We start from the raw sequence: 114,171 nt of genomic DNA on the forward strand, positions 1-114,171 counted from the left end.
CGTAACGAGGGTTCTTGGGAATAACAAGCCTGACGATGACCTACTTTCACACTGGTTGCAGCACTATCATCGGCGCGAAGTCGTTTCACGGTCCTGTTCGGGATGGGAAGGGGTGGTACCAACTTGCTATAGTCATCAGGCATAACTTGTAAAGTCAGTTGCTCTCGATGGAGCAGCAACTAACCCAAACTGGAAGAAGTATTTAGTAGATTCTTGGGTGTGATGCACTAAGGGCAAACACAATATATGCTCAACTTGTCTATAACAGAGCTAATGTTATAGGAACAAGCCGCACGGGCAATTAGTATCAGTTAGCTTAACGCATTACTGCGCTTCCACACCTGACCTATCAACGTCCTGGTCTCGAACGACCCTTTAGGGGAATCTAGTTCCCGGGAAGTCTCATCTCAAGGCGAGTTTCCCGCTTAGATGCTTTCAGCGGTTATCTCTTCCGAACTTAGCTACTCGGCAATGCCACTGGCGTGACAACCGATACACCAGAGGTTCGTCCACTCCGGTCCTCTCGTACTAGGAGCAGCCCCCTTCAAACTTCCAACGCCCACGGCAGATAGGGACCAAACTGTCTCACGACGTTTTAAACCCAGCTCACGTACCACTTTAAATGGCGAACAGCCATACCCTTGGGACCGGCTACAGCCCCAGGATGTGATGAGCCGACATCGAGGTGCCAAACTCCCCCGTCGATATGAACTCTTGGGAGGAATCAGCCTGTTATCCCCAGAGTACCTTTTATCCGTTGAGCGATGGCCCTTCCATACAGAACCACCGGATCACTATGTCCTACTTTCGTACCTGCTCGACTTGTCAGTCTCGCAGTTAAGCACGCTTATGCCATTGCACTATTAGCACGATGTCCGACCGTACCTAGCGTACCTTCGAACTCCTCCGTTACACTTTGGGAGGAGACCGCCCCAGTCAAACTGCCTACCATGCACTGTCCCCGATCCGGATAACGGACCAAGGTTAGAACCTCAAACAAACCAGGGTGGTATTTCAAGGTCGGCTCCATAGGAACTAGCGTCCCTACTTCAAAGCCTCCCACCTATCCTACACAGATTGGTTCAAAGTCCAATGCAAAGCTACAGTAAAGGTTCATGGGGTCTTTCCGTCTAGCCGCGGGTAGATTGCATCATCACAAACATTTCAACTTCGCTGAGTCTCGGGAGGAGACAGTGTGGCCATCGTTACGCCATTCGTGCAGGTCGGAACTTACCCGACAAGGAATTTCGCTACCTTAGGACCGTTATAGTTACGGCCGCCGTTTACTGGGACTTCAATCAAGAGCTTGCACCCCATCATTTAATCTTCCAGCACCGGGCAGGCGTCACACCCTATACGTCCACTTTCGTGTTTGCAGAGTGCTGTGTTTTTATTAAACAGTCGCAGCCACCATTTTATTGCAACCCTTTTGTCCTTCTGGCGCAGGCCAGTCAAACTACTTGGGCGTACCTTATCCCGAAGTTACGGTACCAATTTGCCGAGTTCCTTCTCCCGAGTTCTCTCAAGCGCCTTAGAATACTCATCTCGCCCACCTGTGTCGGTTTGCGGTACGGTCTCGTTAGACTGAAGCTTAGAGGCTTTTCTTGGAACCACTTCCGATTGCTTCGCGAACAAGTTCGCTCGTCTCACACCCTTGAATTACGCTGCCGGATTTGCCTAACAGCCTTCTTCGATGCAAAAACCGACTATTCCAACAGTCGGACAACCTTCCGCGATCCGTCCCCCCATCGCATCTAACGACGGTGCAGGAATATTAACCTGCTTCCCATCAGCTACGCATCTCTGCCTCGCCTTAGGGGCCGACTCACCCTGCTCCGATGAACGTTGAACAGGAAACCTTGGGCTTACGGCGTGCGGGCTTTTCACCCGCATTATCGCTACTCATGTCAGCATTCGCACTTCTGATACCTCCAGCATCCTTTACAAGACACCTTCACAGGCTTACAGAACGCTCTCCTACCATATCCTTACGGATATCCGCAGCTTCGGTGACTGGCTTAGCCCCGTTACATCTTCCGCGCAGGACGACTCGATCAGTGAGCTATTACGCTTTCTTTAAAGGATGGCTGCTTCTAAGCCAACCTCCTGACTGTTTTAGCCTTCCCACTTCGTTTTCCACTTAGCCAATCTTTGGGACCTTAGCTGGCGGTCTGGGTTGTTTCCCTCTTGACGTCGGACGTTAGCACCCGGCGTCTGTCTCCCAAGCTCGCACTCATCGGTATTCGGAGTTTGCAATGGTTTGGTAAGTCGCGATGACCCCCTAGCCATAACAGTGCTCTACCCCCGATGGTGATACTTGAGGCACTACCTAAATAGTTTTCGGAGAGAACCAGCTATTTCCAAGTTTGTTTAGCCTTTCACCCCTATCCACAGCTCATCCCCTAATTTTTCAACATTAGTGGGTTCGGTCCTCCAGTGCGTGTTACCGCACCTTCAACCTGGCCATGGATAGATCACTTGGTTTCGGGTCTACACCCAGCGACTGAACGCCCTATTCGGACTCGATTTCTCTACGCCTTCCCTATTCGGTTAAGCTTGCCACTGAATGTAAGTCGCTGACCCATTATACAAAAGGTACGCAGTCACCCCTTACGAGGCTCCTACTGTTTGTATGCACACGGTTTCAGGATCTATTTCACTCCCCTTCCGGGGTTCTTTTCGCCTTTCCCTCACGGTACTGGTTCACTATCGGTCGATTACGAGTATTTAGCCTTGGAGGATGGTCCCCCCATATTCAGACAGGATTTCACGTGTCCCGCCCTACTTGTCGCAAGCCTAGTTCCACACCATCGATTTCGCATACGGGGCTATCACCCACTATGGCCGGACTTTCCATTCCGTTCTACTATCGTTGATGCTAAATCTTGCAGGCTGATCCCATTTCGCTCGCCACTACTTTGGGAATCTCGGTTGATTTCTTTTCCTGTAGCTACTTAGATGTTTCAGTTCGCCACGTTCGCTTCGTTACCCTATGTATTCAGATAACGATGACCTTACGGCCGGGTTTCCCCATTCGGAAATCTGCGGATCAAAGCTTGTTTGCCAGCTCCCCGCAGCTTATCGCAAGCTACTACGTCCTTCATCGCCTGTAATCGCCAAGGCATCCACCATGTGCACTTATTCGCTTGTTCCTATAACGTTAGCCTCTTTTGCAAGAGCGTTATATGAAGCGTTGAGTTTTAGCGTTTGCCGTATTCCAAAGTAAGTCTTCTAATTGCTAAGATCACTTCGTAATACTTTGATTGATACAATCACACCCATTTTTACTTTCGCAAGAACCGAAGTCCTGGCGATCGTTTAAATGAATCTTTACTTCTTCCAGATTGTTAAAGAACAAAAACAGCCATTGATCGTAAAAGATCAAACCTAAATCGCTACGTCATACACGCTGACTTAGGTTTGACATTTCTTGGTGGAGGTTGACGGGATCGAACCGACGACCCCCTGCTTGCAAAGCAGGTGCTCTCCCAGCTGAGCTAAACCCCCGAAACCTTGGTGGGTCTGGTTGGGCTCGAACCAACGACCCCCGCGTTATCAACACGGTGCTCTAACCAGCTGAGCTACAGACCCGCTTGGATCAGTATCAGTAGCCAGTCGATGACGTTGTGTCATGGACCGCGCTTCACCAAATAACTGTTCTTGATTTACAGCCGATAAGTGTGGACGCTTAACTTCGTGCGCACTCTAGAAAGGAGGTGATCCAGCCGCACCTTCCGATACGGCTACCTTGTTACGACTTCACCCCAGTCACGAATCCTACCGTGGTGAGCGCCCTCCTTGCGGTTAGGCTACCCACTTCTGGTAAAACCCGCTCCCATGGTGTGACGGGCGGTGTGTACAAGACCCGGGAACGTATTCACCGCGACATGCTGATCCGCGATTACTAGCGATTCCAACTTCATGGAGTCGAGTTGCAGACTCCAATCCGGACTACGATACACTTTCTGGGATTAGCTCCCCCTCGCGGGTTGGCGGCCCTCTGTATGTACCATTGTATGACGTGTGAAGCCCTACCCATAAGGGCCATGAGGACTTGACGTCATCCCCACCTTCCTCCGGTTTGTCACCGGCAGTCTCATTAGAGTGCCCTTTCGTAGCAACTAATGACAAGGGTTGCGCTCGTTGCGGGACTTAACCCAACATCTCACGACACGAGCTGACGACAGCCATGCAGCACCTGTGTGATGGTTCTCTTTCGAGCACTCCCAAATCTCTTCGGGATTCCATCCATGTCAAGGGTAGGTAAGGTTTTTCGCGTTGCATCGAATTAATCCACATCATCCACCGCTTGTGCGGGTCCCCGTCAATTCCTTTGAGTTTTAATCTTGCGACCGTACTCCCCAGGCGGTCTACTTCACGCGTTAGCTGCGTTACCAAGTCAATTAAGACCCGACAACTAGTAGACATCGTTTAGGGCGTGGACTACCAGGGTATCTAATCCTGTTTGCTCCCCACGCTTTCGTGCATGAGCGTCAGTGTTATCCCAGGGGGCTGCCTTCGCCATCGGTATTCCTCCACATATCTACGCATTTCACTGCTACACGTGGAATTCTACCCCCCTCTGACACACTCTAGCCGTGCAGTCTCAAATGCAATTCCCAGGTTGAGCCCGGGGATTTCACATCTGACTTACACAACCGCCTGCGCACGCTTTACGCCCAGTAATTCCGATTAACGCTTGCACCCTACGTATTACCGCGGCTGCTGGCACGTAGTTAGCCGGTGCTTATTCTTCAGGTACCGTCATTAGTAATAGATATTAGCTACTACCGTTTCTTCCCTGACAAAAGAGCTTTACAACCCGAAGGCCTTCTTCACTCACGCGGCATTGCTGGATCAGGGTTGCCCCCATTGTCCAAAATTCCCCACTGCTGCCTCCCGTAGGAGTCTGGGCCGTGTCTCAGTCCCAGTGTGGCTGGTCGTCCTCTCAGACCAGCTACTGATCGTCGCCTTGGTAGGCTTTTACCCCACCAACTAGCTAATCAGATATCGGCCGCTCCAGGAGCATGAGGTCTTGCGATCCCCCACTTTCATCCGTAGATCGTATGCGGTATTAGCTAGTCTTTCGACTAGTTATCCCCCACTCTAGGGCACGTTCCGATATATTACTCACCCGTTCGCCACTCGCCATCAGGAGCAAGCTCCTATGCTGCCGTTCGACTTGCATGTGTAAGGCATGCCGCCAGCGTTCAATCTGAGCCAGGATCAAACTCTTTAGTTTAATCTCTGTTTTGTGCCATTTCTGGCTACCCCGAAGGGCATCGCTCTCTCAAAATACTGACAGGTAATTTCTTGCGAACTTACCTATATTTCTTGTGAGCATTTAATATTTAAAGTTTCCAGAACCGAAGTTCTGTCGCACTTCATTAAACGCCCACGCTTATCGGCTGTTAATTTTTAAAGATCTTGTCTGCCGCAAACGCGCTTGGCGCTGTTTGCATCGCTGCGAATCGTTTTGTTCGTCAGCAGCAGAGAAACGAGATTATGTAGCAGTTTGTTTATCGCGTCAACTACTTTTTTGCGATTCGTTTTAAATTTTTTCGTCTCGCTTAATTTCCGCTTTGACTACTTCCATTTAAAACGCCTTACAACCTGCCTCACTACTCTTTGCTTCGCCGACCTCCGTCGCTTTGTTTTTCAACTTCGCTTCGTGTGTCGCGTCAGCAGGGGGCGAACTATAGCAACGCCCCATCCGCCACGCAAGTACTTTTTGAAAAATAATCGAAAATAATTTAGCAGGCAGTTTTCAGCCGGGTCCAGCGACATCCAAAGGAATATGAAGAGAGCTTCCAACCATCTGCATGGCGGGGGCATTTGGCACTCCTGCGAGAAAGATCTTTCCGCCGCCGGATCCAGCCAAATCTGCACAGCCTGCTGGACGCTCTATATAGCAAGAAACCGCATCAGCCAGATGCTATCCTTGCCTCCCTTTAGTCTGCCCCTGTATCTATCTCATGCATATCCTTGTCACTGGCGCCTCGGGCTTCGTCGGCCAAGCCTTGCTTGGTCGCCTGGCCTTGGAAGGACAACATCGGCTGCGTGCCGCTTATCGATCAGCGACTGCCAAGCAGCTACTGCCCAAGGACGTCGAAGCCCTGACCATTGGGGAGCTGGCCGCCGAGACTGATTGGACCCCGGCACTCAAGGGCATGGAAACCGTCGTACATTGCGCCGCCCGCGTGCATGTCATGGACGATACCGCAGCCGACCCCTTGTCTGAATTTCGCCGCGTCAATGTCGCCGGCACCCTGGCCTTGGCCCGCCAGGCGCAAGAGGCTGGGGTGAAGCGTTTCATCTTCATCAGCTCAATCAAGGTCAACGGGGAAAGCACAGAACCCGGGCGGCCCTACACTGCTGAAGACGCCCCCGCACCGAGCGATCCCTACGGCATATCCAAGATGGAAGCGGAACAAGGCCTGATGGCGCTGGCGCGCAGCGGTGGGATGGAAGTGGTGGTCATCCGCCCTGTCCTGGTCTACGGACCGGGAGTCAAGGCCAACTTCCTGAGCATGATGCGCTGGCTGGATAAAGGCCTGCCCTTGCCCCTGGGCGGCATCGAGCGCAATCGCCGCAGCCTGGTTGCCCTGGACAACCTGGTGGACCTGATCCACGTGTGCCTGTCCCACCCATGCGCGGCCGGGCAGGTATTCCTGGCATCGGACGGCGAGGACCTGTCGACCACGCAGATGCTGCGGCGCCTGGGACGCGCGCTGGGCAAGTCCCCGGCCTTGCTGCCCATCCCGGCCGCCTGGTTGAAGGCGGCAGCGCGACTGGCGGGCAAGCCGGCCATTGCACAGCGGCTGTGCGGGTCCCTCCAGATAGATATCAGCAAGAACCGTGAACTGCTGGGATGGACGCCGCCGTCATCGGTCGACGAGGCGTTCAGGAAGACCGCTGACGCCTATCGACGCCCCTGAGCCGTATCCAGCAGCGGAGCCAGCAACGCCATGGTACGCGCGGTGGCGCCCTGGTGACGCCGGGCGAAAGCGGCAGCAGTCCCCGCCATCTGCGCCATCTGGTCCGGATCAGCCACCAGCGCACCCCATTGCCGCAGCAGGGTCACGGCATCCTCGACGCGCGCAGCTGCTCCGGCCTCGACGGCGTCCTCGGTGGTGCGCTGGAAATTGAAGGTGTGCTCCCCGATGAGGACAGGCTTGCCCAGCGCCAGCGCCTCGATGAGGTTCTGTCCACCCAAGGGCAAGAGGCTTCCACCAATGAAGGCCACATCACAGAGCGCGTAGTAAGCGAACATTTCGCCCATCGAATCACCGAGCAATACGTCCACCTCATCCCATCCACCGCCCTGCTCCAATTGGGCACGCCGGCGCAGCCGCAAGCCATGCGACTGGACCATCGCAGCCACCTCATCAAAGCGCTGCGGATGGCGCGGCACGATCACGGTCAGCCAATCGGTATGCCCCAGCTTGGCAAGCGCATCCAGGATCAAGGCCTCCTCGCCTTCACGGGTACTGGCGCAGAGCAGGATCTTGCGCTCGCCGACCGCACGTTTCCAGGCCAGGCCTCGCTCGACCATCTCGGCCGGCGGCTGCACATCGAACTTGAGGCTGCCAGTCACTTCCACATGGCGCGCGCCAAAGGCCAGCAAGCGTCCGGCGTCAGCCTCGGACTGTGCGGCAACCACATCGATCGCCTCGGCAGCCGGCCGCAGCAGCGCGGCAAAGCGCAAGCCGCGCCGCAGAGACCGGGCCGACAGGCGGGCATTGGCCAGCATCACGGGCACATGATGGCGGCGGCACTGCGCTATCAGGCTGGGCCAGACCTCGGTTTCCATCAGCACGCACACGGCCGGACGGAAATGGCGCAGGAAACGCCCGCACATCCATCCCGTGTCGTAAGGCAGGAAGCTCTGGACCACGCGCGCACCGTGCTTCCCATAGACCTGGGCGCCCGTGGCCCGGCCCGTGGCCGTCATGCAGGTCAGCAGGATGGAATGTCGGGGATACTGCTGCAGCAAGGCGTCGATAAGCGGCTCGGCAGCACGGGTTTCGCCCACCGAGACCGCATGGACCCAGATGAAACGCGCCTGTGGATCAGACAGGCGCGCATCATATGAATAAAAACCCAGGCGTTCGGCCACGTTGGCCCGGTACCCGGGCTCCTTGCGGCCGCGCCGCCATAGCCGCAGCAGTACCAGTGGCAGCAGCAGCCACCAGATGAAGGAATACAGCAGCCGCATCTCAGACCAGGGGATGGCCGACCAGGCGCGTCAAGATGGCCAGCGGGCTAGCTTGCGGATCGTATTGTTGTTCCGGTGCCAGGTGCAGGGTCTGTTCCATCATGTACTGGCACTGGCCGGACATCACCGCATGCGAGGCCTGGTCCGAGAAGCAGATCCAGACCGAGCCGGCGGCAAAGGGCATGGTCACCTGCTGGGCGTCTTGCTGGTATTGCATGTCGCCCTTCATGCCGTCATGCAATTGCAGCATGAGGTGATCGTATTCGCTACGGAACGACTTGGTCACATGCAGCGCCTTGAGCACACTGGCCTGCCAGCGCACGTAGGGCTTGGCGCGCGGAAGGAAACGCCGGGCCACGGTCTCGAAGGGCTCGCCCACGCGCCAGACACGCGGCACGCCGTCCGGATTCACGTTGGTGAAGACGCGCAGGATACGTTCGCCATAGTTGGGACGCGAGGGGAAGGCATCGACGTGCATGCGGCGATCATCGGCACGCCAGGACTGGGCACGCGTTTCCACCTGCATCGGTCGGTAGCTGGTCGGGGCGATGCGCAAGGCATCCCGGTACTTCGGCAGCAAGGTATGCACCAGCGCCAGCGCCTGCTCCCGAAAACGCCCGACCATCGCGGCCAGGGCCAGCTGCTGCTCGGTCCCGCCGGCGGCGCCCTTGATGTGACCACGCGCATCCAGGCTGATATTGCGCGACTTGGGGTCGCGCACGGCCGGATCGAGCAGCTTGCGCTCGGACTCCAGGAGCTGGAACGCCAGCTGCGGGAAATACAGCACCTTGCCCGCTTCCAGCGCGGTGATCCATTCCTGGTTGGGATTGTCGACCTGCCATTCGGTCAAGCCGATCTCGATAATTTGCGATTCCATGGCGCGTATTATGCCCGCAAGCGCCCTGCCCGTGTGGCCAAGACGGCCGCGTCGGCACGTCGGGAAGGCAAGCTGGATGCGGCTCGTCACGCAAAGTTGGCGCTTTGAGCGGAGCCTTTGATCTGCTTCAACGCATGCCCAAGTGGCGCTTGCCGCGGGCGATGAAGTTCAGGCCAGCAGATCCAGCGCGGCCTGCAACACCTCATCCTCCGCGGGCGGCTTGCCCAGGTCGCCCAGGTTGCGGATGGAAGATGACCAGTTGCCTTCAGTCTTCCAGCGCGGCGAGTCGCAATAAAGCTCGATGGTGGGCCGGCCATAGGCGGCGGCAATATGGGTCAGGCCGGTATCGAGTCCGATCACCAGCCGCGCCTGCTGCACCAGTGCTACGGCCTGCATCATCGGCAAGGCTGGCAGGACGGTGGCGCCGGGAATGCCGGCAGCCAGCTGGTGCGCGGCTTGCTGTTCCTTGGCACTCCCCCATGGCAGCAGGATCGGCATGCCACGCGCGGCCAGGGCCTGGCCCAGCCGGATCCAGCGGTCCTGCGGCCATTGCTTGGCCGCGCGGGCGGTGCCGTGGAAGAAAACGACATAGGGCTGCCCGGGCATCCAGTCCCAGCGCGCCGGCTCGGGCGGCCGCAGGGCGAAGTCGGGCTGCCCCTCCATCTGGTAGCCCAGCGCCCCCGCCGCCACCAGCCGGGCACGGGTCACGGCGTGCGTATACAGGCCCACCGGGATACTCTGGTCGTGGAAGATACGGGAGACAGGTTCATATCCTGAACCCTCTGTCGCGTTGGCCAGGCCGATACGGCGGCCCTGCGGGGCCAGGCGTGCCATGCGCATGACCACGCTGGTCTTGAGCAGGCCCTGGGTATCGAACACGAGGTCATAGCGCTCGCAGCGCAACTTGCGACGGAAAGCCCCGATCTCGGCGCGGGTGGCCGCCGAGAAGAGGGTCTTGCGCCAGCGGCGCAGGGCGATGGGAATGATGCTGTGGACGTAGCCGTTCAGGCCGACCAGGCTGGTGTACGCCTCTTCGACCACCCAATCGATCTGGGCAGCGGGGAAATGACGATGGATGTCCGCCACCATCGGCATGTTATGGACGACGTCTCCCAGGGAGGAGACACGGACGATAAGAATCTTCAAGGCTGACCCACGTTGGCGTGACTTTAATGGTGGGCCAGCATCTTACCTCATCGGCCGGTCAGAACGGCAGGGTCACATCCGGGCGTGCCGCCAGGATGACCTTGCGGAACTCACCCTGGATGCGCTCCAGCGCTTGCGGCGTCTCTGCCTCGAAACGCAGCACGACCACCGGCGTGGTGTTGGAGGAACGGGCCAGGCCGAAACCGTCGGCATATTCCACGCGCAGGCCGTCGATGGTGATGATGTCGTGGGCGCCCTCGAACTTGGCGTCGCTTTGCAGCTTGCCGATGAGCGCGAAGTTCTCGCCTTCCTGCAGCTTCAGTTGCAGTTCCGGCGTGCTCACCGATTGCGGCAGGGCATTGAGCACGGCCGACGGATCGCTTTGGCGAGCCATCAGTTCGAGCATGCGTACACCGGCGTAGAGGCCGTCGTCGAAGCCGAACCAGCGGTCCTTGAAGAAGATGTGGCCGCTCATCTCGCCGCCCAGCGGCGCGCCGGTTTCACGCAGCTTGGCCTTGACCAGGGAATGCCCGGTCTTCCACATCAGCGGCTGGCCGCCGCGCGCGGTGATCCAGGGCGCCAGGTGGCGGGTGCATTTGACGTCGTAGAGGATTTCCTTGCCCGGGTTGCGGGTGAGCACGTCTTCGGCGAAGAGCATCAGCTGGCGGTCCGGATAGATGATCTGGCCATCCTTGGTCACGAGGCCCAGGCGGTCGCCGTCGCCATCGAAGGCCAGGCCGAGTTCGTTGTCGGTCTCTTGCAGGCAGCGGATCAGGTCCTGCAGGTTTTCCGGGTGTGCGGGATCCGGGTGGTGGTTGGGGAAATTGCCATCCACTTCACAGAACAGTTCAGTGACTTCACAGCCCAGCGCGCGGTAGATTTCACCGGCAAAGGCACCGGCCACGCCGTTGCCGCAGTCCACGGCGATCTTCAGGGGACGGGCCAGTTTCACATCCGAAATCATGCGGGCGATGTAGGCTGCCTTGATGTCGTGCGTGCTGTAGCTGCCGGCGCCCTGCGGGAATTCGCCCTTGACGATGGCCTGGTACAGGCCCTGGATGGTCTCGCCGTGAATGGCTTCACCGGCCAGCACCATCTTGAATCCGTTGTAGTCCGGCGGGTTGTGGCTGCCGGTGACCATGATGCCCGATTGCGTATCGAGCACGTGGGTACCGAAATAGACCATGGGGGTGGCGACCATGCCCAGGTCGATCACGTCCACACCCACGGCCTGCAGGCCCTTGGCCAGCGCGGCCGACAGGGAGGGGCCGGAGAGGCGGCCATCACGGCCGATCACGACTTTCTTCTGGCCCTTGGCGAGGGCGGCGGCGCCGAAGGCCTGGCCGATCTGGAAGGCCACCTGGTCGTCCAGGGTTTTGTCGATGATGCCGCGGATGTCGTAGGCTTTGAAGATCGATTGGGAGATGGACATGTTCGTGAAGTAGGAAAACGTGTTGGAATGATAACTGGCTTGCCATTATGAAGGCATCGAGCCCACATGGACAGACACTACGGCCCCAAGGATCTGGCCACCATCAAGAAATAAACCGCTACTTAAACCGCTACTTATAACGATGCGATGCGCTCGGACCAATGTGGGAGTGACGCAAAAACAACAAAAACTCACGCAGCGGCATTAATATATGCTTTCCAAAACTTATTTCAGGCTGGCAATTTTTCAAGACCGTGGGGGTACGCACCTGCTTCAGGCACGGGATTCAGCCATGACACCGCTGAAGCGCATCACCCCTCTGCCAGCCAGAAGAGCTGGGTGCAGAGGTAGATGCGCAGCAATAACAGTGACAATCAAATCGCATTTTGAGACAACCGGTACGGCAATTCAGATTCGTCGTGCAAACCGGACGCCTTCATCTTGACGCAAGTCACTTTACCAAGAGGAAAACGTGCACCGGCATGGTATACTATGCAGCCTCTCTGTTTTATGAAAATCGCAAAACGTCGGTCTTCTAGCCAAACAGGGAGCAAGTCGTGCCGTGCTCGGTGTGCCGCGTTTTGGCTTCACACAGGGCTGCTCGGGGGAGTGGCGATCTAGCGTTAGAGCAGAGATTGCCAGCACCAGAACAGAAGAAAAAAGTGTGCCAATCAATGCTTGCTCGTAGTGATCAGTCGATTGAAGTCGTACACCCTAGCAACGAAGCCCTCTCCATGCCATCCGCCGATTTTGACCCGCGTTTCACGTTAGCTCCACCTCTGGCATGCCAGGCCGCCCCTCGACAGGAGTGACCGCAGGCTGGTGAACCAATCCGCTCCCAAAACTTGCCGGGCTATTCACTGATACACCACGATAGCGGCAAGTCCATCAACTCTATTCATAACGTTTACGGACGATATCCATGACCATGAAGAAAAAAGCGCTCATCACCGGAGTCACCGGGCAAGACGGTGCCTATCTGGCAGAGCTCCTGCTGGCCAAGGGCTATGAAGTGCATGGCATCAAGCGCCGCACTTCCCTGTTCAACACCGACCGTATCGATCATCTGTTCCAGGATCCGCATATTTCTGATGGCCGTTTCGTGCTGCACCATGGCGACATGACTGACTCCTCCAGTCTCACCCACATCATCCAGAAGGTGCAGCCAGACGAAATCTACAACCTGGCAGCGCAGAGCCACGTGGCCGTCAGCTTCGAAGAGCCCGAGTACACTGCCAATTCCGACGCGCTCGGCGCGCTGCGCATTCTGGAAGCAATTCGTATCTTGGGCCTGACCAAGAAGACCCGCTTCTATCAAGCAAGCACCTCCGAGCTGTATGGCCTGGTGCAGGAAATCCCGCAGAAGGAGACCACCCCCTTCTACCCGCGCAGCCCCTACGCGGTTGCCAAGCTGTATGCTTACTGGATCACCGTCAACTACCGCGAGGCGTACGGCATCTACGCCTGCAACGGCATCCTGTTCAACCATGAGAGCCCGATCCGCGGCGAAACCTTCGTCACCCGCAAGATCACCCGCGCACTGGCCCGCATCAAGCTGGGACTCCAGGACGCACTCTACCTGGGCAACCTGGACGCAAAGCGTGACTGGGGCCATGCCCGTGACTACGTGGAAATGCAGTGGCTGATGCTGCAGCAAGAGCAGCCCGAAGACTTCGTGATCGCCACCGGCGTGCAATACAGCGTACGTGATTTCGTCAATGCCGCAGCACAAGAAATGGGCATGAAAATCCGCTGGGAAAACAACGGTGTGGACGAAAAGGGGTATTGGGAAAATCGCGAGAAGGGCGATCCCAACCAGCCTGTCGTTGCCGTTGACCCGCGCTACTTCCGTCCGACGGAGGTGGAAACCCTGCTCGGCGACCCGACCAAGGCCAAGACCAAGCTGGGCTGGACGCCCCGTACCACCTTTGCCGAACTGGTCGCTGAAATGGTGCGTGAAGATCTGCGCTCGGCACAGCGCGATGAGTTGGTCAAGAGCCACGGCTACAACGCCTTCAATTACGACCAATGATGCCGCTGGCCTGCATCGCCGACTTCGAATAAGGTTTCCCATGCGTATTTTCCTCACGGGCGGCCGCGGCATGGTCGGACGCAATTTCACCGAGCACGCTGCAGCGGCACAGCACGAGATTCTCTCGCCGACCAGCAGCGAGCTTGACCTGCTGGATGCGTCCGCCGTCAGCGCCTGGGTAGCCGAACACAAGCCTGACGTCGTCGTTCACGCGGCAGGCCGGGTGGGTGGCATCCAGGCGAACATGCGCGAGCCAGTCGCCTTCCTCACCGAAAACCTGGACATGGGACGCAACGTCGTCCTGGCGGCCCGTTCAGCCGGCGTCAAACGCCTGCTCAACCTCGGCAGCTCGTGCATGTATCCGCGCAATGCCCCCAACCCGCTGGCTGAGCAGACCGTGCTCACCGGCGAGCTGGAGCCGACCAATGAAGGCTACGCGCTGGCCAAGATTATGGTGGCAAGGCTGTGTGACTACATCGGCCGCGAGGATGCATCGCTGCAATACCGCACCCTGATTCCGTGCAATCTCTACGGACGTCATGACAAGTTTGATCCCAAGCATTCGCACCTGGTCCCGGCCGTGATCCACAAGATCCACCAAGCCAAAGTCGAAGGACGCGACACGGTCGACATCTGGGGCAGCGGCAAGGTGCGCCGTGAATTCATGTACTCAGGCGATCTGGCCGACTGCATGTGGCGCGCCCTGGATCAGTTCGATACCTTGCCGGCCTACCTCAACGTGGGCCTGGGCAAGGACCTTTCCATCCTGGACTACTACCACGCCGTGGCCCGCATCATTGGTTTCGAGGGCAGCTTCGTGCACGACCTGACCAAGCCCGAGGGCATGGCGCAAAAGCTGGTCGACACGCAACGCCTGGAAAGCTGGGGATGGCGAGCGACAACCTCTTTGGAATCGGGCATTGCCCAAACCTATCAATTTTATCTGGAAGGACTTCAAGCATGAGCGCCAGCAACTATCCTCTCGCCACGGCTACCTGGGACGATGCCGAGTATCAGGCGATCCAGGACGTCATCGCCTCCGGCATGTTCACCATGGGTGCCAAGGTCCAGGAGTTCGAGAAGCAATTCGCCGCCTATACCGGCAGCAAATACTGCGTAATGGTCAATTCCGGCTCCTCGGCCAACCTCCTGATGATCGCGGCACTGCGTTTCCGCAAGGAGTCGCCTCTGCTGGCAGGTGAAGAAATCATCGTGCCGGCCGTTTCCTGGAGCACCACCTATCACCCGCTGCAACAATACGGGCTGAAACTGAAGTTCGTGGACGTCGACCGTGACACCCTGAACTACGATATCGACGCACTGGCCGCGGCAGTGACCGACAAGACGCGGGCCATCATGATCGTCAACCTGCTTGGCAATCCCAATGACTTCGAGGCCATCCAGGCGATTGTTGCTGGCCGCAACATCGTGGTGGTGGAAGACAATTGCGAATCGCTGGGCGCACAGCTCAATGGCCGCCAGGCTGGCACTTTCGGTGTCATGGGTACCTATAGCGCCTTCTTCAGCCATCACATCTCGACCATGGAAGGCGGGATGGTGGTCACCGATGACGAAGAGCTGTATCACATCATGCTCTCCGTGCGCGCCCATGGCTGGACGCGCAACCTCCCCAAACACAACAAGCTGACCGGCACCAAGAGCGATGATGCTTTCGTCGAGTCCTTCAAGTTCGTACTGCCAGGCTACAACCTGCGCCCGCTGGAGATGAGCGGTGCCATCGGCATCGAACAGATCCGCAAGCTGCCCGGACTGGTCTCCGAGCGTCGCCGCAATGCAGCCAAATTCCAGTCCCTGATGGCAGACTATCCCCAACTGCGCATCCAGAAGGAAATTGGCGAAAGCAGCTGGTTCGGCTTCAGCATGATCGTGGAGCCGAACGCCGGTTTCAGCCGCGAAGATGTGGTACGGGTGTTCAACGAACACCAGATCGACGTGCGCCCGATCGTGGCCGGCAACTTTGCCAAGAACGAGGTGCTGCGCTGGTTCGACTACGAAATCCACGGCACGCTGGACAATGCTGACGAACTGGACCGCAACGGCCTGTTCATCGGCAATCATCATTATGAACTCGATGAGCAGTTCGATCTGCTGCGCACGGCCTTGAACAAGCTGATCAAAGCGAAGCAATGACGAAGGATACGCAAGAAACGGACAACGGCCGCGACCTTGACTCGCTGCCCCTGACCGTCATCACCGCCAATCCCGATGGCAAGGACTACTGGTCCGAGCTGTGGCGCAGCCGCGAACTGCTGGGCATGATGGTCTGGCGCGACATCGTGGTGCGCTACAAGCAGACTGCAATGGGATTGAGCTGGGCGCTGGTGCGCCCACTGGCGACCATGCTGGTCTTCTCGCTGGTGTTCGGCAAGCTGGCCAACCTGCCCTCCAATGGCGCACCTTATGCGCTGATGGTCTTTGCCGGCCTCCTGCCCTGGCTGTTTTTCTCCGCGGCCTTCTCGGACGCAAGTAACAGCGTGGTCGGTAACGCCAACCTGGTCCAGAAAGTCTACTTTCCCCGCCTGATCATCCCGCTCTCGTCGGTACTGGTAGGTCTGGTCGACTTTGCGCTGGCCATGCTGGTGTACCTCGTCATGTCATTCTTCTATGGCCTGTCGCCCGGACTGCACGTGCTGGCCTTGCCCCTGTTCCTCTTGCAGCTTTGCCTGCTCATTCTCGGCTGCAGCCTGTCGATTGCCGCACTGAGCGTCTGGTACCGTGATTTCAAGCACCTCTTGCCGGTGGTACTGCAGTTGGGGGTATACCTGTCCCCGGTGGGTTTCGCCAGCACCGTGGTCCCGGAGAAATGGCGCCTGCTGTATGCCTTCAATCCGATGGTAGGCATCATCGATGGCTTCCGCTGGAGCCTGCTGGGCGATACCCAACCGCTGCGCTTGAATGAGGTCGGCATTTCCTGTCTCGTGACACTCGTACTGCTGTGGTCCGGCGTGCGCTTCTTCCGCCGCAGCGAGCATCGTTTTTCGGACGCCATCTAATCATGAGCAAAAGTATCATCGTCGAAGGAATTTCAAAGAAATTCCGTATCCATCATGAGAAGGAGCGCGAGACCCAGCAACGGGGCCTGCTGAGCAAGTTTCTTGGGCGCAGCCGCAGTGACAAGGACGGCTCGGATGAAGATTTCTGGGCGCTGCGCGACATCAGCTTCGAGGTCAACCAGGGTGAGCGGCTGGCGGTCGTTGGCCGCAACGGCGCGGGCAAGTCGACCCTGCTGAAGATTCTTTCCCGGGTCATGAGCCCGACCGAAGGACAGATCCGCATCCGCGGCCGCATGAGCAGCCTGCTGGAAGTCGGTACCGGCTTTCATCCCGACCTGACGGGACGCGAGAACGTCTATCTCAACGGTGCCCTGCTGGGCATGTCGCGCGCGGAGGTACGCCAGAAGTTCGATGCCATTGTCGATTTCGCCGAGGTGGAGCGCTTCCTCGACACCCCCGTCAAACGCTATTCCAGCGGCATGTATGTACGCCTGGCCTTTGCAGTGTCCGCCTTCCTGGAGCCGGACATTGTGGTGCTGGACGAGGTACTGTCGGTAGGCGACGCCCGTTTCCAGCAGAAGTCCTATGCCAAGATGCGCGAGTTGGCATCCCAGGGACGGACCGTCCTCTTCGTCAGTCACAGCATGGCGGCGGTAAAGGACCTGTGCGAAAGCGCCGTCCTCATCGAGAATGGACGCATCAAGGAAAAGACCCTGGTCGACGACGCCATCGGCGACTACATGCGACACGCAATGCATGTAGGCGGCGCCAACATGCCCCTGGAGACGGAGCAACTGGATTTGCTGGCCATGCATGTGACCCAGGGCGGCCGCAAGAACCCGAATTACAACTTCGAGGGCGATGCTCCGGTGGACGTGGAGTTGATCTATCACGTCAAGGAAAACCTCCAAAACTTCCGCATCGGCTTCTACGTCAAGACCGTCTTCGGGGACATGCTCACGCGTGCCCTGCTGGCCGACCGCAATCCGGAAATGGAGAACGTGCGTCCAGGCACCTATCGCGTCAAGGCGCAAATTCCCGCTGACTTCCTGGTCGCTGGAGACTATGTGCTGGAAGTGCACGGCAGCCAGTTCGGCGTGCAGGACTTCTTCGGCAGCAATGCGCTGCAGCCTTTCCGTATCGCACGTCCACGCCTGTTCAATATTCAGCATGAACGCGAACAGGCGTTCGGCCATATTTATCTCGATCCGCGCTGGCAGCTGGAAAGGATTTCGGACTGACATGATCGACGTCAAGCTCACGACCTGCGCCCCCACTTGGCCCTGGGCCCGGCAAACCCCCGGAGACTCGTTGCAGTGGGGACCATTCCGCTTCCACGTCGACACGGAGGTGGAGCGTTGCGACGCGTGGGTGGTGTTCGAGTCACTGAGCCAGACCGAAAACACCTTCTGTCCGCCGGAGAATGTCTTCTTCATTGCGGGCGAGCCCGATACGATCGGTTCGTACCAGCCGGCTTTCCTGGATCAGTTCGCCCATGTCGTCAGCGGCCGCAATGATTTGCAGCACCGCCATCAGATCCGCCTGCAGCAGGGGCATCCCTGGTTCGTGGAGAAAAGTTTTGACGAACTCGCCAGCATGCCGCCGATTCCCAAGAGCCGCGACATCAGCGTCATCAGTTCTGACAAGGCCTTTACGGAAGGCCACCGTGCGCGCCTTGATTTCGTGCGCGCCCTGCAGCAGCGCTTTGGCGACCGGGTGGAAGTCTGGGGCCGGGGCTTGCGCGATTTCGAGCAGAAATGGGACGTGCTTGCCCCCTATCGCTTCGCCATCGTTCTGGAAAACTTCGCCGGGGACGATTTCCTGACAGAGAAATTGCCAGACGCCCTGCTGGCGTACTGCTTCCCGATTTATTACGGTTGCACCAACGTGGACCGATATCTGCCGGATGAAGCGAGCCTGAAGATCGATATCGAAGACACCGAAGCCGCCCTGGATGCGATCGGCCGATTGCTGGCCAATCCTGAAGAATACGACCGACGGCTTGATGGGATAGCGCGCGCACGGCAGTACTATCTGCATCAACTGCAGTTTTTTGCCAACCTCGCCCACGTCCTGGAACGCCATGTCCGCAGCGATGTTGCAGCGGCTCCGGTTTCCCTCGCGGTCAATGGCAGCTTCGCTGCGGCGCCTGCCGTCACGCCCCAGCCGGAGGCACCGGCTGCGCCGGCCCCGGTATCCCTGATGTCTCGCCTGCGACGCCTCATGAGGGGGTAAAGCGACTGATGATCTCCCTGACCGCCGTCAAATCCCGCTTTCAGGTCTTGGTCACACGCGTGTCCAGGGCCATCGTCGCGCGCGGTTTGCGCCCTGAGTCTGCGGCGCTTCTGGGCTACGGTTCCTCGCAGCAGGATGTGCAAAACGCAGAAATTGAAACGCAGCGACTGGCAGCGCAATGGATCATGCGCACGGCAATGCCCCCCGAGGTCGCTGCTATCCTCCTGGACAGCGGTGCAGTCGATAGCGCCAACGGCAAGGGCGGCCGTGAAATGCATCCCGCTTCACGTCAATGGGCCTACTGGTTAGCCAGGGAGTGTACTGCGACCGACATGAACGGCGCACTACGCATGCCGCTCGTGGAGAGTGTCAACTCCTCGCTGAAGCAAGCCATCTTCTTTGATGGCGAAAATATCCAGGTCATGCAAGGCAGCATCGTATCAGGGGACTCCAGAATCGGAGCCAATACCTATGTGGGCTTCAATTGCCACATCACCAAAGCCAGGATCGGACGCTACGTCTCGATTGCGGACAATGTGCTGGTCGGCCCGGGAGAGCACCGCCTGGACCGGGTTTCCACGCATTCCATCTTTTATGATGCGCCTTACGAAACCCTCACCGAAGCCGCCTGCGTGATCCAGGACGATGTCTGGATCGGTGCTTCCTGCATCATCCGGCGGGGTGTCACCATTGGCACCGGGGCAGTGATCGGCGCCAATTCCTTCGTGAACCAGGATGTCCCTCCTTTCGCCATCATGGCGGGCTCACCTGCGCGCAACATCGGCGCCCGGTTCGATGATCAAACCGCTGCGAAAATTCTCGCCAGCAAATGGTGGGAACTGCCTGCTTCCGAGGCGCGCACCCTCATAGAACAACTTACGCAAGAAATCTCGTCATGATAGTCAGTCGCTTGATCGGTGGCCTCGGCAACCAAATGTTCCAATACGCGGCGGGCCGCGCCCTGGCCTTGCGCCGTGGTGTTCCCTTCGCCATCGACAGCCGTGCCTTTGCAGATTACAAAACTCACGCCTTCGGTATGCAGTGCTTTTGCGCCGACCTGACCGAGGCTCCTGCGCGCTTGATTCCCAACCCGCCTGCAGAAGGCCGTCTTCAGCGCCTGCTGCGCAGGTTCCTGCCCAGCCCGCTGCGTGTCTACACCGAGAAAACTTTTACCTTCGACAACGCCGTACTGAGCCTGCCTGATGGCACCTATCTCGATGGCTACTGGCAATCGGAAAAATACTTTGCCGACTTTGCCGACCAGATCAGGAAGGATTTCGCCGTCAAAGCCGCCCCCAGTGCGCCCAACCAGGCCTGGCTGGAACTGATCGACCGGACACATTCGGTATCCCTGCACATCCGCCGGGGTGACTACGTATCCAACGCGGCCGCCGCCGCGGTGCATGGGACATGCGACCTGGGCTACTACGAGCGTGCCGTCGCGCACCTGCACCAGGTAACCGGTCAAGCGCCAGAACTGTTCGTTTTTTCAGATGACCTGGATTGGGTCGCAGCCAACCTGCAGCTTCCTTACAAGATGCACCTGGTGCGTGACAATGACGCCTCCACCAACTTCGAAGACCTGCGCCTGATGACCGCCTGCCGACATCACGTCGTGGCCAACAGCTCCTTCAGCTGGTGGGGCGCCTGGCTGGATGGCCGCTCAGAGAGCATCACCATCGCCCCGGCGCGCTGGTTCGTCGCCGATACGCCGGACGCGCGTGATCTGGTCCCGCAACGCTGGGTGCGTCTATGAACCAACGTGAACAACTACCGGCCATCAGCGTCGTCGTCCCCACTTACAACGCAGGACGCTACGTGGAAGAGGCCGTGGCCAGCGTACTGGCGCAGGACTTCGGCGACTTCGAACTGCTGCTCATCGACGATGGCTCCACCGACAATACGGCTGACGTCGTCAGCCGGTTTGCCACCGATCCGCGTGTACGGCTGCTGCGCAATGAACGCAACATGGGTCTCATCGCGACCTTGCACCGGGCATATGCCGAGTGCCGTGCGCCGCTCATTGCGCGCATGGACTCCGATGATATCTGCGCCCCAGACCGCTTCGGCAAGCAGGTTGCCTTCCTGCGCGAGCATCCGGACGTCGCTATCGTGGGCGGCGCAATCCGTTTCTTCGGCAACGTGGCGCCGAACGTCTTCACGTTCCCGCTCGCCCATGCCGACATCCATCCGGCGATGCTCTTCTATTGCCCCTTGGCCCATCCCGCTCTGATGTTCCGCAGAGAGCTGCTGGACCAAGGCATCATTCGCTACGACGACGCTTTCCGTCACGCCGAGGATTATCATCTTTGGAGCCGCTTGCTCCTGCAGGTCAACGCAGCCAATCTTCCCGAGGTCGTGCTTGACTATCGCCTGCATGCGCAACAAGTCAGCTCGGACTCCTCCGACAAGCAATATGCCGCCTCCTTGCGCGTGCGCAGGCAGATGCTGCAAGAATGCGGCGTCGAACCCACCGATGACGAAATCGCCTTGCACGAAAGCGTCATCCTGGAACGCCCCTTGGCGCGTACCGATTATCTGCCGGCCTTGGCCGCCTGGTTTGTGCGGCTGGAAGCGGCCGCGCGCCAGAGTGGCTATTGGGATGAGCAGGCCCTGCATCGCCTGCTCAAGGGCAAGTTCATCGACACCGCGCGCAGGGTCGGCGCAGATCTGTCGGCGCTTGCCAAGGTGACACCCACTGCCAGCTTCGTTTCTACGGAAGATGTGACTACCGTCTCGCATGAGGCAAGTCGGGCAAGCCTGGCCGCACGCGTGAAGCGCCGTCTCAAGTCGATGGTCTGGCAGTGGCGGGCAAGGAGGAGCAAGTCGTGATCCATTCCGAACAATCACGGCTGGTCAGTTTCGTGATGCGCACCGTGGGCGGGCGCCCTCGCGAGATCCGCCGCGCGATCGCCAGCGTTGCCGCCAATGACTGGCGGCCGCTCGAAGTGGTCGTGGTCTACCAGGGCGCGGAAAATGCGCAATGGGAAGACCTGCAGAAGCTGCCTGCGGAATTCGCCGATATCAACGTGCGGGTGGTGCGCAATCCCGCCAGCGGCGACCGTCGCGCCGAGAACCTCAACATCGGCTGGGCGCATGCCAACGGCCGCTATCTCGGTTTTCTGGACGATGATGACACGCTCGCACCCAATCACGTCTCTCTGCTGCTGGCTGCTTTGCAGGCCACCAGTAAAACGTGGGCTTATGCGCAGGTGACCTTGCGCAAGGAAAATGCGGACCTGGAAATCGTCAGTGAAAGTACGCCCTTCCGACGCCATGCCTTTTCGCTCAAGTCTTTGTGGAGCGAAAACTTTCTGCCTATTCACAGTTTTCTGATCGACAGGAGCAAGCTCCATGCGGCCCTGGCCGAGCGTCCGTTCCATGAAGAACTGGACCGCTCCGAAGACTGGGACTTCCTGTTACGGCTGGCCTTTTATCACGAGCCGGCGATGATCGAAGAATTCACCGCCACCTATCATGTCAGTACCGCCGGTGGAAACACCAACCTGTCCCTGATGGATTCAGCCGGACGGGAAGAGCGTGAGCGCCTCAACCGTGAGGCCTGGGCGCGCTGCAAGACGATCGTCGAAAATCGCAAGGCAACACTGGCTGCGTCGGTTTGGTGGGGCAACGACTATTTCGGTTTGCCAGCGCCCGCGGCGGCGGCACAGGACCAGCAGGCAACACCCAACCCGACCATTCAGCGCAGATCCCTGCGCGAGCGCGTCATCCGCAAATTGATTCGACTCCTGGAGCGTTTGCTGTGAAAGTCTCCATCTGCATTCCCGCATATCGCCAGGTCGAGTACCTGCGTGAAACCCTGCAATCCTTGCTGACACAGGATTTCCAGGATTTTGAAGTCATCGTCACCGACGACTCCCCGGACGACAGCGTACGCGACCTGCTGGCGAGCTTCGATTTTGGCGGCAGGCTGCGTTATGTCCGCAATTCGCCCGCCCTCGGTTCCCCCGAGAACTGGAACGCCGCGCTGCGGCTGGCGCAGGGCGACTATGTCAAGATCCTGCATCACGACGATCATTTCATCCGTCCCGACGCGTTGCGCCTGTTCGTCAAGTTGCTCGACGATGCACCGGATGCGGACTTCGGCTTCAGCGCGACCCTGGTCAACCATATCGATGTGGGCATGCAGCGCATCCATTGCGCCAGTGACCGACAATTGGCCGATCTCGCAGAAGATCCGGCCAGCCTCTTCGTGGGCAACTGCATCGGCGCGCCCAGTGCCACCATCTGCCGACGATCCGCGAGTCTGGATTATGACCGCCAGATGAAGTGGCTGGTCGACGTCGACTACTACTACCGGATGTTGATGAATAACCGGCGCTTCGCCTATACGACCGAAGCCCTCATCACCACGCCCACCAACGCGGGGCACCAGGTGACTGAAATCTGCCGGGACAACGGTGAGGTTGAGCTGGCCGAGGCGATGGCATTCTTCCGTAAATTTTCGCCGCAGCAGCAGGAAAATCCTTTGGTCAAACAAGGCTGGCTGATTCTTTTCAAGCGTTTCCAGATGCGCAAGCTGGCAGACTTCGCCCGTTATGGCGTGCCCCCACCGCAAGAGGCGCCGGGGCAAGATGGCTATTTCACTGTTCTGTTGAAGAAGCGTTACACCTTCTGGAACCTGCTCCGTGACCCGAAGCTGCTGGTGCGCAAGATTTTCTACCGGCTCTATCCATACGTTCCCGGCTTCATTCGTCGTGGGCTCAAGCAGGTGTATGCGCGCCTGGGTCTGCCCAGGTCAGGTTCCCGCTGAGACGACGGATTTTCACCATGAACAGCGGTAGCTCCCTTAGCCCGCAGGGGCCCAGCCTTTCGGTCATCCTGTGCGTACATCGCGCCAATCCCTGGTTGCAAGAGGCCATCGACAGCGTCTTGGGACAGAGCGATGGGGATTTCGAATTCCTGATCGCGGCCAATGCCTGCAGCGACGAATTCTGGGAGGAGCTGCAGGCGTTGGGGCGTGGCGACCAGCGGATCCGACTGATCCGAACAAGCATCGGACAACTGGCTTTCAACCTGAATGTGCTTGCCGACATGGCGCGCGGACAATACCTGGTCCGCATGGACGCCGATGATGTCTGCGCCCCCACCCGTATTGCCACCCTGCGTGCGTACCTGGCAAACGACGCGGTCGATATCCTCGGGTCTGCAGTATCCCTGATCGATGGCCATGGCCGCCAAGTCGGATTGATGCAGTTTCCGCGAAGCCAGCTGCAGATCGTGGCTGCGTTGAAAAGACGGACTGTGTTCTGCCATCCCGCCGTGGCGATCCGTCGGCAGTTCTTGCTGGAGATGCGCGGCTACCTCGGCGGTTTCCACTCGGAAGATACCGACCTGTGGCTGCGTGCCTGCCGACACGGGGCACGCATGGCCAACCTCCCTGACATGCTGCTGTCCTACCGCATCCATGACGGCCAATCCATCAGCAGTGGTGCCGGCTACGCCGAGGTCAGTGCACATTGGCTGCGTGAATTCCTGTCCAGGCCCGGCTGGTATAACTTGCAGGGCCTGATGATCGCCCTGGCCAAGACAGCCTGCAAGCGCCTCCTGCCGCGCAGCGCTGCCTACAAACAGGCAGCGGAGAAGCAGGAAAGGAAGAGCTGATGCATCAGGAACCAAAGCCCAAGCTGCTCTTCTTCGTCGCCGTCGACTGGTTCTTCTGCTCCCATTTTCTGGAGCGTGCGCTCGCCGCGCGTGAGGCCGGTTTCGAGGTTCTGGTGCTCACGCATGTCGACCGGCATGGACCACGCATTGAAGCCGCCGGCCTGCGCCTGATCGCACTGGATATTGACCGCCGCAGCCTCAATCCGCTGGATGCGGCAAAAACGCTGCTGGCGTTGATGCGCATCTACCGTCGCGAGCAACCCGCGCTGGTGCATCATGTTGCGCTCAAGCCCATCCTCCTGGGCAGCTTGGCTGCACGCCTGAGCGGGGTGAGGCACATGGTCAACGCGGTCGTCGGGGGTGGGTATGTGCTTATTGGTCAGAGCTGGAAAGCCAAAGCATTGAGACCGGTGTTGAACATGCTGCTCAAACTGCTGCTCAACCCAAGGGGCAGCAAAGTCGTGTTCGAAAATGGCGATGACCTCGAGCGCTTCGTGACCACCGGCCTGGTCCGCGCCGCCGATGCCGTACTGATCCGTGGCGCCGGCGTTGATCCCAGCCAGTATTGCCCCGGCTCGCCAAGCCTGCCGCCGATGGTCGTCATGAGTGCGCGCCTGCTGCTGGACAAGGGCCTCGGAGAGTTCGTTCAGGCCGCACGCTTGCTGCGCCAACAAGGCGTCCAGGCACGTTTTGTCGTGGCCGGCGAACGCGATCCCGGCAATCGTTCCTCAGTGGACCTGCAGACCCTGGCAGCCTGGAAACAGGAAGGCATTGTCGAATTCTGGGGTTTCCAGGAAGATATGCATGCTGTTCTTGCCCAAGCCAGTATCGCCTGTCTCCCCTCGTATCGGGAAGGCTTGCCGAAGGCATTGCTGGAAGCCATGGCATGCGGCCTGCCCTGTGTGACGACCGATGTCGAAGGCTGCCGCGAAGCCGTACGCGATGGCGACAACGGACTCCTGGTTCCGGCTGCCGACGCTGCAGCGCTGGCTGCAGCCTTGCAAAGACTGCTGGAGGACCCGGCCCTGCGGGCGGCCATGGGTCGGCGCGGCCGGGAACGGATCGAAACCGAATTTGCGTCGGCGCTGGTTATGGAACAGACTCTTGCTTTATACGCGGGCCTGTCATCCATTGGAACGCATTGATCGGCCATCGCCGCCATGCAAGACGAAAACTGCACACAATCGAGTCATACATAAAAAAGGAAAAGACGTGCAAGTCAATTTCTGTCACGGGAAGCCACTCGGACCAGACGGCAGCATTGGAGTAGCGCAATGATGCTGCGGCTGCTGGATATCCTCTTCTCGCTGGTCGGCTTGCTGCTGACTTCCCCCCTGCTGCTGCTGCTGTTCGTCCTGGGACTGTTCGATACCGGGTCACCGCTGTTCCGCCAAACCCGGGTGGGCCGGCACCAGCAGCCGTTTATTCTGGTCAAGTTCCGGACCATGAAGCCCGATACCCAATCGATAGCGACCCATCTGGCCAGCCCGGCCTCGGTCACCCGCATGGGCGGCATGCTCAGGCGTACCAAGCTTGATGAGCTGCCGCAGCTGTGGAACGTATTGAAAGGAGAAATGAGTCTGGTCGGCCCGCGCCCCTGCCTGTTCAACCAGACCGAGTTGATCGCCGAACGCGCGCAGCGCCGGGTATTCGAGGCTCGCCCCGGCATCACCGGTCTGGCGCAAGTCAAGGGGATCGACATGTCGACACCCCGCTTGCTCGCAGAAACCGATGCGCACATGCTTGCCGAGATGAACCTGGCCCATTACCTCAAATTCATCGTCCAGACAGCGACGGGTTCCGGCCGTGGAGACAGGATCAACACACCATGACCCAAGCACGCTTTCTCCGCCGCAGCTGGCGCCGTGCCTGCTCGGCGCTGGCCCGCCCGGCATTGGCCCTGCCCCGGCCGGTCAAGCGCATCGTCGCGCTGACCATCGACCTCAGTCTTTGCCTGTTCACGGCATGGCTGAGCTTCTACTTGCGCCTGGGAGAATTCATCAGCATCACGCGAGAGTCAGAATGGGGTACTGGCCTGCTGCTGGCGGCAGGTGCAGCCTGTCTCATTGCATTGCCGATCTTCATCGTTTCCGGCCTCTACCGTGCGATCTTCCGCTATAGCGGCCTGCCGGCCCTGCAAACGGTCGGCCGTGCCGTCGGCGTCTACGGGGTGCTGTACTTCTCGATCTTTACGGTCATCGGCATCAACGGCGTGCCACGTACCGTGGGCATCATCCAGCCCATCCTGCTGTTGTTCATGGTTGGCGCTTCGCGTGCGCTGGCGCGGGTCTGGCTGAGTGACCAGTACCTTCGCATCCTCAAGCATGCTGCCCGCCCCAAGGTCATGATCTATGGTGCCGGCGAAGCCGGACGCCAGCTGGCGGGCGCCTTGTCCAACAGCCACGAAATGCAGGTGGCAGGTTTCCTGGATGACGATGACCGGCTGCACGGGCATGTCCTCAACGGCCTGCCCATCTACAATCCGGCCGACCTGGCAGGGCTGGTGGAAACGCTGAAGATCAACGATGTCCTCCTTGCCATGCCCAACATCAACCGGACGCGACGCAATGCCATCCTGAGCGACATCCGCAGCGCCCACGTTTCGGTGCGTACGCTGCCCAGCGTGATGGACTTGGCCCGCGGCAGGGTCAGCGTCTCCGACCTGCGCGAGCTGGACATCGACGACCTGCTGGGTCGCGAACCGGTCATGCCCAACCATCTTTTGCTGGCCAAGAACATCACCGGCAAGGTGGTCCTGGTAACCGGCGCGGGAGGTTCGATCGGCAGCGAGCTGTGCCGGCAAATCCTGGCGGTCTCCCCGCTCAAGCTGCTGCTCATCGAACAAAACGAATTCGGGCTTTACGCCATCCATCAGGAACTGGAAGCACAACTGGATGGCCGCGACATCGCCCTCGTGCCGCTGCTGGCCTCCGTGCAGGATGAGGAACGGCTGCGCGAGATCCTCTCCACCTGGCATCCCCATACGGTCTATCACGCAGCAGCTTACAAACATGTTCCATTGGTCGAGCACAATCCGGCCGAAGGTATCAAGAACAATCTGCTGGGTACGCTGCGCACCGCCCGGGCGGCGATCGAAAATGAAGTCGCGCATTTCGTTCTGGTCAGTACCGACAAGGCGGTTCGTCCCACCAACATCATGGGTGCCAGCAAGCGGCTGGCAGAAATGGCTCTGCAAGCACTCGCCTCGACCCAACCTGCCACCCGGATTTCCATGGTGCGTTTCGGCAATGTGCTGGGATCGTCCGGATCGGTCGTTCCCAAGTTCAGGCAGCAAATCCGCAACGGTGAGGCGATTACACTGACCCATGCTGATATCACCCGCTATTTCATGACCATTCCCGAGGCTGCCCAGCTGGTGATCCAGGCGGGCGCCATGGCCAAGGGCGGCGATGTCTTCCTGTTGGACATGGGACAGCCCGTCAAGATCATTGATCTGGCGCGACGCATGATCGAATTGTCAGGGCTGACGGTGCGCGACGAACTCAACCCCGATGGCGACATCGAGATACAGATCACCGGCCTGCGGCATGGAGAGAAGCTTTATGAGGAATTGTTGATCGGCGAGGATTCGGAAACCACGCCTCATCCACGCATCATGAAAGCCCATGAGGACTTCATGCCGTGGCCTGCCCTGCAGGAGAGACTGCGGGAACTGATGGCGGCATTGTCCGCCAACGACGTCAATGCGATCCGCACGATCATGCAACGCCTGGTATCCGGGTACACGCCCAGTGAAGAAATCGTGGACTGGGTTTACATGGAACAGGAAACGGAATTGCAGCGCGGCACCTGAGGGGGTGAGGGACGTTGAATTGCAGTCGGGGGGCGGGAGCACCGCCCGCTCGACCAGATCCCGCGGGCGCTCCCTTGACCGCAAACCAGTTCAGTCGAAATAGTCGGCATCGGCAAAGGCCACGCCCGCCATGTCCTTCTGCGAAAGCTTGGCCTGGCCCTTGGCAATCATCCAGTCGATGGCCAATTCAGGATCATCCCACGCAATGCTGCGCTCGTGCTCGGGCGCCCAATAATCCGTTGTTTTGTACAGGAATTCTGCCGTTTCCGAGATCACCCGGAAGCCGTGCGCAAACCCCTCCGGAATCCAGAGCATGCGCTTGTTCTCGGCACTCAGTTCCACGCACACATGTTTGCCGAAAGTCGGAGAGGATTTCCGAATATCCACGGCCACATCCTGGACGCATCCCGCAGTTGCGCGAACCAACTTCCCTTGTGGCTGGCGGATCTGGTAATGCAAGCCGCGCACCACGTCACGAGCCGACTTGCTGTGGTTATCCTGGACGAATTCCACCTCGCGGCCGATGATCTCATTGAAACGGCGCTGATTGAAACTCTCGAAGAAAAATCCGCGATCGTCGCCAAACACCTTGGGCTCGATGATCAGCACCCCTTCCAGATCCGTCCGGATTACATTCACGATGCATCCCCCTGCTCAAACAGGCGGTGAAGGTAGAGTCCATAACCGCTCTTGACGAGCGGCGCTGCCAGCTTCTGCAACTGCTGGGCATCAATGTAGCCCATGCGATAGGCAATCTCTTCGGGGCAAGCCACTTTCAGCCCCTGGCGACGCTCGATGGTCTGGATGAAGTTGCTGGCCTCGATCAGGCTCTCATGGGTGCCGGTATCCAGCCAAGCGTAACCACGTCCCATCATCTCTACGTTAAGTTCGCCACGTTCGAGGTAGAAGCGGTTGACGTCGGTGATCTCCAGCTCGCCACGTGCCGAAGGCTTGATATCGGCTGCAATGTCACAGACCTGGTTGTCATAAAAATACAGGCCCGTCACGGCGTATTTGCTCTTGGGCTTGACGGGCTTTTCTTCCAGGCTGGTGGCACGGCCTTCGGCGTCAAAGGCGACCACGCCGTAACGCTCGGGATCATGCACATGATAGGCAAAGACGGTCGCCCCATCGGTCCGGTTGCAGGCCTGGCCCAGCTTGGCCTGCAGATCGTGTCCGTAAAAGATGTTGTCACCCAGCACAAGCGCCGAGGGCGAATTGCCGATGAAGTCGCGTCCGATGATGAAAGCTTGCGCCAACCCGTCGGGGTTGGGTTGCTGGGCATAGCTGATGTTCAGTCCCCAGCCGGCGCCATCTCCCAGCAGCGCCTGGAAGCGCGACGCCTCCTCCGGGGTGGTGATGATGAGGATGTCACGAATGCCGGCCAGCATCAGCGTGCTGAGCGGGTAGTAGATCATCGGCTTGTCGTAGACCGGCAGCAATTGCTTGGACACGGCCATGGTCACGGGATGCAGGCGCGTACCAGAGCCACCGGCCAGGATAATGCCCTTGCGGGAAACGTTGGGTTTAGTGTTCATGGAGTTCTTTCATCATGCGCTCGACGCCATTGTGCCAGTCCGGCAGGACCAGCCCGAAAGCGGCCTGGAACTTGCTGCAGTCCAGGCGGGAATTGAGGGGCCGCGCCGCAGGGGTGGGGTAGGCGCTGGTAGGGATCGGGGTCAACCGGGCCAGTCCGGAAATGCCGCCCAGTTGTGTGGCCAGGGCGAACACTTGGCGGGCATAGGCGAACCACGTGGTCTGTCCCGAAGCGGCCAGGTGATAAAGACCCTGCCGCTCAGGGTGGGCCAGGGTCTGGAGGACGGCATGCGCGGTGGCATCGGCCAGCAGTTCGGCGCCGGTGGGAGCTCCTGTCTGGTCGTCGATCACATTGAGCTCGTCGCGCTGGGCGCCCAGCCGCAGCATGGTCTTGGCAAAGTTGCCGCCACGTGCGGCATAGACCCAGCTGGTACGGAAGATCAAGTGTGCACAGCCGCTGGCAAGGATAGCCTGCTCGCCTTCAAGCTTGGTCTGGCCGTAGACGTTGAGCGGGCCGGTGGGCTCGTCTTCCTTGCGCGCGTGTTCGCCACTGCCGTCAAATACGTAATCGGTGGAGTAATGCACCAGCAGCGCGCCACACTGCGCCGCTGCCACTGCCATAGACGCCGGGGCCTGGGCGTTGACCAGATGTGCGCGCTCGGGTTCGGTCTGCGCCTTGTCCACGGCCGTATAGGCGGCCGCGTTGACCACCACGTCCGGGCGCAGGGTCGCGATGGTCCGGCTGATGCCGGCCAGGTCGGCGAGGTCACCGCAATATTGCTCGCTGCGGGCGCTCAGGGAGATGAGCTCGCCCAGCGGTGCCAGACTACGCTGCAATTCCCAGCCGAGCTGGCCGTTGCAGCCGAAGAGCAGGATCTTCATGTCTGGCGTGCGGCGTAGTTTGTTTCCAGCCATTCACGGTAACTACCGGAACGGACATTGGCTACCCAGTCCTGGTTGGACAGATACCATTGAACGGTCTTGCGAATGCCAGTCTCAAAGGTCTCGGCCGGTTTCCAGCCAAGTTCTCGCTCGATCTTGCCGGCATCGATGGCATAACGGCGATCATGGCCCGGACGATCAGTCACATAGGTGATCTGGCCGGCATAACTCTGCCCGTCCTCACGCGGCCGCAGCTCGTCCAGCAAGGAGCAGACGGTATTGACGATGTCGATGTTGGCCTTTTCGTTCCAGCCGCCGACGTTGTAGACCTCGCCCGGCAGGCCGGCTTCCAGCACGCGGCGAATGGCACTGCAGTGATCCTTGACGTAAAGCCAATCGCGGATCTGGCGTCCGTCGCCGTAGACCGGTAGGGACTTGCCATCCAAGGCGTTGACGATCATCAGCGGGATCAGCTTTTCGGGGAAGTGATAAGGACCGTAGTTATTGGAGCAATTCGTGGTGAGTACCGGCAGCCCGTAAGTATGGTGATAGGCACGCACCAGATGGTCGCTGGCGGCCTTGGTCGCCGAATAGGGGCTGTTGGGCTCGTAGCGGTTGGTCTCGGTGAAGGCCGGTGCCTGCGGAGCCAGAGAACCGTAGACTTCGTCGGTGGAAACGTGCAGGAAACGGAACTCGCCGCGCTCGGTCTCATTGAGCTGGCTCCAGTACTCGCGCACGGATTCGAGCAGGTTGAAGGTGCCCAGCACGTTGGTCTGCACGAACGCATCCGGGCCATGGATGGAGCGATCCACGTGGCTCTCTGCGGCAAAATTGAGGACGGCGCGCGGTCGGTGCTGCTTGAGCAGATCGGCCACCAGTTGGCGGTCGCCGATATCCCCCTGCACGAAAATATGCGCCGGGTTCCCCTGCAATGAATCCAGGTTCTGGAGATTGCCGGCATACGTCAGCAAATCGAGATTGACCACGGGCTCGCCGGTATGGCCGACCCAGTCAACGACAAAATTGGATCCGATGAATCCTGCACCGCCAGTCACTAATATCATTGCTGTCCTGGCATGGCTCACCACCGCTGGTTACCATGCGTAAAGAATGGAAACCGGGTATTTTACCCGAGCGCACCCGCATTGGATCAGTTCCCGCGGGGTGTTTATGCGCGGCATGACCTATCCGTCACCCGCCCCCAAGCCCATCAGACATTGCCCATGAGAAATTACATTATCGGAGACCTGCAGGGATGCGCTGCCTCCTTGCAGGATTTGCTGGCGGTGCTTCCGCCCCATGCATCCGACCGCCTCCTTTTCGCCGGCGACCTCATCAACCGCGGCCCCCACTCCCTGCAAACCCTGCGCACCGTGATGCAGATGGGCGAGCGCGCCCAGTCGGTGCTGGGCAACCATGACCTGCACCTGCTGGCCGTGGCCTGCGGCATCCGTCCCGCGCACCGCGACGACACCCTCGACGATATCCTCAACGCCCCCGACCGCGACGAGCTCATCAACTGGCTGCGCCATCGGCCCCTGGCCATCCACGAACAGGGTCACCTGATCGTGCATGCCGGCGTGCTGCCCCAGTGGGACCTGCAGCAAGCCCTGGCCCTGGCCAGCGAAGTGGAAACCATGCTGCGCAGCGACCGGTGGATGGACTTCCTGCGCCACATGTACGGCAACCAGCCCGACCGCTGGAGCGACGACCTCGCCGGCCATGATCGGCTGCGCTGCATCATCAATGCCTTCACCCGCCTGCGCTTCTGCCAGGCGGACGGGACGATAGATTTTGCGGTGAAGGAAGGCGCGGCAGCTGCGCCGGAAGGACTGATGCCATGGTTCGAGGTGCCAGGGCGCAGGACCGCGGAAGTGACCGTGGTCTTCGGTCACTGGTCCACGCTGGGGCTGGTGATGCGCCCCAACCTGATCGCCCTCGACACGGGATGTGTCTGGGGCGGCAAGCTCAGCGCGGTGCGACTTGAGGATCGGGCGCTGTTCCAGGTGCCGTGTCCGCAGGCGCGGCGGCCGGGCTGAGCGACTCCAGCGAATACCCCAGTCCGGCGGCAATGACTTCACGGGCGGTGCGCGCGAGGTCGCGGCGATGCGCGCCCTCCGTGCTGATCAAGGGCAATTGCTTCAGTTCGGCCGTCATCCCCTTGGATTTGAGGATGCTCATGATGCTCTCGGCGATGGACATGTCGCCGATGAAATCGGCCGCCCCATGCAGCCGGCCTTCTGCATCCACATAACGCAATGCATACGGCTGCACCGGCGCACGGGCGTCGATGGCCGCCTCGAACAAGTTGGCGTGGAAAGGCAGCAGCGTGCCCTGCGCGGCCGTGGTGCCTTCGGGGAAGAAGGCCACGTGCTCATCCTTCTCGATGCTTTCCACCAAACCTTTGAAGATGCGCCGCACGTCGCTGGCCTTGCCGCGCGAGATGAAGATGGTGCCGGTCTTGGCGCACAGCCAGCCGATCAGCGGCCAGCTGCGGATTTCCGACTTGGCCACGAAACGGCAGGGCTGCAGAGAATTGACCACGAAGATGTCCAGCCAGCTCACGTGATTGGACACCAGCAGCGAACGCGGGATCGGCAGGGGGCTGTCGATCTTGATGGCGATGCCGCAGATGCGCAGCAGCTTGCGCGACCAGCGCCGGATGTGCGCCTGCCGCCCCTGCTCGGACGTGAACGGGAACAGGAAGGCACAGACCGCCATGCCCTTGAAGAGATGCGCGATCAGGCGCAGCAAACGGAAAACGAACATGGCGTATTCGGGTCTTGATGAGGTCGTGATCGAATCGTTGCGACGAAAAACCGCTTGATCGAAAATCAAGATCGAAGTTGCCCGCAGTCAAGCTTCGATCAAGAAGAAATCAAACTGAAAATCAAGCGAAAAGTGTTCAGCGCTCGAACGCAATATGGCCGGACACGATGGTCGCCTTGACCACGCCCGGCAGCTCATACCCCAGGAACGGGGTGTGCTTGCCCTGGCTGGCCAATGCCGAACCCTGCACCTTCCACAAGGTGTTGGGATCGAACAGGCACAGGTCGGCCACGCTGCCCACGGCCAGGTTGCCGGCCTTCAGGCCCGCCACCTTGGCGGCGCGGTGCGTCACCTTGGAGATCGCCTTGGACAGCACTTCCTTGCCCTCGCCTTCCGTCTCCAGCGCCCACTTCAGCGACAGCGACAGCAGCAGTTCCAGCCCGGTAGCACCCGGCGAGGCTTCGCCGAAGGGCAGCAGCTTCTCGTCGTCATCGACCGGGGTATGGTCCGAGCAGACGGCGTCGATGGTGCCATCGAGCAAGGCCGTGCGGATCGCTTCACGGTCACGCTGCGAGCGCAGCGGCGGCGTCATGCGCGCATTGGAATCGAAGAAGCCGATGTCCAGGTCACACAGGTGGATGTGGTGCACACCCACGTCGCAGGTCACCGGCAGGCCTTCGCTCTTGGCCTGGCGCACCAGTTCCAGCCCGGCGGCAGAGGACATGCGGCACAGGTGGACGCGGGCACCGGTGGCGCGCATCAGTTCAAACAGGGTGTAAAGCGCAATGGTCTCCGACATCACCGGCACGCCCGACAAACCCAGGCGCGAAGCGGCCGGGCCGCTGTGGGCGATGCCGGTGCGGCCCAGGTGCGGGTCCTGCGGGCGCAGCCAGACGGTGTAGTTGAAGGTCTTGGCGTATTGCAGGGCCGACAGCAGCACGGTGGTATCGGTAATCGGCTCTTCGGCTTGCGAGAAGCCGATGCAGCCCGCTTCGGTCAGCTCGGCCATTTCGGTCAGGGCTTTGCCCTTCAAGCCTGCGGTGAGCGCGCCCAGCGGATAGACGTGGGCCTGGTTCAGCGAACGGGCGCGGTGCTTGAGCATTTCCACCAGGCCGGGCTCGTCCAGCACCGGGTCGGTATCGGGCGGGCAGACCAGGCTGGTCACGCCGCCCTGGATGGCGGCCTGCATTTCGGACTCCAGCGTGGCCTTGTATTCGTAGCCGGGCTCGCGCAGGCGGGCCGACAGGTCCACCAGGCCGGGGGCCACGATCAGTCCGGTGGCGTCGATGGTCTTGTTGGCCACGAAGTCGGCCGGAGCCTGGCCGACACCGACGATCTTGCCGGCGGCCACATACACATCCTGCTGGGCATCGATGCCGTTGGCCGGGTCGATCAGGCGGCCGTTCTTGATATGCAGTTTCATCAGTTCTTGTCTTCTTAACGGATCGTTCAAAACGTCGCGGTGATGGTCGTCGTCACCCGGGTTCAATTGCCAGCCACGATGCTCATGACCGCCATGCGCACGGCGATGCCGAAGGTCACCTGCGGCAGGATCACGGCTTGCGCGCCATCGGCCACGGCCGAGTCGATCTCCACGCCGCGGTTCATCGGGCCAGGATGCATGACGATGGCATCCGGCTTGGCCAGGGCCAGGCGTTCCGGGGTCAGGCCGTAGCTCTTGAAGAACTCTTGCGCCGAGGGCAGCAAGGCACCGCTCATGCGCTCGTTCTGCAGGCGCAGCATGATGATGACGTCCACATCCTTCAAGCCCTCTTCCATGTTGTGGAAGACGCGTACGCCCATCTGCTCCAGCCCGCTGGGCAGCAAGGTACGCGGACCGATGGCGCGCACTTCCGGCACGCCCAGGGTGGTCAGCGCGTGAATATCCGAGCGCGCCACGCGGCTGTGCAGGATGTCGCCCACGATGGCCACGCGCAGGTTGGTGAAATCCTTCTTGTAGTGGCGGATGGTGTACATGTCCAAGAGACCCTGGGTCGGGTGCGCGTGGCGGCCGTCACCGGCGTTGACCACGTGGACGTGCGACTGCTTGGTATCGATCAGGTGCTTGGCGATCAGGAAAGGGGCCCCCGATTGCGCATGGCGCACCACGAACATGTCGGCGTGCATGGCCGCCAGGTTGTCGATGGTGTCCAGGAGCGACTCGCCCTTGCTGGTGCTGGAAGCCTGGATGTTGAGGTTGATCACGTCCGCCGAGAGACGCTTGGAGGCGATCTCGAAGGTGGTGCGGGTGCGCGTGGAATTCTCGAAGAACAGGTTGAAGACGCTCTTGCCGCGCATCAGCGGCACCTTCTTGACTTCGCGGTCGCCGATGCTGACGAAGGACGACGCGGTATCGAGGATGTGCGTCAAGATCGAGCGCGGCAGGCCCTCGATGGTCAGCAGGTGTTGCAGTTCACCGTTTTTGTTGAGTTGGGGATTAAGCATGGACCACCGTAAGGGAGAAGCGGCCGTCGTCGGCGCGTTGCAGTTGCAGGTTTTCTTGTTTGCTGAGTTCGACCGAGGCCGCCACGAAATCAGCGGCAACGGGCAGCTCGCGGCCACCGCGATCCACCAGGGCCGCCAGCAGCACGCGCGCCGGACGGCCGTAGTCGAACAGTTCGTTGATGGCGGCCCGCGTGGTGCGGCCGGTGTAGAGCACGTCATCGACCAGCACGATGGTGGCCCCCTCGACATCGAAGGGAACCTGGCTGGGCTTCACGTCAGCACGCAGGCCCTTCTCGGAAAAGTCGTCACGGTAGAAGGACACGTCGACAAAGCCCAGGCGCTCGGCCAGGCCCAGTTCGCTGGCCAGGCGTTCGGCCAGCCAGGCGCCGCCCGAGTGGATGCCCACCAGCGCAACCTCGGTTGCGCCCTGCAGGCCGGCTTTGATCTGCTGCACCAGGGTCTGGTACAGCGCTTCTGCATCAAGCTGGGAAGGTGTTGTGCTCATGAATGTGCGTCGTCAAAGTATTGCTGCAAAATGATGGCGGCCGCCTGGTCGTCGATCTGTTCGCCGCGCTGGTGCTGGATGACCGCCGAACTGTAGCGTTCATCCACCAGCGTGACCTCAATCCCGTAGCGGCCGTGCAACTGGTTGGCAAAGCGGCGGCAGCGCACGCTCATCTCGTGCTCGGCACCGTCCGGATGCAGGGGCAGGCCGACCACGCAGCGTGCTGGTTGCCACTCCGCGATCAGGCGCGCAATGGCTGCGAACTTGCCGTCATTGGTCGCTTCGCTGATCACCGCCAGCGGCTGCGCCTGCTTCAGGCCCGTATTGCCCACGGCCACGCCGATGCGCTTCAAGCCAAAGTCGAAGGCCAGGATGGTATCCAAACGTCCCCGCTCCCTCAGGCCCGGCCGGCGTCGCCGGAGAGCATCACCGGATCGATGCCCAAGAGGGCCAGTGCCGCCGTGAAGCGTTGCTCCACCGGCAACTCAAAAATGATGGCCGGATCAGCCTTGACGGTGAGCCAGCCATTGCGGCCGATCTCGCCTTCCAGCTGGCCCGGGCTCCAGCCCGAGCAACCCAGCGTGACCAGCACGCGCTCGGGGCCATCGCCGTGGGCCACCGCTTCGAGCACGTCCTTGGAGGTCGTCAGCGCGACATCATCGGTGACCTGCAGGGTCGAGGAATATTTTTCCGAGCTCGAATGCAGCACGAAGCCCCGCTCCACCTGCACCGGGCCGCCGAACATGACCGGGCGGCGATATAGCTCGGGCATGGCATCGGGGGTGTCGGGCTGGATCTCGAGCTTGAGGTTGATGCGGTCAAACAGCACATCCATGGTCATGTCGGTGGGCTTGTTGATGACCACGCCCAGCGCGCCGTTGTGGTTGTGCTCGCAGAGATAGACCACGGTGCCGCCGAAGATCGGGTCCAGCATGGACGGCATGGCGATGAGGAAATGATTGGTCAGGTCCAGTTCCAGCGGGGGACGGACCTCGTCAGCGGCATCCCCGCCCTCGGCCTGGCCGCCGGCATCGGAGGCGGCAGCGTGGCGTACAGGGGCGTCGGAATGGAATGGGTCGAAAGCGCCAAAGGAATCCACGGATTCGTCGAAATCCTCGGCTGAGAAACTGAAGGGAGAATTGCGTCTCTTGATCATCCCGGCATTTTAGCAGTTTTGGCCGGGATCCCATGTGGCTCGTGGGGCAGCGCGCGCAAAGCCGGCCGCATGCAGCCGGCTTTGCAGCCATCAATTGCCCTCAAGCATCTTTTTCACGGCCTGCCTCGCCTGCGCACCGAGTTCGGCCAGATCCACGCCGGGGATGGCGTCATCGCGAACCACGGCACGGCCCCCGACCCACATTGCCTTCAGGAAAGGCCGGCCACCCGAGGCCACGGGGCCGATGGCCGGATCATGCAGGCCGAAGTAGCGCGGATCGTCCAGCCGGTACAAGGCGATGTCAGCTTGCTGACCCACCTGCAATCCCTGCAGTCCATCCAGGCCAAGCACCCGGGCGCCACCGGTACTGCCCCAGCGCACCACATCCTCCACCGTCGCTTCATCGGCACCGCCTTCGAAGGCCCCGCCCCGGAATGTGGGGGTGGCTTCCTGACCGCGCCGGGCGCGCTGCATCAGCCAGGCGGCGTGCGTTTCCGAGATCATGTCGGCGGCCTCGTTGGAGGCCGCGCCGTCAACACCGATGGATACCGGCACGCCCGCCGCCTCCAGTGCCCGGATCGGGGCGATGCCACTGCCCAGGCGACCGTTGCTTTGCGGGCAATGGGCGATGCCCGTTCCGGTACTTCCCAGCAAGGCAATTTCCTCTGCATCGAGCTTGACCAGGTGGGCAAACCACACGTCCGGCCCCAGCCAGCCGATGCGCTCGCAGAACTCCACAGGCCGGCATCCATGCATGGCATGCGCGCTGTCCTGGTAGCCGACCGTCTCCGAGAGATGGCTGTGCAGCCGCAAACCCAGCTCCCGCGCGGCATCGGCAATGGTGCGCATTTCCTCCGGGGCGGCCGAATAGAGGGGCGTGGTCGGTGCCATCACCACGCGCCGCATCGAAGCGGGCGCGGGATCATGGAAGCGCTTGGCCAGGCGCTGCATGTCGCGCAGGAAAGCATCGAGCGTCTCCGGCCGCAGCGCACTGGGCAACTCCGCCTCCAGCTGCCGCGTGCGGGTGGCGGTGCCCCGGCACAGCACGAAGCGCAGGCCCAGCTTTTCCGCTTCCTCGAACAGGATCTCCGAGGTATCGAAAGGCATGCCGGGGTAATACAGGTAGTTGTGATCGGCAATCGTGCCGCAGCCCGAGCGCATCAGTTCGACCATGCCGATGCGCGCAGCCAGGCGGAACAACCCGGCATCGAACTTGGCGCGATAGCGATAAGGCGTGGCCGCCAGCCAGGGCGTGAGCGTGGCATTGATGCCCAGCGGGTCACCCTTCAGCAGCGACTGGAACAGGTGATGATGGGTATTGACCCAGGCCGGATAGGCCACGCAATCGCCGGCATCGATCACGCTTTCACCGGGCAGTGCGTCGAGCTTTCCGATGGCGGCAATCACGCCGTCGGCCACGCGGATGTCAGGACCGGCGTGGCGCGCGGCCTCGCCGGGCAGGCCGGTGAGGATGGCCTGCAAGTTGCGGATCAAAAAAGTGTTCATGGCGTGTCGGCTCCGTGGAAGGTCGTCATCATGCCATCTCGCTCTCATGCCATCCGGCCAGCATGGCGCGCGAGAGCGCACTCATCAGCCAGAACAGCAGGATGCCGGTCAACGTGATGAGCAGCAGGGCCGCAAACAGACGTGGAATGTTGAGCTGGAAACCCGCCTGCAGGATCTGGTAGGCCAGCCCCGATCCGGTGCCACCGGTGCCGGCCACGAACTCGGCCACCACCGCCCCGATCAGCGCCAGCCCGCTTGAAATACGCAGGCCACCGAAGAAATACGGCAAGGCGCTGGGGATGCGCAGGCGGCGCAAGGTCTGCCAGCGCGTGGCCTTGTTGAGCCGGAACAGGTTGAGCAGGCCCGGATTGACGCTGCGCAGTCCCAGGGTGGTGTTGGAGATGATGGGAAAGAGCGCCATGATGGTCGCGCATACGGTCAGCGCAGCCGTGGTGTCCTTGACCCAGATGATGATGAGCGGGGCGATGGCGACGATGGGCGTGACCTGCAGGATGATCGCGTAAGGAAACAGACTGACCTCGATGAAGCGGCTCTGCACGAACACGAAGGCAATGGCCACCCCCAGGATCACCGCCAGCACGAAGGCCAGGAAAGTGATCTTCAGCGTCACCAGCAGCGACTCCATCAGCATGCCCCAATCAGCCACCAGGGTCTTGGCGATCAGCGCGGGCGTGGGCACCAGGTAAGGCGGCACCTCCAGCAGGGTGCAGACGATCTGCCACATCAGCAGCAAGGCGATGCCAATGGACAGGGGCGCTACCACGCGCCAGAACCCGGGACGATTGACCAGCGGATCAGTGTTGGGCTTCATGGCCGTCTCCTTGCTGGTTGGCCAGCGTGAGGTAATCGGAAAGCGTTTTGCAGTACTGCATGAAGGGGGCCGAAATACGGAAAGCTTCATCACGCGGACCGTCCACCTCGATGGCCACATCGGCAATCACCCGCCCGGGGCGGGCTGCCATCACGATCACGCGCGAGGAAAGGAACACCGCTTCATAGATGCTGTGGGTGACGAAGACCACGGTCAGGTCCTGCTTGCTCCAGATGTCGCGCAGGTCGGCGTCGAGCTTGTTGCGGGTGAATTCATCGAGGGCACCGAAGGGCTCGTCCATCAGCAGCAGATTGGGCGAGGTGGCCAGCGCACGGGCAATGGAGGCACGCATCTGCATGCCGCCCGAGAGTTCGCGCGGTAGCACCTTGTGGAATTTTTCCAGGCCCACCAGTTTCAAGGCCTCGGCCACCCGCGCATCGGCCTGCGCGCGCGGTACGTGGCGCAGCTCCAGCGGCAGCCTGGCGTTCTGCTCCACCGTGGCCCACGGCATCAGGGTGGCCTCCTGGAACACCATGGCCAGCGTCCGTTCGGGCGTACCGACCGTGGCCAGGTTGCCGCCCCACCAGCGGATGTGGCCGTGGGACGGTTCTTCCAGCCCGGCGAACATCTTCAGCAAGGTGCTCTTGCCGCAGCCCGAGGGCCCCAGCAGCGAGACGAACTCGCCGCGCCCGATATCGAGCCTGACCTCATCGAGCGCGCGCGTGCCGTTGCGATAGGTTTTCTCCACCCGCTGTGCCGACAGCACCGGCGGCATATCAGCCACAGCGGCCCCAGCGGCCGCCCTCTCCTGCTCCCATGCCGCGGCCTGCGACATGGCGAATTCGTCTCTGTCCATGGGATCTCCTGGCGGGTTCATGCAGCGGGGTGGATGCGGAACACTTCGGATTCGCCGTGCTCTTCCAGCAATTGCAGCAGCATGCGGCGCATGATGAGGCCGGGCCGGTCCGAGGCCATGTGGAATTCCTGGCGCCGGCGCACGTCGATGCAGGCGTCAGGGTCGGTGGCTTCGAGGATCTCGCGGTCTTCCACCAGGATCGGCGCATCCCAGGCGATCAGCTCGGCTTCGGAACACTGCTCCTCGGTATCGTTGCGATAGAGCCATTGCGACAGCATGATGGCGCCATCATCGATGGGCGTGGCGCAGTTGTAGATGATGTGATGGCGGCCGCTCTCCGGATAGGTGCAGCCGAAGCGACGCACGAAGGGCAGGTACCAGCGGTTGAACATGTGGCGTACCGTGGTATCGGCGGTGCTGCCGGTGACGCGATGGCTGGCCGGGACGTTCTTGATGGGCACCCGGGTTTCGGCTTCGAAACCGTAGTCGGTTTCCTCGATCTCGTATTTCTCCGGCTTGGGCTGGTCGTACAGGCCGAAGGTGGCGCGATGCACGTAGCTGAAGTGGGAGTTGTCGAAGGAGTTTTCCATCATGCGCAGGGCACTGGTTTCCCAGCGTTCGTAGAACTGGAAGATGCGGCGATAACCGGGCGCACCGTCCTCGGGAAACTCCGGGATATCGCGCAGCGGTTCTTCCAGCGCCACCCACACGTAACCGTAGCGCTCCTTGCAGAAATACGACTTCACGCAGGCGCCGGAGGGCACGCTGCCGTCCACGCTCTGCGGCACGCGCACGCAGGCGCCCTCGCCGTTGAAGGTCCAGCCGTGATAGCCGCAGACGATGTTGCCGTTCTCCACGAAGCCCTTGGACAACCTGGCCGTGCGATGGCAGCAGCGATCCTGCAGGGCGGCGGGCGAGCCATCCTCCTTGAACCAGACCACCAGCTTCTCACCCAGGAGCGTAAAGGGCTGCGGACCGTCCTTCAACTGCGTGACGGGCATGAGCGCGTACCAGAACTTGCGCAGGACTTTTTGTTGAGTTACCAGCATGAGGTTGCTCCTTCTGCTTGGACTGCGAACGCCATGGTCCGCAGTGCTCCGGCCGGCGTGCCAACATGGTCGCCTTCGCCGAAATACGTTGGCTTCAAGGTGTCATGCGGCAGCTCAGGCCGCCGCCACTGCCCCGAAGGTCTGTTTCACTTTCATTTCCAGGTAGTCACCGATGGTGCAGGGTGCGTAGCGCGCAGGGCGTTCATCACTGCAGCAACTGGGCAGGCAGGCCACCACGGCGGCCTGGTCGCCATCCTGGAAGAACGGCAACGAATAGCGCGGCGCGCTGCCCGCATTGAGCACGCGATGCGCATTGCTGTGATACAGGTCATTGCTCCAGCGCTGCAGCAGGTCGCCGATGTTGACCACGAAACTTTCGGCGATGGGCGGCGCGCTCACCCACTGGCCATCGGCATTGCAGATTTCCAGTCCGCCGATGTCGTCCTGCGCGAGGATGGTGACCAGTCCCCAATCGGTATGGGCCCCGGCACCGATCTGGTTGGGCCGGGCACCGTCGGGCTGCGGCGGGTAGTGCAGCATGCGCTGGGTGGCGATGGGTGCCTGCAGCACCGGTTCGAAGAAATCCTCGGGCATCTCCAGCGACAGCGCGATGACGCCCAGCAGGCGATGCGACAGTGCGCGCACGGCCTCGTAATACAAACGTGAGTGCGCCTCGAAGCCCGGCAGGTCCTGCGGCCAGAGGTTGTGGCCATAACGCAGCAGCCCGCGTTGCACATACGGGTGATCGGGCGCGATGTCGAAGCCGAACTGGAAGCCCTCCTTCAGGTCAGCGGGCGAGCCTTCATCGAGGGCCTGTGCGCCCATGCGTTCGTATCCGTAGCCGGAGGGCGAGCGGCGCATGTCGATGGCCGATTTGCTGGCCTGGGGCAAGGCAAAGAAACGCCGCGCCCAGTCGAACTGCTGCTCCACCAGCGCAGGCGCAACACCGTGATTGACGAGGTAGAAGAACCCCACGTCGCGCGAGATCTTGTGGATCTCCCAGGCCAGCGCCTCGCGGCGGGCCCGTTCGGGCGAGAATGCATCGGCAAAATCGATCACCGGAATGCGGCGCGCGGTCATGGGTACTGTGTAGGGGATCATGGCGTCCTCACGCTAAACGGATCGCTGCTGCGGGCGGCACAAGGCAGCAGCGACCAGCGGATCACAACATCAGGGCATGACCTTCATGTCCTTGACGAACTGGGTGGTGTAGGCCTTGTGGTAATCGGTGCCCGCCTTGAGCAGGCCGGTGGCGACCATGACGTCATAGGTCTGCTTCCAGCGCTCATCGGTCATCACGCCAATGCCCAGCTTGGCCGCATCCCCACCGGTGACGACCTTGAGTTCCTTGAGCTTGCCCAGCGCATAGGCCAGCTGCTCATCGCCCATGTTCTTGTTGTCGGCCTTGATGAGGGCATTGGCCGGTGCCGGATCTTCCAGGTAGCTCTTCCAGCCTTCGGCGGTGGCCTTGACGAAGCGCTGCACCAGGTCAGGCTTGGTGGCGACCGTCTTCTGCAGGGTGACGATGGTGGTGCCATAGGGCGGGTAGCCGTCGCTGGCGAAGAGGAAGAACTTGCTCTTCACGCCGGCCTTGTCGGCCTGGAACAGTTCGGAGGAGGGATAAGCCTGCTGCGCAATATTGGGATCGGCAAAGAAGGGCTGCAGGTTGAAGGTGTAGGCCTTGGACTGCGCATCGGTGTATCCGTATTTGGATTTCAACCACGGCCACCAGCTTGACTGGCCCGATCCCGCGACCAGGATGGTCTTGTTCTTGAGGCCGCCCAGGCTGCTGACATCGTCATGCGTCATCATGCCCTGCAGGTCGGATTGGAAAGAGGTACCGACGGTCACCAGCGGCAGCCCCTGCTCGATGCCTTTCATCACCGCGAAGTCATAGCCCATGCTGAAGTCAGCCTGCCCCGCCACCAGGATCTGCATGTTGTTGACCTGCGGGCCACCCATCTTGATGGTCACGTCCATCCCATATTTTTTATAGATACCCTTGGCCACTGCCTGGTAGAAGCCGCCGTGCTCGGCCTGCGCATACCAGTTCGACAGCAGCGTGACCTTGTCCTCGGCGTGGGCCAGACCCGTCACCGACAGGGCAGCCGCGCCCAGCCACAGCGCGGCCAGCTGCCGCAGGAATGTCCGCTTTTGCATCGATTGCTTCTTCATAGCCTTCCTCTCCAGGTGGGTTGAACTTGCTTTGCGTACTAACCAATTACAGATCCAGGACCAGTCGCGTGCCGGCACAGCGCGATACGCAAGGCAGGATGCGGCGTCCGCCCGCGCGTTCGGCGTCGGATAGCACGCTGTCACGATGCAGGGGCTGGCCTTCCAGCACGGTGCTCTCGCAACTGCCGCAGAAACCTTCGCCGCAGGAGGTGCCAATGACCACGCCCACTTGCGCGGCGGCAGCGACGATGCTCTGGCCGGGCTGTACCTCACAGCGCAGGCCGGAACGCTGCAGGACCAGTTCGAACACGCGCTCTTCGGCATGAGCCTGCGCAGCGGATGGCGTTTCGGCAGTCGCCATCACAGGCGCAGCGAACAATTCGAAATGAATGTCCTCTTCGCGCCAGCCCGCCAGTTGCGCATGCCGCCGCGCGGCCTCGATGAAAGGTGCAGGTCCGCACACATAGAGCGGCGACGAAGACGGCACGGCGGCAAGTGCCGCTGCAATGGCACGCCCGGTCTCGATACCGTCCAGCCCCAGGTGCAGCGACATGCCCTGCGAACAGGCGGCCAGCTCATGGAAAAATGCAGCGTGGGCAAGGCTGCGCGCGAAGTAATGCAGGCGATGACGCCTGCCCTGCGCCGCCATCTCGGCGGCCATCGCATGCAGCGGGGTGATGCCGATGCCGGCGGCCAGCAGCAGCGGCGCGCGCGTGTCGGCGACGAAGGGGAAGGCATTGACGGGAGGCGATGCGCTGATCGAATCGCCCTCCTGTACCTGTTCATGCAGGAAGGCGGAACCACCGCGCGAATCGCTCTCGCGCTTGACGGCAATCACGTAGCAGTCGCGCTGCTGCGGTGTATTGCAGAGGGAATAGGCACGCACCAGACCGTCCTGCAAATGCAGGCGCAGGTGGGCGCCCGGGGTCCAGGGCGGCAATGCGGCGTGGTCTTGCGCCACCAGTTCAAAGAGACGAATCCCTTCGGCCGCATGGCGCACGGCTCTTACCCGCAACCGCAGCGTGTTGGCGGCACTGCCGTTGAATCGATCGGTGACGGCGTTCATCGCCCACCTCGAATGCCATTGCCGAAAAGGGAATTATTTGGACGACATGTTGCGAAAAACGGCAACGCAGAATGAGAGGGCGCTCGGGCAATGTGCATGGTCTCGTGTCCTGTCAAAAGAGAGGGACCATCGGAAGGCTCCGATGGCGTCACGAGCAATGCCCCGCGAGAAGGTAAGTGTCTTGGTTACCGACTGCTAGCCGCTTCTACTCAATCGCTTCTTTAGCAAACGGCGTGCCAAGGCCGGCAGCGTCGTAAACCCATGTGTTCTTTCTGCGATTCAATGAAAAAGGGACGGAAAACTCCGTCCCTTTGCCTGCGCGCTGCACATCTTGGTGCGCCCTGCCTTGATCTGCATCAGAAGCGCACCAACAAGAAGCTCGTCGATTTATTGCATCAGCATCAGGCCACGCCGTGCTGCTTGAAGAAGGCCACGACCTTGCCCCATGCATCCTTGGCATCCGCCTCCACATAGCTGGGACGGTAGTCGGCGTTGAAGGCATGGCCCGAATTCATGTACACATGGAATTCGGATTTGTTGCCCGCCTTCTGCAGGGCTTCCTTCATCTGCTCCACGGTGGAGACCGGGATGCCCTGGTCCTTGCCGCCGTAGAGGCCGATGACCGGGGTCTTCAGCGTGGGCGCGATATCGATGGGCTGCTGCGGGAACAGCGCAGTCTTGTCGCCTACCAGGCGGCCGTACCACGCGGCCCCGGCCTTGACCTGGGGGTTGTGGGCGCTGTAGAGCCATACGATGCGGCCGCCCCAGCAGAAACCGTTGATGCCCAGGCGCTTGATGTCGCCGCCGTTCTCGCCGGCCCACTTTACATAGGCATCGATGTCGCCCATCACCTGCGCATCGGGCACCTTGGAAATGATTTCCTTCTGCAGCTCGGCGATGGAGGTATAGGCCATGGGATTGCCCTGGCGCACGAAGAAGTCCGGTGCGATGGCCAGGTAGCCCAGCTTGGCGAAGCGGCGCGCGATGTCGGCGATGTGCTCATGCACGCCGAAGATCTCGGAGACCACGATGATGACCGGCAGGCCGGTCTTGCCCTCGGGCTGGGCGCGATAGGCCGGCACACGCTGGCCGTTGACCTCGATGGAGACCTCGCCTGCCGTCAGGCCCTGGGTATCGGTCTTGATCATGGTCTGCGCGCACACCGGCAGCACGGCGGCGGCAAAGCCGGTGCCCAGGGCGGTCTTGAGGAAGGTGCGGCGATCAGCGTTGCCGGACAGGTTGCTCTGGCCCAGCAGGCTGTTGAAATCATTGCGAAGGTCGTTCATCGGGTTCTCCATCTTGGTGGCACTTGGCCTCGTTGTGGTGGAAGTGATGGTGATGCGGGGAAGCGCCAACATGAAAAAGCGGTCCTTGCAGACCGCTTTCATGGCACCGGATAGGCTGGCATGTTGCGCACGCCGGCTTCATCCCCTGCCGGAGTCTAACCGCAATCGGCAGAACGTGTTGCGCGCGGCTTGACCAGGTTTTGACCCTGCTTCAGCCCTGCACCGCCAGTCCCGCATGGCCGCCCGGCAGCTCCGGCGCACCGGGCGTGACGTCGATGACGCGCTCAGCCGAAGCGGCCTGTGCATAAGTTGCAGAAGTGGACGAAGTCACGCGCGCCTGTTCCGCATCGATGCGGAACACGCTCACCAGTTGCTGCAATCCGGCCGCCTGTTCCTGCAGCTGGCGGGCCGCCGCCGCCGCCTGTTCGACCAGCGCGGCGTTCTGCTGGGTCATGTCGTCGATCTGGATGATGGCCTCGTTGACCTGCTCGATGCCGCTGCTCTGCTCGCGGTTGGCGTGGGTGATCTCGGTCATCACGTCGGTGACGCGGCGAATGCTGGTGACGATCTCGGTCATGGTGCTGCCGGCCTGCTCGACCAGCTTGCTGCCGTTTTCCACCTTGCCGACGGAGTCACCGATGAGCACCTTGATTTCCTTGGCGGCCGAGGCCGAGCGCTGCGCCAGCGATCGCACTTCGGAAGCGACCACGGCAAAGCCGCGCCCTTGCTCGCCCGCACGCGCCGCTTCCACCGCCGCATTGAGTGCGAGGATATTGGTCTGGAAGGCGATGCCATCGATCACGCTGACGATGTCGGCCACCTTCTGCGAGGAGGCATTGATGGACTGCATGGTCTCCACCACCTGCGAGACGATGCTGCCGCCCTGTACCGCCACGTCGGAGGCCGCCAGGGCCAGGTCGTTGGCCTGGTGCGCATTCTCGGCATTCTGCTTGACGGTGGAATTGAGCTGCTCCATGGAGGAGGCGGTTTCTTCCAGGGCGCCGGCCTGCTGCTCGGTGCGACTGGAAAGGTCGAGGTTGCCGCGTGCGATTTCGGTGGAAGCAGTGGTGATGGTCTCGGAACCGCGCCGCACTTCCGACACGATCGCCGCCAGCTTGTCGCGCATCACGCGCATGGCGGCCAGCAGGCTGTCATTGTCACCGGCGCGGGTATCGATCACGACGGCCAGGTCGCCTTCGGCAATCTGGCCGGCGATCTGCACGGCGTAATCCGGCTCGCCACCCAGCTTGCGCAGCAGTTGGCGGGTGATCCAGATCGCTGCCAGGATCGCGGTGACCACGCCGATGGCGCTGATGATGAGCATCAGCAGGCGCGCGCGAGCATAGGCGGCGGCGCTGCTGTCAGCGGCTTCGCGGTTGAGCTTGTCCTCCAGCGCGGCCAGCGCCTTGAGTTCGACCTGCCAGGATTTCTGCACCGGCAGGTATTGCTCCTTCAGGAATTGCGCCAGTTCATAGGCCTCGCGGCGCTTGCCGAATTCGACGGCCTCGTTGATGAGCTTCTCGGCGGCAGCGGCCTGCGCCTGGATCTTGGGCAGGGCCGCCTTTTCTTCCTCGGTGGTGTCGGCGGAGTCGGCAAAGAGCTGTTGCAGCTTCTGCGCGGCCACTTTGTATTTCTGGGTCTGGCCCTCGATGTATTGCGCTTCGATATCCACGTCTTCGGGCGCGGCGGGCAGCATGAGGTTGCGCAGCGAGATGGAGCGCTCGCCCACCGTTTCCAGCATCTCCTTGACCAGTGCGCTCTCGGGATTCTTGACCTCCACCACATGGGTGAAGCGTCCCTGCACCTGGTGCATGTTGAAGATGCCAAAGCCGGTCACCAGCACCAGCAGCAAGACCACCCACGCAAACCCGAGCCCCAGGCGCGTACCTACCTTCATTCCTGACTTCATGACGTCTCCTCCCATGTGTTCATCGGAGGCCGGACGGAAAGACGGAGATGACGACGGCCACGAACCGCATGCGGTCATGGCCGGTAATGAATGTGCTTGTCCCCTGCCTTCCTGCCTCAGCCTCGGTTGCCCGGACCCCGTCCGGTACCACCCAGGGCGTCATCCCGTCTTTGTTCGTCTGCGGTTGCGACGCCGGTCTGCTTGTCTTGTCATTCAGGTGCTGGCTTGGTAGACGGTGCTGACACCTGCTGACCACACGGGTCGCGTCACGGCATCAGCTTGCCTTCCTGCCAATCTTGCTTTTTACCTAATCATTCACCCCCCTCGCTGACGCGCGGCGGAAAGCCGCATGTTCCGGGAGGGGGTGTGAAGATTAATGCGCTTCGTCCCAATTCTTACCGATTCCGACCTCGGCAAGCAAGGGAACTTTCAGCTCCGCAACATTTTTCATCAATTCCGGCAGCTTTTCGCGTACTACGTCAAGCTCATCCTGGGGCACTTCGAGTACTAGTTCATCGTGGACCTGCATGATCATGCGGCTCTTCATGCCGGTCGACTCCAGCCAGTCCTGCACGGCGATCATGGCCAGCTTGATGAGATCGGCCGCGGTGCCCTGCATGGGCGCATTGATCGCCGCGCGCTCGGCGCCTTGCCGGCGCGGGCCGTTGGGCGAGTTGATCTCGGGCAGCCACAGGCGGCGGCCGAAGACGGTTTCCACGTAGCCGCGCGCCTTGGCCTGCAGGCGCGTTTCATCCATGTAGCGCTTCACGCCCGAGAAACGCATGAAGTACTTGTCGATGTACATCTGCGCGGCGGAACGTTCGATACCCAGGTTGCCGGCCAGGCCAAAAGCGCTCATGCCGTAGATCAGGCCGAAGTTGATGACCTTGGCATAGCGGCGCTGCTCGGACTCGACCTGCTCGGGGGCGATGCCGAAGATTTCGGCGGCGGTCGCCTTGTGGATGTCTTCGTTGTTGGCGAAGGCCTTCAGCATGTTCTCGTCTTCGGAGATGTGCGCCATGATGCGCAATTCGATCTGCGAATAGTCGGCCGAGACGATCACGCAGCCTTCGGGTGCGACGAAGGCTTCGCGGATGCGGCGGCCTTCGGGCGTGCGGATCGGGATGTTCTGCAGGTTCGGCTCGTTGGAGGACAGGCGCCCGGTGACCGCCACCGCCTGTGCATAGTTGGTATGCACGCGGCCGGTGGCCGGGTTGATCATCCTGGGCAGCTTGTCGGTATAGGTGGACTTGAGCTTGGCCAGGCCGCGATAGTCCAGCAGCACCTTGGGCAGCGGATAATCCTCGGCCAGTTTCTGCAGCACTTCCTCATCGGTGGACGGTGCGCCCGAGGCCGTCTTCTTGACCACTGGCAGCTCCAGCTTGCCGAACAGGATCTCGCCCAGCTGCTTGGGCGAATTCAGGTTGAAGGGTTGGCCGGCCAGGTCGTAGGCCTGCTGTTCGATTTCCAGCATGCGTTTGCCAAGATCGTGCGATTGCTGGCCCAGGCGCTCGCTGTCGATCAGCACGCCATTGCGTTCGATCTTCTGCAGCACCACCGAGGTGGGCACTTCGATCTTCTCGTAGATGAAGCGCAGCTTGTCATCATGCTCGATCTGCGGCCACATGGCGTGATGCAGGGCCAGCGTGACTTCGGCATCTTCGGCAGCGTATTCGGTGGCGCGTTCAATGGCCACTTCATTGAAACCGATCTGGGAGGCGCCCTTGCCGCAGACTTCGGCATAGGTGATGGTCTTGCGCTCCAGGTGGCGCGCAGCCAGGCTGTCCATGTCGTGCGGACGATGCGATTCGAAGACGTAGGATTCCAGCAGCGTGTCGTGCTTCACGCCCGCCAGGCGCACGCCGTAGTTGGCGAAGATGTGGCTGTCATATTTCAGGTGCTGGCCGAGCTTGGGCTTGCTGGCGTCTTCCAGCCAGGGCTTCAGTTTGGCCAGCACGTGGTCGCGCGACAATTGTGCGGGGGCATCCTGATAGCTGTGCGCCACCGGAATATAGGCAGCACGGCCCGGCGCGCAGCACAGCGAGATGCCGACCAGCTCGGCCTGCATCGCGTCCAGCGAGGTGGTCTCGGTATCGACGGCGGTCAGCTCGGCGGCGTTGATGGCAGCGATCCACTGATCCAGCTGCGCATCGGTAAGCACGGTCTCGTACTCGACCTTGGGCGCGGCGGCAAAGAGGCCACCCTGGGCCGGCGTTTCCAGTGCCGCAGCGGCACTGGCACCAACCAGCGGTGCCTTGGCGCCAGCGGGCTCGCTGCCCTCGCCCAGCTCGCGCAGCCAGGTGCGGAAGTTGTAGCGAGTGAAAAGATCCTTGAGCACTTCCTTGTCCACCGGCTGCATGGTCAGCGATTCAAGGATGGACTTCATGTGCGCCGACAGGTCGCAATCGGTCTTGACCGTCACCAGTACGCGGCCTTGTGGCAGCCAGTCCAGGGCTTTGCGCAGGTTCTCGCCAACCACGCCGGTGATCTTGTCGGCATTGGCCATGACGCCATCGAGCGAGCCATAGGCGGAGAGCCACTTCACGGCCGTCTTGGGGCCGCACTTCTCGACGCCGGGCACGTTGTCGACGGTGTCGCCGATGAGGCTCAGGTAATCGACTATGCGCTCGGGCGGCACGCCGAATTTTGCGGTCACGCCGGCAATGTCGAGAACTTCATTGCTCATCGTGTTGACCAAGGTAACGTGTTCGTTGACCAATTGGGCCATGTCCTTGTCGCCGGTGGAAACGATGGTATCGAGTCCGGCGGCGGTGGCTTGGACCGAGAGCGTACCGATGACGTCATCGGCCTCGATGCCCTCGACCATCAGGATCGGCCAGCCCAGTGCGCGTACCGCGGCGTGGATCGGTTCGATCTGCAATGCCAGGTCTTCCGGCATGGATTTGCGGGTAGCCTTGTAGTCGGGATAGAGATCATCACGGAAAGTCTTGCCCTTGGCGTCGAACACACAGGCAACGTAACTTGCGGGATAATCGTTGCGCAGTCGGCGCAGCATATTGATGATGCCGTACAGCGCACCGGTGGGCGCGCCTTCCGCGTTACGCATATCGGGCAGTGCATGGAAGGCCCGATAGAGGTAACTGGAACCATCAACTAACAACAAGGTTTTTTGCATATGGAACAGAGAGGAAAAAATGTCCCGCGTCTGCGGGAGGTGGGGGACATCGAACGCGCGACGGCCAAGAAGGCGCGCGAGTCGTGGCATGTACTCACGATTATGGCAGAATTCATCGAATCGACCGAACGTCTCTCCGAGCTGCGTCCTGCCGTTTCCATCTTCGGTTCTGCCCGGATCAAGCCCGACAATCCCCATTATCAACTGTGTGTGGAGATCGCCCGCCTGATCTCCGACGCCGGCTATGCCGTCATCTCCGGCGGCGGCCCCGGCATCATGGAGGCGGCCAACAAGGGCGCCTACGAAGGCGCATCCCCTTCGGTGGGCCTGAACATCGAACTGCCGCACGAACAGCACGGCAATTCCTGGCAGGACATCTCGCTGTCCTTCCGTCATTTCTTTGCGCGCAAGGTGGCCTTCGTCAAATACGCCGATGCGTATGTGGTGCTGCCAGGCGGTTTCGGCACTCTGGATGAGCTGACCGAAGCACTGACCCTCATGCAGACCGGCAAGTCGCGCATGATGCCGGTGATCCTGGTGGGCAGCCAGTTCTGGGCCGGCCTGGTGGACTGGATCAAGACCCGCCTGGTCGACGACGGCATGATCTCGCCCAAGGACGTGAACCTGCTGCAGGTGATCGACGAACCTGCCGACGTGCTGGCAGCGATCCAGAAATTCCACGCCGAGAAGTCCAAGCCTGCGGAAACCCAGCAGGAAGCGGAGCGGCAGAGCGGGATGTACCTGTAATCCGCCCTCAGTCATTGCCCCTGCGAAGGCCGGCGCGCAGCGATGCGTTCCGGCCTTTTCCTTTGTACGCGCCAGACCGCGTCGCGCCGTGGATAGGCGAAGAATAGTTCACTTCCCCTCACCAACGTACGATTTGAAACAACCGCCCAAGAATTCATGATGCAAGGCAACTACATGAAGCTTCCCTCCATTTTCCTGCCTTTGCATTGCCATGCCCCTCGCCCGCGCCTACTTCACGCAGCTCTTGCTGGGGACGCTCCACGCAGCACTGCTGCTGTGCCTGTTGCCCCTGGCCGCAGGCGCCACCCTGCTGCTGCTGCCCCACGATCTGCTGCAGCAATGGGGACTGCACCAGTGGCGCAGCGCACTGCAGCAACATCGTGAAAACCTGTACTGGCTGGCGGCCATGCTCATGGCCGGCACCCTGGCCTGGTTTTACTACGGCATGGGCCGAGTCATCGTGCTGGCCAAGCCGCGCTGGCGTACGGCCTACCAGACGACCACCCTGCTCTACATGCTGGTGATGAGCTATGGCGTGGCCATCGCGCTGGTGAGCACCACCCGCCCGCACTACCGCCAATGCGAGATGTACACCCAGAAGCTCAATGGCGGCCTGCGCCATTACCGGGGCGAGCAGTTCCGCGTCGAATTGTGCGGCAGCGGTAGCGATGCCAACCGGCGCGATCATATCCGCCTGCGGATCTTCGATGAGAAGGGGGAAGCACGCGCGGTACGATACTTCACCGTGCACTGGGGCGGTCCCTACCCGCAGCTGATCGACTACGCGCGCGACCACCTGGCTTACTTCGACGCCAGCGAAGGCGAAGATGAAGATTTCGTCAAGGTCGTCCCCATGCCGCCCACCCTGGCCGACTGGATCAGCACCCGTATCCCGCTGCTGGACTAGCGCGGGGGCCGGATCACACGCAAAGCGGCCACCCGCACTCGCGTTCGCCTGTTGCCTTATTGATCATTTCGATGAAGAAACGCGAGGGCCCCGCCTTGATGGTTTGCTACAATGAAGAAAACGACACCCCCCTTTTTCTTCACAAGATCATGAAACCATCCCAACTCCGGTTCAAAGAGTCCCTGGCAGCCGTGCTGCTGTGCGCATCGGCTGGCCTGGCCGCACCACTGGCCCTGGCGCAAACGCCGCCTGCCGGCCTGGCTGCCCAGCCGGCCCCGCCGCCGCCCGAACTGGAGAAGCTGGAAGAAGGCGAACCGCCGGCCGTGACCATCCGCAAGCCGGGCGAAGACAGCCGCACCCAGGGCAACAGCATCAAGGAACGCCGCGACCACGGCCAGACCAAGGAAATCGAAGTCAAGTCCGGTCCCAGCACCTACTACGTGCGTCCCAACCCGCAGCTGGGTGGCTCCACCCCGGGCGACGCACAAAGCCCGCCGCCGAGCTCGGCCCAATGGAAGGTCGGCGAGTTCGACTGGGGTGTCAAGAAGCCCCAGGAAGGCGACACCGACGGCACCACCAAGAAGTGATCCCGTGATCGCGCACCTCGCCACGCGGTGACGGTGCGCCATCGCCAGCGATCAAGCGCATCACCCGGCCGCACTGCGCGGCCGGTCCAGGAACAGGAAGGACGGCGCAACTGCCCTCCCCCTCGCGCAGCGGCCGGACTTGCCGGCAGCGCGCCCCAGCCAGCATCCTCTATTCATTTTCGTCATGGCAGTCTTTACACCGGTCAGTCTGGAACAACTCTCGGACTGGATTGAACAATTCCCGCTCGGCCGCGCCACCTCGATCAAGGGCATCTCCTCGGGCATCGAAAACAGCAACTTCTTCATCGGCACGGAGCAAGGCGAATATGTGCTGACCCTGTTCGAAAAGCTGCATATCGAACAACTGCCCTTCTACCTGGAACTGATGCGCCACCTGGCGCAGCGCGGCATCCCTGTGCCGGCGCCGGTACCCAACGACAAGGGCGCCATCGTCAACCTGCTCAACGACAAGCCGGCGGCCATCGTCAGCAAGCTCGAAGGCCAGTCGCAGCTCGATCCGCAACCGGTGCACTGCGCCGCGCTGGGCGACATGCTGGCGCGCATGCACCTGGCGGCCAAGGATTTCAAGATCCTGCAGCCCAACCTGCGCGGCCTGGCCTGGTGGCTGGAAACCACCCCGGCGGTACTGCCCTTCCTGCCGGCCGAGCTGGGCCAACTGCTGGCCAGCGAAGTGCAATACCAGAAGGACTTCGCCGCCACCCCCGACTACCGCGCCCTGCCGCGCGGACCGGTGCATGCCGACCTGTTCCGCAACAATGCGATGTTCGTGGGGGAGCAACTCTCGGGCATCTTCGATTTCTATTTCGCCGGTTGCGATACCTGGCTCTTCGACCTGGCCGTCACCGTCAATGACTGGTGCGTGGACCTGGAGACAGGCGTGCTCGATACCGCCCGCAGCCAAGCCATGCTGGCCGCCTACCGTGCCGTGCGTCCGTTCTCGCAGGCCGAAGGCATCGCCTGGCAGCCCATGCTGCGTGCCGCTGCGCTGCGCTTCTGGCTCTCGCGCCTGTACGATTTCTACCTGCCGCGCGAAGCCGAAATGCTCACGCCGCACGACCCCACACACTTCGAACGCATCCTGCGCCTGCGCATCAAGGATGCGCCACCGGCGCTGTAACCACTGGAGCTATGGAAAAGATCCCCGCACACATCGGCTGGTCCTGGGTCAAACAGGGCTTTGTCCTGTTCAGAAAACAACCGGCCGAAATCTCCACGCTGTTCCTGGCCTACATGTTCCTGATGCTGGCCCTGGGCATCATCCCGGTGCTCGGCCAGATGCTGCCGCTGATCCTGATCCCGCTGTTCTCGATGTCCTTCATGCAGGCCTGCGCGCAGATCGAGCGGGGTGAACGGGTCTTCCCCAACCTGCTGTTGATCGCCTTCCGCAGTCCGGCACGCAATACCTTGCTCAAGCTCGGCCTGCTCTACCTGCTGGTGGCCACGCTGGTGGTGGCGGCCTCAGCCCTGGCCGATGGCGGCACCTTCTGGAAAGCCATGATGGGCGGCGGCCTGTCGACCCAGGAACTGGAAAGCGCCGCCGGCAGCATGCGCATCGCCATGCTGGTGGCGGCTGCCCTCTACGTGCCGGCGGCCATGGCCTTCTGGTATGCGGCGCCGTTGATCATGTGGCAGCAGATGCCGCTGGGGAAGGCGCTGTTCTACAGCTTCTTCACCGTGCGCCGCGCCGGCCGGGCCTTCCTGGTCTACGGCCTGGCCTGGATCGTGATCGCCATCGTGGTGCCCACGGTCATCAGCATGGCCATCACGCTGCTGACCGGCAGCATCGCGGTGGTGTTCTTCATCCTGCTGCCGATCTCGATAATATTGACGGTCATCATGTACTGTTCCTTCTATCCGACCTACACTAGCGTCTTCGGAAAGCCCCGCAGAGGGTCCGACAGCCCGCACAAAGGAGACAATCCCATCGTCTGACGCGTCATTCCCGTCAGGCAGGACCTTGCGCCAGGCTGTCGCTGCCTGGCGTGCCTGGTCCGACGTGTTCGCAAGGGAGAGGCGAACACCTCCGGCACCACCGCCCGCCCCCGCCAGCTGGACTTTCCATCAACACAGCTTCTTACACGGGGGTATCAGATGCGCATGAACATGCCGGTCACAGGGCAGGAACGCCTGCTCATCGATGGCAAGGCCATCGTTTCCAAGACCGATCTCCAAGGCAACATCACCTACGTCAATCCCTACTTCATCGAGATCAGCGGTTTCGAGGAAGAGGAATTGCTGGGCGCGCCGCAAAACCTGATCCGCCATCCCGACATGCCGCCCGAGGCTTTCGCCGACATGTGGGCCACCATCAAGGGCGGCATGCCCTGGACCGGGCTGGTCAAGAACCGCAGCAAGAGCGGCGATCATTACTGGGTCCGCGCCAACGTGACGCCCATCCGTGAGAGCGGCCAGGTAGTCGGCTACATGTCGGTTCGTACCAAGCCCGAACGCGCGGCGGTGGAAGGGGCCGAGAAGCTCTACGCAAGCATGCGCCGTGGCCAGGCCAAGGGCATTGCCTTGCATCGTGGTGAAGTCGTGCGCACGGGGCTGGCGGGATGGATCGGCAAGCTCGGCCGCATGCAATTGAACACCCGCCTGAACTGGTCGATGGGCGTGATGCTGGCGATCCAGGTCGCTGTCGTCCTGGCCGGCATGCTGACGCTGCACCAGTGGTGGATCAGCGCGCTGGCGGCGGCGTCAGCACTGCTGTCGATCGTGCAGTGGATCGCCCTGCGTGCCGCGCTCATCAAGCCGCTGCAGCAGGCACTCGATATCACCCACGCCATCACGGGGGGCGACCTCTCGGTACGCATCGAGACCGGCCGCCATGATGAACTGGGCCGCCTGCTGGCCTCGCTGCGCCAGATGAACGTGAACCTGACCGCCATCATCGGCGACGTGCGTTCCAACGTCGAGACCATCAACCTGGCCACCCGCGAAATCGCCACCGGCAACATGGACCTCTCGCGCCGCACCGAACAGCAGGCCGCCAATCTGGAAGAAACGGCATCGAGCATGCACCAGCTGGCCGGCACCGTGCGCCAGAATGCGGATCACGCGGGCCAGGCCAACGAGCTGGCCGGTACCGCATCGTCCATCGCCATGCGCGGCGGCGATGCCGTGGCCAGTACCGGCACGACGATGAACGAGATCAGCGAATCCTCCAACAAGATCGTGGACATCATTGGCCTGATCGACAGCATCGCCTTCCAGACCAATATCCTGGCCCTCAACGCCGCCGTGGAAGCGGCGCGCGCCGGTGAGCAGGGACGCGGCTTTGCCGTGGTGGCTTCGGAAGTGCGCATGCTGGCGCAGCGCTCGGCCGCGGCGGCCAAGGAGATCAAGCAGTTGATCGACGATTCGGTGGCCAAGGTGGAAGTGGGCAATCGCCAGGTCGAGCAGGCCAGCAGCACCATGCGCGACATCGTGGCCTCGGTGCAGCGGGTCTCGGGCATCATGAGCGAGATCAACGAAGCCACCCAGCAGCAGAGTGCGGGCATCAACCAGGTGCATGAAGCCATCACGCAGATGGATGCCAGCACCCAGCAGAATGCCTCGCTGGTGGAGGAAGCCGCAGCAGCGGCCACCAGCCTGGAAGAGCAGACGATGCGCTTGCTGCAGGCGATTTCGGTGTTCAAGTTCCAGCGCAAGTAAGCACCGCGCTCAAGCACTCTCTCCCTGCAAGGGCGCAAACGGGGCATAGATCGCCCGATAGCGCTGCAACCGCACCTGCAGGGCCGCATGCCTTGCCGCATCGGGCTGGTACAGCGCCTGCTGTGCCGGCTTGCGGCACACCTCGGCTTCATCGCCGCCATCGGCCAGCCAGGCCAGGCGCGCCGCACCCAGCGCGCCACCGGCCTCGCTGCCCACATGGGTGACGATGCGCACCTGCAGCGCGTCGGCCAGCAACTGTGCCCAATACACACTGCGCGCGCCACCCCCGACCAGCGACAATTCGGCCACATCGGTGCCCGCCGCTCGCAACGCATCGAGCCCATCCACCATGCCGAAGGCCACGCCTTCGAGCACCGCATAGCCGAGTGCGGCGCGCTGGTGTTCCGGTGTCAGCCCGTGGAAGACGCCGGTGGCATAGGGATCGTTGTGCGGTGTGCGTTCACCCGACAGGTAAGGCAGGAACAGCGGCGCATTGTTGCGCGCTTCCTCATCAAGCTGTTCGATCTCGGCCAGCAGGCTCTTCTCATCGACTGAACACAAGCGGCAGAACCAGCGCAGGCAACTGGCCGCCGAGAGCATCACGCTCATCTGGTGCCAGCGCTGCGGTAGGGTATGGCAGAAGGCGTGAATGGCGCGCCCCGGATTCGGGCGGAAGCGGTCATTGACCACGAACAGCACACCGGAAGTGCCCAATGAGAGAAAACCATCACCGGGCTTGACCGCACCGATGCCCACGGCACTGGCCGCACCGTCGCCGGCGCCACCGGCCATGATCACGTCCGCACGCAAACCCCAGGCCTGCGCGACTTCCGGCAACAGCGTGCCTGACACTGCGCTGCCATCGACCAGCGCCGGCATCTGATCGCGCCGCATGCCGGAGGCGGCCAGCAGTTCGTCGGACCAGTTGCGGCCTTCCACGTCCAGCCACAGCGTACCGGCCGCGTCCGACGGATCGCACACCTTGCGCCCGGTCATCATGAAACGCAACCAATCCTTGGGTAGCAGGACCGTCGCGATGCGCGCAAACAGTTGTGGTTCATGACGCGCCACCCACAGCAGCTTGGGCGCGGTGAAGCCCGGCATGGCCAGGTTGCCGGCGATACCATGCAGGCGCGGTGCGCGGCGTTCCAGCTCGGCGCATTCGGGAGCACTGCGCGAATCGCTCCAGAGGATGGCCGGACGCAGCACGGCATCCTGTGCATCCATCAGCACGGCACCATGCATCTGGCCGGACAGGCCGATGGCGCGGATGAGGCCGAAGCGCTCACTGCCGAGCTGTTCGCGCAGCTTGTCCACGGTCGCGCAGGTGGCCTGCCACCAGTCGGCCGGGCTCTGCTCGGACCAGCGCGGATGCGGACGCGAGACCGTCAGCGTACTGCCGGCCAGTGCCAGCAGCGCGCCCGTCTCGTCGATCACCACCGCCTTGACCTCGGACGTACCCAGGTCGATCCCAAGATACATGGTGCTCCTCGTTATTCGTTATTGAACGGCAATTCTATGACGCCTTGGGCACAAAAGGCAGCGTCACTGCGCCTGCCCCAGCCACTGCTGCACACGTCCATAGGCCGAGCGCACCAGCGCCACCAGGCGCGCATCACCAACCAGCTCGCCCCACAGAACGGCATCCGCGCAGAAGGCCTGCACCACGTCATCTGCCGCCAGCATGCGGCGCGCGGCGGCGGCGTCGAAGATGCCGTCCTGGTATTCGTAGGGCAGCGCTCCGGCCGCCCAGCGCTGCAGGAATACCAGGAACAGCGCAGGCAGCATGGCCGTGGCCTGAGGATCGCGCCCGGCGGCCAGGCTCTCCTGCAGGGTCGGGCGAATGAAGCCGGGGATCTTGGAATAGCCATCGGCGGCCACGCGCTGGTTGGTATCCTGGATGGCCGGGTTGGAGAAGCGGGCCAGCGTGGTATCGCGGTACGCCGCCAGGTCGATCGGGCTGGGCGTGAGGCAGGGGATCACATCCTGCGTCACGTAGTCATGCGCCATCTGGCGGATATCGTCGCGCAGCGTGCCTTCGTGGATGTATTGCAGCCCGGCCAGCGTGCCGGCCCAGGCGATGCAGCTGTGGCTGGCGTTGAGGATGCGGATCTTGGCTTCCTCGTAGGGCAGCACCGATTGCACCATCTCCACCCCGGCCGCTTCCAGGCGCGGACGACCGGCCTTGAAGTCGTCTTCGATCACCCATTGGATGAAGGACTCGCCCATCAGGGCGCAGGGATCGTCGACCCCTGTATTTTCTTTCACACGGGCCGCAACCGCCGGTGTGGGGCGGGGTGTGATGCGGTCCACCATGGCGTTGGGGCTGGTGGTCTGGGCATCCATCCAGGCCACCAGTGCGGATTCGCCGCGCAGGGTCAGGAACTGGCGCAAGCCGTCGCGGAAGCGCTCGCCGTTGTGGCGCAGGTTGTCACAGTTCAGCAGGGTCAGCGCCGCCTGCGGATGGGCCTGGCTGCGCGCGCGCAGGATGGCCGCGATCGCACCGTAGATGGTGCGCGGTGCACCGCTGCCATCGAGGGCGCAGCGCAGGTCATCGGCCAGGTCGGGGTTGCCCGTGTCGAGCTGGTAGTGATGGTCGAGGTAGTAGCCCCCCTCGGTCACGGTGAAGGAGATGATGCGGGTGCGTTCTTCGGCACCGGCGGCGATCAGCTGCGTGAGCCGTTCATCCCACGGCAGGATGCGGCCGATGGCGGCAATGCGCTGGTAGCTGCGCTCGCCCTGGGGCGTGACGGTCTCCAGCGTGTACTGGCCCTGCTGGCGTGCCAGCGCTTCCAGCAGCGGGCTCATGTCGGCGCGGATATTGGCCAGCGCCAGTTGCCAGCGGCGGTCGGCGCCACTCTCGCGCAGCGCATTCAGGTAGACCGCCTGGTGGGCGCGATGGAAGGAACCGGCGCCGATGTGCAGCCAGGTCAGGCTGTCGGCGGCGTCCTGGTCGAGGGAAGTGGCGGTACGGGTCATGCCTGGTCCTTGTCGAGGAAGTGAATGTGCAAAGGGATCAATGCTGGCGCGGCGCAGCCACGCTCGAGGCCAGGCGCGGCAAGGCCTGGCCATCGACAACGAACAGATGGCAGCGCGCCGGATCGGCAGCCAATTGCAGGACGCTGCCATGCGGCGGATCGAGGCTGTCGGGCACGCGCAGGATCAGCGCATCGTCGCTGCCTTCATGGGCTGCATAGAGGTAAGAGAAATCGCCCAGCAGTTCCAGCGCCGTGCAGCGTGCTTGCAGCGCGGCCTGGCCCTGCGCGATGTTGAGATGCTCGGGACGCACGCCCAGCGTGACCTTCTGCCCCGCTTGCAACGTGCTGCCGTCAACCGCAGCCCATTGCAGCCCGCCCCCGGGCAATTGCACCTGCACGCCATCGGCCTGCACGGCGGCCACGGTGCCATCGATGAAGTTCATCTTGGGCGAACCGATGAAGCCGGCCACGAAGCGATTGGCCGGATGGTGATACAGCTGCTGGGGCGAACCGACCTGTTCGATGCGGCCTTCGGAGAGCACCACGATCTTGTCGGCCAGGGTCATGGCCTCGATCTGGTCGTGGGTCACGTAGATCATGGTGGTCTTCAAGTCATCATGCAGCTTGGCGAATTCCAGGCGCATCTTCACGCGCAGCGCGGCATCGAGGTTCGACAGCGGCTCATCGAAGAGGAACACGCTGGGCTGGCGCGTGATGGCGCGGCCGATGGCCACGCGTTGGCGCTGGCCGCCGGAGAGCGCGCGCGGCTTGCGGTCCAGCAGGTGATCGATGTGCAGGATCTTGGCGGCATGCTGGACGGCGGCATCGATCTCGGCCTTGGACTTGCCGGCGATCTTGAGGCCAAAGGCCATGTTGTCGTACAGGCTCATGTGCGGATACAGCGCATAGGACTGGAACACCATGGCCACGCCACGCTTGGAGGCGGGCACGTCATTCATGCGGCGCGCGCCGATGTCGAGGTCGCCATCGCTGATCTCTTCCAGGCCGGCGATCATGCGCAGCAAGGTCGACTTGCCGCAGCCAGAGGGGCCGACGAAGACGACGAATTCGCCATCCTCGATTTCCAGATTGATGTCGCGCATGACTTCGTTGTCTTCGTAGCGCTTGGCCAGGTTCCTGATGCTCACGGCTGCCATGGGGTTCTCCTCGTTCTCTTGTAGGGGGACTGCGCGCTCTTTGCTCAGCGCAGCCAGATCAATTCACTCACCAGTTGCGGAAACTGTTTCATGTCCTCGAATACCTGATGCGCGCCGGCATCCTTCAACTTGCGCGCCATCGTCTTGCGGTCGTGCGCCACGCCGGTAAAGCCCAGCACGTGCATGCCCGCGGCCACTGCCGCGCGCACGCCGGTGACGCTGTCATCAACCGCCACGCAGCGCGCCGGGTCGACGTTGAAGCCCGCCGCTGCCGCCAGATACACATCCGGTGCCGGCTTGGGATGGGCCACGTCATGGCCGCTGTAGATGCGGCCGGCAAATTGCGGATACAGGCCGCAGCGGCGCAAGCCTGCTTCGATACGCGGCGCATCGCTGTTGCTGGCCACCGCACGCGGCAAGCGGATCGCCTGCAGGGCCTCGACCACGCCCGGCACCGGCTGCGCTTCGTCACCGCAGGCCACGGCCACGGCCTGGTGGATGCGCTCGGCAGCGGCGGCATCCAGGCCCAGTTCGAATTCCACATCGACTTCGCCCAGCAGGATGTCGGTGTACATGCCCAGGCGATGGGCGATGGCAGTGTGCAGGGCCTGGCTGCGCTGCTCTTCCTGCTCGCCATCGTCGTCGGCACCGCTCCAGGCCGGCAGCAGCGGCAGCAACTCACGATGCAGCACACGCAGGGCGATGCTCTCGCTATCGAGCAGCACGCCGTCGCAGTCGCAGATCAGGTGGGTGATTGCCTGGCGCGCCATCATCACTTCACCGCTCCGAAGGTCAGGCCGCGCACCAGCTGCTTCTGCGCCAGCCAGCCCAGCGCCATGATCGGGGCGATCGCCAGCAGCGAGGCGGCCGACAGCTTGGCCCAGAACAGGCCTTCCGGATTGGAATAGGAGGCGATGAACACCGTCAGCGGCGCCGCGTTGACGCTGGTGAGGTTCAGGCTCCAGAAGGCTTCATTCCACGACAGGATGATCAGCAGCAAGGCCGTGGAAGCCAGGCCCGGCATGGCCGTCGGCAGGAGCAGGTAAATCATTTCCTGCCAGGCGTTGGCCCCGTCGATGCGGGCCGCTTCGAGGATTTCCTTGGGCACGTCATTGAAGTAGGTGAAGGCCATCCACACCGCGATGGGCAGGTTGATGAGCGTATAGATGAGGGTCAACCCCGTTACCGTATCAAGCAGACCGGTATTCTTGGCCAGCAGATAGATGGGGATCAGTACGCCCACGGCCGGCATCATCTTGGTCGACAGCATCCACAGCAGCAGCTTCTGGGTGCGGCCGGTCGGGAAGAAGGCCATCGAATACGCCGCCGGCACTGCCAAGAGCAGCGACAGCAGCGTCGACCCCAGCGAGACGATCAGAGAATTCTGCACATAGCCCAGGTAGTGGCTGCGGCTGAAGACTTCGCGGAAGGTCTCCAGCGTGGGCAGGAAGAGCAGCGAGGGCGTATAGGCCTGGGACTCGGTCTTGAAGGCCGTGATCGCCACCCAGAAGATGGGGAAGAACAGCACGATGGCGCAGGCCCAGCCCAGCACCGCCACCCACAGGGGGCTTTTCTTTGGATCGCTCATTTTTCGTTGACTCCCTTGAGGTTCCTGGCCAGCATGCGCACCAGGAAGAACGAGACGATGTTGGCCAGCACGACTGCGAAGATGCCGCCCGCCGAAGCGATGCCGATATCAAACTGCTGCAGGCCGATCGAATAGACCAGGAAGGTCAGGTTGGTGGTGGCCGTGCCCGGGCCGCCTGCCGTGGTGGTGAAGATTTCCGCAAAGACCGAGAGCAGGAAAATGGTCTCGATCATGATGACCACCGTGATGGCGCGCTTGAGGTGCGGCAGGACGATGTAGAAGAAGATGCGTACCGGCCCCGCGCCGTCGAGCTGGGCCGCTTCCTTCTGGTCAGTATCGAGCGACTGCAGCGCGGTAAGCAGGATCAGGAAGGCAAACGGAATCCACTGCCAGGCCACAATGATGATGACCGACAGCATGGGGTACTCGGCCAGCCAGTCGATGGGCTCCAGCCCCAGGTGCCGCATCACGTAGGCCAGGATGCCGTAGACCGGATGCATGATCATGTTCTTCCAGATCAGCGCGGCCACGGTGGGCATGACGAAGAAGGGGCCGATCACCAGGAGGCGCGCAATGCCGCGCCCGCGGAACGGCTGGTCGAACAGTACCGCCAGCAGGGTGCCGCCGATGACACTGATGGCCAGTACCGAACCGATCAGCAGTGCGGTGTTGCCGATGGAGGGCCAGAAGGCCGGGTCCTGCAACAGGAAGATATAGTTTTCCAGACCCACGAAACCGGTCTGGTCAGGGGCCATCAGGTTGTAGCGATTGACCGAAAAATAGATGGTCATCACCAGCGGAACGATCATCCAGGCCAGCAGGATCAGCACCGACGGCGTCTGCATCAGGCGGATGGGATTGAAGCGTTCCTTGCGCGGCGGACTGGTCTGCTGCTTGCGCGCGGCAGGCTGGGAAGGTCTTTGCATCATCGGTGAGGTGGACGACACCTGGGTGGAGTGGATCGTGGACATGAGGGCCTCGGCATTTCAATCCGGGCGGCGCACGCAAGGTGCAGACAGCCGGGGAGAACGGCGCGATGCGGTCGTCATGCAGGCATGACGGTCACATCGCGCGCGGAGCATGCAGCACGGGCTGCATGCCGGCGGAACCACAAGCGGCCGGGCTTACTTGATGTAGCGGCCCTGGCGCATCATCCGCACCGCCTGCGCCTGCGCGGCATCCAGGGCGGCATCCGCGCTGGTCTTGCCGGCCAGTGCACCGGCAATGGCCTGGCCGGTCACGGTGCCGATCGACTGGAACTCGGGAATGGTGGCGAACTGCACGCCGGTATAAGGCACCGGTTTCAAGGTCGGCTTGTTGGCGTCGGCCGTCTGGATCGCATCGAGCACGAAGTCGGAGAAGGGCGAGACCTTCTTGTACTCGGCCGACGCGTAGGTCGAATTGCGCGTACCCGGCGGCACCAGGGCCCAGCCGGAATCCTTGGCCACCAGGTTGATGTATTCCTTGGAGGTGGCCCAGGCGGCGAACTTTCTGGCGGCGTCCTGCGACTTGGAGGACTTCGGCACGGCCAGCGACCAGATCCACAACCAGTGCGAACCCTTGTCGGTCACCTGCTGCGGCGAGGGGGCGAAGGCGGTCTTGTCGGCCACCTTGGAATCCTTGCCGTGATAGAGCATGCCGGCGGCCACCGTGGCATCGACCCACATGCCGCACTTGCCGCTGGAGAACAGCACCAGGTTTTCATTGAAACCGTTGGAGCTGGCGCCCGGCGGGCCGTACTTGCGCATCAGGTCGACATAGAAGTTGACCGATTTCTTCCATTCCGGCGAAGACAGCTGCGGCTGCCATTGCTCGTCGAACCAGCGGCCACCCCAGGCATTGGCCATGGTGGTGATGATGGCCATGTTCTCGCCCCAGCCGGCACGGCCGCGCAGGCAGATGCCGTAGACGCCCTTGGCCGGGTCATGCAGTTGTGCGGCCAGCTTGGCGACTTCGTCCCAGGTCGGGTGCTGCGGCATGGTCAGCTTCTTCTGCTCGAAGAGATCCTTGCGGTAGTAGGTCATCGAGCTTTCGGCGTAGAACGGCAGTGCATAGAGCTTGCCATCCACGGTCAGGCCTTCGCGCACCGGCTTGATCAGATCGGCCTCATCGTAGTCTGCCGGCAGCCCGCTCATCGGCGCCAGCCAGCCCTTCTTGGCCCAGATCGGCGCTTCATACGCACCGATGGTCATCAGGTCGAACTGGCCGCTGTTGGTGGCGATGTCGGTGGTCAGGCGCTGGCGCAGCACGCTTTCTTCCATGGTGACCCAGCGCAGCTTGATGTCGGGATTGGCCTTCTCGAACGCCGGTGCCAGCTTCTGCAGTTCGATCATGTCGGGGTTGTTGATGGACGCGATGTTCAGCGTCACCGGCTCGGCTTGCGCCAGGCCGGCGGCAAACAGGGCCGAGACGGCCGCAGCGGCCAGGGTGAAGCGAATGCGGGTAGCGCCGGACGCACGGGTGCGCACGAGTTTGGACATGCTGGTCTCCGAATGTTATGTGCCCTCCTGCACGTTCTTCCTGGGTGGCAGCGGCCGGTGAGGCCCGTGCACACATGCAGGGGAAGGCGATTTTCGTGAACGACTTTTTGAGCAAATATTATTTTTATGGGCAAATATTCATCGATTCTCGAATTCGTGTCAAGCATTTGCTTTTCGATTGAGCATTTGCCCAAGCTTGGCAATAATGGAGGCGCCAAGTCGCCGTAAAATGGCGACCCAACAGGGAATTCAGCGCGAATTTCCGCGCAACCAACATCACAGCAACAGCACACGCCCGCCTGCACCTGCAGGGCCGGGCCGGCTGGCGAGGAGAACATGTCTAGCAGCGCATCCAAACTCGACCTGGCGGCACGTGCCGCGTGGATGTACTACGTGGCCGGCAACACCCAGAACGAAATCGCCGAGCGGCTCGGTATCTCGCGCCAGATGGCGCAGCGCATGGTGGCCTATGCGGCCGATGCCAACCTGGTGAAAGTGCAGATCACGCATCCGGTCTCTTCCTGCCTGGAACTGGCGCAGGGTCTGCAGGCGCGCTATGGGCTGGAGGTGTGCCACGTGGTACCCGGCGCAGGCGGCGCGGGCAATCCCAACGAATCGCAGGAAGTGCAGCAGATGCTGGCCGTGGCCGGGGCCGAGGTGATGGAGCAATACCTCAGTTCGGAAGCACCGCTGGTGGTCAACGTCGGCTCGGGCCGCACGCTCAAGGCGGCCATCGAGCGCCTGTCGGAACTGGAGCGCCCGCAGCACCAGATCGTCTCGATGATTGGTGCTTTCGCCTCCGACGGTTCGGCCAACCGCTACGATGTGGCCCTGCAGGCCGCAGAAAAACTGGGCGCGCGCTTCTACCTGCTGCCCGCCCCGCGCGTGGCCGAAAGTGAACGCGACCGCCAGCAATGGTGCAACCACCGCGCCTACAAGATCGTGACCGGCCTGGCCGAGCGCGCCGATGTGACCTTCCTGGGCATCGGCACCATCGCCTTGCAGGGCGCGATGCACGAAGACGGTTTCATCGACGATGAAGAAGTGGCCGACCTGCAGCGCCAGGGGGCAGTAGGCGAGATGATCTGCCACGCCTTCGACATCGACGGCGTCATGCTGCCCTCTTCGCTGGCCGCGCGCGTGACCACGCCGCCGCTGGCACAGGCACCGCAGCGGCCGGTGATCGCGCTCTCCGGCGGCAGCAAGAAAGCCGACGCCGTGCGTGCGGCCCTGCGCGGCGGCTGGCTCACCGGCCTGGTGACCGATGAGACCTGCGCGCGCCACGCCTTGCAAGATTGAATCGACAAGCCATTCCTGACACACATAACGACTAGCCCACGGAGACCAGCATGACCCAGAGCGCCGCATTCGTCGTCTTCGGCGAAGCCCTCACCGATTTCATCCGCCAGCCTGACGGCCAGTGGCGCGCCATTCCTGGCGGCGCCTGCTGGAACGTGGCACGCGCCGCCGCCCGCCTGGGTGTGGCCACCGGGTATGCCGGCAGCGTCAGTACCGACGTCTTCGGCGCCGAACTGTACGCGCTCACCGAAGCGGCCGGACTGGACATGCGTTTCACCCAGCAGCACGCCAAGGCACCGCTGCTGGCCATGGTGACCTCGACCACGCCGCCTGATTACTTCTTCATCGGCGACGACAGCGCCGACCTGCATTTTGATCCGCAACGCCTGCCCGCCGGCTGGATGGACGAGGCCCGCGTGCTGCACTTCGGCTGCATCAGCCTGACCCGCGAACCGCTGGCCTCGCGCCTGCTGCAGATCGCCCAGGAAGCGGCGCTGCGCAACAAGAAGATCGCCTTCGATCCCAACTGGCGCAAGCTCATGGACAGCCCTTCGTATCGCATCCTGTTGCAGCAACTGCTGTCGCTGTCGCATTACGTGAAGGTGTCCGACGAAGACCTGGAGCGCCTCTTCCCCGGTGACGCCAATGCGCTGGCCACGCTGCAAGCGCTGGCCCCGCAGGCGGAAATCCTCTACACGCTGGGTGCCAAGGGCATGCAGTGGATCAAGGGCGGGCAGGTCATCGACCAGCCGGCCTATCGCGTCGAGGTGGTCGACACGGTGGGCTGCGGCGACGCCTCCATGGGAGGCTGGATCGCCAGCCAGCTGCGCCAGCCCGCGGCCCCCGCGCAGGTCCACCTGCAATGTGCGGCGGCCGGTGCGGCCATTGCCGCTTCCAAGGCCGGGGCCTATGCCGCGACCTGGGATGAAGTACAAGCCATGATCGAACGCGGCTGAGGCAAATTTACAGAAAACTTCACCCCGGCCGGGAGGCCTGTCCTCCCGGCCGCACCTGGTCTGGCCCCTTGCCAGTTCCTTCACCAATGCCCGTCAAATGCACGAGGCGCCAGCCCCAACGTACGCATCTGGCTTGTCGCGGACCCGGTTAAAATTCTGGTTTCCGAGTCAGTCCCCTACCCCATGACCAAGCCACACCTGCGTGCCATCAGTATTGACGACACCGAACAGGAAGTCCCCCTGTCGCCCGCCCAGAAGAAGTTCAATGACCTCATCAAGCAGATTGGCAAGCGGCGCGCTGGCCTGGCGGAATGGGAGAATGCCATGGCCGACTTCCAAAAAAAATATGTCGATCAATTCGTGCCGCTGGACCGGGAGTTGCAAGAACTCAACGGCAAGCTGGTTCGGCGACTGCATGAAGCATGGCCACAAAAGGGATTGACCAAGGGTGAGCGCACCATGCTCTCGGAAATGATTGCCGACATGGCGCATCGCCTGCTTGGAAAGCAGGACGATCCTGAACTCAAGCTCATCTACAACCAGCACAGTGCGTCTGACTATGATCGTGAGGCCGAAGAGGAACTCCACGAGGTCAAGCAGGTGATCGAAGAGATGCTGGACATCGATCTCGGCGACGATCTTAGCAGTGCGACGCCGGAAGAGATCATGCAGAAAATGGAGGCCATGCTCGAACAGAGGGAGCAGGAGGAAATGGCGACGGCGCAAGCGCGCGAGGAGCGCCGCGCGAGCCGCAAGAAATCGCCGCGACAGCGGGCAGCGGAAGTCAAACTTGAGTCAGAGCGCATCGAACTGAGCCAATCCATCCGTGCGGTCTACCGCAAGCTGGCCAGCGCCTTGCATCCCGACCGCGAACCCGACGCCGCCGAGCGTGACCGCAAGACCCAGCTGATGCAGCAGGTCAACCAGGCCTACGAAAAGAACGACCTGCTGAGACTGCTTGAACTCCAACTGGAACTGGAGCATATCGACCAGAATGCGTTGAACGGCATCAGCGCGGAACGATTGAAGCATTACAACCAGATCCTCAAGGAACAACTGTTGGAGCTGGATCAGGAACTCTCTCACGTAGAACTGCATTTCAAGCAGGTCTATGGCATGCCACCCTATGCGCGCGTCTCACCCAAAGGCATCGTGCGCGACCTGAACAAGGAAATGAGCTGGATGCGGGAAGACGGCAAAGCGCTGCGCGCGGCGTTGGCGTCATTTGCGGATGTGCAGCAGATCAAGGCTTGGCTGAAGCAGGAGCGCCGACAGGGGTTTTGATCTGATGGCTTCAGGGATGACATCGTCGGCGCGAAAGTGTGAGTTGCCCCCAGGTTTCATCGATTCCCTTGGCCATCATCGATCGAAGAGGATAGTCTTGCGAGCAAATCTAGCCCTTGCGGCCAGGCACCCAAGTTGCTTTCAGCATTCAGATGTCCCTTCGCTCCGACCACGACGAACTCGCTGCCCCAGGCATTGGCGCATTCTCGGCCATGGTCCACGCTACCGTAGGGATCGTCGGTGCTGCAGACGACCAGCGTAGGAAACCTCAATGGTTGTGAAGGCAGTGGCGAGAATCCACGCGCCGCGCTACGTGGAAATGAAGACGAGGCAGGATCGGGAACGGCCACCAGCAAGGCGCCACCGAGCTTCTTCTGCGTTTGTGCAGCCCAATGTGCCACCGCCAGACATCCCAGGCTATGGGCTACCAGCAGGGTGTCTTCAGGAGCATTGACAAGTTGTCGCTCCAGTGCGGATACCCAGTCTTCGCATTCAACGTTGTCCCAATTGTCGACTATGAGGCGCCGCCAATTCGGATGTGAAGACTGCCACAAGCTCTGCCAGTGCGAAGGGCCGGAGTTGCCGATACCAGGAACCAGAAGGACGGAAGGATGCATTTGCGAAGTCTCCATTGATGAAACAGCGCTCATTGTATGAAGAACGGAATTCAGGCACCATGAACCTTCAAATGAATTGAAGGCCTCAGCTGAATGAATCAACAAAAGATGAGTGACTCTACGAATGAAATCAAAGGAGATGTGCTGGACCGCCTGGATTGGCGCATCTTGGAGGCGCTTCAACACAATGCGCGCATCAGCAATACGGAACTGGGAAAGCAGATCGGTTTATCTCAACCAGCCGTCACCGCACGTATCAAGAAATTGGAAGACCGGGGTGTCATCGAAGGCTACGCGGCAAAAATAAATCCGGGCTTGGTGGGACACCGTATCTCCGCATTGGTGCGGATTCGCACGACCCACGCGGAGATCAAACGCTGCTTGCTCGCCTTTGCGTCAATGCCAGAGGTGATTGATGCAGACCGCATCACGGGGGAAGACTGCTTTGTCGTGCGCGTCTTAGTGGAGGAGATGGCGCAACTGGAAGCCGCGATCGATGCACTGGCGAGGTTCGGGGCTGTTACCACTTCAGTCATTCTGGCAAGTTACCCGTCGAAACCCATCGTTGCAAGGGCCTGAATCTCTATTACGATTTTACGATTGCAGTCCGTGGTCACGCCGTGCATCCAGCAGCACAATGGAGAATTCAGTCGCCGGAGCAGGCAAGGAAAACGCCCCGTTGCACTCCAGAAGGCAACGGGGCGTTTCACTGTTCCAACCCAATTCAACGGCAACGTAAAAACTTAGATTTTCTCCAGCTTCGCCACCGACAGATCCAGCAACTTCATCCCGAACTTGCCGAAGTTGATCTGCGCCCGCGCCGCTCCGCCACCACCTTCGATGTTGACGATGACGCCCTCGCCGAACTTGGCATGGGACACGTTCTGCCCGATGCGCCAGCCGGAATCGGTCTGGCGCGAGAAGTTCTGCGCGATGCGGTTGTTGCCCGCTTCCGGCACTTCATCCCAGGCTGCCTTGGGATTGGCGAACCAGTGATGCTGGGCGATCTTGGGCGAGAGCCACTTGATCGACTGCTCCGGCATTTCATCGAAGAAGCGTGAGCGCATGTTGTAGCGCGTCTGGCCGTGCAGCATGCGGGTCTGCGAGAAGGTCATGAAGAGACGCTTCCTGGCCCGCGTGATGGCCACGTACATCAGGCGGCGCTCTTCTTCCACGCCCCCCTCTTCCTTGGCGCTGTTCTCGTGCGGGAACAATCCCTCTTCCATGCCGGTGATGAAGACCGCATCGAACTCCAGCCCCTTGGCCGAGTGCACCGTCATCAGCTGCAGGGCATCCTGGCCTGCCTGCGCCTGGTTGTCGCCGGCTTCCAGCGAGGCATGCGAGAGGAAGGCCGACAGCGGCGACATGATGGTCACCAGCGGCGCATCGGCATCGAGCACTTCCACGCCGTCGGCGGTGGTGATGGCAGTGCCGGCCGAGGCCTGCGCCTGCGGGCCGAGGAAGGCCGGGGCATCCAGGCCATAGCCTTCTTCGGAGACAAATAGCGTAGCGGCACTCACTAATTGCTCCAGGTTCTCGATGCGGTCTGCACCTTCCTTTTCATTGCGGTAGTGGGTCATCAGGCCGGACAGGTCCAGTACAACCTTGACCATTTCCGGCAGGGGCAAATGCTGGGTCTCGAAACGCGCGCCTTCGATCAGCTTGATGAAGGCATTCAACGAGGAACCCGCCTTGCCCGCCACGTAAGGCACGGCCGCGTAGAGCGAGCAGCCATATTGGCGCGCCGCATCCTGCAAGGACTCCATGGCTTTGGCACCGATGCCGCGCGTGGGGAAGTTGACCACGCGCAGGAAGGCCGAATCATTGTGCAGGTTGTCCATCAACTGCAGGTAGGCAATCGCGTGCTTGATTTCGGCGCGCTCGAAGAAGCGCTGGCCGCCATAGACGCGATAGGGAATGGCTGAACTGAACAGCGCATGCTCCAGCACGCGCGACTGCGCGTTGGAGCGGTAGAGGATGGCAATCTCGCTGCGTGCCCAGCCTTCGGCGATCAGGTCCTTGACCTGTTCGATGATCCACTGCGCTTCCTGCAGGTCGCTGGTGGCTTCATAGACGCGCACCTGCTCGCCGTGGCCGGCATCGGTGCGCAGGTTCTTGCCCAGGCGCTTGCTGTTGTTGGCGATCAGTTCGTTGGCGGTATCCAGGATGTGGCCGTGCGAGCGGTAGTTCTGCTCCAGCTTGATCAGGTTCTCCACATGGAATTCCTGCTCGAAGGCCGACATGTTGCCCACGTTCGCACCACGGAAGGCATAGATGCTCTGGTCATCATCACCCACCGCGAAGACCGCGCCGTGCTGGCCGGCCATGAGCTTCAACCATTTGTATTGCAGGTCGTTGGTGTCCTGGAACTCGTCGACCAGGATGTGGCGGAAGCGGCCCTGGTAATGCTCGCGCAGCGGCTGGTTGCGCGAGAGCAATTCGTAGGTGCGCAACAGCAGCTCGGCGAAATCGACCACGCCTTCGCGCTGGCATTGCTGGTCGTAGAGTTCGTAGAGCTCCACGAACTTGCGGTTGTAGTCGTCGTAGGCATCCACATCCTTGGCGCGCAGGCCCTGGTCCTTGGCGCTGTTGATGAAGTACATCAGGTTGCGCGGCGGATACTTCTCGTCGTCCACGTTCATCTGCTTCAACAAACGCTTGATGGCCGAGAGCTGGTCCTGCGTATCGAGGATCTGGAAGGTCTGCGGCAGGCCGGCATCCTTGTGATGCGCGCGCAGCAGGCGATTGCACAGCCCGTGGAAAGTCCCGATCCACATGCCGCGCGTATTGATGGGCAGCATGCCCGACAGGCGCGCGGTCATTTCCTTGGCGGCCTTGTTGGTGAAGGTCACCGCCAGGATGCCCGAGGGTGAGACCTGCCCGGTCTGGATCAGCCAGGCGATGCGGGTGGTCAGCACCCGGGTCTTGCCGGAGCCGGCACCGGCCAGGATCAGCGCCGATTGCGCGGGCAGCGTCACGGCGGCGAGCTGCTCTTCATTGAGGTTGTGGAGAAGATTTTGCATCCCGCGATTATAAAGGGCGCGTGCCATGACCGGGCGGGCAGGCGCGGCGCTATACTGCCGCACAGTTGATTTATCCACAGCCTTTCCCGGCTTTCGACTCTTCCGACCATGCGCCGCCTGCCTTCCCGCTTCCTCGCTGTCTTGCCCCTGATCGCCGCCCTGCTGCTGACCGCCTGCGCCACCACGCCGCCCCCGGCCGCGCGCAGCGATGTCGAACAATTGCTGAGCCTGCAGAAAACCCGGCTCGACGTGGCCGCGCCGGTAGCGCGCAGCAAATGGAATTCGCATGCGCCCATCGACGATCCGGCGCGCGAGGCGGTGATCCTCGACGACGTCGCTGCCCGCGCACAGAAACTGGGACTGGATGCCGCATGGACGCGGCGCTTCTTCCAGGACCAGTTCGAGGCCGGCAAGATCGTGCAGCGCGACCTGCACCGCCAGTGGCGCGTGGAGCAGCGTGCGCCTTTCGCCAATCCGCCTGACCTGGCCTTGCAGGTGCGCCCGGTGCTGGACCGCCTCACGCCCGACCTGCTGGCGGCGCTGGCCCGCCTCAACGGCCACTGGTGCGAACCGGCCGTGCAGCGCGACCTGGCCGAGCTCGATGCGGAAATCCTGGGCGCCGACTACGCCCCCGCCGTGCGCGAACGCGCCACCGAAGCACTGCGTTGCCAGCGTTGAATTGCAGCCTTTGTGAGACATGACGTCGCACAAAAACGACTAAGTTGCTGAATTGACAGGCAAAAATCTTTTGCTGTCCTGCAGCATTTTTAGGGCGGGAGTAAAATTCGGTCTGGCTGTTCACGCGCACACCGGCGCGCGCGGCCTGCTCATTCCGGTTTGCAGTTCCGGATTCACATTCCGACTTCCCCGCCATGTCCGACGATTCCTGTAGTCCCAGTTCCACCGGCACGCCCGTGCCCGCCGCCGCGCCGCGTCCGCTGACGCCGGCCAAGGTCACCCGGCAGATCATTGCCACCGCCTTCTTCACCTTCCTGGTTTATCTGGCCATCGGCATCCCGATGGCGGTGCTGCCGGGTTACATCCACCTCGACCTGGGCTACAGCTCGGTGATCGCGGGCCTGGGCATCAGCGTGCAGTATTTCGCGACCTTCGTGAGCCGCGCCAATGCCGGCCGCATGATCGACACGATGGGCGCCAAGCACACCGTCATGCGCGGCATGCTGCTGTGTTCGGCCAGTGGCGGCCTGTTGCTGCTCTCGGCGCTGGCGCAGCCACTGCCCTTCCTGTCGCTGGTGCTGCTGTTTGCCAGCCGCGCCTTCCTGGGCCTGGGCGAAAGCCTGGTCGGCACCGGCGCCATCATGTGGGGCGTGGGCCGCGTAGGTGCCGAGAACACCGCCAAGATGATCTCTTGGAATGGCATCGCCACCTATGCTGCCTTGGCCATCGGTGCGCCGCTGGGCGTGGTGCTGGACCGCTCGCTGGGCTTTGCCATGATCGGCCTGACTGGCATGCTGCTCACCGTGCTGGGCTATGTGCTGGCGCGCGGTGGTCCGGCAACGCCCGTGGTACAAGGCGAACAGCTGTCCTTCAAGCTGGTGCTGCGCAAGGTCTTTGCGTATGGCATGGGCCTGGCCTTCGGCACCATCGGCTTCGGCTCGATCGCTACCTTCATCACCCTGTATTACGCCGATCAGCACTGGAGCGGCGCGGCCTTTGCGCTGACCGCCTTCTCATCGGCCTTCGTCGGTGCGCGCCTGCTGTTTGCCAATGTCATCACCCGCTTCGGCGGATATCGCGTGGCGGTGGTGTGCTTCCTGACCGAATCGGTCGGCCTGCTGCTGCTGTGGAGCGCCACCACGCCTGCCCTGGCATTGCTGGGCGCGGCGCTGGCCGGCTTCGGCTTTGCGCTGGTGTTCCCTTCGCTGGGAGTGGAAGCGGTCAACCTGGTGTCGCCCGCCAATCGTGGTGCGGCACTGGCGGCGTATTCCGTGTTCCTCGACCTGGCGCTGGGCATCACCGGTCCGCTGGCCGGGGCCATTGCCGGACAGCTGGGATATCCGCAGGTGTTCCTCTTCGCCGCCATTGCGGCCATTGGTGGAGTGGCCTTGTCGCTGTCCTTGTATCGCAGTGCGCAGCAGGGTGCAAAATCCTGATCTGATTGCCGTTGCAGTCGATGGGACGTCGGGCCGATAGATTTTGATTTATCGGCCCGATTGATTTATCGGGATGCATTTATCTCCAAAATGGATTGAAATGGGGAACGTCGCCCCCATCCTTTCATCAATACTTGTGTAGTCGCAGTTTGTCCGTTTGCGATTTGCAATAGAATCGCGGTGTTGCGCAATGTGATGTACCCGCTTACGAAAAACCGAACAGCTAAGGAGCGAATGATGGCAAAGAAGAATGTGGCAGCCCCCTCGATCAACATCGGCATCAACGACAAGGACCGCAAGAAGATTGCTGACGGCCTGTCCAAGCTGCTGGCAGACACCTACACGCTGTACCTGAAGACCCACAACTTCCACTGGAACGTGACCGGTCCGATGTTCAACACGCTGCACCTGATGTTCGAAGGCCAGTACAACGAACTGGCGCTGGCAGTGGACCTGATCGCTGAACGCATCCGCGCGCTGGGTTATCCGGCACCGGGTTCGTACAAGGAATTCGCCAAGCTGTCTTCGATCCCCGAAGCCGAAGGCGTGCCCAATGCGCAAGAGATGATCGCCCAGCTGGTGGCCGGCCAGGAAGCCGTGACCCGCACCGCACGTTCGATCTTCCCGACCGTCGATGCTGCCGCTGACGAGCCCACCGCCGACCTGCTGACCCAGCGCATGCAGCTGCATGAAAAGAATGCGTGGATGCTGCGCAGCCTGCTGGAAGGCTGACGCAAGAGTTGGTTCTTTTTGCGAGGCGTGTAAAGCGCTCGCACGCTGTATCCTGCAGCCCCGGTCGTTCACACGGCCGGGGCTGTTTTTTATCGAGCGATAGCCTCGGCAGGACCGGTGTTAGTCAGTCGCGTCTTCAGCGCTTCATTGCCAAAGTCATCATCCGGGAGTTGCGAATTTCCACAAGGAAACATTAGAATGCGGGCCAGTGTTGCATCAGGGAGGGATACTTGATGAGCACAGGATCTTCGCATGCCCAAAGCGCCCCCGGGTCTGGAACAGCTGCTTCCGGACACTCTCCACGCCCGCACTCTGCGGCAGGCTTTTCCGTATCACCCCGTCTCCCAAAATGAACCGCTAGTCAACCGGCTTGACGCCAGCGAGCGCTGTTCACGCGACTTTGCTCTTGCGCGCTCGACCGATCACACCTGGCTTGGCCTAAACGACTTGCCCTGCGCCCCGGTCGACATGACGCGGGATGCAGCGTCATGACGACCAAAGGCGTCATCCTCGAACAGGCTGACAGGTCGTTCACGCACATCGAACCGCACGGTGGCGGCGCCAATGCAGCCATCAAGGCAGAGACTGAGGCCGAGAAAACGTTTTGGCAGAAGTCCAGTCCGTGGGTGCACGGTGTGCTGGGCGTGGCCAGTTTCGTTCCTGGGTTGTCGGTCATCACGGGTGCGATCGATGCGGCGATCTATACCGCCGAGGGCGACTACGTTGAAGCGGGGATTGCTGCGGCGAGCATGATCCCGGGTGGCAAGGTGGTCACGACGGCAGGCAAGGTCGCCAAGCGAGCAGTCAGCGCGGCAAGAGTCACCAAGGGAGCCCGCGAAGCTGAAGAAGCGCTCAAGGCTGCCAAGGCCGCTAAAGAAGCGCAGGAAAACGCCAAGGTGGCGAAGGACGTCAATGCAGCGACGGCGGCCTCAGGAGGTAGCGGAGGCAAGAGGGGCGGCAAAGATACCACGATCAAGGGAAGGAAGAAGGGGCCTTGTGATCATCTCCGACAGGGAAGCGGCAAAGGGCCATATCGAGGGGGAGCACACGGCAAGACGAGCAGGCCAAGGAACGATGGAAAAGATTCGCATCACATGCCGGCTAATGATGCCAGTCCATTGAAGCACAATGACGGACCGGCAATCCAAATGGCCCCTGGAGACCACTCGAAGACAGCTAGCAACGGCCAAATGCCAGGCTCGATCGAATACAGAAATGCCATTGAATCGTTAATTTCACAAGGAAAGTGGAGAGATGCAGTGGCGATCGAGATTCGAGATGTAAGAAAGGTCGCTAAAGGAGCTGGCGAGGCCAAAAGGTACAACGAGGCAATGCTTGAAATGCTGGAATATTTTAAATGTCTTGAGAAGAACTCTCTTTTAAGGTGACGAGAAATGAATGAAGACGAATCGTTCGAAATCATCCCGTATATTGGAGCGAAGAAAATATGCTTCGGTATGACGCCTCATGAAATTGAGAAAATTTACGGTCCCGCAGACAGCGTAACTTTCAATCATCTGAAGCAGAGAGTGGAATTCCGCAGCTTCACAAATATAGGCTATTCGCCCGGGTCTGCCGAAACCGTATCTCACATCGGCTTTGGACGGCAGATGGAGAACGTCCGATTCAAGGACAGCAATATATTCCTCGATGAAGAAAGCGTCGTTCTTGAGAAGCTGGTCGCGGAAGACGGCAACCCGTTCACATACCTTGGATTCATCGTTCTTTTCAAACTTGGAATAACACTCACAGGATTTCACGATCAAAACGTTTCTCAGAAGGCTCTTACCATGTTCCCACGCGGCGCTTGGGACAAGTGGCTCCCGAAACTCAAACCGTTTCCCCAATAGCATTGAAGAGGAAAAACACGACCAAAGATTTTTTCCTTTCGTGACACTGGCCGACCTAGTTGCAAGACATTGGGCCCGTTCATGAATTTCATATTGGAACCTGTCGTGACAAGGAAATGAGATGAGAGACGAAGGATTCAAATATTTTATTAGCAACTTCGGCGAGGCGACCAAGAGTTCGCCGGGACAGGTTAAGTATGCAAGAACACATCATCACATCGTACGTAGGCGTCGGGCCGCTCAAATTTGGAATGACTCGGGACGAGGTTCATCAACTACTGGGCAAGCCGCAATCTTCAAAAAAGAGCCGCTTCTTTGAAGAATCGAGGGAATGTTGGGGCGACAACGGCTTGCAGCTGACTTTTTCGGAAACCGGGGATGGGCTATTGGAGATTGGCCTTTGCCCCAATCTCGCCAATGTGCAGTTCAATGGCCTCAAATTATTCGAGGTGCCGGGAGCGGATGTGTTCAAGGCTCTCCATGATTGGGACGATGCACCACTGGATAGAACTGGTACAAGTGTCTTTTTTAAACTCGGATTGGCTGTGCATGGTTTTTTGGACGACGATGACAGTGACAAGGCAGTCGCGGCTTTTGTAAAAGGAAGATGGGATGAATAAGCATACGCAAAGGAACTTGCATCCTCTTATCTCGCGCTTCCTCATCCATCGCCTCCATCGGCCAGGGACCGACAAGCCGGCAAAAGCGAATCCAATATGCACCTGATTTTGATATTTCTCGAAGGGCAGTGCTTACTGCCTTGGGATCTAGTATGCGAGAACACATCGTCATGTCTTACGTCGGCGTCGGACCGCTCAGGTTTGGAATGACTCGCGACGACGTTCATCAACTTATAGGCAATCCTTTATCTATCGATAAAAGCGGAGGCTCGGAGGAGTTGACAGAATATTGGAGCAACAACGGTCTGCAACTAACCTATTCGGAAATGGATGAAACATTGTTAGAAATCAGCTTGTACCCAAATCTCCAAAACGTCCAATTGAATGGACTTAACTTGTTCGAGGTTCCGGGCACGCAGGCATTCAAGCTTCTGCATGATTGGGACAATGCTCCGCTAACAATAGTTGGCGTGAGTATCTTTCTCAAACTGGGATTAGCAGTGAATGGGTTTTTGCACGACGATGACGGTGCCAAGTCGGTAACGGCTTTCGCAAAAGGAAGATGGGATGACTGGCCACCCAAAAAAATGAAGCCTTATCCTTCGAGACCTTTACAAAAGAATTGGCTCAACCAAGCGAAAAAGACAATGGAATTCGCGAATATACAAAAATATTCCCCATGTTGGAGCTGACGACGATTTAACAATCTCTGCTTTTTTTCTTGCCGTTCGGACCGAGTAGCCGCACTGCGGCGTATCGAAGGCGCAGCTGCGCTGGTGTGTCTTCGGTGCGTCTTCGATACGACCCTGCGGGTCTACTCAGTCCGAACGGTCAGGGAGTACGAAGATGGGCCTCAGCGATACAAATCCGCCAACTCCCGCGTCTTGCGCTCCCCCACCGGCACCAGATACACGCTGCTGATGACGGCCACCATGTCAGCCCCCTGCGCCACCAGCGGCGGCGCGTTCTCCAGCGTGATGCCGCCGATCACCACCACCGGCAAGGGGATCTCGCGCTTGGATTGCGCAATGATTTCCGGCGCGGTCCGGAAATCATATTTTTTCACGCGCGACGGATAGAAGCCCCCGAAGGCGACATAACTGGCGCCATCGCGATACGCCGCATGGGCCAGCTCCAGCGTACCGTAGCAGGATGCCCCAACGATGCGCTCCGGCCCCACGGCCTTGCGCACCTCGGCAATGGAGGCATCGGTACCACCGACGTGGATGCCATCGGCATCGATCTCCAGGCACAGGTCTACATGATCATTGATGATGAGCGGCACATCATATTGCCGGCACAGCGCCAGCAATGCCGAAGCCTGTGCGCGGCGTTGCTCCACGCCGGCGGTCTTGTGGCGGTACTGCACCAGCGCAGCACCGTTCTGCAAGGCCAGCTCGGTGGCGGCCAGCAATTGGGCGGTGTCATCCCAATCCGGCGTGACGATGTAGAGGCCACGCAGATGCGTTGCGTACTGGGGTTTCATGTCAGGCTCCTGCCGCGACGGCGGCATCAATAACAGGTTCAAAGGCAGGCACGCGGTTGGGGATGCGCTGCCCGTCAGCAATCGCATAGGACGTCGACAGCGCCTGCTGCGTATACTGCTGCGCCAGGTCGATGGCCTCGCGCATGGGCAGGCCGCGCGCCAGGCAGGCCGACAGCGCGGCCGCAAGGGTGCAGCCGCTGCCGTGGAATTCATCGGGCAGGCGGGTCCAGCGCCAGCGCGCACTCTCGATGGCCTCTTCGTCAAACCCGGAACGCAACGATTGTCCGTACCAGCGATTGATCACATCCTGCTCCTGCGGACCATGGCCCCCCTTGAGCAGCACATGCGCACAGCCACGCTCCATCAGCAGGGCCGCCTGCCGCGCCGGATCGACATCCCCGCACAGGCGCCGCGCCTCGTTGAGGTTGGGGGTGATGACGGTGGCCATTTCGTACAGGGGTTCGATCACCCGTGCGGCATCGTCGCGCGAGAGCTGGTCGCCCTTGCCGTTGGCCAGCACAGGATCGAGCACCACCGGCAAGTGCGGATTGCGCGCGCGCAGATGGCGGATCAGGTCGGCGATCACTTCGGCATTCTCACGACTGCCTGCAATGCCCAGCTTGACGGCGGCAATGTCGAAACGATTGATCAGCACCTGCGCCTGGTAGCGCACCAGGTCAGGGTCGAGCGCATGCACGGCAAACACGCTGACGTTGTCCTGCACCGTCAATGCGGTCGGCACCGACAAGGGATGCGCACCCAGTGCCGTGATGGCCGGGATATCGGCCTGCATGCCGGCCCCGCCGCTGGGGTCGGAACCGGAGAAGACCAGCACGCAGGGCGGCGTGGAACGATAAGCTGCCTGCATGCTCACGCCACGCGGCCGGCCATCGGGGAGGACGGCGAGGCGGCAAACTTGCGCGGGATGCGTCCCGCGAGGAAGGCTTCGCGGCCCGCTTCCACCGCCAGTTTCATGGCGCGCGCCATGCGAATCGGATCGCGTGCACCGGCAATGGCGGTATTCATGAGCACGCCATCACAGCCCAGCTCCATCGCAATGGCCGCATCGGAGGCCGTGCCCACGCCGGCATCGACCAGCACCGGCACACGCGCCTGTTCGATGATGAGCGAGAGATTCCAGGGATTCAGGATGCCCATGCCCGAACCGATCAGCGAGGCCAGCGGCATGACGGCGGCTACGCCCAGGTCTTCCAGCATGCGCGCCTGGATCGGATCGTCGCTGCAATAGACCATCACGTCGAAGCCATCCTTGACCAGGGTCTCGGCGGCCTTCAGCGTTTCGGGCATGTTGGGGAAGAGCGTCTTCTCGTCGCCCAGCACTTCCAGCTTGACCAGCTTGTGGCCTCCCAGCAGCTCGCGCGCCAGTTGCAGCGTGTAGACCGCATCGGCAGCGTTGTAGCAGCCAGCCGTATTGGGCAGGATGGTGAATTCGGAGGGCGGCACCGCGTCCAGCAGGCTGGGCGCATTCGGGTCCTGGCCGATATTGACCCGGCGGATCGCCACCGTGATGATCTCGGCACCGCTGGCGACAGTCGCCGCGCGGGTTTCGTCGAGGTCCTTGTATTTGCCGCTGCCCACCAGGAGGCGTGAGCGATAGGTCTTGCCGGCGATGGTCAGGCCCTTGTCCTCGGTGAGGTGGGGGGCGTCGTTCATGTTCATGTCGATTCCTTGTCTGTAAGAGCTGCGTGCCACGGGAGGCGGCGCCTGGAGGCTCCAGCGCGCCGCCGCGGAACAATCGTTCATCCGCCCCCGATGGCGCGCACTACGTCTACCTTGTCGGCCTCGGCCAGCGCGCGCTCAGGCCATTGCGCGCTGGGCACGACCTGGCGGTTCACCGCCACGGCCACCGCCTTGCCGGCCAGGGAGAGGCCGGCAATGAGCTGGTCCAGCGTGGCGCCGTCAGGCAGCGGGTGCGGCTTGCCGTTCAGTTCGATCTGCATGGCGCTTACTGCTTCGAATAGATCTCGGCGCCCATCTTGACGAACTCGACTGATTTCACCTGCATGCCCTGCTTCAAGGCGTCGATCTCGGAGATGCCTTCCTTGGCGGCGTAATCACGCACTTCCTGGGTGATCTTCATGGAGCAGAAATGCGGGCCGCACATGGAGCAGAAGTGCGCCACCTTGGCCGAATCCTTGGGCAGGGTTTCGTCGTGGAATTCGCGCGCCTTGTCGGGGTCCAGGCCGATGTTGAACTGGTCTTCCCAGCGGAACTCGAAGCGCGCCTTGGACAGTGCGTTGTCGCGGATCTGCGCGCCCGGATGGCCCTTGGCCAGGTCGGCGGCGTGCGCGGCGATCTTGTAGGTGATGATGCCGTCCTTGACGTCGGTCTTGTTGGGCAGGCCCAGGTGTTCCTTGGGGGTGACGTAGCACAGCATGGCCGTGCCGTACCAGCCGATCTGCGCGGCACCGATGCCGGAGGTGATGTGGTCGTAGCCGGGAGCGATGTCGGTGGTCAAGGGGCCCAGGGTATAGAACGGGGCTTCGTGGCACTGCTCCAGCTGCAGGTCCATGTTCTCCTTGATGAGATGCATGGGCACGTGGCCGGGGCCTTCGATCATCACCTGCACGTCGTGCTTCCAGGCGATCTGGGTCAGGTCGCCCAGGGTGCGCAGCTCGCCCAGCTGGGCTTCGTCGTTGGCGTCGTAGATCGAGCCGGGACGCAGGCCATCGCCGAGGCTGAAGCTGACGTCATAGGCTTTCATGATTTCGCAGATCTCTTCGAAGTGTTCGTAGAGGAAGGATTCGCGGTGATGCGCCAGGCACCACTTGGCCATGATGGAACCGCCGCGCGAGACGATGCCGGTCATGCGCTTGGCCGTCAGCGGCACGTATTGCAGGCGCACGCCGGCGTGGATGGTGAAGTAGTCCACGCCCTGCTCGGCTTGCTCGATCAAGGTATCGCGGAAGATTTCCCAGGTCAGGTCCTCTGCCTTGCCGTTGACCTTTTCCAGTGCCTGGTAGATCGGCACGGTGCCAATGGGCACAGGCGAATTGCGGATGATCCATTCACGGGTCTCGTGGATGTTCTTGCCGGTGGAGAGGTCCATGACGTTGTCGCCACCCCAGCGGATGGCCCAGGTCATCTTTTCCACTTCCTCGCCGATGGAGGAAGTGACCGCCGAGTTGCCGATGTTGGCGTTGATCTTCACCAGGAAATTGCGGCCGATGATCATCGGTTCGACTTCCGGGTGGTTGATGTTGGCGGGGATGATGGCGCGCCCGCGTGCGACTTCGTCACGCACGAATTCCGGGGTGATCTCGGCGGGAATCGATGCACCGAAGGATTGGCCCGGATGCTGGCGGCCCATCAGGTCGGCCAGCTTGTTGCCCATGGGGCCGGAGGCCTTCAATTGCTCCAGGTATTCCTTGCGGCGCAGGTTTTCGCGGATGGCGATGAATTCCATCTCGGGGGTGATGATGCCGCGGCGGGCATAGTGCATCTGGGTGACGTTGGCACCGGTCTTGGCGCGGCGCGGCTTGCGGTGCAGGTTGAAGCGCAGCTCGGCCAGGGCCGGGTCGTTCAGGCGCTGCTGGCCGTATTCGGAAGTCGGGCCGGGCAGTTCCTCGGTATCGTTGCGCTCCAGGATCCAGGGCAGGCGCGGGGTAGCGAGGCCGGCGCGGATATCGATCTTCACGTCCGGGTCGGTGTAGGGGCCGGAGGTGTCGTAGACATAGATCGGCGGATTCTTTTCCGAACCGAACATGGCGGGGGTGTCGGCCTGGCTGATCTCGCGCATGGGCACGCGGATATCCGGGCGCGAGCCGGTCACGTAGATCTTGCGGGAATTCGGGAGAGGCTGGACGGCTGCCTCGTCGACGGTCGCCGTCGCGGACAGGAATTTCGGGTTGGCATTCATTTCGGCTCCTTTGCTTGATGACTCTTGGCTCGGAGCCAGCAAAGGAGGTTGCGGAAGAGGACGGACGGCGTGGAGGTGATACAGGGCCGTGGGTGCGTCATGCTGCCGGTTGCTTCCCTTCGCTGGCATTATCCAGATCAGGTTCAAGGGTATTTCTCACCCGGCTGCCAGAGCATGTGCTCCGGTGCCAGGACCCCTAGCGATGCGACGCGGGCTGCTTGCGCAGTCTTTGTCGTGGGCCGGATTCTACTCCAATCGGCGCAAGGAACAAGGTTTCATTTCAGATGGGCTGGGTGTGCAGCGCAGCATTTTCACTCAGCCCAAGGATCGATCACTTGCAGACCCGGGAACTGAAAATCTTTGCGATTGCGGGTCACCATGGTCAGTCCGTGCACGAGTGCAGTGGCGGCCAAGAGGCTGTCAACCGCTGCAACCGGACGCCCCGCTGCTGCCTGAATGCGCCCCCATCGGTCTGCCACGACAACATCAATCGGCAAGATTCTTCCGGCAAAATAGGCGGGCAACTCAGTTTCCAGCCAATCTATCAAGCGCAACTTTGCAGGCCCCGGCGGCTTGTTATCGGCACCTTTTCGTATTTCGCCCATGGTGAGGACGCTCAGGTACAAGGTAGCTGGAGGCCTGCGCGCAAACCATTCCACGACCCGAGGATTGGGCTCACGGCGACGCAGTTCCGACAGGACATTGGTGTCGAGCAGATAACTCAAAGGTCAACCTCCCTCGTCAGGCTGGTATCACGCTCGAATTCAACATCATCTGCATCGTAAAGCGGCGAACGCCGCATAAATTCGACCAAGGTCAAATCTGCGCCGCTGAGCCGCTCATAGTCTGCTTTCGACATGACTACCGCTACTGAGCGACCGTGCCAGGTGATTTCCTGCGGACCCGAGCGCTCCGTATCCCGCACCAGTTCCGAAAACTGAGCCTTGGCTTCTTGTATTTGCCATGTACGCATCAATACCTCCAATCTGACCAGACAGGTCAGATCATAGCAGCATTCCTTTGCAAATACCGCTGGTACCGGAATTCTTCGCCGGCTCGCGGCGACGTTTTGGGGGCTTTGTACTATCCGTCCCTTATAATGTTGGGTTTCGCAAAAACACACGTCAAATCATGGAATTAGCCAAGTCGTTCGAGCCTGCCGAGATTGAGAAATTCTGGCGCGAGGAGTGGGAAAAGCGCGGTTACTTCGCCGCCACCACCGACGCGGAGAAGCCCTCGTTTTCCATCCAGCTGCCGCCGCCCAATGTGACCGGCACCCTGCACATGGGTCACGCGTTCAACCAGACCATCATGGATGGCCTGACGCGCTACCACCGCATGCGCGGCTACAACACCGCCTGGATCCCCGGCACCGACCACGCCGGCATCGCCACCCAGATCGTGGTGGAACGCCAGCTGGATGCGCAGAAGGTCTCGCGCCACGACCTGGGCCGTGAAAAATTCGTCGAGAAGGTGTGGGAGTGGAAGGAAAAATCCGGCTCCACCATCACCGGCCAGATGCGCCGCATGGGCGCCTCCACCGACTGGGCCCGTGAATACTTCACGATGGACCCGAAGATGTCCAAGGCCGTCACCGAAGTCTTCGTGCGCCTCTACGAGCAAGGCCTGATCTACCGTGGCAAGCGCCTGGTGAACTGGGATCCGGTGCTGGGCACCGCCGTCTCCGACCTGGAAGTGGTGTCGGAAGAAGAAGACGGCTCCATGTGGCACATCAAGTACCCGCTGGCCGATGGCAGCGGCCATATCGTGGTGGCCACCACCCGTCCGGAAACCATGCTGGGCGACGTCGCCGTGGCCGTGGACCCGACTGACGAACGCTACGCCGCGCTGGTGGGCAAGATGATCAAGCTGCCGTTGGTGGGCCGCGAGATCCCCATCATCAAGGATGAATACGTCGACAAGGAATTCGGCACCGGCTGCGTGAAGATCACCCCGGCCCACGACTTCAACGACTACCAGGTCGGCGCACGCCACAACCTGGAAATGATCAGCGTCTTCACCTTGAAGGCCACCATCAACGAGAACTCGCCCGAGAAGTACCAGGGCCTGGACCGCTTCGAGGCGCGCAAGCAGATCGTGGCCGACCTGGACGCGCTGGGCCTCCTGGAACTGGTCAAGCCGCACAAGCTGATGGTGCCGCGTGGCGACCGTACGGGCGTAGTGATCGAGCCGATGCTGACCGACCAATGGTTCGTCGCCATGAGCAAGCCGGCACCGGAAGGGACCTTCTTCCCCGGCAAGTCGATTGCCGAGACCGCGCTGGAAAAGGTTTCTTCGGGCGAGATCAAGTTCGTGCCCGAGAACTGGACCAACACCTATAACCAGTGGCTCAACAACATCCAGGACTGGTGCATCTCGCGCCAGCTGTGGTGGGGCCACCAGATTCCGGCCTGGTACGACGAGGACGGCGGTATCTATGTCGCCCGCACCGAAGAAGAAGCAAAGAAGCAAGCCGGCGGCAAGGCCGTCAAGCGCGATGAAGACGTGCTCGACACCTGGTTCTCCTCGGCGCTGGTGCCCTTCTCCACCCTGGGCTGGCCGGAAGAAACCCCGGACTACAAGCTGTTCCTGCCCTCCTCGGTGCTGGTGACGGGCTTTGACATCATCTTCTTCTGGGTGGCGCGCATGGTCATGATGACCACGCACTTCACCGGCAAGGTGCCGTTTGACACTGTCTACGTCCACGGCCTGGTGCGCGATGCCTCGGGCCAGAAGATGTCCAAGTCCAAGGGCAACACCCTGGACCCGATCGACCTGATCGATGGCATCGGCGTGGACGAGCTGGTGGCCAAGCGTACGGTCGGCCTGATGAATCCCAAGCAGGCCGCCAGCATCGAGAAGGCCACCCGCAAGGAATTTGCCGATGGCATCCCGGCCTTCGGCACCGATGCGCTGCGCTTCACCTTCGCCTCGCTGGCGACCCTGGGCCGCAACATCAACTTCGACCTGAACCGCTGCGAAGGCTATCGCAACTTCTGCAACAAGCTCTGGAACGCCACCCGCTTCGTGCTGATGAATACGGAAGGCCAGGACTGCGGTTTCGACGGCCACGAGAAGGGTGTCTGCGACAAGGAGAAGCTGCAATTCTCCAAGGCTGACCGCTGGATCGTGTCGCTGCTGCAGCGTACCGAGGCTGAAGTCGAAAAGGGCTTCGCCGACTACCGCTTCGACAACATCGCCACCGCGATCTACAAGTTCGTCTGGGACGAGTACTGCGACTGGTACCTGGAAATGGCCAAGGCCCAGATCCAGAGCGGCAACGAAGCGCAGCAGCGCGCCACCCGCCGCACCCTCTTGCGCGTGCTGGAAAGCGTGCTGCGCCTGGCGCATCCGGTGCTGCCCTTCATCACCGAGCAGCTGTGGCAGAGCGTGGCGCCGCTGACCGATCGCAAGCCGGATCCGGCCGGCGACTCCATCATGCGCCAGGCCTATCCGCGCCCGGACCTGGAAAAGATCGATGCCGAAGCCGAAGCCTGGGTCGCCCAGTTCAAGGCCTACACCGACGCCTGCCGCAACCTGCGCGGCGAGATGCAGCTGGCGCCGTCGCTGCGCGTACCGCTGATCGTGGAAGCCGCCGATGCGTCGGCCGTGCAATCCTTCCTGCCCTACCTGCAAGGCCTGGTGCGCCTGTCGGAAACCACGGTGGTGGCGCAACTGCCGGAGTCGCCGGCACCGGTGGCCATCGTTGGTGAAGTCAAGCTGATGCTGAAGGTGGAAATCGACGTGGCTGCCGAGCGTGAACGCCTGGGCAAGGAAGTCACCCGCCTGACCGCCGAGATCGCCAAGGCCAACGGCAAGCTGTCCAACGAAAGCTTCGTGGCTCGTGCGCCCGAGGCGGTGGTGGCGCAAGAGAAGGAACGCGTCACCAACTTCAGCGCTACGCTGGAAAAAGTGAAGGAACAGCTGGCCAAGCTGAAGTAAGCCGGCCTGTTTCTTCATAAAGCCGTCGTCCCTCACGGGGCGGCGGCTTTTGTTTTTGTGCTTGCCTTGCGGGGCGGGCTTGTCTAGACTGGATCGAATAAATTAGAACAATCGTGCTTTTTTATGGCATTCGACTTGATAACAGGAGACAAACATGACCCGTATTTCCTCCCCCTCTCGCCTGGCCACGCTGTCGCTGCTGGCCGCCACCCTGCTCTCCAGTGCTGCCGCCTGGGCCGATGGCTCGCCGGTGGGCTTGTGGAAGAGCATCGATGACGCCACCGGCAAGCCCAAGGCACTCATCCGCATCAGCGAGAACAATGGCGAGCTGAGCGGCAAGATCGAGAAGCTCTTCCGTGCACCGGAAGAAGACCAGAACCCGGTCTGCCAGAAGTGCGAAGGCGAGCTCAAGGACAAGCCGGTCATCGGCATGACCATCCTGTCTGGCCTGAAGAAAGACGGTGAGGAATACAACGGCGGCCAGATCATCGATCCGGCCAATGGCAAGGTCTACAAGAGCAAGCTGTCAGTCGTCGATGACGGGCAAAAGCTCAATGTGCGCGGTTATGTCGGCATGCCCATGCTGGGCCGCACCCAGACCTGGCTGCGGGAGCAGTAAGGCCGACGCGTCAGGCCGGACGTGACGCTTTGAGCACGTAACGGTCCAGCTCGCGGGCGAAGGCGCGGCCGTCGCTGGCACTGAAGGCGGCCGGGCCGCCGGTCTCGACGCCGCTGCTGCGCAGCTCTTCCATGAAATTGCGGGTGCTGAGGTGATGGCCGATGTTCTGGGCCGTATAGAGCTCGCCGCGTGGATTGAGTGCCAGCGCGCCCTTGGCCACCACGTCGGCGGCCAGCGGGATGTCGGCGGTGATGACCAGGTCGCCGGGTTCACACTGGCGGGCGATTTCCTTGTCGGCCACGTCGAAGCCGGCCGGCACCACCATGGATTTGATGTAGCGCGAGGGCGGCGTGCGCAAGGGACGGTTGGCCACCAGCGTCACCAGGATCGTGGTGCGGTCGGCCACCCGGAACAGCATGTCCTTGATGACGCCCGGACAGGCGTCGGCATCCACCCAGATCGCCATCAGTGCGCGTTCGCCCGCTTCAGACGAAGGACACCGTCAGGCCCGGCAGGGTCACGCCCGAGAAGGCAGTGGTCCAGGTCTGGCCGGGTTCGATGGGACAGGCATCGGTCCAGGTGCCGGTACTGATGATCTCGCCGGCCTGCAGCTGGCGGAAGCGTGACTGCTTCTGCAGCAGCTGGTGCAGGTGCCACAGGGCGTGCAGGGGGCTGTCCATCTCGTCATTGCAGAAGCCGGCGGCACGCAGCACGCTGGACGATTCCGTATTGCAGGACAGGGAGACGCTCGCGCTGGCCAGGATCTGCGGCAAGTGATGCTTGGTCGCCGAAGAGAGCACGTGGGGCTCGCCCACGATCAGGGTGCCATGCAGGCCGAAGGCGGCAATCGAATCGGCCACCGTGAATTCCCAATTGGGGAAGGGGCAGACCACGATCTCGAAGCCATGCGCCATCCATTCCAGGCAATCGGCCAGCTCGATGAGCGAGGCGCCGGGTGCCGGGGTCTTGCCAAGCTTGAAGACGATCTCCGGTTCGATGCGCGGCTGCACTGCGCCGGTGAGCGACTGCGCGCCGTGATTGTCTTCGGCGAAGCGTACCGTGGTGTCGTACATCGGCGCCCAGGTCGGGATGCGGGCATCGTCGATGATGCCGTAGCGCTCCCAGTTCTTGCGCACCACGAACCCGATCTTGCGGCCGATGGGCTGCTCGCCCTGGGCGACACGGATGTTGCGGATGTTGTGGGCGATTTCGTAGGCGTCTTCCACCGACAGCGGCTCGGACTCGGAAATGCGCGGGATGATGCGGGACTGGGCGCGGGCATCCAGCAGCTGATGCGCGTATCGAAGGGCTTGGCTCGACATTAGCATGGAGGGCTCACATCGAAAGATAGTGAATAGCTATCCATTGTCGATGACGATTAATTTTTGCACAAGCAAAAACTCGCTTTTATACGAGATCTGACAAAAATTTCATCAGATTGTGCTGCTGCGCGTCATGCTGTTTTCCACTGGCTGCAACAGACCTGTCCAGCTTGGGAATGGCCGAGCTCAGCCGCCCCAGAGTTCGCCGTTCGGGCCGCTTTGCGGAGCGGTCACACCGAAGTGCTGGTAAGCCGCGCCGGTGGCGATGCGCCCGCGCGGGGTGCGCTGCAGGTAGCCTTGCTGGATCAGGTAGGGTTCCAGCACGTCTTCGATGGTGTCGCGTTCTTCACCGATGGCTGCCGCCAGGTTGTCCAGCCCGACCGGGCCGCCGCCGAACTTGAAGAGCACGGCCTCCAGCAGCTTGCGGTCCATCAGGTCGAAGCCGACCGGGTCCACGTCCAACATCACCAGGGCGGCGTCGGCCATCTCGCGGGTGATGCGGCCTTCGCCCTTGACCTCGGCATAGTCACGCACGCGGCGCAGCAGGCGGTTGGCGATACGCGGCGTACCACGGCTGCGGCGGGCGATTTCCAGCGCGCCCTCCTCGACGATGGGAGCATTGAGCAACCCGGCACTGCGGGTCACGATGCGAGCCAACTCGGGTGGCGTATAAAACTCCAGCCGGGCGACGATGCCGAAGCGGTCGCGCAGCGGATTGGTCAGCATGCCGGCACGGGTGGTGGCACCCACCAGCGTGAAAGGCTGCAGGTCCAGGCGCACCGATCGGGCGGCCGGGCCTTCGCCGATCATGATGTCGATCTGATAATCCTCCAGTGCCGGGTAGAGGATTTCCTCCACCACCGGCGACATGCGGTGGATCTCGTCGATGAAGAGCACGTCATTGGCTTCGAGATTGGTGAGCAAGGCCGCCAGGTCGCCGGCGCGCTCGAGCACGGGGCCTGAGGTCTGGCGCAGGTTCACGCCCATTTCGCGGGCGATGATGTGGGCCATGGTGGTCTTGCCCAGGCCGGGCGGGCCGAACAGCAGGGTGTGGTCGAGCGGCTCGCCGCGCTTGCGGGCGGCCGAGATGAAGATTTCGAGCTGGGCACGCACCTTTTCCTGGCCGACATATTCGTCCAGCTGCTTGGGCCGCAGGGCGCGCTCGATGGCTTCCTCGTTGGCCGAGGCCGGGGTGGCGGAAATGATGCGCTGTTCGGAGAAATCGTCGGTCTGGATGCTCATGCTCTGATCCTTGTCTGCCTTTTGCCTGTGCATCAGCCCTTGGAGAGCGCCTTCAAGGCCAGCTTGATGCCGTCCGAGACGCTGCTGTCCTTGGGCACCTGCTTCATGGCCAGGGTCGCTTCCTTGTCCGAATAGCCCAGGGCCAGCAGGGCATTGAGGATGTCGGCCGAGGCATCGCTGTGGACCACGCCGGCCGCTGCGCCCAGATCGGCGCCGAGCTTGCCCTTCAGTTCCAGCAGCAGGCGTTCGGCGGTCTTCTTGCCGATACCGGGCACCCGGGTCAGGCGGCCGGCTTCCTGCAGGGTCACGGCCTGGGCCAGGTCGGCCACCGACATACCGGAAAGGATGGACAGCGCCGTGCGCGCGCCCACGCCGGAAATCTTGATGAGCTCCTTGAACGTATTGCGTTCTTCGGCGGTCCCAAACCCGAACAGGATGTGCGCATCCTCGCGGATGGCCAGGTGGGTCAGCAGCGTGACCTTCTCGCCCAGGCCCGGCAGGTTGTAGTAGGTGCTCATGGGCACGGCCACTTCGTAACCGACGCCCTGGCAGTCGACCAGCAGGTTCGGGGGGATTTTTTCTAGAAGAATTCCGGAGAGGCGACCGATCATGGCGTCAGGGATGTGCGTGGGAGGCAGCTTCTGTGATAATCCCGCGATGATACAGCACTGTTCGGATAAACAGTATCCAAGCCTCCTCCCCTCAGATGAAGACAAAGGAAAAACATGGCCGGTAGCGCCTTCTTCGCATTGATTGACGACATCGCCACCGTGCTCGATGACGTTTCCCTGATGACCAAGGTGGCCGCCAAGAAGACGGCCGGCGTGCTGGGCGACGACCTGGCCCTCAACGCCCAGCAGGTCGCGGGCGTCCGCGCCGAGCGGGAGCTGCCGGTGGTCTGGGCGGTGGCCAAGGGTTCGCTGAAGAACAAGGCCATCCTGGTACCGGCGGCGCTGGCCATCAGTGCCTTCATCCCCTGGGCGGTGACGCCGCTGCTGATGCTGGGCGGCGCGTTCCTTTGCTTCGAGGGCTTCGAGAAACTGGCGCACAAGTATCTTCCGCATGATGACGAACATCATGAAGTCGCCGCCAAGACGGCCGACGACGTTGATCCGCTGGTCTACGAGCAGGAAAAGATCAAGGATGCCGTGCGCACCGACTTCATCCTTTCAGCCGAAATCATCGCCATCACCCTGGGTACGGTCGCCGGTGCGCCCCTGCAGCAGCAGATCACGGTGCTGGTGGGCATCGCACTGATCATGACGGCGGGCGTGTATGGACTGGTGGCCGGCATCGTCAAGCTCGATGATGGTGGCCTCTACCTGGTGCAGCATGCGGGCGCGAGCGCCTGGGGGCGCTTCAAGGCCGGTATCGGACGGGCCGTCCTGGCGGCTGCACCGAAGATGATGCGCAGCCTGTCGGTGATCGGGACGATTGCCATGTTCATGGTCGGCGGCGGCATCCTGACCCACGGCCTGCCTTTCGCGCATCACGCCATAGAGGGGGCGGCGCAAGCCGTGGAGGGTGTCGCGGTAGTCGGACCGGTCCTCGGGGCGATCACCCCGGCGGTCCTCAATGCCCTCTTCGGGGTAGTCGCAGGGGCGGTGGTGCTGGTGGTGGTGAAGCTGGCGCAGCGCGTGCTCTCCCTCTTCAAGAAAAAGCACTAACCGACCAGACGCCCGCCGCGCATGCGGATGCCCTTGCGCGCCAGCGCCGGGGCCAGCGCGCCAAGGTCCGACAAGACCCCTCCCCCATGCGCGTGGCAGATCGCCACGCCCAGCGCATCGGCGGCATCGCTGCCCGGCAGGCCGGGCAGCTTCAGCAGCCGCGCCACCATCTCCTGTACCTGGGCTTTCTGGGCGCGTCCATGGCCGGCTACGGCTTGCTTGACCTGCAGGGCCGTATATTCGGCGACCGCCAGGTCGGCGGCCACCAGCGCGCAAATGGCCGCGCCGCGCGCCTGCCCCAGCAGCAAGGTAGATTGCGGATTGACGTTGACGAACACTTTTTCGATGGCCGCGCAGTCCGGCGCATAGGATTTCACCACTTCGCCGACACTGGCCAGGATCACCTTCAGGCGTGACGGCAGGTCGCCGTCCGGCGTCTTGATGGTGCCGGAAGCGATATAGGACAGCGTGTTGCCCTGCTTGTGGATGACCCCGAAACCGGTGGTGCGCAAGCCAGGGTCGATACCGAGGATTTTCATGCCCGCCAGTCTAACCGATCAGGCGGGCATCTCGCGTCAGAACAGGACGCCCTGCCCCGGATCCGGCATTTTCTGGCGCGGCGGGCGCCGGGCGGTCGATGGCAGGCCGCTCTTGCGCGAACCGTGCCTGTCCTGGATGGCGTCGGCTTCCGCCCGTGCGGTACTGCTGCCGCGCTGGCCGTAGAGGGCATCCTTGGCGTACTTGAGCGCAGTCTTCTCATCCACGATGGGATCGGGATAAGCCGCCGTGCCGAATTCCGGCACCCAGCGCCGCACGTACTCGCCCAGCGGATCATGATCGCGCGCCTGCTTGGTCGGCGAATAGATGCGCAGCGTGTTGATGCCGGTGGTACCGGACTGCATCTGCATCTGGCTCCAATGGATGCCCGGTTCGAAATCCAGGAACTGCCGCGCCAGGAACAGCCCCGGCGCGCGCCAGTGCAACCACAGGTGGTAGGCGGCGAAGCTGACCAGCATGGCGCGCATGCGGAAGTTGAGCCAGCCGGTGGCGCACAGCTGGCGCATGCAGGCATCGATCATGGGATAGCCGGTACGGCCTTCGCACCAGGCATCGAAACGCGCCTGCGCCTCCACGCCCCACGGACCGCCATCGCCCGGACGCAAGCCATCCAGCGAACGCGCCACGTTGCGCCATTCGATATCAGGCTGGTCTTCCAGCTTCTGCATGAAGTGGCAATGCCAGCGCAGGCGGCTGGAGAAGCCGCGCAGGCCGTAGGCCAGCTCGCGGTCGGCGGTGTGCTCGATGGCCAGCTCGGTGGCCTGATGCACGCTGCGCATGGAAATGGTGCCGAAGGCCAGATGCGCACTGAGCCGGCTGCAGACTTCGGGTGCGGTCAACGGACTGGACATGGCGCGCCGGTAATCGCGACCGCCGCCGCCGAGAAAGGCGCGCAGCGTATCCCATGCCGCTGCCTCGCCAGCGGGTGGTTGCAGGCGTACCTCGGGCAAACCCAGTTCGGTCAATGTGGGCAGCCTGTCGGGCTGCATCCCTTGCGGCGCACGAAAGCCGACAGGATTGGCAATCTGCGCTGCCTCCATGCGCTGCACCCAGCGCGCGGCCCAGCCATCGCGGCTGCGAAGGCGGCGCACCACGCCGGTTTGTGGAAACTCCTGCCACTGCACGCCCTGGATGCGGCTCCAGCGGTTCACCGAAATATCGCGCGCATAGCTCCAGGCCGGGCCGGTTTCTTCATGGCTGAAGAGATGGGTCACGCCCCACTGCCGGCGCAGCGATTCCAATACCTGCACCGCCTCGCCAATGCGCACCAGCAAAGGCAGGCCGCGCTGCTTCAATTCGATCTGCAAGGGGGCAAGGGAACGCAACAGGAAGTCCACATGCCGTGGATCGCATTCAAAACTCTGCAGCCAGGCTGGCTCGATGATGAAGACCGCAAACGCACGCTCGCATCGCGCAGCCTCGGCCAGCGCCGCATGATCGCGCAAGCGCAGGTCGCGCTTGAACCAGACCAGACCCACGCTCATCTCAGCCTCGGTCCTGGCGGCGTTCGAGCCGTACCACCAGCCGTTGCACAGCGGGACGCACGCGCAGGAAGCCGCGATAGCTGCGCTCCATCAGCCACAGCATGCCGGGCAGATGCGCCAGCCGGGCCAGCCAGCGCCACCCCGGCAAGCTCGCCCACAGCTGCACGAAGGCTTCGGCGCCGCTGAAGACCACGCCATCGGCCCGACGCACATGAAAGCGCGCCAGCAGCTGCTGGCGCGTGAGCCCCGCCGGAAGCTCCATGGCGGGCACATCCGGGCGGCTGATATCGCAAAAGCGCAGCGGGGCATCCCCCGCACCGCGCTGGTACACGCCAATCTCGCGCCGGCACAGCGGGCAGGCGCCGTCGTACAGCACGGTAATCTCATGCTGTGGCGGGCGAGCGTCAGGATCCGCCATCGCGCCGCTCCTTGCGTTCGGTACGCGCCAGCAACTCGGCTGCCGTCTGCAGGCCTTGCGTGCTGCGACGCCACCATTGGGTGAACAGGTCGCTGGGCTTGTCCACCACCGGGAACAACTCGGGCGGCGCCACGCACTGCGCCCACAGCGGCAACCAGGGGGCGAGATGCGGATCAGCCACGCAACGTACGCTGCGGGCAGACTTGAGCGCACGGCCGACGGTGGCGGCGTCACCGTGCCAGCACAGCGGAGTCAGCTCGCGCATGCGCGCACCGACGAAATCCCAACGGCGCTGGTCCCAAGGCCAGAGCAGATGGAAGTCCGAGAGATACAGACCCACCACCACGGTGTCGGCCGACAGGTCGGACGGCAACTCGCCCAGGCTCCACGGATGGACCAGCCAGACATCGCGTCCGGCCACGGCTTGCGCCTCCGGGGCCACACTGCCCAAATGTTCAGGTGGCACCGGCAGCAGGGCCGGCTCCTTGCAGCGCTCGCGCGTGCGCTGGGCGGGTTCGGCCGCCACCGGGTCGGGATGGAGGGCGATTTCGCCCAACGCTTCATAGGAGGTGTCGACCACGGTGCCCGGGCTATGCCACTCGGCCGGGGCGTACTTGGCAACGTTCTCGGCATTGAACAGGTAAGGCTTGTGGCTGCCGGTGCCCGCCACCCATTGCCAGCTCAGGTGATTGCTGGCCAGGTCGCCATCCAGCAGATGGCCGACCATCCAGTCCGCGCCGGCACGCCAATGGACCTTGCGCAGATGAACCACATAGCTGGCCAGCCACATGCGCGCGTGGTTGTGCAGGGTGCCGGTGGCATACAGGGTGCGCACGGCCTGGTCGATTACCGGCAGGCCGGTGGCGGCTTCGCGGATATCGGCCGGCAGTTCGCGCGCATAGGCCGCCTCCGGCAGCGGACCGGCATGCAGCGAATCGAAGATGCGCGCCCCGCGCCTGGCCCACACGTAGCGGTAGAAGGCGCGCCAGCCGAGCTCGTAGACGAACTTGTGCTGCACATCCAGCGCCTGGCGGCTGCACACGCCCTCCAGCACTTCGCGCAAGCTGACCAGGCCATGCGTGAGATAGGGCGACAGGCCGGTCACCGCACCATCCAGACTGTTGCGGGTGCGGGCATAGGCACCGGGACGCACGGCGGCGATACGCTCGCGCGCAGCGGCCAGGGTCGGCAGCAAGGGCAGCAATGCCAGCGGTCGCGGCGCAGGGACGGCCGCGACCGTGGCAGCGGCGGGTGCAACGGGTGCATCTTCCGGGGAAGGTGTATCCAGCACCAGGTCGAATTGATGTTTGCGATACATGGCTCGACTCCTCAAAGGCCAGGGTGGGCGCGCTTGCGGCGGCAGGCTTCGGAACAGTATTTGACCTCGTCCCAGTTCTTCGCCCAGGCACGCCGCCAGGTCATGGGCAGGCCGCACACGGCGCAGGGCTTGCTGGGCAAGTGCGCCTTGTTGCCGCGATGTCCGTTGACTTGGCTTTTCGGTTTCATGACTCAGGATTGTACTGAATAAATGCGTCACACTTGACTCATGACGCCAAATTCGCGTCTATAATCTGTGTCAAACATGATTCACCGGAGACCATCATGAGCCTTGCGCAATCGACCTCTTCCCCTGCCCTTGCGGCCGACAAACCTGCTGGCGAAGCCTTGCGCCGTACTGGCGCGGTAGCGCGCATGCTGCGCATGCCGGTGGCCACGCTGCGGGTGTGGGAGCGCCGCTACGCGCTGACGCAGGGCAAGCTCTCGCCCAGCGGCCAGCGTCTTTATTCGGAAGCCGATGTACGGCGCCTGGCGCTGATCCGGCAATTGACCGAACTGGGCCATGCCATCGGCAGCCTGGCCGGGCTGGACATGGACCAGCTGCAGCAAGTCGCAGCCACCCACGCCGAACTGCATGCCGCCCGCCCGACGCCACCGGATGCAGTGCAGGGTCAGTGGCGGCTGGCCGTGATCGGCTCCACCCTGGCGCAGCGCCTGGACAAGCCCGGCCTGCTGCAGCGCCTGGGGCGTCCGCTGCAGTTGCTGGGCCCGTTCGAGAGCATCGAACAGGCCGCCATGGCCTTGAAGCGGGAAGAAGTGGATGCCCTGCTGCTGCACGAACCGCAGCTGCACGCCGGCTGGCTGGGTGCGCTGGAAAGTTCGGCACCGGCACTGAGCGGGCTGCCGATGGCGGTGCTGTATGGATTTGCCAGCGAGGCGGTGTGCGAGACGCTGGCGGCGGTGGGCATCAGCCTGCTGCGTGCGCCGCAGCCCGATGTGGTGATCCTGCAATGGCTGCGCGGGCTGGCCGCACTGTCCTCACCGGCGCGCGACGACGAGGCAGGTGACAAGGCGCTACCGCCGCGCCGCTGGAATGACAATGAGTTGATCGCCTTTGCCAACCAGTCCACCACGGTGGCCTGCGAGTGCCCGCGCCACGTGGCGGAATTGCTGATGCAGCTGTCGCAGTTCGAGCACTACAGCGCCCAATGCGCCAACCGCAACGTGGCTGACGCGCAATTGCATCAATACCTGCAGCAGCTGACCTCGGAATCACGGCAGCGGTTTGAGGCGGCCTTGACGCGCATTGCCCTGCATGAAGGATTGATCACTGAGGGCAGCTGAAGCCGGCTTGACGCCCTGATGATTGCGTCCGTGGCACCACCACAATGCAGCACCAAAGTGTAGTTCTTCTTTCCGAACCTCGACAATTCGGAGTTGTCTGAACGGCTTTTCACAACTCCCCGTTGTTTCTTGATTCATCCGAGAAAGGAAAAATAATGACTAACAAATATCGCTATGGAATTCATGAAAATCTCTCCCCAAATGAATTACTTTTCTACATTTTTGTCGACGAGACCTGCAAAGACTTGGTGTAGACGATATTGGCGCGGCAGCTGCCATTCTCGCTGGTGAAAACATTATCCCCACACGCGCCAAACCCATGGGAGCGACGAAGGGGACGTCAGCTGCATCCATATTGTCTCGAAGATACCTGAACTACGATCTGAAGAAACGCATCTTGCCAACGGTGACACGAGAAAGCATCAAGCGCCTCCAAATCCTCATGACCAGAAACATCGGTGCTTTCGTGGGAAGAGCTGTCCCGGTTGTTGGATGGGTCTTCATGGCTTACAACGTTGCAACGATCAGCGTTCGAGCTGTGGCGAATTACAACCGCCGGGTCAATCCTGACGATAGAGTTTTGTCATGAGCCATCTGACATGGGAGACGTTTGAAGCCTGGGTCCGACAGCGACATGGCACCAGCGACCAAATGCACTTGGTGAGGACCACCACGCTGACCGGAGACATGCAGCTTACCGGCGATGAAGCCGTTGACTTCATTGATCGCTGCTTCGCGGCGTTTTCCATCGATCCTGGAGACTATAGTTTCGACCGATATTTCCTCGGCGAGGGATTCAATCTCATCGAGGTGATCCACATGGCTTTGTCCAAGAAAAAACGGGTCAAGTATGAGCGGACCCCGCTGACCTTGGGGATGCTCTACCAGGCGGCATTGGATGGAAAATGGAATTGCGCTCGACTCGAAGCACTTGGAGCAGCTCCAGAGCAGGACACACCGCCGGATGGCGGTCAATCGGGATAAGAGCCACCGGCAGGTCCGTGCGCAGCCTTGCAGCAGCAAGATTGGGCACCACGAAAAACGCCCGGCATGAAGCCGGGCGTTTTCGTTACAGCAAGCGCTGTTGATCAGTGACGGAAGTGACGCGTCCCCGTCAGCAGCATCACGACATCGCGCTCATTGGCTGCATCGATGACTTCCTGGTCGCGCATGGAGCCACCCGGGTGGATGACGCAGGTGGCACCGGCATCGACCACCACATCCAGGCCATCGCGGAACGGGAAGAAGGCATCCGACGCCACGGCCGAACCGGCCAGGGTCAGGCCGGCATTCTGCGCCTTGATGGAGGCGATGCGCGCCGAATCGATACGGCTCATCTGGCCGGCACCGACGCCGAGCGTCATGCCATTGCCGCAGAACACGATGGCATTGGACTTGACGAACTTGGCCACGCGCCAGGCGAACATCAGGTCCTGCAGTTGCTGCTGGGTCGGCTGCTTCTTGCTGACCACCTTCACATCGGCCAGCAGGACGTTCTTGGCGTCCGGCGACTGCACCAGCAGACCACCGCCGACGCGCTTGAAGTCATAGCCGTTCAGGCCGGTACCCAGCGGGATTTCCAGCAGGCGCACGTTCTGCTTGGCAGCGAAGATCTGCTTGGCTTCGGCGCTGAAGGACGGGGCGATCAGCACTTCCAGGAATTGCTTGGCCACGGCTTCGGCCGCTGCGGCGTCCACTTCGCGGTTGAAGGCGATGATGCCGCCGAAGGCCGAGGTCGGGTCGGTCTGCAGGGCCTTGCTGTAGGCTTCCAGCGGGTTGGCGCCGATGGCCACGCCACAGGGGTTGGCGTGCTTGATGATGACGCAGGCAGCTTCCGTGGCCGGGTCGAAGCTCTTGACGCATTCCCAGGCAGCATCGGCGTCGGCGATGTTGTTGAAGGACAGTTCCTTGCCCTGCAGCTGGGTGTAGTTGGCCAGGGCGCCATCGACCTTCTTGATGTCGCGGTAGAAGGCGGCGCTCTGGTGCGGGTTCTCGCCGTAGCGCATGTCCTGGACCTTCTCGAAGTGAAGATTCAGGGTCGCCGGGTAGGCGCTGCGGGTGCTGTGCTGCTTGTCTTCACCCAGCGAGGTGAAGTAATTGGTGATGGCGCCATCGTATTGCGCGGTGTGGGCGAAGACCTTCTTGGCCAGCGCGAAACGCTTTTCGTAGGGCAGGTCGCCACCGGACTTCAGCTCGGCCAGCACGCCTTCATAGTCGGTCGGATCGCAGATGACGATGACGTCCTTGTGGTTCTTGGCCGAGGAACGCAGCATGGCCGGGCCGCCGATGTCGATGTTCTCGATGGCGTCTTCCAGCGAGCACTCATCCTTGGCCACGGTCTGCTGGAACGGGTACAGGTTCACCACCACCATGTCGATGGTGGGGATGCCGTGCTGCTCCAAGGCGGCGACGTGCTCGGGGAAATCGCGACGGGCCAGGATGCCGCCATGGACCTTGGGATGCAGCGTCTTCACGCGGCCATCCAGCATTTCCGGGAAACCGGTGTAGTCGGCCACTTCGGTGACCGGCACGCCATTGTCGGCCAGCAGCTTGGCGGTGCCGCCGGTGGACAGGATGTTGACGCCCATGGCGGACAGCGCGCGCGCGAAATCGAGCACGCCTGCCTTGTCGGATACGGAAATGAGTGCTTGTTTGATCATGGTAGGCAAGACTGGTAAGGAAAAGGAAACCTGAAAAACCGTGGAAGGAAGCTGCACCCGCGCACCCTCCCGACGCCCTCACTGGCGCGCCGGCAAGGCTGGTGGCGGCTACAGCAGGCCGTGCTGCTGCAGCTTCTTGCGCAGCGTGTTGCGGTTGATGCCGAGGATCTCGGCGGCCTGGGACTGGTTGCCCTCGGCGCGCGCCATCACGGTCTCGAAGACCGGTTTTTCGACCGTGGCCAGCACCATGTCGTAGACATTGGTCGGTAGCTGTTCACCCAGATCCCGGAAATATTTTTCCAGGCTCTTCTTGACGACATCCTCAATACTTTCTTTGCTCATTGCTCTGCTGCTTCTGTTCTTGTCGGCGCCACCCCGCAAGCCTCAATGCGCCGTATTCCCCCGAGCGCGATGGTGCGTGGCGATGCCGTGTTGTTGATCAATTGCGCCCGCTGTTGCCGCTCGCGCCAGCGCATCCGAACCCCTTGGTCCTGTCGTGCTGTTCTGCCATCCTGCGGTGTTGCTTCAGGCGGCCAGGGCTACCTCGTCGGCCAGTCCGTATTGCAGGCGATCGCCGTGCACGGCCTGGTCAGCAAAGAACTGCCGTACCGCCTGCAACTGCTGACCGCAGTCTTCGATGCGGTTCATGCTGCTGCGGAAAGTCTCGCCGCCCGGCAGGTCGCGCACATACCAGCCGATGTGCTTGCGTGCCGTGCGCACGCCCAGGTAGTCGCCATAGAAGGCGTAATGGGCTTGCAGGTGTTCATCCATCAGATGCGCCACCTCGGTCACCAGCGGTGCCGGCAGGTGCTCGCCGGTGCGCAGGAAGTGATCGATCTCGCGGAAGATCCAGGGACGCCCCTGGGCGGCGCGGCCGACCATGACCGCGTCGGCCCCGGTGATGCGCAGGACTTCGCGCGCCTTCTCGGGCGTGGTGATGTCGCCATTGGCCACCACCGGGATCTTCACGGCGGCCTTCACGGCCGCGATGGTTTCGTACTCAGCTTCACCGCTGTAGCCGTCGGCGCGGGTGCGGCCGTGCAGGGTCAGCATGGCGATACCGGCGGCCTCGGCGCGCTCAGCAATCTTGAGGGCATTCTTGTTGGCGCGGTTCCAGCCGGTGCGGAATTTCAGGGTCACCGGCACATCTACCGCCGACACCACCGCGTCCAGGATGCGCGCCACCAGTTCCTCGTCCTGCAGCAGGGCCGAACCGCACCAGCTGTTGCAGACTTTCTTGACCGGGCAGCCCATGTTGATGTCGATGATCTGCGCACCGCGCTCGACGTTGTACTTCGCGCAATCGGCCAGCATGACGGGATCGGCCCCGGCGATCTGCACCGCCTTGGGTTCCATCTCGCCATCGTGGTTGATGCGGCGCGAGGTCTTCTCGCTCTGCCACAGGCGCGGGTCGGACGCAGCCATTTCCGAGACGGCATAACCCGCCCCCAGCTGCTTGCACAGCTGGCGGAACGGACGGTCTGTCACACCCGCCATGGGGGCGACGAACACGTTGTTGCGCAGGGAATAGGGCCCAATGTTCACGACGTGGATAGGGGGAGATACGGGGAAGGGCGCTATTTTAGCGCGATTGCCTGCCTCGCCCAACAAGAATCGGGCGTGGTTACATCTTTGCGGGTGATTATTTATTGGGCAGCGGAGATTGTTGGTGAAATGCTAATTCGAAGTATCACTTGACGGGAATCTCACGCCGATTTCACAAAGGCCAGCAAGCTGTCTGCCGACTGGCGCAAACCTTTCAGGATCGCTGCGGCGACTTTGGACGGGAATCCGTCCGGCAGATCGGCTTGCACCGCGGCAATGACTTGCTCGGTACGCTCGCCCAGTTCACGCAGCAGCGCCAGCGGTCCTTCACCGCTCTCGGCCACGATCCCGAAGTGCGTGCCGAGGGCCGCCCAGTGACGTGGCAGGATATCTTTCATCCTGCGATGCACGTTGCGGGACCGCACCGCCATCGCCATGGCAGCCCGATGCGGCGACAACTTGCCGGGCCCTTCGCCGATCAGGGGCAAGACAGACAGCACGTCATACAGCGGCGTCGGTTCATATCGGCCACCGGGCTTGAGGAAGAGCGAGAAATTCTTGGCATGGCCGTCCGTCGCCCACAGCATCCAGAACAACACCTGCGCCTGGAAGAAGTAGCGACGCGCGGCCACCGGATCGATGGCACCGCCCAGCAGCGCCATGATCTCCTTCATGCCCGGACCACCATCGGCTTCATATTTGAGCCAGGGGGAAATCCCGCTGGCCTGGCACAGGTCTTCCTGCGGCAAACGCAGCAGTACGGTCTGCCCGCTGACCGGATCGCGGTGCCAGCGGCGGTCGAAGCGTTCCACCGACAATACCCGCTGCGCTCCAAAACGCAGGCACCACGCCCACCGGCAGGATCTGCAGTGCACCCACGCAATCCCGGCCCGCTTCGGCCAACAGGGCAAAGGCATCGGTGTCGGCGGCCTGGTAGCGGCGTGCAAGGCGTTCGCGGATGAGCTTGCTGTCGGGAAGCAGGTTGTCGAAATAGTGATGGACGATCTCGCCACGATGGGGCGGATTGCCGGGCTTGAAAGGCAGCGACAGCGACAAGGGACGGCCGCCGGGCGATGCCACCCACTGCGGGTCGTAGTGCAGGCTGTCGCCTTGCGCCGTGATGGCCCAAGTGCCAACGAAACTGCCATTCATCCACAGGCCCAACTCCCTGGGCTTGCGACGCTGCGCGGTCACCATGAAGCGTCGTCGGAAGGGGGCGTATCACTCTTCGAGAGCGCATCGTCCGCTTTGCGCAGCACCAGCTCGACGCCCAGGATGTTGAGCAGCTCTACCAATCGGTCGGCACTGACCTTGTCAGCGTTGCGCTCCAGCGAAGACAAGTTCTGCTGGGTCACGCCCAGGCGACGGGCAACCTCCGTCTGGGTCAGGCCGGATTGCTTGCGGTAGGCCTGCAGTAGTTGTGGCAGCTGGTGGCCAGTACGGACAGGAAATTCACTCATACAACCCCGCTACGAAGTGATGTGAAACAAATCATACGTTGTTTCGCAACTTTACGCGTTGTGGTTTGTATTCTGCCAATACAAATTTAAATTTGTATTTTCAATTTACAAACTACAGATTGTTAAGGGAAAAGAATCAGCGATCCACCTCATCCAGCGTCTCCCGCCGGAGATGCCCGATCTCGCCCCAGGAGCGGATGTGGGCACGTTCCCCATCCCAGTGCAGGCGATTGACGCTGGCATTGAAGATGTCAAACGTGCGTGGCTGGGCAAAGGAAGTCTGGCTGGCCCAGTGGTGCACGCACTCCAGCACGCCGCCATGGGTGACGATGGCCACCTTGCGATAGCGGCCCGAGGCCAGCACGCGCTGCACGGCTGCCACCGAACGTTCATAGAATTCGCGCATGGTTTCGGCGATGCGCTCGCCGGCGGGATAGCGGAAGTCCGGCTCGCGCGCCTTCCACTGGCGATACGCCTCCGGATAGCGCGCCTCGATCTCGGTATGGCGCAAGCCTTCGAAACCGCCATAGCAGCGCTCGCGCAAACCCGCATCGATCTGCACCGCCAATCCCGCCGCACCGGCCACGGCCTGGGCCGTATCGCGTGCGCGCTGCAGGTCGCTGGCGAAGACGGCATCGATGCCCTCCCCCGCCAGCGCCTCGCCCAGCGCCAGGACCTGGCGCTGGCCGGCCTCGTTCAGGCCGATGTCGATATGCCCTTGCAGGCGCTTGTCCACGTTCCAGTCGGTTTCGCCGTGGCGGATCAGCAGGATGTCGGTCATGCAGTCAAGTCAGGTCAGCTACGCGGTACCGCGTTGGGGTTGAGGGTGTAAAGGCCCGTGATGGCAGCCTGATCCAGCACATGGTCGCGCAGCGCAGTGACCACCACCGAACCTTCCAGGTTGCCGGACACCGGCAGCTGCTGCACGTCCAGTGCGTAGAGGGTGAAGATGTAGCGGTGCACCAGCGCATCATTCCACGGCGGGCAGGGGCCGTCGTAGCCGAAGTAGTCGCCGCGCATGTCGCCGTCGCCGGCGAACCAGCCGGTGTAGTCATTGATGCCCTGGCGCGCGCCCGGCATGACCTCGCCCAGCACGGCCGGGCCCGGCTTGCCGCGTGCGGTCACGCCGTTGCTGAACTGGCCGGCCTTGATTTCGCTCACGCCCGCCGGAATGTCCACCAGCGTCCAGTGATAGAAATCCACACGCGGCAGCTCCAGCGGTACGGTCTTGCCTTCCTGGTTCACATCGTCGCCGCGCGAGGGCACGTCGGGATCATGCACCACCAGCGCCAGCGACTTGGTGCCGGCCGGCAGGTCGCTCCAGCCGAAGTGCGGATTGCGATTGGCAGCGAGGGCCACGTGGGTCTTGGGATCCATCACCGCAAAGGCGAATTCGCCGGGGATGTTGGCACCGTCCTTGAAAGAATCGCTCCAGAATTTCATATCACCTCCTAAAAGTAAGGCCACATGCAACACGCATTACGAATTCATTTGGGGACGCGCCGCCGGGCTTCAATGCCGGGCTGGCTATTATCCGGTAACGTTCATATCGGCAGCCGGGGCCTTGGGCTTGACCTGCAGCCAGAAGGTCACCGGACCGTCGTTGGTGAGCGACACCTTCATATCGGCCCCGAAGCGCCCTGTTCCCACGCTCTGCTCGCCATGGCGCGCACGCGCCTGCGCCACGAAATGGTCGAACAGTTGCCGTCCCAGTTCCGGTGCCGCAGCAGGCGTGAAGGAGGGGCGCGTGCCTGAATTGGTATCGGCCGCCAGCGTGAATTGCGGGATCAGCAGCAAGCCGCCTTGCACGTCGGCAACGCTGCGGTTCATCTTGCCGGCCTCGTCGCTGAAGACGCGATAGGCCAGCAGCTTCTTCAGGAGGGCATCGGCTTCGGCCGGGGTGTCGTTGCGCTCGGCGCAGACCAGCACCATGAGCCCGGTGCCGATGCTGCCCAGCGTCTGGCCATCCACCACCACCGAGGCCTGGCTGACCCGCTGCAAGAGAGCGATCATGCGCGCTCCAGCTTACGCCAGGGTGACGCGGGCGAACTTGCGCTTGCCCACTTGCACCACGCACTGGCCGGCCTCGACCTTCAGGCCCTTGTCGCTGATGACGGTGCCGTCGATGCGCACACCGCCCTGCTCCACCATGCGCAGCGCTTCCGAGGTGGAGGCGCACAGGTTGGCCTGCTTCAACAACTGGCCGATGCCCAGCGGCGCGCCCGACAGCGAAACTTCCGGGATATCGTCCGGGATGCCGCCCTTGGAGCGGTTCACGAAGTCGGCCAGCGCATCTTCGGCAGCCTGCTGCGAGTGGAAGCGGGCGACGATTTCCTGGGCCAGCGCCACCTTGATGTCACGCGGGTTCTTGCCGGCGTCGACCTCGGCCTTGTAGCCGGCGATCTCGGCCATCGAACGGAACGACAGCAGGTCGTAGTAGCGCCACATCATCACGTCGGAAATGCTCATCACCTTGGCGAACATGGTGTTGGCCGGTTCGGTGATGCCGATGTAATTGCCCTTGGACTTGGACATCTTTTCCACCCCGTCCAGGCCTTCCAAGAGCGGCATGGTCAGGATGCACTGCGGCTCCTGGCCGAAGTCCTTCTGCAGTTCGCGGCCCACCAGCAGGTTGAATTTCTGGTCGGTGCCGCCCAGTTCCAGGTCCGACTTCAGGGCCACCGAGTCATAACCCTGCATCAACGGGTAGAGGAATTCATGCACCGAAATCGGCGTGCCTTCCTTGAAGCGCTTGGTGAAGTCATCGCGCTCCATCATGCGTGCCACCGTGTAGCGCGAGGCCAGCTGGATCATGCCGCGGCTGCCCAGGGCGTCGCACCATTCGGAGTTGTAGCGGATCTCGGTCTTGCCCGGATCCAGCACCAGGCTGGCCTGGGCGAAATAGGTCTTGGCGTTGATCTCGATCTGCTCGCGCGACAGCGGCGGACGGGTGGCATTGCGGCCGGACGGGTCGCCGATCATGGAGGTGAAGTCGCCGATCAGGAAGATCACCTGGTGGCCCAGGTTCTGCAGCTGGCGCATCTTGTTCAAGACCACGGTGTGGCCCAGGTGCAGGTCAGGCGCGGTCGGGTCCAGGCCCAGCTTGATGCGCAGCGGCTGGCCGCTTTGCTCGGCGCGCGCCAGCTTTTGCGCGAATTCGCTTTCGATGAGCAGCTCATCGATGCCGCGCTTGGTGATGGCCAGCGCCTCCTGCACCTTGTCGGTGAGGGGCAGGCGGGAGGGGGCTGCAGGGGCAGGCGCAGCGGCGGCGGAGGTGGACTGGTCGGCGTTCATCGATATAACTAAAAAATTGGCTTTTGTAGGACAGGACCGCTAAATCGTGTTGCTATAATTCCGACTTTCGTTTTTTCTGCCCAGCGCCAGGACGCGGCCTCAGAAGCTCAGCAGCAGGAAAACGTTCTCGACCCGTAAGCGATGTTACGCGGGCGCAACACGGCGGGGGGACAGGAAACGCCGCATTGCAGCCATCACCCGCCATCCGCCACGGAAACGTCAGATTTTAACGTATTCGGTTTGCATGTTCCCACAAGATAAACTCAAGCACGTCTCGTCCCTGTGCTTCTCCGCGTTGCAGTCCTGCCACCACAAAGTCGCCGCTTCCTCGCCCAAGACCCGCATCATCGGCGCCAGCGCCCTGTTCCTGGCCGCCTTCACCATCGGTGCGGCCGGCTTCGCCCCGGCCGAGCCGGACCTGCGCGATGCCCCGGTGAACCCGATTTCCAAGGAACTGGCCCTGCCCGACCTGCAACAGCAGGTCAGTGCACTGGAAGAGCGTTCGCAGTATTACGTCAACGAAGAGAAGGTCCGCAGCGGCGACACCCTGGCCACCCTGCTCAACCGCCTGGGCGTGGATGACGACGAGGCCACCGCCTTCATCAAGTCCGATACCCTGGCGCGCGCGGTGATGCAGTTGCGCGCCGGCAAGCGTGTGGTCGCCCAGACCGACGACAACGGCGAGCTCATCAAACTCTCCGCCACCCTGGACGATGGCAGCGATACCCCCAAGAACCTGGTGATCGCGCGCCATGACGGCAAGCTCAGCGCCGAAGCCCAGCCGGCCGTGCTGGAGCGCCGCGTGGAAATGCGCGCCGGCACCATCTTCTCCTCGCTCTTTGCCGCCACCGACACGGCGCAGATCCCCGATGCGGTGGCCATGCAGCTGGTGGACATGTTTGCCACCAACATCAACTTCGCCTCCGACCTGCGCCGCGGCGACCGTTTCAACGTGGTCTACGAGACCTACTACCAGAACGGCGACCTGGTACGCACCGGGCGCGTGCTGGCCGGTGAATTCGACAATGCCGGCAACCGCTACCAGGCCGTGTGGTTCAGCGATCCGGCCAGCAAGACCGGCGGTGGCGGTTATTACGCTTTCGATGGCAAGTCGCTCAAGAAGGCTTTCCTGAAGTCGCCCCTGGCCTTCACCCGTATCTCTTCCGGTTTCTCGATGCGCCTGCACCCTATCCTGGGCCAGTGGAAGCAGCACACCGGCGTGGACTTCGCCGCACCGACCGGCACGCCCATCCATGCAGCAGCCGATGGCGTGGTCGATTTCGTGGGCCAGCAGAATGGCTACGGCAACATCGTCGTCATCAAGCACTGGAGCGGCTACTCCACCGCCTACGGCCACATGAGCCGCTTCTCGCCCAACATCAAGAAGGGCATGAAGGTCAGCCAGAACGACGTGATCGGCTTCGTCGGCATGACCGGCTGGGCCACCGGGCCGCACCTGCATTACGAGTTCCGCGTCAACAACCAGCCGCGCAACCCGCTGTCGGTGGAGGTGCCCAACAACCAGGCCCTGACCGGCCCGCAGTTGCAGCGCTTCCGTACCGTGGCGGCCGACATGCAGCATCGCATGGCCATGCTGCGCGTGCCGGGTGCGCCCGATGTGAAGCTGGCTGCAGCCAAGTAAGGGACGGCTGTCCCGACTCCCCGACCAGGGCGGCGCTGTAGAATCAGCGGCCGCCCTTTTCTTTTTCCGACCTGCCTGCCATGAACGATTCCTCCCATTTGACCATCGGCCTGATGTCCGGCACCAGTCTTGACGGCGTCGACGGTGTCCTGGCCGCCTTTGACGGCCAGGCGATCTCCGCCACGCTGGCGGCGGCTTACGTGCCCTTCCCCGCCCACCTGCGCGCGGACCTGATGGCCCTGCAGGCCGCTGGCCCCAACGAGATCGAACGCGAAGCCCTGGCCGCCAATGCGCTGGCCGTGCATTACGCCGACTGCGTGGCGCAACTGCTGCTGCAGGCCGGCAAGACGGCCGCGGACGTGCGCCTGGTAGGCGTGCATGGGCAGACCATCCGCCATCGCCCCGAACTCGGCTTCACCCGCCAGACCAACAACCCGGCGCTGCTGGCCGAACTGTGCAACATCGACGTGGTCGCCGACTTCCGCAGCCGCGACGTGGCTGCGGGCGGCCAGGGCGCACCGCTGGTGCCGGCCTTCCATCGCGCCATCTTCGGGGATGCGGCGCAGTCGCGGGTGGTGGTCAACATCGGCGGCATCGCCAACATCAGCATCCTGCCTGCCAGCGAAGACGGCGCTTACGGCTTCGATACCGGCCCCGGCAATGCGCTCATGGATGGCTGGATCCACCTGCACCAGCAACGCGCCTATGACGCCAACGGCGACTGGGGCGCATCGGGACAGGTGCACGCAGGGCTGCTGGCGCAATTGCGGGATGAGCCCTTCTTCCGCGCGCCGCCGCCCAAGAGTTCGGGACGCGACCTGTTCCACCTCGACTGGCTGCAAGCAGCCCTGCTGCGTACCGGCTCCGCACTTGCACCGGAAGACGTCCAGGCCACGCTGGCCATGCTCACGGCCAGCACGATTGCCGACGCCATCGTGGCGCACGCACCCTTGGCCCGCCAGGTCTACGTCTGTGGAGGTGGGGCCGAAAATGCCTTCCTGATGCGACTGTTGCAGCGGCAACTGCAAGGTCGTGCCAGCGTGCAGTCGACGGCTGTGCTTGGCGTGGCACCGCAGCATGTCGAGGCGCTGGCCTTTGCATGGCTGGCGCGGCGCTTTGACCTGCGCCTGCCGGGCAACCTGCCCGCAGTCACGGGGGCACGTGGCCTGCGCGTGCTGGGTGCGCTCTACCCTGCATAAGGCCTGACCCGCACCAGCAAAGAAAAAGCCGTCCGGTATTGAGCCGGACGGCTTTTTCATGTCATGTCGATAGCGAACGGTGCCGTATCGAAAAAGAGCTTGGTAAAGCTGGTAAAGGAATTGGTAACAACCGTGACCAGATTAGTAACGGCTGATACGACCGTTATCCAGCCGGACGCGGTCACCCACGCGGAAATCGGTATTGTCTTCCTGCGCGAAGGTCTGCAAGGACCCATCGCTCATGCGCACGCGGATGTTGTAGACCTGATGGCCCGCAGCGCTGTTGCGCTGGACCTGGTTACCCGCATAGGCACCGCCTGCGGCACCGGCAACGGTCGCCAGCACGCGGCCCGTGCCGCCGCCCACGGCGTTACCCAGCAGGCCACCGGCCACACCGCCCACCACCGCACCGGCCACGCCGTTGCTTTCCTTGTGGGTCACTTCGATGGCTTCCACCACGCCGGTCCCGGAATAGGCAGCCACACGCTCATAGTTCTGCGAAGTGGGCGCCGCGCCATAGGGCGCCTGCTGCGGGCTGGCACAGCCGATCAGCAGACCGGCGAAGCTGGCGCTGACCACGGCCAGCGAGATGTAGTGATGACGGATGGACATGAAGTTCTCCTCTGCATAAGACACGAATGCGACACGGATGCGCACCTGTGCGCGCATCTGCCATGGATGATGATTGCAGTGTGCCGCGCACACCTTGTGCGCGGCATCGGAGAAGCCCGGGAATCGTTGTCGGAAAAATGAGGACGTCGCCGTCAGCAGACAGGTCTCAATTGAGCCAGCCGCGCCGACGGAAATACCAGAAGGGCGCAATGGCCGAACCGATCATCATGAGGATGGCCAAGGGGTAGCCCACCACCCAATCCAGTTCCGGCATGACCTTGAAGTTCATGCCGTAGATGCTGGCGATCAAGGTGGGCGGCAGGAAGGCCACCGAGGCCACCGAGAAGATCTTGATGATCTTGTTCTGGTTGATGTTGATGAAGCCGACGGTGGCATCCATCAGGAAGTTGATCTTGTCGAAGAGGAAGGCGGTGTGGCCATCCAGCGATTCGATGTCGCGCAGAATCTGGCGCGCATCCTCGAACTGCTCCGAACTGAGCAGACGGCCGCGCATCAGGAAACTGACCGCGCGGCGCGTGTCCATCATGTTGCGGCGGATGCGGCCGTTCAGGTCTTCCTCGTGGGCGATGGTGTTGAGCACTTCGGCGGCGGCCTGGTCGGACAGGCTTTTCTTGAGCACGCTGGTGCTCACCGCTTCGAGCTTCTGGTAGATGCCTTCGAGCGCGTCGGCGGAATATTCGGCATCGGTCTCGTAGAGGTCGAGCAGCACGTCACGGTAGTCGCCGATGGAACCGGGCCGCGAGCGTGCGCGCATGCGCACCAGGCGGAACACGGGCAGGTCTTCCGCATGGACCGAGAAGAGGATGTTGCGCGCCAGGATGAAGGCCACCGTCATGGTGGAGGAAGAATCGTCATCGCCTTCGAAGAGGAAGTCGGTGCGCAGGTGCAGGTCGCCGTTCTCGGCTTCGAAATAACGGGCCGACGCTTCGATGTCGCTGAATTCATCCTCGTCGGGCAGGGTCACGCCGTAGATGCTCTTGACCCAGGCGCGCTCTTCGTCATTGGGTTCGGTCAGGTCCACCCAGACCGGCGCGGCCTGTTCGAGGTCGGTGCGGCTGTCGATGTTGACCTGGCTCAGCCGTCCGTTTTGCAACACGAATACATTGATCATGGGTTCTCGCTCGGTGGAACGCGGGGGAAGAGTCCCGGGTGAAATGCGGCAGCCCGTGGCGACAGGCGCGAAACGTGCGCAAGTGTACGTTCAAGCCCCGTGCCAGGCAAGCGCCAATGCGCCGCATGCCGTACGGCCGTGGCCAATGGCGCGCGCTGTCATACGGCGGTCATGTGGCTGCGGCAGCAGCGCCGGATTACTTGTGTGTCGGCGGCAGCGTCGCTGCATTCATGCGGCGCAGGATCAGGCTGGTACGGGCGGCCAGGTAGCCGGAGCCGCGATTGCGGTCGTAATAGCGCGGACGCGGCAACATCACCGCCAGTCGGGCCGCCTGCTCCGCGCCAAGATTGGCGGCCGTGGTGCGGTAGTAATGCTGGGCCGCAGCCTCGGCGCCGAAGACGCCATTGCCCCACTCCACCACGTTGAGGTAGAGCTCGAAGATGCGCTGCTTGTCCAGCAGGAATTCCAGCATGTAGGTGATGATGAATTCCTGGCCCTTGCGCAGATAGCTGCGCTCGCCCGAGAGGAACAGGTTCTTGGCCAGCTGCTGGGTGATGGTGGAACCGCCGGCGACTACCTTGCCCTTTTTCTCGTTCTTTTCGTAGGCCTTCTGCAAGGCCTCCCAATCGACGCCGTCATGCTCGGAGAAATTGGAATCTTCCGAGGCGATGATGGCGCGCTTGAGGTTGTTGGAGATGCGTGCATAGGGCACCCAACGGAATTGCAGCTGGGCATTCGGGTCCTTCTCGCGCAGGATGGACAACTGCTGGCGCATGAAGCTGGTGGACTCGGGGTTGTGGTCCTTCCACCACCAGATCTGCACGAAGAAGTACAGCTGCAGCAGCAGTACCAGCATGACGGGCAGGACGATGATCCAGAAGAGCAGCTTGCGTAGCGATTTCATGTGCCGGTGGTGGTTCTGTTCCAGGGTTCTAGCGATGCGGGGTCAACTCGACATGCAGACCTGCAGAGATGCAGAGATACAGACATGCTGTCCTGCAGTCCTCTACAGGTGTGACGGACTATGCCCTGCCTTTACTGTGACAACTGCTGGCGCAGGCTGGCAAACACGTCGGCGGTGGCCGGCCGCACGCCGCGCCAGAGCAGGAAGGCTTCGGCCGCCTGCTCGACCAGCATGCCCAGCCCGTCGCGCACGCTGGCGCCATGCTGCTGGGCGCTCTGCATGAAGACGGTGGGCTGGCGGCCATACATCATGTCGTAGGCCAGGGTTTCGCTGCCGTAGACCGAGACTGGCAGTGGCGGCAGGTCGTCCGAGAGGCTGGCCGAGGTGGCATTGATGATGACATCGAACACGCCCTCCAGCTCGGCATAGGCGGCGCTGCGCACCGGACCGTATTCGGCGAACTGCTGCGCCAGCTCCTGCGCCCGCGACTGCGTGCGGTTGACGATCACCAGCTCGGCCGGCTGCTGTTGCAGCAGCGGCAGCAGTGCGCCGCGCGAGGCGCCACCCGCGCCCAGCAGCAGGATGCGGCGTCCCGCCAGCGCCTGGCCGGCATTGGTCACGATGTCGGTGACCAGGCCGGCACCATCGGTGTTGTCGCCAAGGATGCGGCCGCCTTCGAACTTGAGCGTATTGACCGCCCCCGCCAGGCGCGCACGCTCGGTCAGCTGATCGGCCAGCGCGTGGGCTTCCAGCTTGAAGGGAACGGTGACGTTGGCACCACGTCCGCCGCGCCGCCGGAATACCTGCACCGCCGCCTTGAAGCCGTGCAGCGGCGCCAGCAGGCGATCATAGTGCAGCGACTGGCCGGTCTGGGCAGCGAACTGCGCATGGATCTCGGGCGACTTGCTGTGGGCAATCGGGTTGCCGATGACGACGTATTCATCCATGGTGTTCTAGCTGCTCCCTCGTTCTCTGTTCTTGTCTGTAGCCGGGCCGCCGGCGCTGATGTCAGCTGGCGCCCAGCTGTGCCTGCACGCCCTGGTCGCGGGTAAAACGGAAGGTCACGATGACTTCCCACACGTCATCCTTGCCGCTGGTGCGCATGTTCTCGGGAAAACGGCCAAACGGCGCCGCACGCCGCACGATGGCCACCGCCGCCTGGTCCAGCGCGGCATTGCCGGAGCTTGTGCGCACCACCACGCCGCCATCGCGCTCATAGAGGCTGCCATCCTGGAACACCGGGATCACCACCAGCAGTTCACCGTAGAGCTTCTTGCCGTCGCGAGTCGGGAAGTTCAGCGTGCCGACTTTTTCCACCTTGTCCTGCAGTGCCTTGAAGTACTGCGCATACCCCACTTCGCGTGTACTCGGCGTGATCTGGGTCTTCTTCGGGCGCTTGTTGTATTGCTCGATGTCCTTGGCCAGTTCGGCTTCCATGCGCGCCATGGCCTTGGCGGTTTCGGTCAGGTCGCGCGCGTTGGGCTGCGGCGTCTCGGTCGGCTTCTGCAGCTCGCTGCTGGCCACGTGCTGGCGTGCCTCCTGCAGCTGCGCCAGCATCTTGCGCTGCTGCTGCTCCAGCTCGGCCACCTTGCGCTGGGCGGCCTTGACGCTGTCGCCGCTCTCGACCCGCTGCATGTCCGGCAGCGGCGATCGGGCGCGGCCGTCGTCGGCATTGCCGCCGCCATCCAGGTTGGCCTGCGCCAGCGCCTGGGCGTTGACTGGTTTCTTGTCATGCTTGGCGTTGACCAGGATGACTTCCAGCTCGGGATCGGACGGCTTGAAACGGAAGGCATCGGGCGCAGCGAAGTGCACGGCCAGCAAGAGGCCATGCACCAGCAGCGAGATTCCGAGCGCAACGCTCAGCAGACGATGTTGGGCAAACAGGTTCACAGCAAACGGGAAGCAACGACGATAGACACAGCGCCAATTCTACGCCAGCACCGGCTCATTGGGCCGCTTGCGCGGACGGGTTTTCGCCCGCGTCGGCCGCTGGATCGTGTGCATCTTCCTGCGCAGCATCCTGTGCAGAATCTTGCGCAGCATCCTGTTCAGCGGCCGCTTCCTCGCCCTGTTCTTCGCTACCCATGGAGGCCATGCCTTCGAGCAACTCGTCATCATCTTCACCGAGGTCGCTGGCCAGCGCCTGGGCAGCGGCGGCGGGCACTTCGAGCAGGCGCGCTTCCACGGTCAGGTCGACCTCATCCCAGCGCAGCAGGTCCAGCTTGACCTGCAGGCCGCGCGCCAGTTGCGGCAAGCCCGGCATGCGCAGCACCAGCGGGATTTCGACCAGGCGCAGGATTTCATCCTTGAGCACCACGGCTTCCACGGTACGGGCGTTTTCCTGCGCCAGCCAGCGCAGGCACCAGTA

The 114,171-nt window shown here is 61.9% G+C and carries 104 protein-coding genes, 2 tRNA genes, 3 rRNA genes, 3 pseudogenes and 1 riboswitch (1 of these 113 only partly in view); of the genes and pseudogenes, 42 read left to right on the forward strand and 70 right to left on the reverse strand.

Going from position 1 to position 114,171, the window contains the following annotated elements:
• Positions 1-27: 27 nt before the first annotated feature.
• The 5 genes from rrf to CEJ45_RS16555 form a co-directional block, all read right to left on the reverse strand.
• Positions 28-140: ribosomal RNA gene (gene rrf, locus CEJ45_RS16535) — 5S ribosomal RNA — on the reverse strand.
• 140 nt (positions 141-280) lie between these two features.
• Positions 281-3,152 (reverse strand): 23S ribosomal RNA (locus tag CEJ45_RS16540).
• Positions 3,153-3,431: 279 nt separating this feature from the next.
• Positions 3,432-3,507, reverse strand: a tRNA-Ala gene (locus CEJ45_RS16545).
• A gap of 7 nt (positions 3,508-3,514) precedes the next feature.
• Positions 3,515-3,591: transfer RNA gene (locus CEJ45_RS16550), tRNA-Ile, on the reverse strand.
• A gap of 118 nt (positions 3,592-3,709) precedes the next feature.
• Positions 3,710-5,242, reverse strand: a 16S ribosomal RNA gene (locus tag CEJ45_RS16555).
• The 16S, 23S and 5S rRNA genes sit together here with 2 tRNA genes alongside, the layout of an rRNA operon.
• A 733-nt stretch (positions 5,243-5,975) precedes the next feature.
• On the opposite strand from CEJ45_RS16555, the gene CEJ45_RS16560 reads away from it, so the two are divergent.
• Positions 5,976-6,938: a UDP-glucose 4-epimerase family protein gene (locus CEJ45_RS16560; RefSeq protein ID WP_088756155.1), complete on the forward strand. Its 963-nt coding sequence runs from the start codon at positions 5,976-5,978 to the stop codon at positions 6,936-6,938.
• Here CEJ45_RS16560 and waaA read toward each other — a convergent pair.
• The 4 genes from waaA to CEJ45_RS16580 all read right to left on the reverse strand — a co-directional run bounded on the left by waaA (position 6,923) and on the right by CEJ45_RS16580 (position 11,673).
• Positions 6,923-8,218, reverse strand: coding sequence for a lipid IV(A) 3-deoxy-D-manno-octulosonic acid transferase (gene waaA / locus CEJ45_RS16565; protein WP_088756156.1), 1,296 nt, complete (start codon positions 8,216-8,218; stop codon positions 6,923-6,925). The genes CEJ45_RS16560 and waaA overlap by 16 nt on opposite strands.
• 1 nt (position 8,219) lies before the next feature.
• On the reverse strand, positions 8,220-9,095 hold the full coding sequence (locus tag CEJ45_RS16570; protein ID WP_088756157.1) for a Kdo hydroxylase KdoO: 876 nt from the start codon (positions 9,093-9,095) through the stop codon (positions 8,220-8,222).
• A gap of 168 nt (positions 9,096-9,263) precedes the next feature.
• Complete coding sequence (waaC, locus tag CEJ45_RS16575) at positions 9,264-10,241, reverse strand: lipopolysaccharide heptosyltransferase I (RefSeq protein ID WP_088756158.1); 978 nt, start codon at positions 10,239-10,241, stop codon at positions 9,264-9,266.
• Positions 10,242-10,299: 58 nt separating this feature from the next.
• Complete coding sequence (locus CEJ45_RS16580; protein WP_088756159.1) at positions 10,300-11,673, reverse strand: phosphomannomutase/phosphoglucomutase; 1,374 nt, start codon at positions 11,671-11,673, stop codon at positions 10,300-10,302.
• A 928-nt stretch (positions 11,674-12,601) separates the two neighbouring features.
• Between CEJ45_RS16580 and gmd the strand changes: the two genes are divergently transcribed.
• The 15 genes from gmd to CEJ45_RS16655 all read left to right on the forward strand — a co-directional run bounded on the left by gmd (position 12,602) and on the right by CEJ45_RS16655 (position 28,393).
• On the forward strand, positions 12,602-13,705 hold the full coding sequence (gene gmd / locus CEJ45_RS16585) for a GDP-mannose 4,6-dehydratase (protein WP_088756273.1): 1,104 nt from the start codon (positions 12,602-12,604) through the stop codon (positions 13,703-13,705).
• Positions 13,706-13,745: 40 nt separating this feature from the next.
• Positions 13,746-14,669 carry a GDP-L-fucose synthase family protein gene (locus CEJ45_RS16590; RefSeq protein ID WP_088756160.1) on the forward strand — a complete coding sequence of 308 codons (924 nt, stop codon included), beginning with the start codon at positions 13,746-13,748 and terminating at the stop codon, positions 14,667-14,669.
• Positions 14,666-15,856, forward strand: a complete 1,191-nt coding sequence (locus CEJ45_RS16595) for a DegT/DnrJ/EryC1/StrS family aminotransferase (protein ID WP_088756161.1) — start codon at positions 14,666-14,668, stop codon at positions 15,854-15,856. Before CEJ45_RS16590 ends, CEJ45_RS16595 begins: the two co-directional genes overlap by 4 nt.
• Positions 15,853-16,719, forward strand: coding sequence for an ABC transporter permease (locus CEJ45_RS16600; protein WP_088756162.1), 867 nt, complete (start codon positions 15,853-15,855; stop codon positions 16,717-16,719). The genes CEJ45_RS16595 and CEJ45_RS16600 overlap by 4 nt, the downstream gene beginning before the upstream one ends.
• Before the next feature lie 2 nt (positions 16,720-16,721).
• Positions 16,722-17,960, forward strand: coding sequence for an ABC transporter ATP-binding protein (locus CEJ45_RS16605; protein ID WP_088756163.1), 1,239 nt, complete (start codon positions 16,722-16,724; stop codon positions 17,958-17,960).
• A 1-nt stretch (position 17,961) separates the two neighbouring features.
• A complete protein-coding gene (locus CEJ45_RS16610; protein WP_158214922.1) occupies positions 17,962-18,954 on the forward strand; it encodes a glycosyltransferase family 10 domain-containing protein in 993 nt (330 codons plus the stop codon).
• Between the two features lie 8 nt (positions 18,955-18,962).
• Positions 18,963-19,853: a CatB-related O-acetyltransferase gene (locus tag CEJ45_RS25295; protein ID WP_088756274.1), complete on the forward strand. Its 891-nt coding sequence runs from the start codon at positions 18,963-18,965 to the stop codon at positions 19,851-19,853.
• Positions 19,850-20,710, forward strand: a complete 861-nt coding sequence (locus CEJ45_RS16620) for an alpha-1,2-fucosyltransferase (RefSeq protein ID WP_158214923.1) — start codon at positions 19,850-19,852, stop codon at positions 20,708-20,710. The genes CEJ45_RS25295 and CEJ45_RS16620 overlap by 4 nt, the downstream gene beginning before the upstream one ends.
• On the forward strand, positions 20,707-21,786 hold the full coding sequence (locus tag CEJ45_RS16625; protein WP_088756166.1) for a glycosyltransferase family 2 protein: 1,080 nt from the start codon (positions 20,707-20,709) through the stop codon (positions 21,784-21,786). The genes CEJ45_RS16620 and CEJ45_RS16625 overlap by 4 nt, the downstream gene beginning before the upstream one ends.
• Positions 21,783-22,721, forward strand: coding sequence for a glycosyltransferase family 2 protein (locus CEJ45_RS16630; RefSeq protein WP_088756167.1), 939 nt, complete (start codon positions 21,783-21,785; stop codon positions 22,719-22,721). Before CEJ45_RS16625 ends, CEJ45_RS16630 begins: the two co-directional genes overlap by 4 nt.
• Complete coding sequence (locus CEJ45_RS16635) at positions 22,718-23,728, forward strand: glycosyltransferase family 2 protein (RefSeq protein ID WP_088756168.1); 1,011 nt, start codon at positions 22,718-22,720, stop codon at positions 23,726-23,728. Before CEJ45_RS16630 ends, CEJ45_RS16635 begins: the two co-directional genes overlap by 4 nt.
• Positions 23,729-23,745: 17 nt before the next feature.
• The gene (locus CEJ45_RS16640) at positions 23,746-24,579 is read left to right on the forward strand and encodes a glycosyltransferase family 2 protein (protein ID WP_088756169.1); all 834 of its coding nucleotides are present in this window, start codon (positions 23,746-23,748) and stop codon (positions 24,577-24,579) included.
• Positions 24,579-25,724 (forward strand): glycosyltransferase family 4 protein, encoded by a 1,146-nt coding sequence (locus CEJ45_RS16645; protein WP_088756170.1) that lies wholly within the window; start codon positions 24,579-24,581, stop codon positions 25,722-25,724. The genes CEJ45_RS16640 and CEJ45_RS16645 overlap by 1 nt, the downstream gene beginning before the upstream one ends.
• Positions 25,725-25,853: 129 nt before the next feature.
• Positions 25,854-26,411, forward strand: a complete 558-nt coding sequence (locus CEJ45_RS16650) for a sugar transferase (protein ID WP_241517363.1) — start codon at positions 25,854-25,856, stop codon at positions 26,409-26,411.
• Positions 26,408-28,393, forward strand: coding sequence for a polysaccharide biosynthesis protein (locus CEJ45_RS16655; RefSeq protein ID WP_088756171.1), 1,986 nt, complete (start codon positions 26,408-26,410; stop codon positions 28,391-28,393). The genes CEJ45_RS16650 and CEJ45_RS16655 overlap by 4 nt, the downstream gene beginning before the upstream one ends.
• 90 nt (positions 28,394-28,483) lie before the next feature.
• Here CEJ45_RS16655 and rfbC read toward each other — a convergent pair whose 3' ends face one another.
• The 4 genes from rfbC to rfbB are packed head-to-tail and all read right to left on the reverse strand — an operon-like array spanning position 28,484 to position 31,875.
• The gene (gene rfbC, locus CEJ45_RS16660; RefSeq protein ID WP_088756172.1) at positions 28,484-29,032 is read right to left on the reverse strand and encodes a dTDP-4-dehydrorhamnose 3,5-epimerase; all 549 of its coding nucleotides are present in this window, start codon (positions 29,030-29,032) and stop codon (positions 28,484-28,486) included.
• Positions 29,029-29,931 carry a glucose-1-phosphate thymidylyltransferase RfbA gene (gene rfbA / locus CEJ45_RS16665; RefSeq protein ID WP_088756173.1) on the reverse strand — a complete coding sequence of 301 codons (903 nt, stop codon included), beginning with the start codon at positions 29,929-29,931 and terminating at the stop codon, positions 29,029-29,031. Before rfbA ends, rfbC begins: the two co-directional genes overlap by 4 nt.
• Positions 29,921-30,811 (reverse strand): dTDP-4-dehydrorhamnose reductase, encoded by an 891-nt coding sequence (gene rfbD / locus CEJ45_RS16670; protein WP_088756174.1) that lies wholly within the window; start codon positions 30,809-30,811, stop codon positions 29,921-29,923. The genes rfbA and rfbD overlap by 11 nt, the downstream gene beginning before the upstream one ends.
• Positions 30,808-31,875 carry a dTDP-glucose 4,6-dehydratase gene (gene rfbB, locus CEJ45_RS16675; protein WP_088756175.1) on the reverse strand — a complete coding sequence of 356 codons (1,068 nt, stop codon included), beginning with the start codon at positions 31,873-31,875 and terminating at the stop codon, positions 30,808-30,810. Before rfbB ends, rfbD begins: the two co-directional genes overlap by 4 nt.
• 159 nt (positions 31,876-32,034) lie before the next feature.
• On the opposite strand from rfbB, the gene CEJ45_RS16680 reads away from it, so the two are divergent.
• Complete coding sequence (locus tag CEJ45_RS16680) at positions 32,035-32,850, forward strand: symmetrical bis(5'-nucleosyl)-tetraphosphatase (protein WP_088756176.1); 816 nt, start codon at positions 32,035-32,037, stop codon at positions 32,848-32,850.
• Here the strand turns inward: CEJ45_RS16680 and CEJ45_RS16685 are convergent.
• The 16 genes from CEJ45_RS16685 to polA all read right to left on the reverse strand — a co-directional run bounded on the left by CEJ45_RS16685 (position 32,780) and on the right by polA (position 51,501).
• Entirely contained in the window at positions 32,780-33,580 is an 801-nt protein-coding gene (locus tag CEJ45_RS16685) for a lysophospholipid acyltransferase family protein (protein ID WP_088756177.1), read from the reverse strand. The genes CEJ45_RS16680 and CEJ45_RS16685 overlap by 71 nt on opposite strands.
• A 136-nt stretch (positions 33,581-33,716) precedes the next feature.
• A complete protein-coding gene (locus tag CEJ45_RS16690) occupies positions 33,717-35,003 on the reverse strand; it encodes a dihydroorotase (protein ID WP_039789323.1) in 1,287 nt (428 codons plus the stop codon).
• 62 nt (positions 35,004-35,065) lie between these two features.
• Positions 35,066-36,025, reverse strand: a complete 960-nt coding sequence (locus tag CEJ45_RS16695) for an aspartate carbamoyltransferase catalytic subunit (protein WP_008334861.1) — start codon at positions 36,023-36,025, stop codon at positions 35,066-35,068.
• On the reverse strand, positions 36,018-36,530 hold the full coding sequence (gene pyrR, locus CEJ45_RS16700) for a bifunctional pyr operon transcriptional regulator/uracil phosphoribosyltransferase PyrR (RefSeq protein ID WP_088756178.1): 513 nt from the start codon (positions 36,528-36,530) through the stop codon (positions 36,018-36,020). The genes CEJ45_RS16695 and pyrR overlap by 8 nt, the downstream gene beginning before the upstream one ends.
• Positions 36,527-36,913, reverse strand: coding sequence for a Holliday junction resolvase RuvX (gene ruvX / locus CEJ45_RS16705; RefSeq protein ID WP_088756179.1), 387 nt, complete (start codon positions 36,911-36,913; stop codon positions 36,527-36,529). The genes pyrR and ruvX overlap by 4 nt, the downstream gene beginning before the upstream one ends.
• A 14-nt stretch (positions 36,914-36,927) precedes the next feature.
• Positions 36,928-37,686, reverse strand: a complete 759-nt coding sequence (locus tag CEJ45_RS16710) for a YqgE/AlgH family protein (protein ID WP_187697699.1) — start codon at positions 37,684-37,686, stop codon at positions 36,928-36,930.
• A gap of 90 nt (positions 37,687-37,776) precedes the next feature.
• Complete coding sequence (locus tag CEJ45_RS16715; RefSeq protein ID WP_088756180.1) at positions 37,777-39,192, reverse strand: amidohydrolase family protein; 1,416 nt, start codon at positions 39,190-39,192, stop codon at positions 37,777-37,779.
• 28 nt (positions 39,193-39,220) lie between these two features.
• Entirely contained in the window at positions 39,221-40,024 is an 804-nt protein-coding gene (locus CEJ45_RS16720) for an ABC transporter permease (protein WP_088756181.1), read from the reverse strand.
• Positions 40,008-40,880 (reverse strand): ABC transporter ATP-binding protein, encoded by an 873-nt coding sequence (locus CEJ45_RS16725; protein WP_061790468.1) that lies wholly within the window; start codon positions 40,878-40,880, stop codon positions 40,008-40,010. The genes CEJ45_RS16720 and CEJ45_RS16725 overlap by 17 nt, the downstream gene beginning before the upstream one ends.
• Positions 40,881-40,897: 17 nt before the next feature.
• On the reverse strand, positions 40,898-41,929 hold the full coding sequence (locus tag CEJ45_RS16730; protein WP_088756182.1) for an aromatic ring-hydroxylating dioxygenase subunit alpha: 1,032 nt from the start codon (positions 41,927-41,929) through the stop codon (positions 40,898-40,900).
• A 114-nt stretch (positions 41,930-42,043) separates the two neighbouring features.
• On the reverse strand, positions 42,044-43,030 hold the full coding sequence (locus CEJ45_RS16735) for an isopenicillin N synthase family dioxygenase (RefSeq protein ID WP_088756183.1): 987 nt from the start codon (positions 43,028-43,030) through the stop codon (positions 42,044-42,046).
• 69 nt (positions 43,031-43,099) lie between these two features.
• Positions 43,100-44,089 (reverse strand): ABC transporter substrate-binding protein, encoded by a 990-nt coding sequence (locus CEJ45_RS16740; protein WP_241517364.1) that lies wholly within the window; start codon positions 44,087-44,089, stop codon positions 43,100-43,102.
• A gap of 61 nt (positions 44,090-44,150) precedes the next feature.
• Complete coding sequence (locus CEJ45_RS16745; RefSeq protein ID WP_088756185.1) at positions 44,151-45,170, reverse strand: PDR/VanB family oxidoreductase; 1,020 nt, start codon at positions 45,168-45,170, stop codon at positions 44,151-44,153.
• 401 nt (positions 45,171-45,571) lie between these two features.
• The gene (locus CEJ45_RS16750; protein ID WP_034330920.1) at positions 45,572-46,456 is read right to left on the reverse strand and encodes a dienelactone hydrolase family protein; all 885 of its coding nucleotides are present in this window, start codon (positions 46,454-46,456) and stop codon (positions 45,572-45,574) included.
• A 211-nt stretch (positions 46,457-46,667) separates the two neighbouring features.
• A complete protein-coding gene (locus CEJ45_RS16755; RefSeq protein ID WP_088756186.1) occupies positions 46,668-48,365 on the reverse strand; it encodes a methyl-accepting chemotaxis protein in 1,698 nt (565 codons plus the stop codon).
• A gap of 373 nt (positions 48,366-48,738) precedes the next feature.
• Positions 48,739-51,501, reverse strand: coding sequence for a DNA polymerase I (gene polA / locus CEJ45_RS16760; RefSeq protein WP_088756187.1), 2,763 nt, complete (start codon positions 51,499-51,501; stop codon positions 48,739-48,741).
• On the opposite strand from polA, the gene CEJ45_RS16765 reads away from it, so the two are divergent.
• The 6 genes from CEJ45_RS16765 (at position 51,502) to CEJ45_RS16790 (ending at position 57,417) form a co-directional block, all read left to right on the forward strand.
• A complete protein-coding gene (locus CEJ45_RS16765; RefSeq protein ID WP_088756188.1) occupies positions 51,502-52,248 on the forward strand; it encodes an LOG family protein in 747 nt (248 codons plus the stop codon).
• A gap of 211 nt (positions 52,249-52,459) precedes the next feature.
• Complete coding sequence (locus CEJ45_RS16770; RefSeq protein ID WP_088756189.1) at positions 52,460-53,155, forward strand: hypothetical protein; 696 nt, start codon at positions 52,460-52,462, stop codon at positions 53,153-53,155.
• Between the two features lie 149 nt (positions 53,156-53,304).
• Positions 53,305-53,742: a hypothetical protein gene (locus tag CEJ45_RS16775; protein WP_088756190.1), complete on the forward strand. Its 438-nt coding sequence runs from the start codon at positions 53,305-53,307 to the stop codon at positions 53,740-53,742.
• Between the two features lie 184 nt (positions 53,743-53,926).
• Positions 53,927-54,880, forward strand: coding sequence for a homoserine kinase (locus CEJ45_RS16780; protein ID WP_088756191.1), 954 nt, complete (start codon positions 53,927-53,929; stop codon positions 54,878-54,880).
• A gap of 11 nt (positions 54,881-54,891) precedes the next feature.
• Positions 54,892-55,695: a BPSS1780 family membrane protein gene (locus CEJ45_RS16785; RefSeq protein WP_088756192.1), complete on the forward strand. Its 804-nt coding sequence runs from the start codon at positions 54,892-54,894 to the stop codon at positions 55,693-55,695.
• A gap of 159 nt (positions 55,696-55,854) precedes the next feature.
• Positions 55,855-57,417 carry a methyl-accepting chemotaxis protein gene (locus CEJ45_RS16790; RefSeq protein WP_088756193.1) on the forward strand — a complete coding sequence of 521 codons (1,563 nt, stop codon included), beginning with the start codon at positions 55,855-55,857 and terminating at the stop codon, positions 57,415-57,417.
• A gap of 9 nt (positions 57,418-57,426) precedes the next feature.
• Here CEJ45_RS16790 and xylB read toward each other — a convergent pair whose 3' ends face one another.
• The 7 genes and pseudogenes from xylB to CEJ45_RS16825 form a co-directional block, all read right to left on the reverse strand.
• Positions 57,427-58,899 (reverse strand): xylulokinase, encoded by a 1,473-nt coding sequence (gene xylB, locus CEJ45_RS16795; RefSeq protein WP_088756194.1) that lies wholly within the window; start codon positions 58,897-58,899, stop codon positions 57,427-57,429.
• A 63-nt stretch (positions 58,900-58,962) separates the two neighbouring features.
• A complete protein-coding gene (gene dalD, locus CEJ45_RS16800) occupies positions 58,963-60,396 on the reverse strand; it encodes a D-arabinitol 4-dehydrogenase (RefSeq protein WP_088756195.1) in 1,434 nt (477 codons plus the stop codon).
• Positions 60,397-60,433: 37 nt separating this feature from the next.
• Positions 60,434-61,552, reverse strand: a complete 1,119-nt coding sequence (locus tag CEJ45_RS16805) for an ABC transporter ATP-binding protein (protein ID WP_088756196.1) — start codon at positions 61,550-61,552, stop codon at positions 60,434-60,436.
• 44 nt (positions 61,553-61,596) lie between these two features.
• Positions 61,597-62,325, reverse strand: a complete 729-nt coding sequence (locus tag CEJ45_RS16810; protein WP_088756197.1) for an HAD family hydrolase — start codon at positions 62,323-62,325, stop codon at positions 61,597-61,599.
• Positions 62,325-63,104, reverse strand: a pseudogene (locus tag CEJ45_RS16815) (carbohydrate ABC transporter permease); the annotation flags it as partial. The gene CEJ45_RS16810 and the pseudogene CEJ45_RS16815, both read right to left, overlap by 1 nt.
• A gap of 32 nt (positions 63,105-63,136) precedes the next feature.
• The gene (locus CEJ45_RS16820) at positions 63,137-64,111 is read right to left on the reverse strand and encodes a carbohydrate ABC transporter permease (RefSeq protein ID WP_088756199.1); all 975 of its coding nucleotides are present in this window, start codon (positions 64,109-64,111) and stop codon (positions 63,137-63,139) included.
• Positions 64,112-64,264: 153 nt separating this feature from the next.
• Positions 64,265-65,620 (reverse strand): ABC transporter substrate-binding protein, encoded by a 1,356-nt coding sequence (locus CEJ45_RS16825; RefSeq protein WP_088756200.1) that lies wholly within the window; start codon positions 65,618-65,620, stop codon positions 64,265-64,267.
• A 336-nt stretch (positions 65,621-65,956) separates the two neighbouring features.
• Here CEJ45_RS16825 and CEJ45_RS16830 point away from each other — a divergent pair, with 336 nt between their 5' ends.
• From CEJ45_RS16830 to CEJ45_RS16840, 3 genes are all read left to right on the forward strand, one after another.
• Positions 65,957-66,919, forward strand: coding sequence for a sugar-binding transcriptional regulator (locus tag CEJ45_RS16830; RefSeq protein WP_088756201.1), 963 nt, complete (start codon positions 65,957-65,959; stop codon positions 66,917-66,919).
• A 50-nt stretch (positions 66,920-66,969) separates the two neighbouring features.
• Entirely contained in the window at positions 66,970-67,875 is a 906-nt protein-coding gene (locus CEJ45_RS16835; RefSeq protein WP_088756202.1) for a carbohydrate kinase family protein, read from the forward strand.
• A 183-nt stretch (positions 67,876-68,058) separates the two neighbouring features.
• Positions 68,059-69,159 (forward strand): J domain-containing protein, encoded by a 1,101-nt coding sequence (locus CEJ45_RS16840; RefSeq protein ID WP_088756203.1) that lies wholly within the window; start codon positions 68,059-68,061, stop codon positions 69,157-69,159.
• Between the two features lie 56 nt (positions 69,160-69,215).
• Here CEJ45_RS16840 and CEJ45_RS16845 read toward each other — a convergent pair whose 3' ends face one another.
• A complete protein-coding gene (locus CEJ45_RS16845) occupies positions 69,216-69,776 on the reverse strand; it encodes an RBBP9/YdeN family alpha/beta hydrolase (protein ID WP_167386310.1) in 561 nt (186 codons plus the stop codon).
• Positions 69,777-69,869: 93 nt separating this feature from the next.
• Between CEJ45_RS16845 and CEJ45_RS16850 the strand changes: the two genes are divergently transcribed.
• A complete protein-coding gene (locus tag CEJ45_RS16850) occupies positions 69,870-70,355 on the forward strand; it encodes an Lrp/AsnC family transcriptional regulator (RefSeq protein ID WP_338152873.1) in 486 nt (161 codons plus the stop codon).
• 164 nt (positions 70,356-70,519) lie between these two features.
• Here CEJ45_RS16850 and CEJ45_RS16855 read toward each other — a convergent pair whose 3' ends face one another.
• On the reverse strand, positions 70,520-72,799 hold the full coding sequence (locus CEJ45_RS16855; protein ID WP_088756204.1) for a UvrD-helicase domain-containing protein: 2,280 nt from the start codon (positions 72,797-72,799) through the stop codon (positions 70,520-70,522).
• A 108-nt stretch (positions 72,800-72,907) separates the two neighbouring features.
• Here CEJ45_RS16855 and aroQ point away from each other — a divergent pair, with 108 nt between their 5' ends.
• The 7 genes from aroQ (at position 72,908) to CEJ45_RS16895 (ending at position 78,807) form a co-directional block, all read left to right on the forward strand.
• Positions 72,908-73,477: a gamma subclass chorismate mutase AroQ gene (gene aroQ, locus CEJ45_RS16860; protein ID WP_088756205.1), complete on the forward strand. Its 570-nt coding sequence runs from the start codon at positions 72,908-72,910 to the stop codon at positions 73,475-73,477.
• Positions 73,478-73,671: 194 nt separating this feature from the next.
• Positions 73,672-74,913, forward strand: a complete 1,242-nt coding sequence (locus CEJ45_RS16865; protein WP_088756206.1) for an MFS transporter — start codon at positions 73,672-73,674, stop codon at positions 74,911-74,913.
• A gap of 237 nt (positions 74,914-75,150) precedes the next feature.
• On the forward strand, positions 75,151-75,645 hold the full coding sequence (locus tag CEJ45_RS16870) for a Dps family protein (RefSeq protein WP_008334773.1): 495 nt from the start codon (positions 75,151-75,153) through the stop codon (positions 75,643-75,645).
• A gap of 488 nt (positions 75,646-76,133) precedes the next feature.
• The gene (locus CEJ45_RS25175) at positions 76,134-77,033 is read left to right on the forward strand and encodes a hypothetical protein (RefSeq protein WP_241517365.1); all 900 of its coding nucleotides are present in this window, start codon (positions 76,134-76,136) and stop codon (positions 77,031-77,033) included.
• A gap of 6 nt (positions 77,034-77,039) precedes the next feature.
• Positions 77,040-77,495 (forward strand): hypothetical protein, encoded by a 456-nt coding sequence (locus tag CEJ45_RS24995; protein ID WP_187697700.1) that lies wholly within the window; start codon positions 77,040-77,042, stop codon positions 77,493-77,495.
• A gap of 197 nt (positions 77,496-77,692) precedes the next feature.
• A complete protein-coding gene (locus CEJ45_RS16890; protein ID WP_088756208.1) occupies positions 77,693-78,115 on the forward strand; it encodes a hypothetical protein in 423 nt (140 codons plus the stop codon).
• A 152-nt stretch (positions 78,116-78,267) separates the two neighbouring features.
• Entirely contained in the window at positions 78,268-78,807 is a 540-nt protein-coding gene (locus CEJ45_RS16895; protein ID WP_241517366.1) for a hypothetical protein, read from the forward strand.
• Between the two features lie 161 nt (positions 78,808-78,968).
• On the opposite strand, the gene thiE is transcribed toward CEJ45_RS16895, so the two are convergent.
• The 7 genes from thiE to CEJ45_RS16930 all read right to left on the reverse strand — a co-directional run bounded on the left by thiE (position 78,969) and on the right by CEJ45_RS16930 (position 84,454).
• Complete coding sequence (gene thiE, locus CEJ45_RS16900; RefSeq protein WP_088756209.1) at positions 78,969-79,601, reverse strand: thiamine phosphate synthase; 633 nt, start codon at positions 79,599-79,601, stop codon at positions 78,969-78,971.
• Position 79,602: 1 nt separating this feature from the next.
• A complete protein-coding gene (thiD, locus tag CEJ45_RS16905; protein WP_088756210.1) occupies positions 79,603-80,469 on the reverse strand; it encodes a bifunctional hydroxymethylpyrimidine kinase/phosphomethylpyrimidine kinase in 867 nt (288 codons plus the stop codon).
• A gap of 2 nt (positions 80,470-80,471) precedes the next feature.
• Positions 80,472-81,281 (reverse strand): thiazole synthase, encoded by an 810-nt coding sequence (locus CEJ45_RS16910; protein WP_088756211.1) that lies wholly within the window; start codon positions 81,279-81,281, stop codon positions 80,472-80,474.
• A gap of 80 nt (positions 81,282-81,361) precedes the next feature.
• Positions 81,362-81,562: a sulfur carrier protein ThiS gene (gene thiS, locus CEJ45_RS16915; protein WP_008334753.1), complete on the reverse strand. Its 201-nt coding sequence runs from the start codon at positions 81,560-81,562 to the stop codon at positions 81,362-81,364.
• Between the two features lie 5 nt (positions 81,563-81,567).
• Complete coding sequence (thiC, locus tag CEJ45_RS16920; protein ID WP_088756212.1) at positions 81,568-83,481, reverse strand: phosphomethylpyrimidine synthase ThiC; 1,914 nt, start codon at positions 83,479-83,481, stop codon at positions 81,568-81,570.
• A 97-nt stretch (positions 83,482-83,578) separates the two neighbouring features.
• Positions 83,579-83,689: riboswitch (TPP riboswitch) on the reverse strand.
• A 103-nt stretch (positions 83,690-83,792) separates the two neighbouring features.
• Positions 83,793-84,206 carry a type II toxin-antitoxin system VapC family toxin gene (locus tag CEJ45_RS16925; protein WP_088756213.1) on the reverse strand — a complete coding sequence of 138 codons (414 nt, stop codon included), beginning with the start codon at positions 84,204-84,206 and terminating at the stop codon, positions 83,793-83,795.
• Positions 84,203-84,454: a type II toxin-antitoxin system Phd/YefM family antitoxin gene (locus CEJ45_RS16930; protein WP_088756279.1), complete on the reverse strand. Its 252-nt coding sequence runs from the start codon at positions 84,452-84,454 to the stop codon at positions 84,203-84,205. The genes CEJ45_RS16925 and CEJ45_RS16930 overlap by 4 nt, the downstream gene beginning before the upstream one ends.
• A gap of 158 nt (positions 84,455-84,612) precedes the next feature.
• Here CEJ45_RS16930 and CEJ45_RS16935 point away from each other — a divergent pair, with 158 nt between their 5' ends.
• On the forward strand, positions 84,613-87,423 hold the full coding sequence (locus CEJ45_RS16935; RefSeq protein WP_088756214.1) for a valine--tRNA ligase: 2,811 nt from the start codon (positions 84,613-84,615) through the stop codon (positions 87,421-87,423).
• 154 nt (positions 87,424-87,577) lie between these two features.
• Complete coding sequence (locus tag CEJ45_RS16940) at positions 87,578-88,042, forward strand: DUF2147 domain-containing protein (protein WP_088756215.1); 465 nt, start codon at positions 87,578-87,580, stop codon at positions 88,040-88,042.
• Between the two features lie 10 nt (positions 88,043-88,052).
• Here CEJ45_RS16940 and CEJ45_RS16945 read toward each other — a convergent pair whose 3' ends face one another.
• From CEJ45_RS16945 to ruvA, 4 genes are all read right to left on the reverse strand, one after another.
• Positions 88,053-88,508, reverse strand: coding sequence for a YaiI/YqxD family protein (locus CEJ45_RS16945; protein ID WP_088756216.1), 456 nt, complete (start codon positions 88,506-88,508; stop codon positions 88,053-88,055).
• A 19-nt stretch (positions 88,509-88,527) separates the two neighbouring features.
• Complete coding sequence (locus CEJ45_RS16950) at positions 88,528-89,370, reverse strand: 2-keto-4-pentenoate hydratase (RefSeq protein WP_187697701.1); 843 nt, start codon at positions 89,368-89,370, stop codon at positions 88,528-88,530.
• Between the two features lie 180 nt (positions 89,371-89,550).
• Positions 89,551-90,606 carry a Holliday junction branch migration DNA helicase RuvB gene (ruvB, locus tag CEJ45_RS16955; RefSeq protein ID WP_088756218.1) on the reverse strand — a complete coding sequence of 352 codons (1,056 nt, stop codon included), beginning with the start codon at positions 90,604-90,606 and terminating at the stop codon, positions 89,551-89,553.
• Between the two features lie 32 nt (positions 90,607-90,638).
• On the reverse strand, positions 90,639-91,217 hold the full coding sequence (ruvA, locus tag CEJ45_RS16960; RefSeq protein WP_088756219.1) for a Holliday junction branch migration protein RuvA: 579 nt from the start codon (positions 91,215-91,217) through the stop codon (positions 90,639-90,641).
• Positions 91,218-91,331: 114 nt separating this feature from the next.
• On the opposite strand from ruvA, the gene CEJ45_RS16965 reads away from it, so the two are divergent.
• Positions 91,332-92,273 carry a DUF808 domain-containing protein gene (locus CEJ45_RS16965; protein ID WP_088756220.1) on the forward strand — a complete coding sequence of 314 codons (942 nt, stop codon included), beginning with the start codon at positions 91,332-91,334 and terminating at the stop codon, positions 92,271-92,273.
• Here CEJ45_RS16965 and ruvC read toward each other — a convergent pair.
• From ruvC to CEJ45_RS16990, 5 genes are read right to left on the reverse strand one after another with little or no spacing between them, the layout of a single operon-like run.
• Positions 92,270-92,812: a crossover junction endodeoxyribonuclease RuvC gene (gene ruvC, locus CEJ45_RS16970; protein WP_088756221.1), complete on the reverse strand. Its 543-nt coding sequence runs from the start codon at positions 92,810-92,812 to the stop codon at positions 92,270-92,272. The two genes, CEJ45_RS16965 and ruvC, sit on opposite strands and share 4 nt — an antisense overlap.
• Positions 92,813-92,848: 36 nt before the next feature.
• A complete protein-coding gene (locus tag CEJ45_RS16975) occupies positions 92,849-94,315 on the reverse strand; it encodes an FAD-binding domain-containing protein (protein WP_088756222.1) in 1,467 nt (488 codons plus the stop codon).
• A 1-nt stretch (position 94,316) separates the two neighbouring features.
• Complete coding sequence (locus CEJ45_RS16980) at positions 94,317-94,733, reverse strand: thiol-disulfide oxidoreductase DCC family protein (RefSeq protein ID WP_088756223.1); 417 nt, start codon at positions 94,731-94,733, stop codon at positions 94,317-94,319.
• Positions 94,720-96,051 (reverse strand): FAD-binding domain-containing protein, encoded by a 1,332-nt coding sequence (locus tag CEJ45_RS16985; RefSeq protein ID WP_088756224.1) that lies wholly within the window; start codon positions 96,049-96,051, stop codon positions 94,720-94,722. Before CEJ45_RS16985 ends, CEJ45_RS16980 begins: the two co-directional genes overlap by 14 nt.
• An 11-nt stretch (positions 96,052-96,062) precedes the next feature.
• A complete protein-coding gene (locus CEJ45_RS16990) occupies positions 96,063-96,239 on the reverse strand; it encodes a DUF2256 domain-containing protein (protein ID WP_088756225.1) in 177 nt (58 codons plus the stop codon).
• 96 nt (positions 96,240-96,335) lie between these two features.
• Here CEJ45_RS16990 and CEJ45_RS16995 point away from each other — a divergent pair, with 96 nt between their 5' ends.
• From CEJ45_RS16995 to CEJ45_RS17005, 3 genes and pseudogenes are all read left to right on the forward strand, one after another.
• Positions 96,336-97,355, forward strand: coding sequence for a MerR family transcriptional regulator (locus tag CEJ45_RS16995; protein WP_088756226.1), 1,020 nt, complete (start codon positions 96,336-96,338; stop codon positions 97,353-97,355).
• Positions 97,356-97,510: 155 nt separating this feature from the next.
• Positions 97,511-97,944: pseudogene (locus CEJ45_RS25375) on the forward strand (STM2901 family protein).
• On the forward strand, positions 97,941-98,339 hold the full coding sequence (locus CEJ45_RS17005; RefSeq protein ID WP_088756227.1) for a DUF1493 family protein: 399 nt from the start codon (positions 97,941-97,943) through the stop codon (positions 98,337-98,339). The pseudogene CEJ45_RS25375 and the gene CEJ45_RS17005 overlap by 4 nt, the downstream one beginning before the upstream one ends.
• A 104-nt stretch (positions 98,340-98,443) precedes the next feature.
• On the opposite strand, the gene purH is transcribed toward CEJ45_RS17005, so the two are convergent.
• The 10 genes and pseudogenes from purH to tyrS all read right to left on the reverse strand — a co-directional run bounded on the left by purH (position 98,444) and on the right by tyrS (position 106,314).
• Positions 98,444-100,015 carry a bifunctional phosphoribosylaminoimidazolecarboxamide formyltransferase/IMP cyclohydrolase gene (gene purH / locus CEJ45_RS17010; protein WP_008334724.1) on the reverse strand — a complete coding sequence of 524 codons (1,572 nt, stop codon included), beginning with the start codon at positions 100,013-100,015 and terminating at the stop codon, positions 98,444-98,446.
• Positions 100,016-100,123: 108 nt separating this feature from the next.
• On the reverse strand, positions 100,124-100,357 hold the full coding sequence (locus CEJ45_RS17015) for a Fis family transcriptional regulator (protein ID WP_006463627.1): 234 nt from the start codon (positions 100,355-100,357) through the stop codon (positions 100,124-100,126).
• 183 nt (positions 100,358-100,540) lie between these two features.
• Positions 100,541-101,560: a tRNA dihydrouridine synthase DusB gene (gene dusB, locus CEJ45_RS17020; RefSeq protein ID WP_088756228.1), complete on the reverse strand. Its 1,020-nt coding sequence runs from the start codon at positions 101,558-101,560 to the stop codon at positions 100,541-100,543.
• 161 nt (positions 101,561-101,721) lie between these two features.
• Positions 101,722-102,477, reverse strand: coding sequence for a HipA domain-containing protein (locus CEJ45_RS17025; RefSeq protein ID WP_479459581.1), 756 nt, complete (start codon positions 102,475-102,477; stop codon positions 101,722-101,724).
• Position 102,478: 1 nt separating this feature from the next.
• Positions 102,479-102,757, reverse strand: a pseudogene (locus CEJ45_RS25420) (HipA N-terminal domain-containing protein); the annotation flags it as partial.
• Complete coding sequence (locus CEJ45_RS17030; protein WP_088756229.1) at positions 102,751-103,020, reverse strand: helix-turn-helix domain-containing protein; 270 nt, start codon at positions 103,018-103,020, stop codon at positions 102,751-102,753. The pseudogene CEJ45_RS25420 and the gene CEJ45_RS17030, both read right to left, overlap by 7 nt.
• 136 nt (positions 103,021-103,156) lie before the next feature.
• A complete protein-coding gene (locus CEJ45_RS17035) occupies positions 103,157-103,801 on the reverse strand; it encodes a histidine phosphatase family protein (RefSeq protein WP_088756230.1) in 645 nt (214 codons plus the stop codon).
• 14 nt (positions 103,802-103,815) lie between these two features.
• Positions 103,816-104,463 carry a YbhB/YbcL family Raf kinase inhibitor-like protein gene (locus CEJ45_RS17040; protein ID WP_088756231.1) on the reverse strand — a complete coding sequence of 216 codons (648 nt, stop codon included), beginning with the start codon at positions 104,461-104,463 and terminating at the stop codon, positions 103,816-103,818.
• 87 nt (positions 104,464-104,550) lie between these two features.
• Positions 104,551-105,033: a D-aminoacyl-tRNA deacylase gene (gene dtd / locus CEJ45_RS17045; protein WP_088756232.1), complete on the reverse strand. Its 483-nt coding sequence runs from the start codon at positions 105,031-105,033 to the stop codon at positions 104,551-104,553.
• Between the two features lie 12 nt (positions 105,034-105,045).
• Positions 105,046-106,314, reverse strand: a complete 1,269-nt coding sequence (tyrS, locus tag CEJ45_RS17050) for a tyrosine--tRNA ligase (protein ID WP_088756233.1) — start codon at positions 106,312-106,314, stop codon at positions 105,046-105,048.
• A gap of 244 nt (positions 106,315-106,558) precedes the next feature.
• Between tyrS and CEJ45_RS17055 the strand changes: the two genes are divergently transcribed.
• Positions 106,559-107,956 (forward strand): M23 family metallopeptidase, encoded by a 1,398-nt coding sequence (locus CEJ45_RS17055; RefSeq protein WP_088756234.1) that lies wholly within the window; start codon positions 106,559-106,561, stop codon positions 107,954-107,956.
• Between the two features lie 80 nt (positions 107,957-108,036).
• Positions 108,037-109,155, forward strand: coding sequence for an anhydro-N-acetylmuramic acid kinase (locus tag CEJ45_RS17060; protein WP_088756235.1), 1,119 nt, complete (start codon positions 108,037-108,039; stop codon positions 109,153-109,155).
• Positions 109,156-109,296: 141 nt separating this feature from the next.
• On the opposite strand, the gene CEJ45_RS17065 is transcribed toward CEJ45_RS17060, so the two are convergent.
• From CEJ45_RS17065 to CEJ45_RS17090, 6 genes are all read right to left on the reverse strand, one after another.
• The gene (locus CEJ45_RS17065; protein ID WP_088756280.1) at positions 109,297-109,767 is read right to left on the reverse strand and encodes a glycine zipper 2TM domain-containing protein; all 471 of its coding nucleotides are present in this window, start codon (positions 109,765-109,767) and stop codon (positions 109,297-109,299) included.
• Positions 109,768-109,933: 166 nt separating this feature from the next.
• On the reverse strand, positions 109,934-110,899 hold the full coding sequence (gene corA / locus CEJ45_RS17070; RefSeq protein WP_034341589.1) for a magnesium/cobalt transporter CorA: 966 nt from the start codon (positions 110,897-110,899) through the stop codon (positions 109,934-109,936).
• 196 nt (positions 110,900-111,095) lie between these two features.
• Positions 111,096-111,803, reverse strand: a complete 708-nt coding sequence (gene mtgA / locus CEJ45_RS17075; RefSeq protein WP_088756236.1) for a monofunctional biosynthetic peptidoglycan transglycosylase — start codon at positions 111,801-111,803, stop codon at positions 111,096-111,098.
• Positions 111,804-111,934: 131 nt separating this feature from the next.
• Entirely contained in the window at positions 111,935-112,750 is an 816-nt protein-coding gene (aroE, locus tag CEJ45_RS17080; protein WP_088756237.1) for a shikimate dehydrogenase, read from the reverse strand.
• Between the two features lie 61 nt (positions 112,751-112,811).
• Complete coding sequence (locus tag CEJ45_RS17085; RefSeq protein WP_088756238.1) at positions 112,812-113,693, reverse strand: cell envelope integrity TolA family protein; 882 nt, start codon at positions 113,691-113,693, stop codon at positions 112,812-112,814.
• Between the two features lie 55 nt (positions 113,694-113,748).
• On the reverse strand, positions 113,749-114,171 hold the 3' portion of the coding sequence (locus CEJ45_RS17090; RefSeq protein ID WP_088756239.1) for an RNB domain-containing ribonuclease. 1,686 nt of this gene lie beyond the right edge of the window; the window shows 423 of its 2,109 coding nt (coding positions 1,687-2,109); its start codon lies off the right edge, out of view; its stop codon occupies positions 113,749-113,751.

It is taken from the genome of Herbaspirillum aquaticum (assembly GCF_002213425.1).
Classification (GTDB): domain Bacteria; phylum Pseudomonadota; class Gammaproteobacteria; order Burkholderiales; family Burkholderiaceae_D; genus Herbaspirillum; species Herbaspirillum aquaticum.

Bases quoted from the DNA above. Each gene is read 5' to 3' on its own strand.
- CEJ45_RS16560 (WP_088756155.1), top strand. From the start codon at position 5,976: ATGCATATCCTTGTCACTGGCGCCTCGGGCTTCGTCGGCCAAGCCTTG.
- waaA (WP_088756156.1), bottom strand. From the start codon at position 8,218: ATGCGGCTGCTGTATTCCTTCATCTGGTGGCTGCTGCTGCCACTGGTA.
- CEJ45_RS16570 (WP_088756157.1), bottom strand. From the start codon at position 9,095: ATGGAATCGCAAATTATCGAGATCGGCTTGACCGAATGGCAGGTCGAC.
- CEJ45_RS16580 (WP_088756159.1), bottom strand. From the start codon at position 11,673: ATGTCCATCTCCCAATCGATCTTCAAAGCCTACGACATCCGCGGCATC.
- gmd (WP_088756273.1), top strand. From the start codon at position 12,602: ATGAAGAAAAAAGCGCTCATCACCGGAGTCACCGGGCAAGACGGTGCC.
- CEJ45_RS16590 (WP_088756160.1), top strand. From the start codon at position 13,746: ATGCGTATTTTCCTCACGGGCGGCCGCGGCATGGTCGGACGCAATTTC.
- CEJ45_RS16595 (WP_088756161.1), top strand. From the start codon at position 14,666: ATGAGCGCCAGCAACTATCCTCTCGCCACGGCTACCTGGGACGATGCC.
- CEJ45_RS16600 (WP_088756162.1), top strand. From the start codon at position 15,853: ATGACGAAGGATACGCAAGAAACGGACAACGGCCGCGACCTTGACTCG.
- CEJ45_RS16605 (WP_088756163.1), top strand. From the start codon at position 16,722: ATGAGCAAAAGTATCATCGTCGAAGGAATTTCAAAGAAATTCCGTATC.
- CEJ45_RS16610 (WP_158214922.1), top strand. From the start codon at position 17,962: ATGATCGACGTCAAGCTCACGACCTGCGCCCCCACTTGGCCCTGGGCC.
- CEJ45_RS25295 (WP_088756274.1), top strand. From the start codon at position 18,963: ATGATCTCCCTGACCGCCGTCAAATCCCGCTTTCAGGTCTTGGTCACA.
- CEJ45_RS16620 (WP_158214923.1), top strand. From the start codon at position 19,850: ATGATAGTCAGTCGCTTGATCGGTGGCCTCGGCAACCAAATGTTCCAA.
- CEJ45_RS16625 (WP_088756166.1), top strand. From the start codon at position 20,707: ATGAACCAACGTGAACAACTACCGGCCATCAGCGTCGTCGTCCCCACT.
- CEJ45_RS16640 (WP_088756169.1), top strand. From the start codon at position 23,746: ATGAACAGCGGTAGCTCCCTTAGCCCGCAGGGGCCCAGCCTTTCGGTC.
- CEJ45_RS16645 (WP_088756170.1), top strand. From the start codon at position 24,579: ATGCATCAGGAACCAAAGCCCAAGCTGCTCTTCTTCGTCGCCGTCGAC.
- CEJ45_RS16650 (WP_241517363.1), top strand. From the start codon at position 25,854: ATGATGCTGCGGCTGCTGGATATCCTCTTCTCGCTGGTCGGCTTGCTG.
- CEJ45_RS16655 (WP_088756171.1), top strand. From the start codon at position 26,408: ATGACCCAAGCACGCTTTCTCCGCCGCAGCTGGCGCCGTGCCTGCTCG.
- rfbA (WP_088756173.1), bottom strand. From the start codon at position 29,931: ATGAACACTAAACCCAACGTTTCCCGCAAGGGCATTATCCTGGCCGGT.
- rfbD (WP_088756174.1), bottom strand. From the start codon at position 30,811: ATGAAGATCCTGCTCTTCGGCTGCAACGGCCAGCTCGGCTGGGAATTG.
- rfbB (WP_088756175.1), bottom strand. From the start codon at position 31,875: ATGATATTAGTGACTGGCGGTGCAGGATTCATCGGATCCAATTTTGTC.
- CEJ45_RS16680 (WP_088756176.1), top strand. From the start codon at position 32,035: ATGAGAAATTACATTATCGGAGACCTGCAGGGATGCGCTGCCTCCTTG.
- CEJ45_RS16685 (WP_088756177.1), bottom strand. From the start codon at position 33,580: ATGTTCGTTTTCCGTTTGCTGCGCCTGATCGCGCATCTCTTCAAGGGC.
- CEJ45_RS16690 (WP_039789323.1), bottom strand. From the start codon at position 35,003: ATGAAACTGCATATCAAGAACGGCCGCCTGATCGACCCGGCCAACGGC.
- CEJ45_RS16695 (WP_008334861.1), bottom strand. From the start codon at position 36,025: ATGCTTAATCCCCAACTCAACAAAAACGGTGAACTGCAACACCTGCTG.
- pyrR (WP_088756178.1), bottom strand. From the start codon at position 36,530: ATGAGCACAACACCTTCCCAGCTTGATGCAGAAGCGCTGTACCAGACC.
- CEJ45_RS16710 (WP_187697699.1), bottom strand. From the start codon at position 37,686: ATGATCAAGAGACGCAATTCTCCCTTCAGTTTCTCAGCCGAGGATTTC.
- CEJ45_RS16715 (WP_088756180.1), bottom strand. From the start codon at position 39,192: ATGAACACTTTTTTGATCCGCAACTTGCAGGCCATCCTCACCGGCCTG.
- CEJ45_RS16720 (WP_088756181.1), bottom strand. From the start codon at position 40,024: ATGAAGCCCAACACTGATCCGCTGGTCAATCGTCCCGGGTTCTGGCGC.
- CEJ45_RS16725 (WP_061790468.1), bottom strand. From the start codon at position 40,880: ATGGACAGAGACGAATTCGCCATGTCGCAGGCCGCGGCATGGGAGCAG.
- CEJ45_RS16730 (WP_088756182.1), bottom strand. From the start codon at position 41,929: ATGCTGGTAACTCAACAAAAAGTCCTGCGCAAGTTCTGGTACGCGCTC.
- CEJ45_RS16735 (WP_088756183.1), bottom strand. From the start codon at position 43,030: ATGATCCCCTACACAGTACCCATGACCGCGCGCCGCATTCCGGTGATC.
- CEJ45_RS16740 (WP_241517364.1), bottom strand. From the start codon at position 44,089: ATGCAAAAGCGGACATTCCTGCGGCAGCTGGCCGCGCTGTGGCTGGGC.
- CEJ45_RS16745 (WP_088756185.1), bottom strand. From the start codon at position 45,170: ATGAACGCCGTCACCGATCGATTCAACGGCAGTGCCGCCAACACGCTG.
- CEJ45_RS16750 (WP_034330920.1), bottom strand. From the start codon at position 46,456: ATGAACGACCTTCGCAATGATTTCAACAGCCTGCTGGGCCAGAGCAAC.
- CEJ45_RS16755 (WP_088756186.1), bottom strand. From the start codon at position 48,365: ATGAAGTCAGGAATGAAGGTAGGTACGCGCCTGGGGCTCGGGTTTGCG.
- polA (WP_088756187.1), bottom strand. From the start codon at position 51,501: ATGCAAAAAACCTTGTTGTTAGTTGATGGTTCCAGTTACCTCTATCGG.
- CEJ45_RS16765 (WP_088756188.1), top strand. From the start codon at position 51,502: ATGGAACAGAGAGGAAAAAATGTCCCGCGTCTGCGGGAGGTGGGGGAC.
- CEJ45_RS16770 (WP_088756189.1), top strand. From the start codon at position 52,460: ATGCCCCTCGCCCGCGCCTACTTCACGCAGCTCTTGCTGGGGACGCTC.
- CEJ45_RS16775 (WP_088756190.1), top strand. From the start codon at position 53,305: ATGAAACCATCCCAACTCCGGTTCAAAGAGTCCCTGGCAGCCGTGCTG.
- CEJ45_RS16780 (WP_088756191.1), top strand. From the start codon at position 53,927: ATGGCAGTCTTTACACCGGTCAGTCTGGAACAACTCTCGGACTGGATT.
- CEJ45_RS16785 (WP_088756192.1), top strand. From the start codon at position 54,892: ATGGAAAAGATCCCCGCACACATCGGCTGGTCCTGGGTCAAACAGGGC.
- CEJ45_RS16790 (WP_088756193.1), top strand. From the start codon at position 55,855: ATGCGCATGAACATGCCGGTCACAGGGCAGGAACGCCTGCTCATCGAT.
- xylB (WP_088756194.1), bottom strand. From the start codon at position 58,899: ATGTATCTTGGGATCGACCTGGGTACGTCCGAGGTCAAGGCGGTGGTG.
- dalD (WP_088756195.1), bottom strand. From the start codon at position 60,396: ATGACCCGTACCGCCACTTCCCTCGACCAGGACGCCGCCGACAGCCTG.
- CEJ45_RS16805 (WP_088756196.1), bottom strand. From the start codon at position 61,552: ATGGCAGCCGTGAGCATCAGGAACCTGGCCAAGCGCTACGAAGACAAC.
- CEJ45_RS16810 (WP_088756197.1), bottom strand. From the start codon at position 62,325: ATGATGGCGCGCCAGGCAATCACCCACCTGATCTGCGACTGCGACGGC.
- CEJ45_RS16820 (WP_088756199.1), bottom strand. From the start codon at position 64,111: ATGTCCACGATCCACTCCACCCAGGTGTCGTCCACCTCACCGATGATG.
- CEJ45_RS16825 (WP_088756200.1), bottom strand. From the start codon at position 65,620: ATGTCCAAACTCGTGCGCACCCGTGCGTCCGGCGCTACCCGCATTCGC.
- CEJ45_RS16830 (WP_088756201.1), top strand. From the start codon at position 65,957: ATGTCTAGCAGCGCATCCAAACTCGACCTGGCGGCACGTGCCGCGTGG.
- CEJ45_RS16835 (WP_088756202.1), top strand. From the start codon at position 66,970: ATGACCCAGAGCGCCGCATTCGTCGTCTTCGGCGAAGCCCTCACCGAT.
- CEJ45_RS16840 (WP_088756203.1), top strand. From the start codon at position 68,059: ATGACCAAGCCACACCTGCGTGCCATCAGTATTGACGACACCGAACAG.
- CEJ45_RS16845 (WP_167386310.1), bottom strand. From the start codon at position 69,776: ATGCATCCTTCCGTCCTTCTGGTTCCTGGTATCGGCAACTCCGGCCCT.
- CEJ45_RS16850 (WP_338152873.1), top strand. From the start codon at position 69,870: ATGAATCAACAAAAGATGAGTGACTCTACGAATGAAATCAAAGGAGAT.
- CEJ45_RS16855 (WP_088756204.1), bottom strand. From the start codon at position 72,799: ATGCAAAATCTTCTCCACAACCTCAATGAAGAGCAGCTCGCCGCCGTG.
- aroQ (WP_088756205.1), top strand. From the start codon at position 72,908: ATGCGCCGCCTGCCTTCCCGCTTCCTCGCTGTCTTGCCCCTGATCGCC.
- CEJ45_RS16865 (WP_088756206.1), top strand. From the start codon at position 73,672: ATGTCCGACGATTCCTGTAGTCCCAGTTCCACCGGCACGCCCGTGCCC.
- CEJ45_RS16870 (WP_008334773.1), top strand. From the start codon at position 75,151: ATGGCAAAGAAGAATGTGGCAGCCCCCTCGATCAACATCGGCATCAAC.
- CEJ45_RS25175 (WP_241517365.1), top strand. From the start codon at position 76,134: ATGACGACCAAAGGCGTCATCCTCGAACAGGCTGACAGGTCGTTCACG.
- CEJ45_RS24995 (WP_187697700.1), top strand. From the start codon at position 77,040: ATGAATGAAGACGAATCGTTCGAAATCATCCCGTATATTGGAGCGAAG.
- CEJ45_RS16890 (WP_088756208.1), top strand. From the start codon at position 77,693: ATGCAAGAACACATCATCACATCGTACGTAGGCGTCGGGCCGCTCAAA.
- CEJ45_RS16895 (WP_241517366.1), top strand. From the start codon at position 78,268: ATGCGAGAACACATCGTCATGTCTTACGTCGGCGTCGGACCGCTCAGG.
- thiE (WP_088756209.1), bottom strand. From the start codon at position 79,601: ATGAAACCCCAGTACGCAACGCATCTGCGTGGCCTCTACATCGTCACG.
- thiD (WP_088756210.1), bottom strand. From the start codon at position 80,469: ATGCAGGCAGCTTATCGTTCCACGCCGCCCTGCGTGCTGGTCTTCTCC.
- CEJ45_RS16910 (WP_088756211.1), bottom strand. From the start codon at position 81,281: ATGAACATGAACGACGCCCCCCACCTCACCGAGGACAAGGGCCTGACC.
- thiS (WP_008334753.1), bottom strand. From the start codon at position 81,562: ATGCAGATCGAACTGAACGGCAAGCCGCACCCGCTGCCTGACGGCGCC.
- thiC (WP_088756212.1), bottom strand. From the start codon at position 83,481: ATGAATGCCAACCCGAAATTCCTGTCCGCGACGGCGACCGTCGACGAG.
- CEJ45_RS16930 (WP_088756279.1), bottom strand. From the start codon at position 84,454: ATGCGTACATGGCAAATACAAGAAGCCAAGGCTCAGTTTTCGGAACTG.
- CEJ45_RS16935 (WP_088756214.1), top strand. From the start codon at position 84,613: ATGGAATTAGCCAAGTCGTTCGAGCCTGCCGAGATTGAGAAATTCTGG.
- CEJ45_RS16940 (WP_088756215.1), top strand. From the start codon at position 87,578: ATGACCCGTATTTCCTCCCCCTCTCGCCTGGCCACGCTGTCGCTGCTG.
- CEJ45_RS16945 (WP_088756216.1), bottom strand. From the start codon at position 88,508: ATGGCGATCTGGGTGGATGCCGACGCCTGTCCGGGCGTCATCAAGGAC.
- CEJ45_RS16950 (WP_187697701.1), bottom strand. From the start codon at position 89,370: ATGCTAATGTCGAGCCAAGCCCTTCGATACGCGCATCAGCTGCTGGAT.
- ruvB (WP_088756218.1), bottom strand. From the start codon at position 90,606: ATGAGCATCCAGACCGACGATTTCTCCGAACAGCGCATCATTTCCGCC.
- ruvA (WP_088756219.1), bottom strand. From the start codon at position 91,217: ATGATCGGTCGCCTCTCCGGAATTCTTCTAGAAAAAATCCCCCCGAAC.
- CEJ45_RS16965 (WP_088756220.1), top strand. From the start codon at position 91,332: ATGGCCGGTAGCGCCTTCTTCGCATTGATTGACGACATCGCCACCGTG.
- ruvC (WP_088756221.1), bottom strand. From the start codon at position 92,812: ATGAAAATCCTCGGTATCGACCCTGGCTTGCGCACCACCGGTTTCGGG.
- CEJ45_RS16975 (WP_088756222.1), bottom strand. From the start codon at position 94,315: ATGAGCGTGGGTCTGGTCTGGTTCAAGCGCGACCTGCGCTTGCGCGAT.
- CEJ45_RS16980 (WP_088756223.1), bottom strand. From the start codon at position 94,733: ATGGCGGATCCTGACGCTCGCCCGCCACAGCATGAGATTACCGTGCTG.
- CEJ45_RS16985 (WP_088756224.1), bottom strand. From the start codon at position 96,051: ATGTATCGCAAACATCAATTCGACCTGGTGCTGGATACACCTTCCCCG.
- CEJ45_RS16990 (WP_088756225.1), bottom strand. From the start codon at position 96,239: ATGAAACCGAAAAGCCAAGTCAACGGACATCGCGGCAACAAGGCGCAC.
- CEJ45_RS16995 (WP_088756226.1), top strand. From the start codon at position 96,336: ATGAGCCTTGCGCAATCGACCTCTTCCCCTGCCCTTGCGGCCGACAAA.
- CEJ45_RS17005 (WP_088756227.1), top strand. From the start codon at position 97,941: ATGAGCCATCTGACATGGGAGACGTTTGAAGCCTGGGTCCGACAGCGA.
- purH (WP_008334724.1), bottom strand. From the start codon at position 100,015: ATGATCAAACAAGCACTCATTTCCGTATCCGACAAGGCAGGCGTGCTC.
- CEJ45_RS17015 (WP_006463627.1), bottom strand. From the start codon at position 100,357: ATGAGCAAAGAAAGTATTGAGGATGTCGTCAAGAAGAGCCTGGAAAAA.
- CEJ45_RS17025 (WP_479459581.1), bottom strand. From the start codon at position 102,477: ATGCCTTTGCCCTGTTGGCCGAAGCGGGCCGGGATTGCGTGGGTGCAC.
- CEJ45_RS17030 (WP_088756229.1), bottom strand. From the start codon at position 103,020: ATGAGTGAATTTCCTGTCCGTACTGGCCACCAGCTGCCACAACTACTG.
- CEJ45_RS17035 (WP_088756230.1), bottom strand. From the start codon at position 103,801: ATGACCGACATCCTGCTGATCCGCCACGGCGAAACCGACTGGAACGTG.
- CEJ45_RS17040 (WP_088756231.1), bottom strand. From the start codon at position 104,463: ATGAAATTCTGGAGCGATTCTTTCAAGGACGGTGCCAACATCCCCGGC.
- dtd (WP_088756232.1), bottom strand. From the start codon at position 105,033: ATGATCGCTCTCTTGCAGCGGGTCAGCCAGGCCTCGGTGGTGGTGGAT.
- tyrS (WP_088756233.1), bottom strand. From the start codon at position 106,314: ATGAACGCCGACCAGTCCACCTCCGCCGCCGCTGCGCCTGCCCCTGCA.
- CEJ45_RS17055 (WP_088756234.1), top strand. From the start codon at position 106,559: ATGTTCCCACAAGATAAACTCAAGCACGTCTCGTCCCTGTGCTTCTCC.
- CEJ45_RS17060 (WP_088756235.1), top strand. From the start codon at position 108,037: ATGAACGATTCCTCCCATTTGACCATCGGCCTGATGTCCGGCACCAGT.
- CEJ45_RS17065 (WP_088756280.1), bottom strand. From the start codon at position 109,767: ATGTCCATCCGTCATCACTACATCTCGCTGGCCGTGGTCAGCGCCAGC.
- corA (WP_034341589.1), bottom strand. From the start codon at position 110,899: ATGATCAATGTATTCGTGTTGCAAAACGGACGGCTGAGCCAGGTCAAC.
- mtgA (WP_088756236.1), bottom strand. From the start codon at position 111,803: ATGAAATCGCTACGCAAGCTGCTCTTCTGGATCATCGTCCTGCCCGTC.
- aroE (WP_088756237.1), bottom strand. From the start codon at position 112,750: ATGGATGAATACGTCGTCATCGGCAACCCGATTGCCCACAGCAAGTCG.